This is a genomic window from Thermalbibacter longus, assembly GCF_023806485.1.
Classification (GTDB): domain Bacteria; phylum Chloroflexota; class Chloroflexia; order Thermomicrobiales; family Thermomicrobiaceae; genus Thermalbibacter; species Thermalbibacter longus.
Genome location: NZ_JAMSLR010000003.1, coordinates 228,485 through 343,827, shown reverse-complemented (window position 1 = coordinate 343,827; position 115,343 = coordinate 228,485). Strand labels below are relative to the sequence as shown.

The window sequence follows — 115,343 nt, the reverse complement described above, 5'->3', positions numbered from 1 at the left end:
CGTCACGCCGACACCTGGGCCAGCCGTAAACCCCAGCGCGACACCGACCGCTGTCCCCGAAGGCAACTCGACACCGGAAGGCTCCCAGCCGAGTGGAGAGACTCCCACCTCCTACGTGGTGCAGCCTGGCGACACGCTCTTCGGTATCGCCGCGAAATTCAACGTCGATGTGCAGGCCCTGATCGACGCGAACAACATCAGCGATCCGAATACCTTGCAAGCGGGCCAGGTGCTCGTCATCCCCACGCCACAAGGGCAGGGCCAGTAGACCGGAGTCGCCTCACTGGAGCGCGATAAGCGCGATAGACGGGCTCGCAGTCCCGAGCCCGAGCTTCCGCAGTGCTGACAGCCACGCGTCTCCGCCGTATAGTGCCAGGTGCGCCACGGAGACAGGCAGGAGGAGGGAACCATGACCGATCCCCAGATGACCGGCGAGATCGAGCGGCGGTTGGCCAGCCTGCGGAACCGGTTTCCGGACCGGTTTACCGAGCCGCAGTGGGAAGAGATCCGCGAGGATCTGGAGCAGCTCGTGCAGGCAGCGGCGACGCTCCGCCAGCGAGCGCTGGACAACGCCGACGAGCCGGACTTCACCTTCGTGCCGTGAGGGGAGAGGGAAGCCGTGGCAACCCGCGAATTCGCCTATCTGAGCATTCGCGAACTCGGGAAGCTCCTTCGAGCGGGGGAGACGACGCCGACCGAACTGGCCGAGTACTTTATCGACCGGCTGGAGACGGTCGGCCGGCGGCTCAACGCGGTGGTCACTGTTACCAGAGAGCGGGCGCTCCGCGAGGCCCAGCTCGCGGAGGCGGAACTGGCCGCCGGGCTCGATCGCGGACCGCTCCACGGGATCCCGTATGGCGCCAAGGATCTGCTGGCCGCGGCCGGATACCCGACCACCTGGGGAGCCGAGCCGCTACGTGAGCAGCGCTTCGACTTCGATGCGACGGTTATCGCACGGTTGCGGGACGCCGGCGCGGTGCTGGTCGCCAAGCTCGGCACCGTCGAGCTGGCTGGCGGGATGGGGTACGAGCAGCCGAACGCCTCATTGACCGGGCCTGGCCTCAACCCCTGGAACCTCGACGCCTGGAGCGGTGGTTCCTCAAGCGGCCCCGGATCGGCGGTCGGTGCTGGCGCCGTGCCCTTCGCCCTCGGTTCGGAGACATGGGGGTCGATCCTCACCCCGTCCAGCTACTGCGGGATCACCGGCCTGCGACCGACCTACGGTCGCGTCAGCCGGTTCGGAGGCATGGTACTGAGCTGGACGCTGGACAAGATCGGGCCGATGTGCCGCAGCGCCGACGACTGCGGCCTAGTGCTCGACGCCATCGCCGGCCCGGATCCGAACGACCCCTCGACGTCGCCCGAGCGCTTCCGCTACCGGCCCGAAGACGAACCAACGCAGGGGTTCCGGATCGGCGTGCTGGAAGAGAGTCTGGAGACCGCGCAGCCTGAAGTGCGGGCCAACTTCGAGGCGGCGCTCGGCGTGCTGGGCGAGTTCGCCCACCTGGAACCCGTGACGCTGCCCGACTTCCCGTATAACGAGACGGCCCGGCTGATCCTGAGCGCCGAGGCAGCCTCGGCCTTCGAGGAGATGCTCCATTCCGGCATTCTCCTGGGGTTGACCGCGCCGGAAGACCGGACAGGCGGCTACGCTGGCCTGACCATCCCCGCGGTGGACTACCTGCGGGCCATGCGCATCCGGCGACAGGCGCGCGCGGCGCTCAGCGCGCTGCTGGCTCGCTACGACGCCATCGTGCACCCGGCGACGGCGGTCGTCGCCAGCCCGCTGAGCATGCGCTTCGACGACTATGCGGGTAAGGGACGCCGTCTGCCGCTCGGTAGCGCTGGGAACCTGGCAGGGTTGCCGGCCATCAGCGTGCCGAACGGCTTCGGCGAGCGCGGGCTGCCAACCGGACTCCAGCTCGTCGGCGCGGCCGGTTCGGAGAACCGGCTGCTGGCGGTGGCGCGGGCCTACCAGGCGCGCACGGACTGGCACCTCCGCCAGCCACCGCTCTGAGGGACGCCCGGCATCATGGAGTTCTGCCTCGACCTCTCGCACCATCCGTGGGCGCGCAGCGCCGACCCGCAGCGAGCGGCCCGCGAGGCGATTCGCATCATCGAGGTCGCCGACCAGGCCGGGTTGCACTCGGCCTGGCTCAGCGAGGACCCTGATGGCTGGGACGCCTTCGCCGTGCTGGGCGCGGCGGCGAACCGCACCGAGCGTATCCGGCTCGGCACGGGCGTTACGAACCCGTACCTCCGGCATCCGGTCTTGCTCGCGATGTCGGCGGTGACGCTCGACCGACTCTCCGGTGGCCGAGCGTTCCTCGGGCTAGGCCGTGGCCAGCCGGAGTGGTACCGGGTAAGCCTGGGAATCGAGACCGGGCAGCCGCTCCGCGCGCTGCGAGAGACGATCGCGCTGCTGCGCCAGTGGTGGCAACCGCCGTACCGGGCCTCGTCCTCGGGGCAGTTTCGTGTGCAGGACTGGCGCCTCGCGTTCGGCCCAGTGCAGCCTTCGATCCCGATCTATCTGGCCGCGCTTGGGCCACGCGCGCTGGCCCTAGCCACGAGCCAGGCTGACGGCGTGCTGATTGCCGACTTCGCCAGCGAGCCGTTTCTGCGCCGCCTCGTACCCGAGCTCCGCCGGAAAGTCGAAATGGCAGGGCGAGATCCCGACGCGTTCAGCATCTTCGTCCGCACCGCGATCACCGTGACCGATGACCCGGAGCCGATCCTCGAGCGGCGCAAGAGCCTGCTGGCGCTGCTCTGCACGTTGCCTGGCATGGCTAGGCAGCTCGAAGTCCCTGGGTTCGACGTGCCCGCACTCATTGCTCGCCTGCGCGAGGTGATGCGTACCGAGGAGGTGCTGGCGCGAGGCGGTGGGCTGAGCGCTGCGAGAGAGCTCGGTGATCTCGCCACAGCACGACGCCTGATCCCGACCGAGCTGGTCGCGGCCGTCAGTCATGTCGGATCGGCAGAGGAGATCAGAGCCCGGCTGCGCCGGCTGGCGGAGATCGGTGTTACGCACGTCTTCGTGGCGCCGCCGGGCGACCTAGATCCCCACGCGTATGCGGACCTCGTTGCCCGAATTCGACCCTAATCGGCGGCCGGTCGATCCCGATCGATGCTCTGCTCGCTCAACGTCGTGACACCCGGCGCAGCGGTTGCGTGCCCATTCTCCGGGATCCGGCCGTCGTCGTACCAGTCCAGCGAGGCTTGCCCCTTCTCGTCGGGAGTCTGCTGAGTCTGGCCGTTGCGCAGCACCCGCGCGGTGAGCAGGAGATGCCGGCCATCATGCCCGATGAGGTCGCGCGTCGTGAGCCGCCCATCGAGGCTGGCGATCGCCGGGCCGAGTCGCTCGGCCAGCGACTCCGCCAGCGCCTGGCGGTAGACCGCTTCGTAGCGCTCGGCCATCACCCGGCTACTGAAGTACCGTTCGACATGTCGCCGGCAGGCTGCCCGGTCGAGTTGCTCGACCCGCTCGAGTGCCGCGACCATCTCGTCGATCGTGTGCGAGTGGCAGATCAGCCCGGTGACGCCGTCGACAACGATCTCTTCGACCGAACCGCCGGGGAAAGCCACCACCGGCGTGCCGCAGGCCATCGACTCGATCATCACGAGCCCGAAGGGCTCTGGCCAGTTGATCGGGAAGAGCAGCGCCAGCGCGCCGCCGAGCAACTCTGCCTTCTGCTGCTCGTTCACCTCGCCCAGATATTCGACGCCCGGCGTGTCCAGCAGCGGCAGGAAGTTCGCCTCTGCCCACTCCCGATCGGCCGGATCGATCTTGGCCGCGATCTTCAGCGGGATCCCGGCGCGCTTGGCGACCTCGATCGCCTGCAGCGGCCCCTTCTCCGGGGAGATGCGGCCTAGGAAGACAAGGTAGGGTGGATCATCCGGCTCCGCGCGGAACGGGAAGTGCTCCAGGCGAATGCCGTTGTAGACCGTGGCTTGCCAGCGGAGCGGCAGATCGGCCAGCGGTAGACGCTGCGTCTCGCTGATGCTGACCAGACGCTGCTCCGGGAAGCGCGCGAGCACCCGCCGGGTTTCCGGCATGTCGAGTCGCCCGTGTAGCGTGGTGATGGTGGGCGTGGAGCTTTGGCGGGCGAACGGAAAGGTAAGGTAGTCGACGTGCGAGTGGATCACGTCGAACTGGTCGGCCTGGGCATAGACTTCCTCCAGCATGGCAACATGCAGAGCCCAGGGATCCTTCGTACCGAGCAAGCGCAACCCGCCGTCGGCCATCGGTACCAGGCGGGCGCTCGTGCGAGAGTCCGCCGTCGCGAAGAGCGTTACCTCATGGCCACGGCGGACCAATTCCTCTACCAGCGCATGCACCACCCGTTCGGTTCCACCGTACAGCTTCGGTGGTACAGCCTCGTAGAGCGGCGCAATCTGGGCGATCCGCATCGCGCAAGACCTCCTTCGTCGTCGTATCCGAGGCCAGGCGCGCAGTGCCGTGACCGCAGCCAGGCGACGCCTTGCCCCTCCCCATTCGTCTTATATAGTTGTATGAGGCGTTACGTGTCAAGTTAGTGAAGACTGAGCGTGGATACTTGATCTACGCAACGTGTGAAGAATTGGTGCCGACCTGGCACCACTTCACAAGACATAAGCCTCGATCCGTGCATAGGCACTCGTCACCGGCCCCCTTCGGCGCCGCGAGCATACCGTTGCAGATCGCGACAGCGCAGCTCCCCCTTTCTCGATACTTACCATAACGTTACCACCAGGAGGAGCATACCCTACTCGGCCTCGCACGTCCACCCGAGCTCGTCCACCAGCTCCGACCGCCGCGGCGTCGCCGAGGGTGCGTCGATCCACCGGCGACGCCGAAGCCGCGGGCGCGGCTCGTCTCAGCAATGGATAACGCGAGGCAGCGCACGCTCTAGCCCCTGCCCCGCGCTGAACGTGGGCGCAGGCAGTTCACGGGCCCCTATGCGTCCCAAAGCGAACTCTGCTACACGCGGAAGAGGCGAGCAGGCAAGCGCTCAGACGTCAGCATCATCGTTGACGCCGGGGCAGACGCGTGTTAGGGTTGGTCAGTAAACACGGAGAGAGGACACCGACCGTGACCCTGGTTTTCCAAGTCTTGCTCACCTTCCTGACCATCATGCAGTTCGCTATCATCGCTCGGGCGATCCTGTCCTGGTTCGACCGGGGGATGCGCAATCCCATCAGCCAGTTCCTGGTGCAGCTCACCGAGCCGATCATCGCCCCGATCCGCCGGGTGCTGCCACCGCTCGGCATGTTCGATTTCTCCCCGCTCGTGGCACTCCTGCTGCTCTACGTGCTGCGGCAGATGCTGCTCACCGCGGTCTCACCCTGAACGAGGCCAGCTCGGCTCAGTCCCGTCTCGCTCACCAACCAGGCGGTCGCCCCCGTAGATTCCCGGCAGCGGGCGGTACTCGATCTCCGGATACCCGAAAGCGGCTGGCCCCACGACCGCCAGTGCCTGCGGCGTCTTGAGCAGCGCCGGCGCCGGGATGCCTAGCACCGCTACCCGCAGGCCATAGCGCACGACCTCCGTCGTGACCGGCTCCGCCGTCTCGGCGTCCACCAGGCAGATCAGGTCAGGCACGACGACCACCACGTCGCCGTCACGGCGGGCGATCAGGTTCTCGTTCTGGAAGTCGATGCGCATCCGGCTCCCGCGATCGTCGCCGAGCCCGTCCAGCTCCACCACCCCGCGGGCGAAGCCCGCGACCAGCCGGCGCTGCACGTCGATCACCTTGCCACGAAACACAACCTGTCCTCCGGTGACGCGCAGCACCGCGGCCACTGGGTCAGCATGTTCCCGGCGGGCGCGTCGCACCGCCGCGCCGGCTGCTTCGGCGAGCGAGAGCGTCATCGGGACGGCCGTCCGCTTCGCCTCCGCGCCGGACATCGCTGGGAAGGCGTAGCCGGCCGCCCCGCCCATCTGGACGGTCACGGCCCGGGCGTAGCGTTCGAGTGTCAAGGCGTCCGCGAGGCGCGGAAAGAGGACGACGTTGTGGTAGATGTCCGCCAGGGCTGCCGGCGTCGACGAGACGCCGTAGATCGCGAACGTGTCCATCTGGAGCTCTGGAAATGCCCGGCCCATCCCATCGGCATCGATGACCGGCAAGCCGGTCATGGCGCTGATCGCCATCGGGCGGGTCGAGTTCGCTCCACCGATCTCCCCGGGGATCAGGTGAGTCGCCCGGCGGCCCAGGTGCTCCTCCAGCGCGCGGAGCGCGACCAGCGGCTCATCTCCCCGGTGAATCCGCTCGATCCCAACGGTCGGCGCCCCCATGCCTCCGACTGAGACGACCAGCGCGTCGTCCGGCACTTCATCGAGGCTTACGACCGGGATACGCGCCCCCTCACGGAGCAGCCGCCGCACGTGCAGCTTGCCGTAGTACGGGTTCCCGCCACCGCCCGTGCCGAGGATGCCAGCCCCGATGGCGATATGTTCCAGCCGCTCTTCGTCCACGTACCACACGCCTACACTCCTCGCAGATTACCGACTGCCTTCACCCGGATGCGTACCGCGGTCGATGGCAGGTACGCCAGCGGGATCTCGTCCACCTCGACGACGCTCACCGTTGCTGGATCAGCCCCCGCCTCCACCGCCAGCCGCTCGGCCTCGGCCTTCGCCTCGGCCAGCACCGCGTCACGGCTCCTGCCCTCGAGCGAGAACACCCGGTCGACCTCGCCGCTCACCTGGGCGATGGCCGCGCCGATGGCGTTCGCGACCTCTGCATATGGCGGCCGGACGACGACCGATGCTCCCTCGATCTCGTCCGGCACCAGCACGCTGCCACCGCCGACCACCACCACTGGCACCGGATCCGGTGAGGTCTTGAGCGCGTCTACCAGCTCGGACAGCCGGCCATCGATGACCGACAGCGCCCGCTGCACCAGATCCACCGGGAGGCTGCGGGCGCGCGCTGGATCGCCGAAGCTGGCTCGGCCCGCGGCAACGGCGATGTCGCTCGCGGTCAGCGTTCGGCCGCCGAAGATGAGCGCCTCTTCGGTCAAGCGGTAGCCGACGCTCTGCGGCCCGACCCGCCCGCCGTCGGCGGTGACGAGGCTCCCGCCGCCCAGCCCGACGCTCACCACGTCCGGCATGCGGAAGTTGGTACGCACGCCGCCGACCTCGACCTCGAACGAGGCTTCCCGCGGGAAGCCGTTCACCAGCACCCCGCCGTCAGTCGTGGTGCCACCGACATCGAGCACGACTGCGTCGGCGATCCCGCTGAGCGCCGCCGCACCGCGCATGCTGTTGGTGGGACCCGAGGCGAACGTCAACACCGGGTAGCGCGCCGCGAACCCGGCGGCCATCAGCGTGCCGTCGTTCTGGCTCAGGTAAAGGGGTGCTTCGATGCCCAGCTCGGCCAGCGCGCGCGTGAAGGCGCTGATCGTCCGGCGGGCGAGCGTGTTGAGGCAGGCATTGAGCGCGGCCGCGTTCTCCCGCTCCAGCAGCCCCAACCGGCCGATCTCGTGCGATAGCGTCAGGTGTACGCCCGGTAGCGCCTCCCTGAGCCAGGCTCCGATCGCGCGCTCGTGGTCGGGCACCGCCGGGGAGAAGACAGCGCTCACCGCGACAGTATCGATTCCCTCCGCGCGCAGCTCGGCGATGAGCTGATCGACCGCCGCACGGTCGAGCGGGGCGATCTCCCGGCCGTCGAACTGGTGGCCGCCGGGCAGGAGCCGGACGAGTCCGGCGACGGCCTCGCGCAACTCGTCGGGCCAGTCGGTCAGTGGCGGGATGGCCTGGGTGGCCGGCAGCCCCAGCCGGACGGCCGCGATCCGGTCGAGCTCGCGGCGCTGGACCACCGCGTTGGTGAAGTGCGTGGTCCCGATCATCACCGCGCCGATATCGCGAGGGGCCACGTCCGTACCGGACAGCACAGCCTGCAGAGCGGCTCTGATCCCATCGGTCACGTTCGGGGTCGTCGGGCGCTTGGCCCAACTGATGACCTCGCGCCCCTCGAGCAGCACCGCGTCGGTATTTGTCCCGCCGACGTCGATCCCGATGCGCACGCGCCCTCCTTTCGAGCAGCACCACCGCTCCCCGCCGCGCAGGCGGAGCGACAGGCGTACTGTACCGCGCCTCCGGCCTCCGGAGAGGCCCAGCCCGCTTCACGACTGGTCGATCATCGAAGCCGCCACGCCCCGCATCGGAGCAGGGCCGCATCTGGTAGACTGCTGCAATACACCGGCCACGGGCCAGAGGCGAGGCACGCACGCCAACGCTGTCGTCCTGGTCGGGCGGAGAGCCGCCAGCCCCGGTTGCCGGCTGGCCCCTCTCCATGAGTCGCGCATCTCTACGGAGAGGAGGCCTCGCATGGGCGCGACTAACGGCGGCCACCCCGCGGCGACTGCGAAAGCGCCGGCACTCGACCTGCGCGCGTTTCTCCTGCACGTCGCCTGGCTCTCTATCCTCCTGGGGCTGACGATGGAGGTGATCCTCCTCGTTCTCGCCGCCGCCTTCGGCGAGGGCACCACGGCTCGGTCCTTCGCGGTGAAACTCGTCCAGCAGATCGCGTGGTCATTCTTCGTCTGCACGGGGCTTGCCGTGGGGTTAGCCGTCGCGAAGACGGGTATCCCGGCCGGAAAGTTCACCGGCTTCTTCATCGCGCCGGCAGCCTTCGCTGTTGCCCGCACGCTCCACAAGAGCGTGGCACAGGCGCTGGCGATTGCCAGCGCGGTCCCGGCCACACCCTCACCGTTCTTGCTCGCCGCGGTCAAGGGGATCGAGTACGGCATACTCGGCTTGGCTATCGCCAGGATCCAGAAGTGGGAGCACGGCCGGATCAGCCATTATGTCGCCACTGGTTTCCTCGTGGGTCTGGTGTTCGGCGGTTTTGTGCTCGTGCTGATCCTGCAGACCGCCGAGGGCATGTCGGCGATCGACCTGTTCACGCGGGGGGTCAACGAGCTGGTATTCCCGGTCGGCTGCTCGGTGGTGGTCTATGCTGCCGAGGCGCTGGGCAGGCGAGCAGCCAGGTGAAGGCAGCCGAACGATCGATTGCCGGCGCGTCCCTCTCGTGTTTAGATAGGGAACGGCGACACGCCCGGAGAACTCGCCGGCCCCGGCCATCGCCCGGGTGGAATCGACCGGAAGGACCGTCCGAGCCGGTAGCGTGAAGGAGTGACTGCGTGAGCGCGGCCAGAACCGGACAAGTCGTCGCCGTGTGCTCGAGCCCGACCGGTGGCGTGCCGAAGTATCCCCAGTTGCAGGTCGAGGTCGGCCCGCACGGTATCGACGGGGATTACCACGCCGGGCCATACAACCGGCACAAGAAGAAGGGTGAGCCGGAGCCGAACCGGCGCCAGCTCACTATCGTCGCCCAGGAAGTGCTGGACGAGATGAACCTGCTCCTGGATATCCAGCTCAAGCCTGGCGACCTGGCCGAGAACGTGCTGGTATGGGGGCTGGGCGACCTGAGCGATCTCCAGCCCGGCGACCGGCTGCGGCTCGGGCCGGTGCTCGTCGAGGTCACGGCGCAGAACCAGCCATGCAAGACGGTCGCGGTCTACCACCCGCTTCTGGTCAAGCACCTCTACGGACGTCGCGGGGTCACGGCCGTCGTCCTGGAGCCGGGCACGCTGCGGCCGGGCGACCCGGTGACACTGCTGCGGGCTACAGCCGCGCCGGCAGGCGATGGCTAGTGGCGGAACAACGAGGAAGGATCGCGCGATGAACAGCCGGAGCCCGGTGACCGAGCTGGAGCTCGGAGGGATCCACCACGTCACGGCAGTCACCGGTCGGGCAGCCGAGAACGTCCGCTTCTACACTCGCGTCCTGGGGATGCGCCTGGTCAAGAAGACCGTCAACCAGGACGACGTGTCCGCCTACCACCTGTTCTACGGGGACGAGACCGGCAGCCCCGGCACTGAGGTCACCTTCTTCGACTGGCCCGACGCTGGCCCGCATCGCCCCGGGGCGGGCGAGGTGGCGACCATCGCGCTCGGCGTGCCTGGCCGCCCCGCGCTGCAGTACTGGACGGACCGTCTCGACAGGGCAGGCATCGACCATCAGGGCATAGAGGAGTACGGCGGCCGCGGCATGATCCGCTTCACCGACCCCGAGGGCCAGCGGCTTGCGTTGATTGACGCCAGCGATTGGCCCGGTGGCTCGCCCTGGCGCGAGAGCCCGGTTCCGGCCGAGTTCGCCATCCGCGGCATCGCCTTCGTCGCCCTGGTGGTGCGCGACCTCGGCCCTACCGAGGCAGTGCTCCGCGACGTGCTCGGATTCCGCTGGGCAGCGGAGCTCGCGCTCGATGGGCACCGGCGTGTCGTCTTCGAGACAGGGCCGGGTGGCCCAGGCGCCGAGGTCCACGTCGAGGTCAGGCCGGAGTTGCCGCGTGCTCGCACCGGCATCGGTGGGGTACACCACGTCGCCTTCCGCACTCCGACGGACGAGCAGCATCGCCAGTGGCACGAGCGCGTGGCAGCGGCTGGGCTTACGGTGACGCCGGTAATCGACCGCTACTACTTCCGCTCGCTCTACTTCCGCGAGCCGGGCGGCGTGCTCTTCGAGATCGCCACTGACGGACCGGGCTTCGCCGTCGATGAGGACCCGGCGCACCTCGGCGAGCGACTCGCGTTGCCACCCTTCCTCGAGCCGTACCGCGCGCAGATCGAGGCAGGTCTGCGACCGCTGGTGCCGGCGGAAGAGGGGCATTGACCACCCCCACACTGAGATCCAGAGAAAACAGAGGCCCCGCATCACAGCGGGGCCTCGTGCTCTTCGCCGGACAGTTAGGGCAGGTACTCGCTACTTGAGCCCGTCGCGATAGCGCTGCGCCACCGCGTCCCAGTTGACCACGTTCCACCAGTTGGCGATGTACTCAGGCCGCCGGTTCTGGTACTTGAGGTAGTAGGCATGCTCCCACACGTCCAGTCCCATCACCGGATAGAGCCCGTCCATGTACGGGCTGTCCTGGTTGGGCCGGGTGACGATCTCGAGTCGCCCGTTGTTCAGCACCACCCAGGCCCAGCCGCTGCCGAAGACCCCCGCGGCCGCAGCCGAGAACTGCTCCTTGAAGGTCGCGAAGCTGCCGAACGTCTGATTGATCGCCTCCGCCAGCTCGCCGCTGGGCTCGCCACCGGCGTTCGGGCCCATGATGGTCCAGAAGATGCTGTGGTTCGCATGACCACCGCCGTTGTTGCGCACGGCAGTACGGATGTCCTCCGGCACCTGGTTGATGTTGCGCAGCAGATCCTCGATGCTCCGGTTCTGGAGCTCGGGGTGCTTTTCGAGCGCGGCGTTAAGGTTACGCACATAGGCACCGTGATGGCCCGAGTGATGAATCTCCATCGTCCTGGCGTCGATGTGCGGCTCAAGCGCGTCGTACGGATACGGCAACGGGGGAAGCTCGAACGCCATGGTTCCCTCCCTTTCCTGCTGATTCCGCTCCCAGCACAACTGTACACGAGTCGCCGCAGACGCGTTGCGCCAGGATGCACCGACAGTCCGGTCGCATTATCGCATAGCCCGGTACCGATTGGCCAACTGCGCGGCCCGCCCGAGAGTCCAGCCGTGTCGACCGCCTCGTTAGAGGATCTCTCGGCATCGCGACAACCGCCGTAGCGCCGGCCGCCCTGGCACATCCCGGAGTAGCAGGCTAGGATCAAAGACCAGACTGCCAGCGGCTCGCCCCGTGTCGCGCTTGGGTCGCTCAGGCAGACGAGCCCTGAGCGGTTCGTGCCGGGTCGTTCGGCCCGGCCAACCCCGAGGAGAGCCGGTGACCGCGACCGATTTTCACGCGTCGTTCGATCCAGCAGGCGATACCCGCTCCTGGCCGCTCACGGTCGCGGCGACGGCGATCGCTCGGCCAGTGCTCGATCTCCTCACCGGCCCACAGCGCGCCGCCCGCGTCCACAGCGCCTACTCGCAGGCGGCAAACCTCGAAGTCGGTGGGCAATTCGTGACGTTGACCGCCGCCACTTCCTCCTGGGTTCCCAACGGGCTGGTACTCTCCTGTACCCGAGGTGAGCGCACCCTGCTAGGTCTCCGTCCGGGGCAGCACGCCTGGATCGGTAAGGGAGAGATTCGCTTTCCCGATGCCGCGCTGCGCATCACCGGCCAGTCAGCCGACCTCTGGGAGCCATCGCTCGCGCGGAATCTGGATCTCGTCTCGCTGGCCGCGCTCGCGGCAGGCTTCCGATACCTCGCGGCAGTCTTGCCGCCAGAGGAGGAATACGGCAGCGGCTTCGGCCAGGGCACGAGCGCGATCCGGAACGATCTCCTCGCCCCCTTCGCCGAGGCCATCCGAGGCGCCCTGGATATTCTCGTCGACGGCCTGGCCCGCCGTGACCGCGCGGCCGTCCTGGCGGCCACGCGCCGGCTGGCCGGGCTCGGGCCCGGGTCGACTCCGGCGGGAGACGACATTCTGGTCGGCGCCTGCGCCGCGCTGACCCTGCTCGCCAGCGCCGAAGAGCCACGCCTGCGGAACGATGCCGTGGCCCTCCTCGAGCTGCGGCGGCGCATCTCCGAGACCGCCGCCGCGCAGACGACCGCGCTCAGCGCCGCCTGGCTCACGCATGCCGGGAGAGGCGAGTTCTCGCTGCCGCTCCTCCGGCTCGGGCAGGCGCTCGCTTCGAGCGACAAGCCGGCGATCTTAGCTGCCGCGGACACGCTGGTGCGCCTGGGAGCGAGCTCCGGACGCTGCACCCTTCGCGGCCTGCTCACCGCCGGGCAGGCGCTCATCCGGCGGTATACTGCGGGTGCGTGAGGAAGGACTCGGATGGTCGTCGTCGCTGAAGTCCGGCCTGGAACCTATCATGACTCCGTCACCCTGATGGCGGTTTCGGCCGCGCTCAACCAGTTGCCCGGCGTCACCGGCGCCGCTCTGGTGATGGGCACCAGCCTGAACCGCGAGCTGCTAGCCGAGAGTGGCCTGTCGACGCCGGAGGTCGAAGCGGCCGGCCCCAATGACCTGGTCATCGTCGTCCAGGCGACCGACGAGTCGACCGCGCGGGGCGCGCTGGCCGAGGCAGCCCGGCGACTGGCCGAAATCGGTGCCACGCCGGTCAGCCAGGTCGAGGAGCGCCCGCGATCGCTCCGCTCGGCGCTGCGGCGCGCTCCGGAGGCGAACCTGACACTGGTCTCCGTCCCTGGGCCGTTCGCCCCGATCGAGGCCGAAGAGGCGCTACGGGCCGGCCACCACGTCTTCCTCTTCAGCGACAACGTGCCGCTCGCCGAAGAGATCCGGCTCAAGCGCCTGGCCACCGAGCTGGGCCTACTCCTGATGGGGCCGGACTGCGGCACCGCGCTGATCAACGGCGTCGGCCTCGGCTTCGCCAACGTCGTTCGCCGCGGGCCGATCGGCCTGATCGCCGCCTCGGGCACCGGCTTGCAGCACGTCACCTGCCTGATCGACCAGCTCGGCGGCGGCATCAGCCACGGTATCGGCACCGGCGGCCGTGATCTGAGCGCCCCGGTCGGCGGCCTGACGACGCTGGCCGCGATCGAGGCACTCGGTGCTGACCCCGCGACCGAGGTGCTGGTCTTGATCTCGAAGCCCCCGGATCCGGCGATCGCCGACCGCGTCCTGGCAGCAGCGACGGCCCAGGGCAAGCCAGTCGTGGCCGCCTTCCTCGGAGCCGAGCTGCCGTCCCGGCCGGGCGTTACCTGCGTGCCGACGCTGGCCGAGGCAGCGCGGCACGCGGTCGCGCTCGCGACTAGCCGGCCGGCTGAGACCGTTCGGTTTGACGAGGCGGTCGACGAGACAGCGCTCGCCCGCGCTCGTGCCGGCCTGACTCCGACGCAGCGCTTCGCGCGCGGGCTCTTCTCCGGCGGCACGCTCTGCGAGGAGGCGATCTGGGTGCTCTCGCCGGTGTTGGGGCCGATCTGGTCGAATGTCCCGCTGGAGCCGGGATACCGGCTTCCCGACCCGCGCCGGAGCCGGGAGCACACGCTGCTCGATCTGGGCGCCGACGAGCTGACGGTCGGTCGACCGCACCCCATGATCGACCCCACGCTGCGCATCGAGCGGCTGATGGAGGAGGCCGCCGACCCCGCCACCGCCTGTATCCTGCTCGACGTGGTGCTGGGTTACGGGGCTCACCCCGACCCGGCGGGTACGCTCGCCCCGGCGCTGGAGGTAGCGCGCTCCCGGGCCGCCGCAGATGGCCGCGCGCTCCCGATCGTGGTCTCGCTGGTCGGGACCGAGCGCGACCCACAGCGGCTCTCGGCCCAGCGAGCGAAGCTCGAGGCAGCGGGGGCGCTGGTGAGCACGAGCAACGTCATCGCGGCTCAGCTTGCCGGCCGCATCGTGGCCGGAGCCCGTAGACCGACCCATCGCGGCGTGGAGGGAGATAAATCGTGAAGGGGGCACAGCTATGATGAAGCGCCCGCCTCAAGGCGAGCGACCCGCGACGGGCCGCCGACGGCGCGAGGGGCGGCTCAAAGCGGCCGAGCGCCACCGCCGCCAGCAGCGCATGGCGCGGGCCATCATCGCCACGGCAGCGGTTCTGGTGCTGGCTGGCCTCGGCGTTGGTGCTTATGTCTACGTGCAGGGCCAGCGTGAACGGCAGCCGCCGGAAGGCGTCGTCTCGTTCACGAACCTCTCGCGCGACCACACCCAGGGAGAGGTCACCTACGACCAGGTGCCGCCGGTAGGTGGACCGCACTCACCGATCTGGCAGAACTGCGGGTTCTACAGCCAGCCGGTCGCCAACGAGACTGCCGTGCACTCGCTCGAGCACGGCGCGGTCTGGATCACCTACCGGCCAGACCTGCCGGCCGACCAGGTGGAGCGACTGCGCCAGATCGCCGAGAGCCAGACGTTCATCCTAGTGAGCCCCTACCCTGACCTGCCCACGCCGGTCGTCGCCTCCGCCTGGGGTAAGCAGGTCCGGCTCGAATCGGCGAACGATCCGAGACTCGAGCAGTTCATCCGGGCCTTCCGGCTCGGGCCGCAGACACCCGAGCGCGGCGCCCGGTGCGACGGCGGCACTTCGGCGACGGTTCCGGCGCCCTGATTGACCCGGCCTAGCCGCGCAGTCACGCTGGGTCCGGGAGCGACCACCTCGAGGTGCGGAGGGAGCCGAGCGATGGGTCTGGAGGGAATCGGCCCCATCAGGGCACTGCTGAGCGAGGGGATCCGTCCGATCAACGTCGGGCTCGACCTCTTCGCGGATGCGCTGGCCCAGCAGGGGGTCGAGGCGGTGCGGGTTGCCTGGCGGCCGCCGCTGGTCGAGCCCCTGCCGGAGGCGCTGCCGCTCTTCAATGACCCGGGCATCGCCGCTGCTAACCAGGAAGCCGTGCGGCGAATGATGGGCGCGCAGCCGGTGCTGGTCGACGTCGCTCGGGCCGGCGACGTGCTGCCGGGCATGACGGCGCGCACCTTTTTGCATGCTGGCCCGCCCATCGACTGGGCCCACGCCTCGGGGCCGCTCCGCGGCGCGCTGATCGGCGCCATGCTGTACGAGGGGCTGGCCTCTTCTCCCGAGGAGGCGATCCGCCTGGCCGAGCGAGGCGAGATCGAGCTGGCTCCCTGCCACGAGCGACAGGCGGTGGGCCCGATGGCCGGCGTCATCTCCCCCTCGATGCCGGTCATGGTGGTGGAGAACGCCCAGGGAGGCAACCGGGCCTACAGTACCTTCAACGAGGGGCTCGGCAAGGTGCTCCGCTACGGAGCCTACGGCGACGACGTGATCGAGCGGCTTCGCTGGATCGAGCGGGTGCTGGCGCCGCTCGTGAAGGCGGCGCTGGCACGCTCGGAGGGGATCGACGTGCGCCAGCTCATCGCCCAGGCAGTGCAGATGGGCGACGAGTGCCACAACCGGAACAAGGCCGGCACCTCGCTCTTCTACCGCGAGCTCGCGCCGCATCTGCTCGAGACCGGGGCGCCGCCGGCCGAGATCGCTGCCGTCCTGCGCTTCATCCACGGCAACGACCACTTCTTCCTGAACCTGGCCATGGCAGCCGCCAAGACCATGGCCGATGCGGCCCACGGGGTCGAGCGCAGCACCGTCGTGACCACGCTCGCGCGCAACGGCACCGAGTTCGGGATCCGGGTCAGCGGGCTGGGAGACCGCTGGTTCACTGGACCGGCCGAGACGCCCGCCGGCCTCTTCTTCCCCGGCTACGGCTCCGCCGACGCGAACCCCGATATCGGTGACAGCGCCATCACCGAGACGGTAGGGCTGGGCGGCTTCGCGCTCGCCGGCGCCCCGGCGATCGTCCAGTTCATCGGCGGCTCGCCGTCCGACGCGCTGCGGGCCACGCTCGACATGTACGAGATTACCGTGGCCGAGCACGAGCTCTTCCGTATCGCCGCGCTCAACTTCCGTGGCACCCCGACGGGTATCGACGTGCGGGCCGTCGTCCGCACCGGCATCCTGCCGGTCATCGACACCGGCATCGCCCACCGGGAGCCGGGGATCGGCCAGGTGGGCGCTGGCATCGTCCGGCCTCCGGCCGTCTGCTTCACGCAGGCCCTGCGGGCGATCGAGGAGGCTTTCCTGGCAACGTAGGCCGGCGCGGGCTGCGCGGTATCGCGCGTGGACGGTTCAGCGCGCGGTGGGAGAGCGGCTCGGGGCGTCCGAGCACGTCGGCTCTCGAGCAGCGCCTGCTTAGTCGATCCGGCGCGCCCGGGCCTGGTAGCCGGCTATGTTCCGGGGTTCCGCCTCGTCGCTCAGCCTTCCGGCAGGCCATGCTCGGCCAAATGGAGCACGGCATCGAGCAGAACCTGCGTGCCGAACACGATGTCGTCCGGTGGCGTCCACTCCTGGCGGCTGTGGCTGATCCCCTCGCGGCTCGGCACTAGAACCATGCCGGACGGGCAGATCCGGGCTATCTGCATCGCATCGTGCCCCGCGCCGGAGACCATCCGAAGCGCTGGCAACCCTCTCGCCCGCGCGCAGCGCTCAAGCAGCGCGGCGAGAGCCGGGTGCAAGGCGACCGGCGCCTCGTCGGTCAGCGTCTGAACCGATCGCTCCAGCCCGCGCCGGCGGGCGATCTCCTCGATCTCCCGCCGCAGCGCCTCTACCACGCTCGCCTTCGTCTCCCGATCGCTGCTGCGAACGTCGATACCCAGCTCGGCTCGTCCCGGTACCACGTTGATCGCTCCCGGCTCGATCCGGATCGTACCCACGGTACCGACCACCCCAGGAGCATCCCGCGCCAGGCGCTCGACCGCGAGGATAACCTCGGCCGCGCCGGCCAGCGCGTCCCTCCGGAGCGGCATCGGCGTAGCTCCGGAGTGATCGGCCCGGCCCACGAGCTCTAACCGCAGCCTTGTTGGAGCGGCGATCGCTTCGACGATCCCCAGCCGAACCCCCGTCTCCTCCAGCACTCGTCCCTGCTCGATGTGCAGCTCGAGATAGGCGGTGTAGTCGCCGGGCTGCCGTCTGGCCGTCGCCAACCGGTCTGGCTGGAGCCCGACCAGCTCCAGCACCTGGCGCAGCGTGAGCCCGCGGGCATCGCGGAGCCCCAGGATCTCCTCCGGCTCCACCGTCCCAGCGACGAGCGCGCTGCCGAGCGTGCCCCGCCCGAAGCGGCTCGACTCCTCGCAGGCGAACGAGACCACCTCGACCGGCCGGCGCGGCACCACGCCGTGCTGGCGTATGGCCGCGACCACCTCGAGCGCAGCCACCACCCCGGCCGCGCCGTCGAACCGCCCGCCACCAGGCACGGTGTCCAGGTGGGAGCCGACCAGCACCGGGGGTAGGGCGGGCTCGCGGGCGACCGGTAGGCGGCCGAAGACGTTGCCGAAGGCGTCTACTCGCGGCTCCAGTCCCAGGCTGCGCAGGCGGTGGAGCAGCACCTGGCGTGCCTGCCGGTCGGCGCGGCTGAAGGCGAGCCGGTTGATCCCTCCGTCCGGGCTGTAGCCGATGCGGGCGAACGCCCGTAGCTCGGAGAGGATCCGCTGGCGATCGACGCTCGGTGCGAGCTCACGTACCGCGCTCATGGGCTAACTGTAGCCGATCGGGGCCGTGCTGAGTAGCGCAAACGCCGTGCCGCAGGCACCACCGGCAACCGAGCGGCCGATCGGCCTTCGGATCAGAGCGAGCAGTCTAGGGGTGAGCCGCGCGGAAGAGGATGACGGCGTCGCGGCCGTCCAGCTCGCTGAGCAGCACCTGGACCTGATCGCCCGGCTCGACGGTGAGCGTCTGACCCACGATATCGGCACAGATCGGGAGCTCCCGGCCGCCCCGGTCGATCAGGACGGCCAGGGCGATCCGGGCCGGCCTGCCGAGGTCGAGCAGCTCGTCGAGCGCGGCGCGCACCGTGCGGCCAGTGAAGAGCACGTCGTCGACCAGGACCACTGTGCGCCCCTCGAGCGGGAAGGCGATCTCCGTCTGCCCGACGATCGGCTGCTCGCTGAGGCTGTCGAAATCGTCGCGGTACAGCGTGATGTCGAGCGACCCGACCGGCACCTCGCGGCCGAGCCGCTCGGCGAGGAGCTGGCTCAGGCGTCGCGCGAGCAGATCACCGCGCCGCTTGATCCCGACGAGCACCAGCCCTGGAGCGTCGCCGAAGCGCTCGGCGATCGCATCAGCCAGCCGCTGGGAAATCCTGGCCAGCCCCTCCGCCGCGAAGACTTCCTCGCCGGTCATCTCCCCAGCAGGGCCGCTCCGCGCCTGTTCCTCGAGCACCACGCTTATGCCTCCGCGCGGGCAAGCGATCGGGTAATCGGCGCGCCGCCACCGCTTCGCCGCGTCGACGCCCCGATCTTACGCGGGCGCGGCGAGCTCGTCCAGCGACCTCGTACGGTGCGTTCGCGAAGCGGCCGCTCGTTGGCGAAGCTGGCCGTACTCCCTCAGGCAGCCATGCGCAGCACGGGCTTGACGACGCGTCCCTCCTCCGAGTCGGCGGCTGCCTGGTTGATCTCGTCGAGGCTGTAGATACGCATGAGGCGGTCGATAGGAAACGTTCCCTGGCGGTACAGCTCGACGAGCTGGGGAATAAACAGGTCCGGCACGCTATCACCCTCGATGATGCCGCGGACCGTGCGGCCGAACAGGATCGTATTCATGTCCAGGCTAGTCTCCGTGCCCATCGGCGCAGCACCGATCAAGCCGCAGACCCCGAGCTGGTTCAAACAGTCGACCGCCTGCCGGAAGACGCGTGGGGAGGCGGTGGTCTCGATGCTATAGTCGGCACCACCGCCGGTAAGCTCGCGGATAGCCTGGACGACCTCTGTTTCCTGAGCATTGATGACGTGCGTGGCCCCCAGCTCCCGAGCGAGTTCCAGTCGCTGAGGTCTGATATCGACCCCGATGATCGTGGTACAACCCGACAACCGGGCAGCCATCACTGCGCTCAGCCCGACGGTGCCGGTTCCGAAAACGACGATGCTGCTTCCCGCCTCGGGGTGTAGGGAGTTGAAGACACCCCCCGCACCGGTCTGGATCCCACAACCCAGCGGACCGAGGTACTCCAGCGGCACGTCTTCGGGAACCGGAACCACGTTGCGCTCATGCGCAATGCTGTAGGTGGCGAACGAGGATTGTCCGAAGAAGTACGCGTGGATCGGCTGGCCGTCACCACGCGCAGGCGAGGAGCCGTCCGGCCGCGAACCACCGAAGTTCAAGCGGTAGAGATCGAGACAGTAGGACGGACGTCCGCGCAAGCAGTTCCGGCATCGGCCGCAGGAGAGGAAGGTAAGAACCACGTGATCCCCGGGCTTGACCTTGGTCACGCGGCTCCCGACAGCCTCTACCACACCGGCTCCTTCATGGCCGAGAATCGCCGGCAATGGCACCGGATACCACTGGTCCCGGACGATCAGGTCGGTGTGGCAGATGCCGGCGGCCACCACCTTCACCAGAACCTCGTCTTCCCGCGGCTCCCCCAGCTCCACCTCGCGCACGACGAACGGCCCGTGCTTCTGCTCGACGACTGCTGCCCTGGCGTAGACCATGGCACTCACCTCCTGCTAGAGCTTCTGGCACTGGTACCTGGCCGTATTATCGTGCCGACCTCCACGGCCGATCAAGGCTTCAGCCGTCGGTGGGAAGACCGCGGCTCGGGCGAAGCCGCATACCCGGCGGGCGCGCGAGCAGGACGAGGCCGGCGAACAGGAGCCCGGCCCCGGCGAGCCCGAGCGCCGTCAGCCGCTCGCCGAGCAGGAGCAGGCCCAGGCTGGCAGCCGTCAGCGGCTCGGCCAGCGACAGCGTCGCCGCAGTCGTCACCGGCGTACCCTGGAGCCCGCGACCGAACAGAAGGTAGGCGAGTGCTGTGGCCACCAGGCCTAGGTGCAGGGCCACGGCCATCCCGCGCGGCTGGAGAAGCCAGGTCAGATCCGAGGTCACCACTGCGGGCAGGAGCAGGAGCGCGCCACCGCTGAAGGCAAGCCCCATGATCGCCGCTGGCGGTCGCCCAGCATCCATCAGCGCCTTGCTGGCGACCGCAAAGGTCGCGTAGGCTGCACCTGCTCCGAGATTGAGGACGACCCCGCGGGGATCGACACCGACCTCCTGTCCCGGCAGAACCAGCAGGGCTGCGCCGGCCACTGTCAGCGCCGTCGCCATGCCCCAGCCCGGCTCGGGGCGCTCGCGGCGGGCCAGCAGGCCGAGCAGCCCAGCGAATGCCGGCGAGCTCCCGATGGTCACGATGGTGCCCAGGGCCACACCGGTGCGGGCGACACCGGAGAAGAAGCAGATCTGGTATGCGGCCACGCCAGCCGCGGCCAGGGCGGTTGCAAGGCGTGACCAGCTTCCAGGCCGGCCCAGCCCGCCACGGAGCAGGGCGAGCACCAGCAACGCAAGGCCGCCGATCAGAACGCGCACGCCCCCGACCGCAGCCGGGTCAGCACTACCCGGCGCGAGGGCCTGGGCGGTACCAGTCGTACCCCAGAGCACGGCCGCCGCCAGCACGAGCAGCCGCGCCAGCAGCCGGCGCTCTGCCGGCCGCTCCCGAACCTGCCGGATCTCCTGCTCCCGAATCACCTCAGCCTCGCCCAAGTGCCTGCCGGAGCGCCTGGACAAGATCGCCGTCCTCGCCGGGCAGCACGGTGCGGGCGTCGATCAGCAGGCGCCCGTTCTCGACCCGCGGCATCACCGCCGGCCGGCCGGTCCGCAGTCGTTGCGCGAGCTGGTCGAGAGTGAGGCCATGCGCGCGAGCAACCGCCTCCGGGATCGCCAGGGCCCGGCTCGGGAGCGTCTCGCCAGGCAGTGAGCCGCCCCCAACCGTCGCCTGGCTCTCGACCACTGCCAGGCCAGGCAGATGGCCGAGCTGGGCGACCCAGGACCGGCACCGGGCCTCGAGCTGGTCCAGCGGCGCGCTGATCATTCGCCACACCGGCACCTTGGTCAACGCTTCGTGATAGAGATAGTGCCGCAGGGTCGCGGCGATGCCCGCCAGCGCCGTCTTATCGGCCCGCACGGCTCGTGCCAGCGGGTGCGCGGCCACACGGCTCACCAGCTCCCACTTGCCGGAGATGATGCCGGCCTGTGGCCCACCCAGCAGCTTGTCGCCGGAGAAGCAGACGATGTCGGCTCCGGCTGAGAGCGCCTCCCCCACGGTCGGCTCGTGGGCCAGGCCGAAGGGCGCGGTGTCGAGCAGCGCCCCGCTGCCCAGGTCTTCGATCAGGACGAGGCCACGCTGGTGGGCCAGCTCGGCCAGCTCGGCCAGCGCCGGCTGGGCAGTGAACCCGACGATCCGGAAGTTGCTCCAGTGCACCGAGAGGATAGCCGCCGTCTCCGAGGTGATCGCGGCCGCGTAGTCGCGCACGTAGGTCCGGTTGGTGGTCCCGACCTCCACCAGCCGAGCGCCACTCTGCGCCAGGACCTCCGGGATCCGGAATCCTCCGCCGATCTCGATGGACTGGCTGCGCGAGACGATGACCTCGCGCCCGGCGCAGAGCGCGCTCAGCACCAGCAGCACGGCGGCGGCATTGTTGTTGACGACCAGCGACGACTCGGCCCCGACCAGCAAGCGAAGCAGCCGGCTGATCTCGACCATGCGCCCGCCCCGGCGACCGCTGTCGAGCTCGAGCTCGAGGGGGGTGTAACGCGAGGCAGTCTCGGCCATCGCTTCTGCCGTCTCCGCGCTGACGGGAGCGCGCCCCAGATTCGTGTGGATGATCACGCCGGTCCCATTGATGATCGGTGACAGGCGCGGGCGCTCCAGTTGATCCAGCTCTCGCCTGACCGCGTCGATGATCTGGTCCGGATGGACCTCTGCCGAGCCACTCAACATCGCGGTGCGAACGCGGCCGACGACCTGCTGGGCGACCTGCGTCACCACCTCGTTGGGGAATCGCTCCAGATAGCCTTCCAGCTCAGGATAGGCCAAGATCGCGCTGATGGACGGGATCTGGCGGAGACGCTGCTGCCGCTCTGGCTCAGGCTCAGCCAGGGACGATGTCCCGGGAACGTGCTCAGCCATCCCTGAATGCCCCTTCGATCACGACCGCGATACTGGATCCACGCTTGCCTGACCCGCGAGGATAGCGTACCGCGATTGGAGCGAGGATGGTTCCCTCGCTATCTAGAAGGTAGAGGGCCGATCGGGGGCCGAAGACAGAAAGCAAGGGAGGACGGCTCGCACCGTCCTCCAGGTCGGGGAGAGAGGATTTGAACCTCCGACCTCCGCGTCCCGAACGCGGCGCGCTAACCGGGCTGCGCCACTCCCCGTCGACGCATGAGTATACCACGCTCTCCTGAAGGCGAACAATGATCGCGATCGCCAGCCCGCGGAGCAGCGCGTATACTCGTAGCCCAACCCGTTCACACCTGATATCCGGCCTTTCCCCGGACAAACAGCAACGCGGAAACGGAGGCAGTCAGCCATGATGACGGTCATCACCGAGGTTACGATTGAACCGGGTCAGGAGACACAGTGGGATCGAGCCTTCCAGGAGCGGATCGACGACGTGCGCAACCAACCGGGCTGGATCGAGGTTCAGCTCCTGATCCCGGTCGATGCGCCGAACCAGCGCGTCGTCGTCGGCACCTGGCGCTCCCGCGTCGACTGGGAGGCCTGGCACGAGACGGAGGTGTTCAAGAAGACGAAAGAGATCATGGACGCGGTCGAGCAGCAGAAGGGCGAAGACCGCTGGTTCGAAGTCGTGACACGGCAGAGCGCTGAGGGGGCGAGCTCCAAGCAGGACCTTTGACATGCCCTCCGCTCGGCGACGGACCAGGTACCGGCCAGGCTCTGAAGGAGCGGTAAGGGCGAAAGTTCACTCGCCCCTACAGATCAATTGCCCCAGGCGGCATACACGCAGGCGAAGTTCGGCATTCAGTCCCTTCGCGAGCACGCGCGGTGCCCCTCAGAGACTGTGCGCTCAGCCACGGCCTGCGAACGGGGCACGCCGGCCGGCGCCCGCTACAGGTACTCGGCGAACCAGCGCAGGATATGCTGGAGTCGCTCGACCCGGTGCTTAGGCTTGCCCGACCGCGAGAGCCCGTGGCTCTCGTCCGGGAAGCGCACGAACTCCACCGTGCGGCCCAGCTTCTTGAGCCAGACGTAGAGCTGCTCGGCCTGCTCGATGGGACAGCGGTAGTCCTGCTCGCTGTGCAGGATCAGGAGCGGCGTCTTCATCTGCGGCGCGTAGGTGAGCGGCGAGAGCCGCCGGTAGAGCTCCGGCTGCTCCCAGGGCGTACCACCGATCTCGTGCTCGCCGAAGTGGAAACCGATGTCGCTGGTTCCGTAGAAGCTCGCCAGGTTGGAGACGCAGCGCTGGGTCACCGCTGCCTTGAACCGGTCGGTATGGCCGATCACCCAGTTGGTCATGAAGCCGCCGTAGGAGCCGCCGGTGACGCCGAGCCGGCTCGGATCGATGTAGCCACGCTCGATCACCGCATCGACCGCTCCCATCAGGTCGGGCATGTCAGCCTCGCCCCAGGCACCGCGCGTGCAGGAGAGGAACTGCTGCCCGTAGCCCTGGCTCCCGCGGGGGTTTGTGTACAGGACGGCGTAGCCTTGCGCGGCCAGGAGCTGGAACTCGTGGAAGTAGACGTTCCCGTACATCGCGTGTGGCCCGCCGTGGATCTCCAGCACGAGCGGGTAGCGGACGCCCTCGCGGAATCCGATCGGCTTCATGATCCAGGCGTGGATCGGCCGGCGGTCTTCGCTCGCGCTCGGCAGCCAGACCTCCTCCGGCTCCGAGAGCTCGACCGTCGCGAAGAACTCCTCGTTCACCCGCGTCAATCTGCGCTCGCCCGAGCCATCCGCCGAGCAGACGATCACGTCGCAGGGATTCAGCGGCTCTGAGACGGTGCAGGCGATGAGCGAGCCGTCCGCACTGAGGCTAAAGTCGACTACCCGGCGCCGGCCGCCGACGACGAGCTGCGGCTCTCCCCCGCCGGCCGGGATCCGGTAGAGATGCACGTTGCCCTGGTCGCTGACCTGCGTGTAGATCCATCGCCCGTCCGGCGCCCAGATCGGCCCTGGCTTCGAGCTCGCCGCCGTGTCGGTCAGCACCTCGTCTTCCACCGAGCGGTCGAGCGCGGAAGTGAGGCTCGCCGGCTCCCCGCCACCGGCGGCAACCGCCCAGAGCTGGTGATTGCGCGACGAGCCAGCAAAGGGCTCGCGATGCCCGGTGAAGGCCAGGACGGTGCCGTCCGGCGACCAAACCGGCTTGAAGAAGTAGGCGGCGTCGCCAGTCGCCACCGGGCGCGGCTCCCCGCCGCTCGCCCGCACCGCCCAGATCTCGCTCACGGTGTTGTACTCGCGGTCCGGCGTCCGGTTGGAGACGAAGGCGATCTCGTGGCCGCTCGGCGACCAGGCCGGCCAGCTCTCGTCGAAGTCGCCGGACGTGACCTGCCAGGGCCGACCGCCGTCCACCGGGACGCACCAGATATGCGATCGCTTTTCGTCGAGGAAGCCGGGAGTGCCGTCGGAGCGGTAGCGGATGCGCGTGATGCGGACGACGTCGGTCTCGGGCTCCGGTTCCTTCTCCGGTGGCTCGGCAGTCTCTGCCTTCGTCACCACGGCGAGGGTCGTGCCGTCGGGCGACCAGGCGAAGTGGGTCACCGGCTCCGGGAAGCGGGTGAGCTGCTGGGCCTCACCGCCCCCCAGGCTGATCAGCCAGACCTGATCCTTGCCCGACCGGTTGGAGAGAAACGCTAGCCGGTCGCCGCGGGGCGACCAGCGCGGGAAGCTGTCGCGGGCATCGGCTGTCGTGAAGCGGACCGGCTCGCCGCCGGCCACGTCGACGAGCCAGATCGAGGACCGGTAGTCGTTGCGCTCCCGATCGAGCACCGTGCGGACAAAGGCAACGCGCTGCCCATCCGGCGAGATCTGCGCGTCGCTCACTAGCGCGATCTCGTAGATGTCCTCCGGTGCCAGCCGCCGCTTTCCAGTGCGCTCTTCGGCCATCGCCTTCCCTCTCCCTCGCTCTCGCGCCGCGGACCATGCTAGCACAGCCTGCGCTCGCGAACACTGCGTGCGGAAACGGAGACACGAGAACCGGAGGCAGGGGCGCTGCAGGCCCCGTGCCGCGATGCCCCGCGCAGTCACCGGCGCGAAGCGACGGCCGCGAGGCGGGGTCAGTGCACGGCCTCGTCCAGCCCGCGCTGGCGCAGGACGAGCGCGCGCAGCCGGCCCAGGATCTCCTCGCGCCGCACCTGGTAGCTCTCCTCGTCGATCTCCCCGGCGGCCCGCTGCTCGTCCAGCCGGTTGAGTGCCGCCGCCAGCTCCAGCCGCTCGTCCCCCGGTACCGGTTCGGCCGCAGGCGATCGCTCTTCCGCCTCCGCGCCGGCATCTTCAAGCACTGGCTCTGCCGGGGCACGCCGCTGCCTCAGGAGCTGGTAGGTGAGCACGCTGGCGATGACCAGCCCGATCCCAGCTACGACCGCAGCGATCAGCGGGCCGAGCGGGAGATCGAGCAGCCCGCCGCCAGCGCGCGGGAGCTTCGAGACCTGTACCGTCATCCGATCGCCGACCACTGGCCCGTCGATCGAGAAGACCTGGTACGAGACACCGCTCACCTCGACCGTCCCGCTGTCTAGCAGCGAGCGCGAGCTGAGCTCGTACGTCCCCTCCCGCACCAGCACGCGCAGCGTGCCTGTCGGCATCGCGGTACCGATCGTCAATGTGGCGCGCGTGCCGGAGTAGGGCACGCTGTAGCTGAGGACGACGTTGTGCGTGCCCGGCGGCAGCGGCCCCGTCGTGACCAGGGTGCCGTCCGCCTCGAGCCGCGGCTGGCCGTAGTCGAAACCCGGCTGCGGGCTGATCTCCAGCGCGCCTTCCGGGAGCGGCAGCCGCAGGACGGTGCCGTCCGGCCCTCCGAGGTAGGTGCGGTCGCTCTGGTTGGTTACAATGACGATGTCCATGATGTCGATGGTCTTCAGCTCCGGCGCCGCGCCCGCGACGACCAGGGAGCGCGAGCCGATGCTGGCGACGCTGGGGTCGGTCGTGGTCTCGTAGACCGTGATCTCGGTTTGAGTATCGGGATTCTGGGTGAGCTGGATCATCGAGCTCGAGTACTCGACGCCCTGGTAGGTCACGACGGCGAGGTAGGCCTCGCCATCGGCAACTGGGAGATCGGTGAACGTGAACCGTCCATCGGCGCCGACCGTCGCGGTGTACTCCTGGGCCAGTTCCATCCCGCGGAAGCGCCGCAGCGTGACGGTCAGCCCCTCCACGTCCCCGCCGCCCGCGGTGCCGTTGCGCACGACTCCGCTGATCGAGCCAGTCTCGGCCGCTGCGACCGGCCAGGGCAGCACGCTGAGAGCGAGGAGGAGCAGGATGAGCATCCGACGCATCGACGAGCCGTGTCTCCCTCACGCGACATCGCGGCGCATCCGGGCCGCGCCGACCGCCAGAAGTGTAGCAGGGTCACGCGGGCCCGATCCCGGCAGCGAGGAGGCGAGTCTTCGCTACGCGGTATACGTCGTCTACTCGGCCAGCCACTCATCGAGCGGCGGGACGCGCGGATCGACCTGCCGCAGCTCGTAGTACGGGATCGCCGGCCGGTAGATCTCGAAGATCCGGCGCAGCTCGCCGACCGGCTCCTCGTGCAGGTCGACACGCAAGTCGACTCGCGCGAAATCCTTCCGGTCGTAGACGACCAGCGCCGCCGAGCGCTGCCCTTCCGGCTGCCCGCCCGCATCGCGCCCCGCTTCGATACTTCGGAGCAGTCGCTCCTCGAGGTCGAGAGAGGGATCGGCCAGGTAGGCCCGCTCCATCGCGTCGACGACCTGTTCGCTGGCGATCGCGTTGCCCAAAACCACGTATCCATCACCGACGCGGTGGCCGCACCAGTGGCGGTTCATCGCGCCGGTGCGTGCCGCAGCGAAGCCGTCGTCGTCGACCACCCCGAGCTGGCGATACTCGTGGTACGGGTCGGCCCGCACCAGCTCCTCGATGACCGCGGGCGCCTTGTAGCCGAGCTCGAGCAGTTTCAGCGCCGTGTGACCGAGCCGCTGGTCGGCGACGGCCATGATGGCGACGGCTCCCAGCCGCGCGCGCACGAACGGCACGCGCACGCCGACGGCGTAGGAGTGGGTCGCGGTGGCGATCCCGAGCATTCCGGTACGGGAACACCGGCCGATCACGGTGAACGTCATGGAGACCTCCTTCGGATGCGGGCAGTGCTCAGGACATAGTAGGACAACGAGCCGATCCGGGGAAGTCGGGATCGTGACCGATCAAGGGGCTGCCCGATTCCGGAGGTTGGCCCTCGGCGGCATGGCGTTAAGCCGTAGCCTGCTCGGCGCTGTCCTAGTCGCGGCGACTGAACGCCAGGCCCCAGCAGCGAGGCCGGAGCCGAGCGCGAGCGCTGACGTGTCGCCTGCGCGCGCCTCCGCTCAGCCCGCGGCGAGGGCTTCGGCCGGACGAGTCGCCGGCGCGGCGGCGTAGGCGCGGTCGAGCACCTCGATCAGGTGCAGCACCGGGATTCGTTCCCCGCGGGCCCGTAGCCCGGCCTGGAGCTGTAGCATGCAGCCAGGGTTGGCCGAGACGATCGCCTCGGCGCCGGTCGCCAGCGCGTTGTTCAGCTTGCGGTCGAGCAGCGTGGAAGCCATCTCTGGCCGCAGCAGGTTGTAGATCCCCGCGCTGCCGCAGCAGAGCGCCGACTCGGCCATCTCCACGAGCTTCAGCTCGGGGATCGCTTCCAGGAGCGCGCGTGGCTGCCTAGTGATGCGCTGGGCATGAGCAAGGTGGCAGGGTTCCTGGTACGTCACCGTCATCGGAAGCGGGCCGGGTTGAGCCGAGAGGCCGCGCTCGGCGAGAAACTCGATGGCGTCCCGAACCTTGGCTGAGAAGGCCCGTGCCCGCTCGGCGTAGTCGTGGTCATCGCGCAGCAGGTGCGGGTACTCCTTGAGCATGGCCCCGCAGCCGGCGGCGTTGACGATGACCGCGTCGATATAGGGGCTGCCGAGCGCGTCGATGTTGCGGCGGGCCTGCCGGCGCCCGCTCTCGGGGTCGCCACCGTGGACATGGAGCGCGCCGCAGCACCCCTGCCCAGGAATCAAGGCGACATCGAACCCGTTGCGCGTCAACACCCGGACAGTCGCTTCGTGGACGTGTGCATAGGAGGTGCCCATTACGCAGCCGACGAACAGCGCCACCCGGCCGCGTCGCTCTCCGAGAGCCGGGTAGAAGCTCCCATCGGCGACCACGAACCGGTCGCTGATCTCCGGCATCAACCGGTCGGCGTGCTCCATCCCCAGGAGGCGCAAGATGCCGCTCCGGCGGGCCAGCGCCCGCAGACCGCTCCGCTGGTAGAGCCGGAGCAGCCGGTTCGCGGCCCGGAAGCGTCGCATGTCGCCCAGCAGCACCTGGAATCCCAGGAAGCGGAAGAGGCGCTCCTTGGCCGTCTGCGGCCGGTGCTGGACGAGTTGGGCCCGCGATGCCTCCAGGATCTCGCCGTAGCGCACTCCGGACGGGCAGACCGCCTCGCAGGCCCGGCAGTTGAGGCAGAGCGTCATCTCGTCTTCGAAGAGCGGATCGAGGAGATCCAGCCGCCCCTCGGCGATCGACTTCATCAGCCAGATGCGACCGCGCGGCGACGAGCGCTCTCGCCCGGTCACCCGATAGGTCGGGCAGACCGGCAGGCAGAACCCGCAGTGGACGCAGGAGCGAATGACGTCGAACTCGGGGACATCGTGCCCCTTGAAACCGTGGAGGACAGCGCGTTCCTCTGCGACGACCATCGTGCTCGCTCCTCGATCCAGCTCGAATGCTGCCTACAGCCGCCCGATGAACCGGCCCGGGTTCAGGATCCTGTTGGGGTCGAACGTCTCCTTTAACGCCCGCATGACCGCGAGCCCGGCCGGCTGCCGGCCGAAGACGTCGGTGTCGACCTTGACGCCCGGCGGGGCGGTCAGGAGCGTCGCGTGAAGCCCCAGCCCGGAGAGCCGCTGCCACGCGAGCTGCAAATCCTCGTCGCGCTCGGCGGCCAGCGTCGCGTAGCAGAGCCCGGAGCCGATGTCCAGCAAGCGGGACAGCTCGACGACCAGGCCGGTGCGCGCTCGATCGATCTCCTCGGCGAGCCGCGGCAACTCTGACGGCGTCTGGCCGATGCGGACACGAATTGCGCGACCCAGCCGGCCCGCCCCGATCGACCCGCCGACCTCAGTCCAGAGCCGCTCGCTCTCGTGCCCCTCCAGCACCTCCACCCGATCGGCCGCCGGCCGGACGACCTCGCTGATCCGGTCCGCCTGGCGCTGGACAGCGGTGGCCGGCCCCTCGCAGCGCAGCGACACCACCCAGCCCGGCATCTCCAAGCCCACGCCTTGGGCCGACAGGGCATCGAGCAGGACGATCGCTGTCGGGGCAAGCTGCGAGAAGCGCACCTGCAGCGCCGCCTCAGCCGCATCGGACAGCCGGCGATAGGCAGCGACGACGGTGCGCTCCGCCCGGGGCTTGGGAATGACCTTGAAGTTGAGCTGCACGATCACGCCGAGCGACCCCAGCGCCCCGTAGTGCAGGCGCATCATGTCGTAGCCGGAGACGTTCTTGACGACCATCCCCCCGCCGCGGGAGAGCTGCCCGCTCGGCAGGGCGAACGTGATCCCGATTAGGAGATCGCGCAGCGCGCCGTAGCCGTAGCGGCGCGGACCGCTCAGGCCGGTCGCCACCAGGCCACCGATTGTCGTCCGGTCGGCGGTGGGAAAGTCGACGGGCAACATCTGGCCGTGCGCGCCTAGCTTCGCGCCCAGCTCGCCGAGCGTGCAGCCAGCCTGAACCGCGACCGTCAGGTCGTCCGGCTCGTACTGGACGATCGCGTTGAGCTTCCGCAGGTCGATCGCGAGGTCGAAGGCTCGGGGCAGGTTCCCCAGGCCCATCTGCGTGCCGCCACCCCACGGTACCGTGGCCAGCCCTGCCTCGTTGGCCAGCGACAGGATCTCCTGCAGCGCCGCGGGGGAGTCCGGGGCTACGACGAGCTGCGGCGTCAAGCCGTCGACCTCGTAGGCGGCCGGCTCCTGCCGCGCGCCTAGTGTCGCGATCCGATCCAATGCCTGCTGCAAGACTGCGCGATCAGACAAACTCGATCCCTAACCGTTTCGCCATCGCCTGCTGGCGGATGGCGTTGACCTCGCCACAGGAGAAGCCGGACGGGAAGACCTTGTCCGGGTTGAAGAGCTCGCGCGGGTCGAAGCTCCGCTTAAGCCCGGCCATCGCGCACAGATCCTCGGTGGTGAAGATCAGCGTCATGTAGTCGCGCTTCTCGAGCCCGATGCCGTGCTCCCCGGACAGCGTGCCACCCACGTCGACGCAGTACTGCAAGATGTCCGTAGTGCAGCGCAGCACCCGCTCGATCTCCCCGGGCACGAAGCGGTCGAAGAGCACCAGCGGGTGCAGGTTGCCGTCGCCAGCATGGAAGACGTTGGCGATGCGCAACCGGTACTCGCGGCTCAGCTCCTCGACCGTGCGCATCGTTGGCGGGAGCTTGGTGCGCGGCACCGTCGTGTCAACCAGGTAGTAGTTGGGGGCCAGCCGGCCCATGGCGCCGAACGCCGACTTGCGCCCGAGCCAGAGCAGCTCGCGCTCGCGCGGCGTCCTGGCCACCCGCACCTCGGTGGCGCCGCACCCGCGGCACAGCTCGACGACGCGGTCGGCGCTCTCGGCCACGATCTCGGCCAGACCGTCGAGCTCGATCAGCAGCACCGCGCCGGCATCTTCCGGATATCCGGCATGGAACGCCGCCTCGACGGCCTTGATCGTGAGATGGTCCATCATCTCCAGCGCAGCCGGCAGAATCCCGGACGCGATGATGGCCGACGTAGCCTGGGATGCCGACTCGAGGTCGGCGAACGCGGCCAGGAGCACGTTGACCGCCTCCGGCAGCCGGGTTAGCCGCACCATCACCTTGGTGACGATCCCGAGCGTGCCCTCGGAGCCGACCAGGACGCCAGTAAGGTCGATCCCTGGGCTCTCCGGGGCCGGGCCGCCAGTCCAGATCCGTTCGCCGTTCGGAAGCACCACCTCCAGACCGAGGATGTGATTCGAGGTGACACCGTACTTGAGACAGTGAGGCCCGCCGGAGTTGTTGGCGACGTTGCCGCCGATGGTGCAGGCGCGCTGCGAGGACGGGTCGGGAGCGAAGAAGTAGCCGCGCGGCTGGGTCAACTGGCTCAGCTCGAGGTTGATCACGCCCGGCTCGACGATGGCATACCCGTCCCGCTCGTTGATCTCGAGCACGCGGTTCATCCGGGTCATCACGACTAGGATGCCGCCCCGAACGGCCAGCGCGGCACCGGCCAGCCCCGTGCCGGCCCCGCGCGGAGTGACCGGCACGCCGAACTCGTTCGCCAGCTTGACGATCTCCTGCACCTGGTCGGCAGTGCGCGGCAGGACGGTGATATCCGGGCGATGGTGCCCTGCGAAGACCTCGTCCGAGGCGTCGTACTCGTACACCAGCAGCTCGTCCGGATCGTCGATGATGCCGTCCGGGCCAACGATCCGGAGCAGTCGTTCTTGGAGAGCCTGGCGGTCCATAGCGTACTCCCGTCAGAGCGGTGGCGCTTACCCAAAGTATGCGCCAGCCGCCAGACGACGGCAATCGGCACCTACATGCCTGAAGGTCCGATCGGTTAGCCCCCGAGGGGCATCTCCCGAGCAACCGGCCCCAGGGTCACGGCTCCCTGCTCGGCGAGCTGCTCGATCTGGTCGTCCTGATAGCCCAGCTCCCGCAGCACTTCCGCTGTGTGCTGCGCAAGTAGCGGCGGCGGCCGGCGGATCACCGGCGGCGTGAGCGAGAGATCGACCGCGGGGCCGATCAGGGGGATATCGCCGGCGTGGTCGTGGTGGACAGTCCGCACGATGCCGAGGTGCTTCACCTGCTCGCTCTCCAGCGCCTGCCCGATCGTCCAGATCGGCCCGCAAGCTACTCCCGCGGCGCTGAGACGCTCCACCCACTCGGCCACTGTCCCGGTCGACAGCGCCTCGTTCAGCATCGAGTGGAGGATCGGCCGGTTCGCGACCCGGTCAGCGTTGGTGGCGAAGCGGGGATCGGCCACCCACTCCGGATGGCCGACGACTTCAGCCAGTCGCCGCCACATCTGCTCGCTGGCGATGGCGATGTTGAGCATGCCGTCCCGCGCCTTAAAGGCGCCGTAGGGCGCAGCGACGGGGTGGTCGTTTCCCTCCGGCTGCGGGTCGCCGCCACCAGCCAGATAGCGACCGGTCTGGTAGGTCAAGATGCCGATAATCGCCCCCAGGAGAGAGGTGTCGACGCGCTGGCCGAGGCCAGTGCGCTGCCGCTCGACCACCGCGGCCAGGACGCCGTAGGTGGCGAACAGCGCTGCCAGGATATCGCCGATGGCGACGCCGACGCGCAGCGGGCCGCTCTCCCGGGTGCCAGTGACGCTCATCAGCCCCGACATCCCCTGCGCTACCTGGTCGTAGGCCGGCAGGCCGGCAAATGGCCCTGTCGGGCCGTAGCCGGTCACCTGGCAGAAGATGAGTCCCGGGTTCGCCTGGCGCAGCGACGCCTCGCCCAGCCCGAGCCGCTCCATCACGCCTGGTCGGAAGTTGGTCACGATGATGTCGGCGCGCTCAGCCAGCCGGAGCGCGATCCTGGCGCCCTCCGGCGTCTTGAGGTCGATCACCGTGCTCCGCTTGTTGCGGTTGACCGAGAGGAAGTAGGGGCTCTCCCCAGCGACGAAGGGCGGGCCATAGCCGCGGGCCGGGTCACCACCCGGCGGCTCGACCTTGATCACGTCCGCCCCGAGGTCGCCCAAGAGCATGGCGCAGAGCGGGCTGGAGACCGCCTGGCCGAACTCGAGCACGCGGTAGCCTTCCAGCGGTAGCGGCACGGCGCGAGCGTCCTCCATCCGGCGTCTCCTCCTCCACTGCACAGGATCGCCAGCCACGCATGCGCGGCCATCATACCAGCCGCTGCCTGCGGTCGGGCAGCGCCTGCAAGGCTCGCGCTGGGACGTCGCCACCACAAGCTTCGACGCCTGCGATGGTGTGAGGTTACTTTACCTGTGATACAGTGCCGCCAGATCGACAGCGTAATGGAGCCACGGGATTCCAGTCGTTATTCAGTGCGCGCCGGTGACGCTATCAGGCGGTTAGGAGCGGCCAGAGAGGGGTAAAGATGAAGGCAGGCGCGATTGGCCCGCGGTGGGCACTCGTGACGGCTGTGCTGCTCCTCATCGCGATGCCGGTATCGCCCGGGGTGCACGCGGCGACGCAGTCTGGGACATGTTTCTCAGACTCGTCTACGAGTGGGCTCCTCAGCGGCCGAACCATCATCGTCGACCCAGGGCACGGAGGGAGCGATCCAGGGGCTGTCAACACCGCCACCGATCCTGATCTTGTGGAGAAGACGCTGAACCTCGAGATATCTACGATCCTCAAGGATCTCCTGGTGGCCGACGGGGCGAGGGTCTGCCTGACGCGAACGGCCGACGAGACCCTCTCGAACGCCGACCGCTACACCTTCGCCAACGCGGAGGGCGGCGACGCGCTGGTCTCGATCCACCTCAACAGCGTCTCGAATGCGGACGTGGACTACACGATGACGATGTGGGGCAAACGCAGTAAGGATCTTGCCCTCGCCCAGGCGGTGCTGACGAAGCTGGTGAGTGGCCTGGCCACATTCCCTGATGGGGAGGACTCGCCCATCGACTCCGGCCGCGTGGCGCAGTTCGCGTCCGGCGTGCTCTTGAAGTCGAACATGCCGGCGATCATCGTCGAGGCCGTCTTCATGTCGAATACCCAGGAGGCCAGCTATCTCGCCGACAGCACCCAGGGCCGGGAAACGCAGATCGCGCAGGCGGTACGCGACGGGCTGGTCGCCTTCTTCCAGCAGCAGGGCGGCAGTGACGGCGGTGGCGGAAAGGGCAACGGCAAGGGCGGCGGCAAGCCGTAGCCATAGTCGCCTCCCGCCCCAGCCAGGCATCCCGCTGGTGACTCAGGCGTGTCGGTCGATCCGAGCAGCAGAGCCGTTCGCGCCTGGCACGGCTTCAGAGCGAGGATCGCTGGTAAGGATCGAGCACGTCGCGCAAGCCGTCACCGACGAGATTGATCGCCAGCGTGGTGATGAAGATGGCCAGTCCCGGCAGCATCGGCAGCCACCACTCAGCGGGATTGAACATGAACGCCTGCGATTCGAAGAGCATGTAGCCCCAGGACGGCGTCGGCGGCTGCACGCCCAGGCCCAGGTAGCTCAGGAACGCCTCGGTGATGATCAGCCGCGCGATCTGCACGGTACCGATGACGATGATCGCGTTCACCAGGTTCGGGACGATATGCCGCCCGATGATGCGCAGGTCAGTCAACCCGATGACCCGAGCGGCAGCGACGAACTCGAGCGCCTTGATCCGGCTCACCTCCACGCGCACGACCCGGGCGTAGATCGGCCAGGAGCCGATCCCGAGCACCAGCACCACGTTGAGAAAGCTCGGCCCCAGCACGGCAATGACCGCCAGTGCCAGCAGGATGAACGGGAACGTCATCATGATGTTGACCAGCGTGGAGATCACCCAGTCGACCTTCCCGCTGTAGTAGCCGGCCAGGATGCCGAGGCAGACGCCGATTGCGGTGGCGACCAGCGTCGAGAGCACACCTACAGCAAGCGCCACGCGCGCGCCGTACATCAGGCGTGTGGCGTAGTCGCGCCCGACGCCATCGGTGCCGAGCGGGTGCTCCCAGGAGCCGCCGAGGAAGACTGGTGGCTGCAACCGCTCGACGATCCGCCCCTCGGACGGCGTGTAGGGGGTGAGCACCGGCGCGGCGATCGCAATGAGCAGGAGGAGGAGCAAGACGAGTCCCCCGAGCACCGAGAGCCGTAACTTCCAGGCTGCCCGGAGCCAGTCTCGTAGCGTCCGGCGCCGGGCCAACCGAACCGGCATCTCCGCCAGAGTAGCCCGCGTGAGTGCTTGTCCCCGGGGCTCCGCCGTCGCCATGGCTCCTCCGGTACTCGCGCTAGAACCGTATCCGCGGATCGATAATGCCGACGATCACGTCGATGGCCGTGTTCACGACACTGATCATGACGGCGATCGTGATCACCGCCGCCTGCGTCACCGGGAAGTCCGCGTTTCGTATGGAGTCGACCGTGAGCTGGCCGATGCCCGGCCAGGCGAAGACAGTCTCGGTAATCACCGCCCCACCGAGCAGTTGGCCGAACTGGAGACCGAGGACGGTGATCACCGGGATGATCGCGTTACGGAGCGCGTGCCGGGTCAGTACCACGCGCTCGCGCAACCCTTTGGCCCGGGCAGTACGCACATAGTCCTGCGTCAGCGCATCGAGCATCCCCGAGCGCACGAGCCGCTCGGTGACCGGCGCGAGAAAGACGCCCAGCACCAGCGTCGGCAGGATCAAGTGTTTCAGCCGGTCGATCCCGAACTCGCCGTATCCGGATGGCGGCAACCATTTGAGCTGGACGCCGAACAGGATGATCAACATCAGCCCCAGCCAGTAGATCGGCATCGCCTGGCCGGCCACGACGAAGACTGTCGCGATGTTGTCGATGATGCTGTGCCGCTTGTAGGCCGACAGGATCCCCATCGGGATAGCGATCAGGATCGCCAGGACCGTCGCGCTCGCCGTCAGCAACAGCGTCGCCGGGATACGCTCGAGGACGAGCGAGAGTGCCGACTTCTCGACGCGGAACGAGTTGCCGAAGTCACCACGGATAGCCTGACCGAGGAAATCGGCGTACTGCACGAGAATCGGCCGGTCGAAGCCCATCTGTCTCCGGAACTCTTCGCGCTGTTCCAGTGGGGTATCCAGCGGCAGCAGGACGCTGGTGGGATCGCCGATGACGTGGGTGATCACGAAGACGATGACCGAGATCCCGAAGATCGCGATGACCATCTGCGTGAGCTGGTGCGCCAGGTAGCGCGCCATAGTCCTCCTCGATCCGTGTGGGGCAGCGCTAGGTCAGGCACCGCGCGACGCTCCAGGCCAGCAAGCTCTGCCCTTCGTTCGGGCGACCCCGAAGCTACCCCGCTTGCCGCCGATCTGGTGTCCTAGCAAACCACCCTCATGCCTTCGGCTTCGCCAGGAAGATGCGGTCGATCTCGTCGACCGCCGGCGTCCAGTCGACCTTGTTGCTCACTCCCCAGACCGCGTGGAAGCCCCACTGGAAGATCACCGGCGCCTCGTCCCGGACGATGCGCTGGGCCTTGGAGTACAGCTCCTTGCGCAGGTCCTGGTCCAGCGTGCCGCGAGCTTCCTCGATCAGCTTGGCGAACTCCTGGTTCTCCCAGTAGTTGTAGATGGTGCTGGGATGGAACATGTCCCAGTAGAGCCCGTCGGCGTCGAAGACCGAGTACGAGCCCCAGTTCCAGTTCCACATCGGGCCGGCTTTGCCCTCCGTCACCATCGAGACGTGGACGTTCGTGTCGCTCACCGTCTCGAACTTGGCGCGAATGCCCACCGCCTCCAGGTCGCGCTGGATCGCCTGGTCCACCTGATCCTGATTGGGCATCGACGAGGGGCCGCGTAGCCAGCGTGCCTCGAAGCCGGACTCGAACCCGGCCTCTTTGAGCAGGGCGCGGGCCTTATCCGGATCGTACGCGTGCGGCTCGATCGCGGGATCGAAGCCGAAGTGCATCGGGTTGAGCGCCGCCGGCGCGCGGTCGCCGCCGGGCTGGAGCGTCTTGATGTAGCCCTCGATGTCCACCGCGTGGTTGGCCGCGTGTCGCACCCGCACGTCCTGGTAGGGGTTGGGGCCCGTCCGGCCCTTGCAGTCCAGACCGATGAAGCTCGTGCGCAGGATGCGCTGCGTCTTCGTCGTGGCCACGCCCGACGCATCGACCGTCTTCATTTGGTCGAAGGGCACCACGCGGATGATCTCGACGTTACCCGCGAGCAGCTCGGCGAGCTGGGTCGGTACCCCTGGGATGATGCGGATGATGAAGTCCTTGAACGCCGGCTTGACGTCGGGGTTCCAGTAGTCGTCGTTCCGCGTCAGGACGATCTCCTGACCCCGCTTCCACTCGACGAAGCGGTACGGCCCGCTGCCGATCGCGTTCTCCGCCAGGTACGCGTCGCCCTTCTCCTGGGCGAGCTTGTGCGGGATCATCTGGAAGTTCTGCAGCCGCTCGGTGAAGATCGGGTACGGCGCTTTGGTGATCACATGCACCGTGTACTCGTCGATCACCTCGACTCCCGCGATCGCCGCATGATTCCCGATCTGCGGGCTCTTCTGCTCGGGGTTGATGACCCGCTCCCAGTTCCACTTGACCGTCTCGGCCGTGAAGGGCTCCCCGTTGTGGAACTTCACGTCCTGGCGTAGCTTGAGCTCCCACTTGGTCGGCTCGATGATCTCCCAGCTCTCGGCCAGCCAGGGGACGATGCGCAGCGACTGCAAGTCACGCACGCCGAGGTTGTCGTGCGTGTGGTAGAAGGTGATGATCCCCGTCCGCAAGAGGTGCATGTGCGGATCCATGGTCGGCAGATCCGAGTCGAACGCGAGCCGGATCAGGCCACCTTCCTGAGTAGCCGGTGACGGCGCTGCGGTCGGAGCCGGCGCCGCACCCGTGGCCGCAGTCGGTGACGCGGCGCCAACGGGTTGCGTCGGGGCCTGTGTCGCCGCCGGTTCCTGGCGGCAGGCCGCCAGGACCGAGCCGAGAGAAGCAGCCCCCGCCCAGACCAGCGCCGCCTGGATCAAGGTGCGGCGGCTGATTAACCCCTTTCGGTAGAAGTACTGCCAGCGCGCGAAGTTCTCGTCGTAGAGGTCATTGGGATTCACCGGCATGGCCCCCTCCTCACCGATAAAACCCGCTGAACCAGCACGCTGCTCGGCATCCCAGCCGCGCGCTGCTTGTTGGAGAGTTCGAGCGCATTCTAGTGGGAGGCACAGAGCCTGTCAATCGGCACGGCCAGCAATCTGCGGGCGCGGGTGGTGACAACCCGCCGAGCGTCGCAGGTCCGTCCCTATGGCCGAGCGTCACCCGCTGAGATGCCGGACAGCCCGGTTGCATGCCGCCCGCGGAGGTTCAGCGCAAGGCGGTAGACCGCCTGCCGGCTGGCACCCGTCGCCCTCGCTACTTCCCGCGCCGCCGCGCTCGCCGTCCGCCCGGCTGCGATCTGCTCCTCCAGGAGCGCCAGCAGTTCGGCCTCGCCTGGCGGATGCGTCGTCTCCTGCGGGGAACCGATCACCAGCACGAACTCCCCGCGCGGCGCCTCGGCCTCGTAGCGACGCAGCGCCTCGCCGATCGTCAGGCGCGACACCTCCTCGTGCAGCTTGGTCAGCTCGCGGCAGATCGCCAGCGGTCGATCCCCGAGCGTCGCCTCGAGGTCGCGCAGCGTCTCGCGGAGCCGATGCGGCGCCTCGTAGAGGACCAGCGGGAACGGCAGCCCAGCTAGCGACTCCAATTGCCGGCGCCGCTCGCTCGCCCGGCGGGGTAGGAAACCCAGGAACAGGAATCCGTCCTCGACTAGCCCGGAGACCGCTACCGCCGCGGTGACCGCCGACGGGCCAGGCACCGGCACGACGTCGAAGCCGCGCGCCGCCGCCTCGCGTACCAGCACCAGCCCGGGGTCGCTGATGCCAGGCATCCCGGCGTCCGAGATCACCGCGACATCGTGCCGCTCGAGGGCCTTCATCAGTTCGGCGACCCGGCCAGGCGGGCTGTGCTCGTGGAAGCTCACCAGCTTCGTCTGGATGCCGTAGTGGCCGAGGAGCTTGCGCGCGTGCCGGGTGTCCTCGGCGGCGATCAGCGGCACCTCACGCAGCGTGCGCAGCGCGCGCAGGGTGATATCCTCCAGGTTGCCGATCGGCGTGGCGACTAGGTACAGCGTTCCCATCGATTCCCGCCGTTGCCGGTCAGGCAATGCCGGCTATACTTCACATCATGTACGGACAACCGCCGTCTTCCCGAGACAGGGAGCCTCGAGGATGACCGATTCCCAGGAGAGCGGCCGGAACCAGCGCGCGCAGTCCTCGTCATTGTACCGGAAGTACCGGCCCCGCTCGTTCGACCCGGCCGAGCTCGTCGGCCAGGAGCACATCGCCCGCACGCTTCGCAACGCGATCGGGTTGGGCCGGATCGCCCATGCCTATCTTTTCTGCGGGCCACGCGGCACGGGCAAGACCAGCACCGCGCGCCTGCTGGCCAAGGCCGTCAACTGTCTCGATCCGGATCCCTGGGCTCGGCCGTGCAACGCCTGCGCCGCCTGCGAGGCGATCAACGCCGGCTCAGCCGTCGACATCGTCGAGATCGACGCTGCCTCCAACCGAGGGGTCGACGACGTGCGTGACCTGCGCGAGAAGGTGAAGTACGCGCCGAGCCAGCTCCGGGTCAAGTTCTACATCATCGACGAGGCGCACCAGCTCACCCGCGACGCCTTCAACGCCTTCCTCAAGACGCTGGAAGAGCCACCCCCTCACGTCGCCTTCGTCCTGGCCACCACCGAGCCAGATAAGCTGCCCGATACGGTCGCGTCTCGTTGCCAGCGCTTCGACTTCCACCGTATCCCGCTCAGCAGCATGCTCGCCCGGCTCCGCTGGGTCTGCCAGCAGGAGGAAATCGAGATCGACGACGATGCCCTGGCGCTCATCGCCCAGCAGGCGACCGGCAGCCTGCGCGACGCCCTCGGCTTGCTCGAGCGAATGGCCCTGTTCGCCGAAGGGGCTGAGGGCAGGACGCGGATCACCGCCGAGGCGGTGCGCCAGGCCCTGGGGTTGAGCCGGGATGAGCGACTGGCCGGCCTGGTCGACGCGCTGATCAGGCGCGACGCCGGTGCCGGGCTGCGGATCATCGCCGAAGCGGCGGAGAACGGTGAGGATCTGCAGCAGTTCGGGCGTCAGATTACTGGCTATCTGCGGACGCTGCTCCATCTGCGGGCCGGTGGTCGTGACGATCTCGCCGATCCGGCAGCCCGCGAGCAGGCGGAGCGGTTCAGCCTGGCTGAGCTGGCCACGCTGCTGCGCATCTACAGCGGCCTGGAGCTGGTCCTGCCGCGCTCTGGCCTCGACCCGCAGCTCCCGCTCGAGCTGGCGACGGTCGAAGCCGTGCTCCGGCTCGGCGGCGAGCCGGGGGTGACCACCCACTGGCGAGACGCTACGAGCGAGGCTCAGCCCCCAACACAGCCGGCAACGGCCAGCCGCACGCCGCGCGCCCCCGAGCCGGCTCCGGCGACCGCTGGGCCGGCCAGCGGGCCAGCAGTGTCTCCGCGGGAGCCGGATCCCGACTTCACCGCGCGCGAAGACGCCCCGCCGATGCCGCAAGCCGTGGCGCACAGCGCGGGTAACGGGGCGGTTCCCCGAGAGATGGCAACCACCCGGGCCAGCGCTGGCTCCGACTCCGCGAGCGAGGCCGCGGTGCTGGAAAAGCTGATTGCGAGCTGGGCTCAGATCCGGCGCGAGGTCAAGGCATCCCGGTCCCAGACGGCGGCGCTGCTCACCTCGGTCGATCCGGCGCTCGTCGCCGGGGACGACGTGTACCTGGTCTCCCCCTACGAGTTCCACCGCTCGAAGCTCAACGAGGAGGTACACCGGCAGCTGGTCGAGTCCGTGATCAGCCGTTACCTCGGGCGCGCGTACCGGGTCCACTGCGTCGCGCCCGAGGAGGTCCCGGCGATCGCGCCGGCTCAAGCCGGCCCGAACCCCGAGCCAGCCGGCACGGCGTCGATGCCGGATCCCGCAGCGGAGAGCCAGGCGACCCACTCAGCCAGGAGCCCGGCGGACGAGGCGCGGCTGCGGGCGGCCAAGAGCATCTTCGACGCCGAAGAGATCGGGTGAAGCCAGGCTTTACGTATGAGTAAGCGTGCCTGCGAGAATATCGATACTCTGCTCCCTGGCGGCGACCCGAGGGCGACCACTACGGCTCCAACAGCGGCAGTTGCTGTCCCCGACGGAGAGATCCGCCAGCGCGGTCGGCGTCCCATCCAACGGAGCTCGGCCTCTGCCTCATCCGGCCCAGCACCCGCCGCTTCCAGTCTGACTCCCGCCGCGCCGCATCCTGCAGCCGTTTCCTCGCTCGCGCAGACCGCGCGGCAGTCCTGCGAGACGACTAGATAGCCGAGTGACCTACCCGAGAGCGCCGCGTCGGTAAGCGACGCGACAGCGCTCGAACAGCTCGTTACGCGCTCGAGCGCGATCCGGCGCGAGGTTCGCGCGATCAACGCCAATGGTGCTCTACTCGTCGATACCGAGCCACGGATCGTGCGCGGCGAAGAGGTCGTCCTCATCGCATCGTACGAATCCCACCGCAGGCACATCGTTGAGCAGCCCGGATTCCGCAAAGCTATCGAGCAGGTACTTTCGCGCGCTGGGCCAGCACTGTCGGGTTGCCTGTCTCACCCCCGAAGAGCTTCCATTCCTCAACACTCAGGGCACTCCCTCAGAGTCAGGGCAACCGGCCGGCGGGCCTGAGAGGGTGGTGCCCCAGCGGAGCCGTGTGGAAAAGCACCGCTCCCCCCGGGCGACCAGCACAGGCTCGAAGCCGCGAGGTCGATCTTCGACGCCCGCGAGATCAGCTGACCCAGCCTTGCCTCTACAGCCTCAGCTCCCCGCTGCGACGTGCATGACCGCTACTGCGGTGTCCGCATCGCACTGCGGCTGGTCTTCTCTCCACGTCGCCAGCGCAGATCGGCATTAATCCTGGGTTACGCAACCGGGGCTAGCACGATGGCGGCCTGAACAAATCGCCGAGCTCAGCCATCCGCCAATTCAGCATCGAAACTCTTGGCATTTCGCTTGCTCTCCCTTATGCTAGCTAAGGCAACCACTGCATGCCCTCCACAGGTCTTCTCTGTATCCACCTACTCCTCGCCCATAGGTAGCATGCGGCGCAAGGAAGGAGGCAAGGCAGATGAGCGTCGGCTAGCCCGTGAAGCCTAGCAGCGATCAATAACTACTGAGTCCAGACTCACATGGTGAAAGGGATATTAACATGATGCGTGTTCTTCGCTCGCTTCCTGCGATCATCTTCCTCGCAATATTCACCACGTACTCTGCCGCAGCAGCCGAGCCGACGCGAGATTTACAACCCGGTTTCTCAGATTCCGCGAACCATGCAGGCGGCAGTCAGACCCCACCTCCCGCTTTGGTAACACCATCAATGGTAGAGCAGTCGTCACGTGTGCGGCGAACTGGGGAGCAAGTGACACCGCTTGCAAGCACATGGGGGAACACCCAGTATTGGTTTAGCGTCACCTGGTCATCAGGTGATAGCCGACTTACCGATTACACAAGTTGGAACTTCTTCAAGATAAACGGGCGCAGCGATTTGTTCTATGTCGAGGCCGTTGGGTCAGCGTACAGTCACCAGTACTGGGAGCTGACTCGATTTGAGCCCTGGATCCGCTCTAATACGAGTCCAGCTCGGTTAGTTGATTGGGACCCAGCCGGTCAAGTCCGTGCCTCAGATGGACAAACCATCACTTTTTCACTCACCTATGCAGGAACTGGCATCTCCACGACTTTCCCCGCAAGTTCCGACACTTACAATCCATTTCCTTGGAGTACCCACTACAGCCTGGAATGGCGAGGGAGAAAGACACCCTATAATACCGTTGCGAACCGCTATGTCACCCGCTGGGCCAATGGAGAGCCCTGGGGTATGGAAATGGCCAATTGTGGCCGGGGACTTTTCCAATGGGGAAACTGCTCAAACAGGTAGTGCATATCCCACCGGAAGACAGTGGCCAGCCGGGTAAATCAGGGGGAGGGAGCACCCCCCCTCCCCCTCACGCGCACAGCTGCTAAGTCCTGCACATTTTAAGTCCTGGAGGCTTCATGATTACTCTGCGGGCGAAAAAGTATCTAACCAATTCACAACTTCTGCTTCTTCTTGGCATATTCCTATTTGCCATCTATCCATTATGGTTAACTGCTACCCAACGGGCTGACTCCCATGATACATCGCAAGCAGCAATTCGAGTAGGTCTAACAAAGCCTATAGAAACAACCCTTCCGATTGACTACCCGTGGCCATCAACTCGAACGATTAGTGCAGCGGTACACCGCGGCTTACATTCAACCGATGGCGACGGTCGCCCCTTACTTGTTGAGTCTATTCCAACCTTGGACAATGGTGGGGTTCGGTATGAGGGGACACGAGTCACCATCACATATCACCTTCGCAACGGTCTACGGTGGTCAGATGGGAGGGCCGTCACGTCCTCGGATGTCAAGTTCACCTTCAACTTCATGGAACGAGTAGCCAACACAGCTGGTAGTCAACACTCAGCAGTGGAACGCATCGATACTCCTGATGACCGAACAGTCGTCGTCACCACACGACCTGGCCGTCCGCTAGTCGATCTCGACAGGTTACTAAGCGGCGTAGTCCTGCCGGAGCACGTATTGCGCGGAATGACCAAGGAAGATCTGGACACTAGCATCTTCCCTCTTCGCCCAGTTGGCCTCGGTCCTTATGTGGTCACAGAATGGCGTTATGTTGGAGAGACTTCAGAATATGACAGATCGGGAGTAAAAGCTGTTTCACCAAATGACCTCTGGCCAGCAATTCAGGTTATCACTCTGGAGGCCAACCCCTTTTTCGCTGGGAGAAGACCAGCTTCTGAGCGCATTATTGTTAGCGTAATTCCTGACGAGCGGCGACTAATCGAAGAGTTTATCTCGGGGACAATAGATATAGTTTCTGACGATTCTCTGTTAGTATCATTGGAAGAAATAGATCGAATCCAGATCGACGGTCTTGTTGCTACTGCACCGGGCTTCAAATGGGAACGGCTGGACTTTAACCTTCAGCATCCAGCCCTTGGGGATTCTCGGGTCAGAAAGGCCATCGCACATGCTATCAATCGTGAGCGTCTGGTGAATGAGGCTCTGGGTGCGTTCGGTTCCGTGATGAGCAGTTGGCTGCCAAGCAGTCACTGGGCTCATACTCCTGTGCTCCAGGAATATACATATGATCCCGGCTATGCCTCACGCCTCTTGAGCGAAGCAGGCTACGTATCTGACAAGGACGGCTTCGCCTCGCGCAACGGTCAGCATCTCATGCTTACGCTCTATGTGGCGACGGGCAACGACGTTCGATGGCGCGTCGCGAACCTTATCCGTGATGATCTTAGGAACATTGGGATCTCAGTTACCGTCAGACCGATTGCTGCCGAAGCCCTCTTAGGACCACGTGGATTGTTAGCCTCACACACATTTGATCTCGCACTCTTCTCGTGGGAAATGGACACTATAGAGTCAGATGCTATTAATCTTTGGCACTCAGCAAGCATTCCTAGTATCTCTAATAACTGGCACGGCGATAACTTCTCTGGCTGGACTCATCCTGCCAATGATTCGCTTCTTGAGAAGAGTGCTGCTGCCCATACCCTTACAGAGCGGTTTACGATATATCATAGACAGCAGGAGCTCTTTGCGTCGTCCCTTCCTGTCCTACCACTATTCGAGTATCAGCGAGTGGCTCTAGTAAGCTCACGAATTGAGGGATTCTCGCTTCTAGCTGGGCAGATGTCATGCATGTGGAACGTCGAGGAGTGGCGCCGGGTTGGTAACGAATCCTAGGGCGAGTGTGGCTCGTATAACGATGAAGTTAGCCTGGAATCCCAGGGAGGTGCGGGATGCATCGAACACGTGTGCTGTTGCTGACTGTCGGGACCTTCGCACTGGTGAGCGGTGCTGGTTGTCTCGCGACGTGGTTTCCCTCTGTGCCTACCGCAACGCCTCCCCCGGCTGAGGTCGTCCGCGGGGAGGTGTACGAGTTCGAGAGCTACCTCGACCCGAACTGGGCTTTCCGCCTCTCGATCCCGAAGAGCGCGACCGTCAGCGTCTCCGACGATGCCCGGCGCGTCCTCATCGACGACAGCGAGTCACCGGTCTGGGGTGGAAGCTTTCGGATGGTCGTGGAGGTCGTGCCCGAGGTCGACGCGGCCACGCCAGAGGCGTTGCTCCAGCAGGTCTTGCAAGATGTGCCGGGCAGGTCGATGCCCCGCGAGTTCGCCGTCGATGGCGGCCGCCTGCCGGCGGCGATGGTGAGCTTCGACCCCGGCGCCGGCAGGCACTGCGAGCAGCGCCGCGCTGTAGCCGCCGGCTATCTCGCAAGCAGAACCGGCTTCGTGGTACGGATCGAGACCGACGCGCCCGACCGATGTGACGCCACAGCGCTCCCGGAAATCGAGCTCGTGATCGAGAGCTTCCGCGCTCCCTGACGAGCTGGGGCACCAGGGTCACCACTGAGGCGATCCTCGACCATCGCCTAGCCTCTATAATCCAGGGGTGGTTCGCCGAGACCGAAGGTGCCATCTCGCTCGCGGTTCGGCACCAGCCTCGCGATAGAAGGGAGGGCGTGGGATGGTCGAGCGGCGCTTCCCCGACGGGTTCCTCTGGGGCACGGCGACAGCCGCCTATCAGATCGAGGGCGCCGTCGACGAGGACGGGCGCGGCCCCTCGATCTGGGACACCTTCAGCCACACGCCGGGCAAGACGTTCGAGGGCCACACCGGTGACGTGGCCTGTGACCACTACCACCGCTGGCCGGAGGACGTCCACCTGATGCAACAGTTGGGCGCGCCGGCCTATCGCTTCTCCATCGCCTGGCCGCGCATCCTTCCCCAGGGTACCGGGCAGGTCAACCAGCGCGGCCTGGACTTCTACGATCGGCTAGTCGATGCGCTGCTCCAGGCCGAGATCACGCCCTTCGTCACGCTCTACCACTGGGACCTTCCCCAGGCGCTGCAAGACCGCGGTGGCTGGGCCGCGCGGGAGACGGCCGAGGCCTTCGCCGCCTACGCCGACGTCGTGGCGCGGCGACTGGGCGATCGCGTCAAGCACTGGATCACGCACAACGAGCCCTGGGTTGTGGCTTTTGTTGGCCACTTCCTCGGCGTCCACGCTCCGGGCATCCAGGATGCCCGCATCGCGATCCAGGTGAGCCACCACCTTCTGCTCTCGCACGGGCACGCGGTGCCGGCCATCCGAGCCGCTTCGCCTGACGCGCAGGTCGGCATCACGCTCAACCTCTCGCCGGTGCGGCCAGCTACCGAAGCCGAGGAGGATCGGCTGGCAGCCCAGCGCTACGACGGCTTCCTGAATCGCTGGTTCCTCGACCCCCTCTTCGGTCGCGGCTACCCCCAGGACATGCTGGCGACGTACGGCGAGCTGGCTCCCACGGCCCAGACGGGAGACCTGGACGCGATCGCCGTGCCGATCGACTTCCTGGGGGTGAACTACTATACGCCCGCATTCGTCCGGTACGATGCTTCCGTGTTGAACCCGCTGAAGGCAATCCTGGTCCCACCTGAAGAACTCCAGGCAGCCGGCTACGAGCTCACCGAGATGGGTTGGGCTATCGTGCCCGACGGGCTCTACGAGCTCCTGATCCGCCTGCAACGCGACTTTGCGCCGTCGACGATCTACATTACCGAGAACGGAGCCGCCTTCGCCGACCAGCTCGAGGACGGGGCAGTGCGTGATCCGAAGCGGATCGCCTTCCTACACGACCATTTCGCGGCCGCCCACCGCGCGCTGCAAGACGGCGTGCCGCTCCGCGGGTACTTCGTCTGGTCGCTGATGGACAACTTCGAGTGGGCACACGGCTACAGCAAGCGCTTCGGCCTGATCTACATCGACTACGAGACACTCGAGCGGATCCCGAAGGAGAGCTACGCCTGGTACTCCGAGGTCATCCGGGCCAACGGGCTCGTCCAACTCGGGCAGTAGGCTCGCCCGAACGCCCGATGATGCGGTTCCAGCCAGGTCGGGCACGGGGGATGCCTCAACGGCGCCGGCTGATCACGAGCGGCCAGTCACCCCCACCCTAGAGTCGGCTCAGTGCTCTCGTCAGCCACTGCACAGCTAATTCGCCTTCGGGGCCGCATGGCGCAGGGGCGGCGGTAGGGAGCGTACGCGTGCTACACTCCGTACCAGTCCGCCGCTCGGAGGGATGCGGACCAGGGAGGTAGCCGATGCGGCTCAGCCGAGAAGTTGTCGACCACGTGGCGATGCTGGCCCGGCTCGGGCTGACCGAGGAGGAGCGTGAGCGGATGCGCGAGCAGCTCTCCTCCATCCTCGAGCACGTCAATCTGATCCAGGAACTCGACACCGAGGCGATCCCACCGACCGCGCAAGTGATCACACTGCAGAATGTCTGGCGCGAGGACGAGGTTCGCCCCTCGCTCCCGGTCGAGGACGCGCTCAAGAACGCGCCCGACGCCGAGGACAACATGTTCAAGGTCAACGCCGTGCTCGAGCAGTCGTGACAGGAGTGTCACCGGTGAGCGAAGACCTGACCCGGCTGACGGTGACCGAGGCGAGCGCGCGCCTGGCTCGGCGGGAGATCAGCGCCGTCGAGCTGCTGCAGGCACATCTGGAGCGCATCCGTCAGGTCGAGCCGCAGATTCATGCTTTCATCACGCTGACCGAAGAGGTGGCCCTGGCACAGGCACAGGAGGCCGACCGCCGCATCGCCCGCGGCGACGTCGCCCCGTTGACCGGCATCCCCATCGCGCTCAAGGACGTGCTCTGCACGGTCGATGCGCCGACCACCGCCGGCTCGCGCATCCTGGAGGGCTTCCGCTCGCCGTACGACGCCACGGTCGTCCGCAAGCTGCGCGAGCAGGGCGCGGTCTTCGTCGGGAAGGCCAATACCGACGAGTTCGCGATGGGCTCCTCGACCGAGAACTCGGCCTACGGCCCGACGCGCAATCCCTGGGACCTCGAGCGGGTGCCCGGCGGATCGAGCGGCGGCTCGGCCGCAGCGGTCGCAGCGGGCGAGGCGATGGTCTCGCTCGGATCCGACACCGGTGGCTCTATCCGGCAGCCTGCCGGCTTCTGCGGGGTGGTCGGGCTCAAGCCCACGTACGGCCGGGTCTCGCGCTATGGCCTGGTCGCCTTCGCCAGCAGCCTCGACCAGATCGGGCCCTTCGGCCGGACGGTCGAGGACGTCGCGATCGTGCTCCAGGCGATCAGCGGCCACGACCCCTGCGATTCGACGTCGGTCGACGTTCCGGTTCCCGACTACCAGACATCGCTGACCGGCGACATCCGGGGCATCCGTATCGGGATCGCCGCGGAGTACCAGGTGCCGGGGATGGATCCGGAAGTGGAGCGCGTCGTCGACGAGGCCGTGGCCGAGCTCCAGCGGCTCGGCGCGGAGATCGTCCCCGTCTCGCTCCCGCACACGAAGTACGCGCTCGCCACCTACTACATCATCGCCCCATCGGAGGCCAGCGCCAATCTCGCCCGCTACGACGGCGTCAAGTACGGCCTCAGCCTTCAGGGGGAGACGCTGCTCGAGAGTTATCTCCAGACCCGCGGCCGCGGCTTCGGGCCAGAAGTCAAACGCCGTATCATGCTCGGAACCTACGCGCTCAGCGCCGGGTACTACGATGCGTATTACGTCAAAGCCCAGAAGGTGCGCACGCTGATCAAGCGCGATTTCGACGAGGCCTTCGAGAAGGTCGACGTGATCCTGGCGCCGACCTCGCCCACCGTCGCCTTCCGGCTCGGCGAGCGCACGGCCGATCCGATCCAGATGTACCTCTCGGATGTCTTCACCATTCCGGCCAACATGGCGGGGCTGCCGGGCATCGCCGTCCCCTGCGGCTTCGCTCATGGCCTGCCGGTGAGCATGCAGTTCATGGGGCGGCCTTTCGACGAGGGCACGCTGCTTCGGGTCGCCCACGCCTACGAGCAGGCGACGCCCTGGCACCGGGCAGTGCCGCCGCTGATCGAGGCGGTGACGAGGCGCGCGCCTTCAGGCGGGACGGAGTGAGATGGCCAGCGAGCGTTCCCGGGTGGCCGGCAATCTCCGCGGCCAGCTCCTGGTGCTGCTGGCCTTCGGGATTACGCTCTATTTCGTGGTCGCGTTCGGCCAGCAAGCCTGGAAGGCCCGCCAGCTCGAAGCGCAGGTAGCAGTGCGACGCGAGGCGCTGGCCGCGCTGCAACGCGAGCATGACCAGCTTGCTGCCGAGCTCGAGCGCTACGCTACCGGAAACTACCGGACCTACATCGAGCAGACCGCCCGGCGCGAGCTCAATCTCGCCTACCCCGGCGAGACGGTCGGCATCGTACGCTGGCACGCTGCCCCCACGCCGACGCCCGAGGCAACGCCATCTAGGCAGCGGCCCGAGTCGAAGCCGAACTGGCGAGAATGGCTCGATGTCTTACGGCTGCCGCAGCCCTGAGCGAGACCCGTCCGGGCTGTTCAACGGCCCGTGCGACGGGTAAAACCGGCTCAACCGACGCTGTGTAGCGTGCTTTGATCAGTCGAGAGGCTCCCCTCGGCGAGCGCCGGAGGGTAGTCCGGCTCCGACTCCGGAAGGAGCCCATGCATCAGCGCGTAGATAGCGGCCTGTGTCCGATCCTTGACGCTCAGCTTCTCGAACAGGAGCGAGAGACGGTTCTTGACCGTGCTCTCAGCGAGACAGAGCGCCTCCGCGATCTCTTTGTTGCTCAATCCGGCAGCCACGAGTCGCAGGAGCTGGATTTCCCGTAGCGTCAACCCGACCGGCGGCACGCCTTCCTGGAGCGAGCTGAGTCGCCGGAATTCTCGCAGGAGAACGCCGGTGAGCGCCGGGCTGATCACCGAGCCTCCCTCAGCCACCTGGCGAATTGCCGATACCACTTCTTCAGCCGGGGTATCCTTGATCAGGAACCCCTCGGCGCCGGCCCGCACCGCGCTGAGGAAGGTATCCCGGTCACCCACCAGCGACAACACAACGATACGCACGCCGGGACACTTCATCTTGATCCGCCGGATCGTGCCGGCGATGTCGAGGCCCGGCAAGGCCGAGTCGACCAGGACGACATCAGGCCGGCGCAGTTCGACCAGCGACGCGAGGTTGAAGCCATCTCCGGTCTCGCCGACTACGCGCATCCCTTGCTCGGTTTCCAGATAGTGCCGAAGAGCTTGCCGGAAGAGCAGGTGTTGATCGGCGAGAACGAGCGTGATACCTGAAGAGCCGTTGCGCTCCCGGCGTGCTGCGTTAGACTGGCTCACAAAAGGGCGCGAGTGGATCATGGCTGTGTCCCCCTCGAGGTGTCGCTGCTCGCGCTGGCTCTGCAAACAATAGCGGAAACATGCGTTCCGCACAACTTAACGGGAAATGCAACCTGCCGGTTGCACGACTCGCTCATATCGGTTTACGGTCGTTGCGGGCTGAGGGATTATAGCCAGATAGTCCTGCTCGATATCCACTAGCCCGTCTCTGCTCGTATCATCCATGCGGGAGCGCGCGCTCGGTGAATGTACATCTCGACCCGTCAGACGATGCATTGATCCAGGCGGTCCGCTCGGGCGAGCTCGCCGCTTTCAACCTGCTAGTCGAGCGCTACCAGCGTAGTGTGTATGCGGTGGCGCTCCGCCTGCTCCACGATCGCTACCTCGCTGAGGATATCACACAGGAGACCTTTCTCCGCGCCTATACGTCGCTCGACGACTACCGGGGAGGCAGCTTCCGCGCCTGGCTTCTGCGCATCGCCCACAACCGCGCGCTGGACGTGCTTCGTTCGATGCAGCGACGGCCAGCAACCTCTCTCGACCTTACTGGATCGGACTTGGGGGTTCGCTGGTCGGTCGAGCCGGCTCCGGTAAGCCCGGTGGAGCACGCCACGCGAGACGAGCTACGGCGACGGCTCGAGGCAGGTCTGGCGATGCTCCCGGAAGATCAGCGCATCACCGTCATTCTGTCCGATGTCGAGGGGTTCTCCTACGAGGAGATCGCCGCGATCACCGGAGTCTCGCTGGGTACTGTCAAGTCTCGGTTGAGCCGCGGGCGCGCTCGCTTGCGGGCACTTCTGGCTGCCGATGAGTCTTCGCGGGAACTTCTGGAAGGATTCCTGCGTCAAGCTAATGACGGGCCCAGTGAGCGCTCATCGGGATCCGAGTAACGGCGACGCGACGAACAAGGAGCAACAGGCAACGAGCATCATGCGGTTTACGGCAGACGGACATCCGAACGATGAGCTCCTCTCGGCCTACCTCGCCGAGGCGATCGACGACCCGGCGGTCGCGGCAGCGGTGTCGGCGCACCTCGCCACCTGCACGGCCTGCCAGGAGCAGATCGCGGAGTTGCAGGTCATAACCGCGCTGCTGGCCGAGCTGCCCGCGCCGGCTCTGCCGCGCTCGTTCACGCTGACGGGCGAGGAGTTAGAGCGCCTGCGTCCCCGGCCGTGGTACCTGCGCTACCAGCCGCTGTTTCGCTGGTCTTCGGCCATCGCTGCACTGCTGCTGGTAGCGCTGCTGAGCGTCGATCTGCTGGCCGGCGGACCAGCGCCAGCAGGCACGCCAGCGTCGCCTCCCCAACCGGCGGCAGACCGGCAGGCTGCATCGGAGGCGGTCGAAGCGACCCCGGTCGCCGCGCTCAGCGCACCGGCCGAGCCGACACCCGGCGAAACCGGGAGTGCCCAGGAGATTGCCCCGGCCGGTACCCCGGTACCGGCCACGGAATCGACTCCTGAGGCTCCGGTAGCGGTTATGGCCGCGCCGTCGACTCCACAGCCGACGCCGGCCGGCTCGGTGCCGAAAGCCGCCGGTGAGGATGAGTCCAGTCCTGCCGAGACCGGGATCTCACTCTTGCGCCTGGCGACCGCTGCGGCGGGCATTGTGCTCGCGGTCGCGCTCGCGCTCGGCTTCTTGTTGCCGCGCCTGGCCGCGCGCCGTCACCGTCTCTCGCGGTAGATGTATCGAACGAGAATTGTGCAGAGAGGAGAACACGAGATGAGCGGTCTTCAGCGTCTCGGCATCGCGTCGTTGACCATCGCCGCCCTGGCGGTGGGTGGCGCGCTGATCGCGCTGTTCACTGGCGCCGGGGTGTCCGGACCGTCTCCAGCCGCAGCGCAGACCCCAAGCGAGCGCGTGATCAGCGTCAGCGGCGAGGGACGCGTCTTCATCCGGCCGGATCTGGCCATCGTCACGCTCGGCGTCGAGCTTAGCAACCCAGATCTAGCCACGGCCCAGCAGGAGGCGAGCCAGCGCATGGATGCTGTGCTGGCAGAGTTGCAGGCGCGCGGGATCCCAGAGGAGAAGATCAAGACGGTAAGCTACAGCATCTGGGTGGAGCGCAACTACGAACAGCCGGATCAACCGATCACCGGCTACCGGATCGTCCATCTGGTCGAGGTCCAGGTTCAGCCGGTGGATCGGGCGGGAGAGATCATCCAGGCAGCGGTGGGCGCAGGCGCCAACTCGGTCTCGGGCGTGTCCTTCACGGTCGCCGACCCGAGTACCGTCATGCGCCAGGCTCGCGAGCTGGCGATGCGTGACGCGCGGGACCGGGCTAGCCACCTCGCGCAGCTCGCCGGGGTCAGCCTGGGATCGCCCATCCGCATCGTCGAAGGCGGAGCCTTCCCACCGCCAGTACCGGTCGAGGCGCGAGCCGCTGCGGGCGCCGCGGACGCCCTGCCGCCGGGGCAGACCGTGGTCAGCGTCGTGGTCACAGTCGATTTCGCGATCCAGTAGGGGAGGAACGACGCTCGATCCGGGCCTGGGCCTGACCAGCCAGCGAGCCTGAGCCCAACCTCGCGGTAGCGCGGCCGGCGGGAACCACTGGGTTCCCGGCCGGTCGCTATGCTGTGGAGATGCGGCGATTCAGGCCCAGCTAGCGCGCATCGCCGCCCACGGTATCGAGAGGAGGTTCGCTATGGACGAGCACCATCGCGCGTTCGACTCCATCAGCGTCACGGGCAAGGGGCAGGTCGAAGCCGTCCCCGATCGAGCGGTGGTCGTCATCACGGTCGAAGTATCCGACCGGACGCTGGCACGCGCGCAGAGCGAAGCCAACCGCCGGATGGCCGCGGTGCTGGCGGCGCTCCGCGCGCAGAGCATCGCGGACGAGCGCAGCCGCACCGCGTGGTACGACGTGACGCCGCAGCGAGACTACAGGCTGGCGCGGTGGCCAGTCCTCGGATACTCAGTGAGCCATCGGGTACGAGTGACGGTTGAACCGATCGAACGTGTCGGAGAGGTCATCGACGCGGCGACGGCGTCCGGCGCGACCAGCGTCGAACTCTACTGTTTCGACGTGGCCGACCCGTCGGCTCCAGAACGAGACGCTCGTATCCGCGCGATGGCCGACGCGCACACCAAGGCCGCCCACCTCGCCGAGCTGGCCGGCCGGCGCCTGGGCAAGGCGGTGCAGATCACAGTCGATGACTCCTGGCCTCGTCGTCGCCGAGCGCGAGACTACAGTCTGTACACTCCCATGAGTCTAGTCCCCGAGCACCAGCCGACCGAGGTGAGACCCGAGCCCGTCGAGTTCTCCATTACTGTCTCGGTGACGTTCACGCTCGAAGACTGAGAGCTGCTCACAGGTCGGCCGGGCGCTCGCCGAGCTGCACGCGCAAGGTCAACGTCTCGCCGGTCGAGGGACGGAAGACCTCCATCGTCACCGTATCCCCCGGCCGGTAGCGGAACAGCTCGTTGACCAGCGGGTGATCACCGTCGATAGCCTGCCCGTTCAACGCAGTGATGATGTCGCCATCGCGGGCTCCAGCCTGGTCGGCGGGTGAGCCAGGCTCCACCGCGGTCACCAGCACGCCGTGGTCGACCGGGAGATCTCCAGCCAGCGCCTGGCGTGGAGTAATCGGCTCATAGGTGATGCCGAGGTACGGGCGGATGACGCGCCCGTTCTGGATGAGCTGATCGGCGATGATCTTCACCGTGTTACTGGGGATAGCGAATCCCAAGCCCTCGATGGGAAGGAAGCCCGCCTGCCGGACGACCGCGGTGTTCACGCCCACCACCTCGCCACGGAGGTTGAGCAACGGGCCCCCAGAGTTGCCCGGGTTGATCGAGGCATCGTGCTGGATCATGTTTTCCAGGTTGAAGCCGTCCGGGGTCTCGAGCTGCCGCCCGAGCCCGCTGACGACGCCTTCGGTCACCGTATTCGTGAAGTCGCCGAGCGTGCTCCCGATGGCGATCACCCGGTCGCCGGGCCTCAGCTGGTCGGAGTCGCCCAGCGGGAGCGTGCCGGGAACTGGGGGGTCAACTTTGATCACGGCCAGGTCGCTGAACCGGTCGGCACCGACAAGCTGCGCGGACGCCTTGGAGCCATCAGAGAAGAGCACTTCGATCTCCTGTGCCCCCTCCACGACGTGGTTGTTGGTGATGACGTGCCCCTGCTCGTCGATAATGAAGCCCGTGCCAGTGCCCGCGGGCTCGTTCTCGTCGCCGAACAACCCGCCGAGCCCGAGAGCCTGGCGATTCACGACCGTGACGACGGCCGGGCTGACACGTTCCACGATGTCAGCGACCGACACCCCCTCATCCGCACTGGCCGCGGGCGGCGCAAGCGTGGCGGTCGGAGACGGGAGCGCGACCACCGTCGGCGACGGCGAGGCGGTGCTGGTCGCCACCGTGACAACCTCCGTCGGCTGGGGCATCGAGACCGGCGAAGACCGCGGTACGACCAGCAAGGCGGCTACCGTTCCGGCGACCCCGCCAGCAACCGTCCCGAAGCTCAGCGCCAGCAGCGCCACCAGCACGACTACCCAGAGACTGTATCCGCGCTTCATCGCTGCCCCACCCTGTCAGAGATCTCGCCGCATCGCTGCTGCGCCAGCGGCCGGCACAGCGTAAGCTTGCCCCAAGAGGAGGTCGGTCGGCACCGTGGCTCGGTCTGCACGCTGGCGAATCGCTCTGCTTGCCCTGGCGCTGGTCCTGGCTGGCTGCGGGACACCCGCCCCGGCGGCCGGCAGCCTGGCCTCTCCTGAGGTCTATCCAGGCGGCGAGCTACTCGTCTTGGCGGAGTGGCTATCGCAGCACCTCGATGACCCGGCCCTGCGCCTGCTCGACGCCAGCCCACTCCACGAGTATCAGGCGGGACACATCCCCGGGGCCATCCATGTCTGGTGGCAGGACACGATCGAGGTGCACAACGACACCTACGGGATGCTCGTCGGCGAGCCTGGCCGCGCCGAGTTGATCCACCGGGCCGGGATCACACCGGACACACGGGTCGTTGTCTACGACGGCGCCGGCAACCGCTACGCGGCCCGGATCGTCTGGACGCTGCACGCGCTCGGTTTTCGCCAGGTGCAGGTGCTCCAGGGCGGACGGCAGGCTTGGGAAGCCGCTGGCCTGCCGCTCACCCGCCGGCTCCCGTCGTCTCCGCCTCCCGGCTCGCTGGTGCAGCAGCTCGACTATACCGTCTTGATCGGCGTCGACGACGTGCTGGCTTCGCTCGGCGATCCGGCTGTCGCGATCGTCGACAACCGCACGCCAGAGGAGCTGCGCGAGAGCTGGAACGGCCGCTTGCGGCTGGGCAAGATCCCCGGAGCCGTGATGGTTCCCTGGACGGCGCTGACCGAGCCTGGCTCCGTGCCCGCCTATCGTGACCCAGGGGCGCTCCGCGAGCTGTTCGCAAGCCAGGGCGTGACGCCGGACAAGACCGTCATCGTCTACGGGCTCCACGGCCCGAGCGCTGCCCAGACCTACGTCGCGCTCAAGCTGCTCGGCTATCCTTCGGTCCGCGTCTATGACGGCTCGTGGGCCGAGTGGGGCGCCCGAGCCGATCTGCCCTTGGAGCCGCTGTCGTGAGCGAGCACCGACTCGACGCTGGGGACTGCCTGGAGGCAGTCATCGAGGACCCGGCCGGCAGCACTGTCCGGCATGCGCGCGACCAGGCGACCGGCACCTGGACGACCTACCGGCATCCGCACGCGCGTCGCCCCTGGCCAGCCGCCTACGGGCACCTGCCGGGCACGTACAATCCGATCGATGACGACGCGCTCGACGTCATCGTCCTGAGCAGCATGCCGTTGAGGACGGGCCAACGAGTCCGCGTGAGACCGATCGGGGTGTTCGTGCGCCCCGACGGTGATCACAAAGTCCTGGCTGTCCGCTGCAACGATCCGCGGTACGGTGGCGTGGTCGATCTCCTCCAGGCGCCGGCTGAAGACCTGCGGGCGATCGAGGAGTGGTTCGCCGACTGGGATATCGTGCTGGGATGGGAGAGCGCGGAGGTGGCCTGGCAATTGATCCGCTCCGCGACCGGAGCGAGAGACGAGCCGCTATGAGCGAGCGCGAGCCGCTGCGCGTGCTGGTCACCGGGGGAGCCGGCTATATCGGTTCCTTCACCGTCCGCGCCTTGCAGGAGGCCGGACATGAGGTCGTCGTGTTCGACAATCTCCGTTACGGCCACCGGGCAGCCGTGGACTGCCCACTCATCGTCGGCGAGCTGGCTGACCGCGATGTGGTCTTTTCCGCCATCGCCGATGGACGGTTCGACGCGGTCTTCCACCTGGCTGCCTACACCTCGGTTCGAGAGTCGGTCGAGGATCCAGCGAAGTACGTGCGGCACAACATCGGCGGAGCGATCAACCTGCTCGACGCCTGTCTGGCCTACGAGGTGCCCTGGGTCGTGTACTCCTCCACCTCCGAAGTCTACGGCGAGGCCCGCTATCTCCCGCTCGACGAGAACCATCCGACGGAGCCGGCCAACCCCTACGGCGCGTCCAAGCTTGCAGTCGAGGAGTTCCTGCGCTGGTACGACCAGGCCTATGGGCTACGCTCGATCAGCCTGCGCTACTTCAACGCCGCCGGCGCCGCGCTCGACGGCTCGCTGGGCGAAGACCACCGGCCTGAGGAACACCTGATCCCGAACGCGATCAGGGGCGCGCTGGGGCTGCAGGCATTCCGGCTCACCTCGCCCCGGGTCGATACGCCTGACGGAACCACGATCCGCGACTACGTGCACGTTCTCGACCTGGCTGAAGCGCACCTGCTGGCACTCCAAGCGCTACGCCGAGGCCACCCGACGGACGTAATCAACCTGGGAAGCGGGGTCGGCTACTCGACCCGGCAGGTGATCGAGCTCGTCCAGGAGATCACCGGCGTCGAGTTTCCCATCGAGCCTGGAGAACCCAGGCCAGGGGAGCCGCCGGTCAAGTACGCCTCCTACGCCAAGGCCGAGCGAGTGCTGGGATGGCGACCACGCTACGGTCTCGAGGAGATCATCAGGAGCGCGGTACTCTGGCACCAGCGCTTCCCGCACGGCTACCCGGAGTGAGCCGGAACTCCGATGAGCGTCCGGTTGAAACGCCTCTACCTGCACGGCTTCAAGAGCTTCGCGACGCCGGTCGAGCTGTGCTTCGACCGCGGCATCACCGCCGTCGTCGGCCCGAACGGCTCGGGCAAATCCAACATTGCCGACGCGATCCGGTGGGCGCTCGGGGAGCAGAGCTACGGAAGCCTGCGCGGCCGGCAAGCGTCGGACGTCATCTTCGCTGGCGGGCCAGGCCGGGCACCGCTGGGAATGGCTGAGGTGAGCCTGACCCTGGAGCAGGAGGGGGAGAGCCTGGGACTCCCCTTCACCGAGATCACGGTTACCCGCCGGGTCTTCCGAGACGGCGAGAGCCACTACCTGATCAACGGGAAGCGGGTACGGCTCCGCGACGTGCTCCAGCTCACCGCCTCTCTGGGGCCTGACTACACCGTTATCGGCCAGGGGCTGGTCGACGCCGTTCTCAGCCAGCGGCCGGCTGATCGCCGCGGGCTGTTCGAGCATGCGGCAGGCATCGCCGGGTTGCGTCTGCGCCAGGATGAAGCTTCGGCCCACCTAGCCCAGGCTGAGGCCAATGCCGTCCGGCTAGAAGACCTGCTGCGCGAGCTGGAACCCCGCCTGCACGCGCTGGAGCGCGCCGCGCGCCAGGCCGAAGCGGCCATCCGCGTCCGGGAGGAGTTGCGAGCGTCCCTGCTTCAGCTCTACGCGCGGCGCTGGCAGGCGATCCAGGAACGGATCCAGGCAGCGGCCGACGCGGAATCCACTGCGGCGGTCACGGTAGTCCGTGCGCGTGCCGCGCTGGAGCAGGCCAGGCAAGCGCTGGCATCTGTGGAGTCGGCGACTGTGTCGCTGCGCCAGCGCGTGGATGAGCTGGAACGGGCGCTGGAGCACCGTCAGAGCGCGCTCCAGGCCACCCTCCACCGGAGCGAGTTAGCCGCGGCGAAGGAACAGGTGTCCCAGGAGCGCCTGGCCGACCTGGAGCGGCGCGCGGCCGAGCTGGACGCCGAGGCGGCAGCGCTCGCCCACGAACGGGAGGCCTTCGAGTGTGAGCGGCGAGCGCTCAGCGAGCGCCTGCAGAATCTCGACCGCGAACTGGCGGAGATCGAGGCCGAGACGCGGGCAATGGAGGCCCGGCGGGATGAGCTGCGCGCCTCGCTGCGGGCCACCGACGAGAAGGAACGGCACCTCCAGCAGGAACTGGCCCGGCTGGAAGCCGAGCGAGGAAAGCAGGAGCAGGCTCTCGCGGGGCTGCTCGCTGAGCGCGAGCGGCTGGCGGCTGCGGAGGCCGAACGCGAAGCCCGGCGGAGCAAGCTGGCGGCCCGCGCTGAGGACCTCGAACGGGCAGAGGCAGCGCTTAGGGTACAGCTCTACGAGGCGCGCCAGGCTCTGGCCGAACTGGAGCGGGAGGAAGCGGCGATTCAGGCCGACTTGGCCCGGGCGAGGGTGGCACTGTCTGAGTTGGAGCGGGAGCTGGCTGCTACCTCAGCCCGGCTGGACGCGCTCGAGCGGCTGGCGGAATCCGGCATGGTGGCCGGCGCCGTGCGCGCCGTGCTGGCGGCAGCCCGGGAGGGCAAACTGGCCGGCGTGATCGGCACGCTCGGGAGCCTGATCGAAGTCCCCGCCGAGCTGGAGGTCGCGATCGAGGTTGCCCTCGGCGGCCATGTGCAGGACGTGGTCGTCGAGCGCTGGGCCGATGCTGAGGCGGCCATCGCCTACCTGAAGCGCACCCGGTCCGGCCGCGCGACCTTCCAGCCGCTCGACACCGTGCGCGCCGGCCGCCCGCAGCAGCTCGCGCTGGCCGGACAGGAGGTGAACGTCATCGGCGTCGCGACCGAGCTGGTACGCTGCGAGCCACGCGTCGAGCCGGTCGTGCGCAGCCTGCTCAGCCGCGTCCTGGTCGTGCGCGATCTGCCGACCGCGCGGGCCATGCTGAACCGCCTGCCTCCCGGCTGGACGATCGTCACTAGGGACGGGGAGATTACCCGGCCCTCCGGGGCAGTCACCGGTGGCTCTCGCGGTCGCGAGCGCGGGCTGCTAGCGCGGGAGCGCGAGCTGCGGGAACTCCGGCGACGCCGCGCGCGGCTGATCGCCGAGGGTGAGCAGGCGCGGGAAAGGGTTCAGCGGCTGGAAGCGGCCCGTGCGGAGCGGCTGGCCCGGCGCCAGGAGCAGGCAGCCGAGCTGGCCAGGCTGGAAGCCGAGGATCGCGAGCAACGGCTCGAGCGCGAGTTGCTGCGCCAGAGCCTCACCGCGCTCGAGACGGAGACCGAACGCGACCGGGAGCGGCGAGCGCAGATCGCTGGCCAGCTTCAGGCCATCGAGCAGGCGCTCGAGGCGATCGCGACCGATCTCAACCGGGTGCAGGCCGAGCGCGAGCGACTGGTGACCCTTCGCGCCGCGCAGCAGCGCGAGCTGGAGACGCTGGCCCAGCAGCTCGAGTCTGGGCGCGTGCAGGTGGCCCGTGGCGATCGATCGGCGGTGCAACGACAGCTCGAGGGGGTGGAACAGCAACTCGCCAGGCTGGAACGCCGGGCACAGCGGTTGGCCGAAGGGCGAGAGCTACTCGCCCGCCAGCGCGTCGAGATCGAGCAGGAGCTCGCCCGGCTGGCCGAGGAGCGACGCGTGCTCCAGGCCGACACGCAGCGACAGCGCAAGGAACTGTCGGACGCCGAGGAGGAGCACGCCGCTACCGTCGATCGGCTCAGGGAATTCCTGGAGCAGGAGCGGGCCCAGCGTGAGATCGTGACCGGGTTGGCGCAGGAGCTGCGAGAAGCCGAGCGGGAGCTGGATCGTTGCCAGGTCGAGCGCCAGCGTGCTGGGGACGAGCTGGCGATGGTGCTGGAGCGAGCGGCTTGGGATCTCTCCGTCGACGATCCCGCGAGCTTGCCGGCGCAGCTCGCCGAGGTCGAACTCGATCCGAGCGTTCCGCTGGAAGAGATCGAGGCGCAGAGCGCCAGGCTACGCGAGCGCTGGCAGCGGCTGGGCCGCTACGGCGAGGAGTCGATCGACCAGTACCGGGCAGAACGCGAGCGCTACGAGCGGCTGAACCGAGAGCTCGCTGACGTGCGCGCTGCCGCACAGCGGCTCCGCGAGACGATGGGCCAGCTCGAGCGCGAGATGCAAGCCTCCTTCAGCCGCACGGTCCATGCGGTGGATCAGGCCTTCCGGCGGACATTCAGCGAACTCTTCGGCGGCGGCCGCGGCCGGCTGCTCGGCTCGAACGGCGCCGGCCCCGAGGGCGGGATCGAGATCGTGGCCCAGCCTCCGGGGAAGCGCTTGCAGAGCCTGCACCTGCTCTCCGGTGGCGAGCGGGCGCTTACCGCCGTGGCCCTGCTCTTCGCCATCCTCAGCGTCCGGCCGGCGCCCTTCTGCGTCCTCGACGAAGTGGACGCCGCCCTGGACGATGCCAATGTGGTCCGCTTCCGCGATATGCTGCACGCCCTCTCGGAGCGCACCCAGTTCGTCGTCATCACGCATAACCGCGCTACTATCGAGGGAGCTGCCGTCCTCTACGGCATCACGATGGGAGAGGACGGCGTTTCACGCGTCCTCTCCCTGAGCCTGCCGTGAAGCAAGGCAAGCCGGAGCTGGTAGGGGCGACCGGCTGGTCGCCCCTACCAGGGATTGGCACGATCGCGCGGCTCAGTCACGCTCGCGGAGCATGAACGCGCGTTGGTTGAACCAGGCGGTGCGCTCCCCGTCGGAGGCGGTCAGGCTCACCTCGAGCGTCAGGTCAGTGGTCTCGCTGCCGATGGCGGTCTGGAAGTGGTTGGCGGTACCGTAGTCGTTCACCGCCGTGAGCACGCGCTGTTCCCCGGCCTCGAGCTCGAGCCGCTGCTGCAGCACCACGATGTTGTTGTGGTTCCGGTGATCCATAATCATGACGCGCACGTAGACTGTCTGCGGAGTCTCGCCGTTGGTGACGACGAGCTGGTACTGATCACCGGCGTGCGTGGCCGGCGAGGTCGCCGTCCAGCCGTATTTCACCTCCGGCGGCAGTCTACCGGGCCTGCCACTCGGCGACGTCGCCTCGCTCTCCTGGGCGTGCGCGCCCGCGTGCTCGTGCAGGACGACCGCGACCGCAGCCTCGTGCGCTAGCAGGAGCCCACCGCCCAGCCCCGCCACTGCTGCGACGGCCATCGCCCAGCGCCAGGGGCCGAGGCGCGCGAACCACGAAAGGAACCGGCTCATGATCCCTCTCCTTTCTCGCTCCGGTGGGCCGACCCGCTCGCGCCCACCATTGCCCGATTCCTGAGAGGGAGCGTAGGCGACGTGTGTAACAGCACTGTTACCATCGAGCGAGGGAAGACACGCTGGAAGGAGCTGCGAGGGCCGTGCAACCGGACTCCAGAAGGGCCGAGCTCTCGGGGCGAACACTGGTGACCACGGGCACGTCGTTCAGGCCGGGTCACTACCGCCTCGCTGACCCCGACGGGGGTGGAGTCATCGTCGTCGCCGCCGATGGCGTCGTGCTCGACGGGAACGGGCTCATCCTCGACGGTATGCAGAAGGCCGGCTTCGGTATCGTGCTGCGTGGCCGGACAGGTGTCGTCATCCGCAACTTCGTCATCCGCAACTTCTTCTACGCCATCTTCGCCGAGGACTGCACCGACCTGGTGATCGAGGACAATGACCTCTCAGAGAACGCCGGCAGCGACGGGACGTTTCTCGACCTCAACCAGCCGCTGTCGGCCGCGTGCGGCGGGGGCATCCTGTTCCACCGCGTTACCGGCAGCGCGGTGCGCCGCAATGTCGCGAGCCGCCAGGACGTAGGGATCAACCTCTACGCTAGCCACCGCAACCTGATTCAGGACAACGATGTCTCGCACAACACCGCCTGGGGCATCCGGCTCTTCGCCTCTTGCGAGAACCGGATCGAGCGTAACCAGGCTCACCATGTGAACCGCTGCGGCGGCACCGGCTGCGACGCGGCCGGAATCCTCGTGACCAGCGGGTCGCACCGCAATAACGTCATCGGCAACGACCTCCGCTACTCCGGAGACGGGTTCTTCCTCGGCAATCAGTTCAGCCCACCCAGCGACAAGAACCTGATCGAAGGCAACGACGGCTCCTACTCCCCGAACAACGCCTTCGAGGCGACGTTCTCGACCGGGAACGTCTTCCGCAACAACATCGCCACTCACAGCAACTACGGCTTCTGGCTCGGCTTCTCCCGCGAGACGATCCTCGAGGGCAACGTGATCGCCTATAACCGCACCGACGGGGTCAACTGGGAGCACGGCCAGGGCGGCGTCATCCGCGATAATCTGATCACCCGGAACGGCCGTCACGGCGTCGCCTTCACGCTCGACCCGGCCAACCACGATCTCCCCGACCGCGTGACCTCGGAGCGCCACCTGGTGACCGGCAATACGATCCGCAACAACGGTCGGTGCGGGGTCTACCTGCTCCACACCACCGACTCGACGGTGACGGGCAACGTCTTCGCCGGGAACCGCCGCGACGTCTGCGCCGAGGGGAGATCGGCCAGAAACCAGGTCGGATAGGCCCAGCGGCGCGAGGTCTTGACCAGCAGCCCCGCAGAGGCCATCGTACGGCCCGAGGAGGTGCGGGCAGCGGTGGCGCGGTTACTCGAGCACGATGCCAAGGAGATTCTGGCGGCCCGGGGGATTCCGGTGCCGCGGGGACAGGCCGTCCCCGCTGCCGAGGCAGCACGGCAGGTCGCGTCTGCGCTCGGAGGGCCGGTCGTCGTCAAGGCGCTCGTCCCGGTGGGGAAGCGAGGGAAATCCGGCGCCGTCAGGCTGGCCGCCGACCCGGAGGCCGCTGGCGACGCTGCCGCGGCGCTGCTCGGGCGCGAGGTCGGCGGCTTCCCGGTCGATCGCGTGCTGGTCGAAGAGGCGGTGCCAGTCGCACAGGAGCGCTATCTGGCCATCACGCTCGACGCCGATGACCGGACGGTGCGGGTGCTGGTCGGCCGGGAAGGCGGGGTCGATGTCGAGGAGCTGGCGCGGGGTGAAGGAGCGATCGCCTGGCTGGAGCTGGTGCCGGGCGAGGAGATGATGCCGTTTCGCGCCCGCGCGCTCTGGCAGTCGGCGGGCGTGCGCGGCCCGGCGCTTCCCCGCCTGGCCCAGCTTACGGCCGCGCTCTACCGGGCCTTCGTCGAGCTGGACGCCGAGCTGCTGGAAATCAACCCGCTGGCCGAGACAGCCAGTGGTGAGCTCGTCGCCCTGGACGCGGTCGTCGCGCTCGACGAAGCGGCGCTGTTCCGCCACCCCGAGCTGGCCGGGCGTGTGCTGATCGGCCCGGCCTGGCGTCCACCGACGGCGCTGGAGCAGCAGGTCGACGCGATCAACGCCGCCGAGCCGTACCGGGGCTCGGCCCGGTACCTGGAGCTGGAAGGCGGCGATATCGGCTTCCTCTGCGGCGGTGGTGGGGCCAGCCTGCTGCTCTTCGATGCCCTGCTCCGCGCCGGTGGGCGGCCGGCGAACTACGCCGAGATCGGCGGCAACCCGACCGAGACGAAGGTGGCCGCGCTGGCTCGCGTGGTGCTGTCCAAGCCAGGGGTACGTGGCCTGTTCGTCGCCCACAACCTGACCAACAACACCCAGGTCGACGTGCTCGCGCGGGGAGTCGTCCAGGCGCTGCGCGAGGCCGGCCGCCTGCCTCCGGACTTCCCGGTAGTCGCGCGCGAGACCGGCGTCAACGAGGCCGAGGGCCGGGCGATCTTCGAGGCAGCGGGCGTGCGCTGGCTCGGCGAAGAGGTGACGCTGAGCGAGGCGGCCCGCGTCATGGTGCAGGCGATGCGCGAGCGGTACGGGGAGGGCGATGGCGATTCTGCTCGACCGTGACACCCGCGTCCTCGTTCAGGGCATCACCGGCCGCGAGGCGCGCATGGTCACCGCGCACATGCTGGCGTACGGCACCGCCGTCGTCTGCGGGGTGACACCCGGTCGAGGCGGCGAGCAGGTCGCTGGCGTGCCGGTCTACGACACCGTGGCCGAGGCAGTCGCGGCTCACCGGCCGGCTGCCGCGCTCGTCTCGGTGCCGCCGGCCGCCGTGCTCGACGCGGCCCTGGAGGCGATCGACGCCGGCCTGCGGCTGCTCCTGATCGCGACCGAGCGCGTGCCGAAGCACGACGCGCTGCGACTGTTGTACGCGGCGAGGACAGCAGGCGTGCACGTAATCGGCCCGAACTCGGTCGGGCTGATCAACCCGGGCCAGCGCGTCAAGCTGGGAGCGATCGGCGGCGACCGGCCAGAGCGGGCTTTCGTCCCGGGCCGGATCGGCGTCATCTCGCGCAGTGGCGGCATGACGGCCGAACTGGGGTTGATGCTGCGCCGGCACGGCTTCGGGGTGAGCACGGCAGTGAGCGTCGGGGGCGACGCGTTGATCGGCACGCCCCCGGCCGACCTCTTGCCGCTCTTCCAGGCCGACCCGGAGACAGACGCGGTCGTGCTCTTCGGCGAGCCGGGAACACGCTTCGAGGAGGACGTCGCCGAGGCACTGGCCGACGGCCGCTTCAGCAAGCCGCTCCTCGCGCTGGTCGCCGGGCGGTTCGCCGAGTCGCTGCCAGAGGGCACTGCCTTCGGCCACGCGGCGGCTATCATCCGGGGCGGCTCCGGCCGGCCGAGCGCCAAGCTGGCGGCGCTGCGCCAGGCGGGCGCCTGGGTCGCCGACGACCTCGACGAGCTGTTCCGCTTCCTCGACGCCCTGGCTTCCAGTGGCGTACACCACGAGACCGGGCAGCGCTGACACGTCGCCGGCCACCGTCGCAGCGCGCTCGACTGCGTCAGTACCATCCCGTCGGCGCGGAGGGCTCGCGGCGATGCGCGTCGAGCGTGAGCCAGCGATCGGCCCAGTCCGCGCCAGCGAGCCGGGGTGCGCACTGGTGAGCGACCACAGGTCATCGCTTGACGGGATTAGGCCGTAACCGCTACTGTGCCCGAAGCGGGGGCTCCACGCCCTCGATCCGATGGAGGAGCAACGACGTGGCTGGGAGACTCGAGGGGAAGGTCGCGATCATCACCGGCGCGGCGTCGGGCATCGGAGCTGCCAGCGCCCGGCTGTTCGCGGCCGAGGGCGCCCGCCTCATGCTGGTCGATACGAACCACCAGGCGCTCGCCTCCCTCGTCGAGAACCTCGAGCGTAGCGGCGCCCAGGTGATCAGCTCGCAGGCGGACGTCGCCAGACCGACCGAGGTCGCCGCGGCGGTCGATGCGACCGTCGCGAAGTTCGGGCACCTCCATGTCCTCTTCGCGAACGCCGGGATCAGCGGTCGCGGGCTGGTGCCGGAGATGCCGCTCGAAGAGTTCGACCGCATTCTGGAGGTAAACCTGCGCGGCGCGTTCCTCTGCGCCCGCTACGCCATCCCGCAGATCGCGATCTCTGGTGGCGGCTCGGTGATCTTCACCGCCTCCGAGCTGGCCCTCGTAGGGTCACCGGGTGCGGCCGCCTACTGCGCGTCGAAGGCGGCGCTCCTCGGGATGACTCGCGCGCTCGCGCTCGACCACGGCAAGCAGGGCATCCGGGTCAACTGTCTCTGCCCTGGCGCGGTGGACACCCCGCTGCTCTGGAGATCAGCCGAGCGGCTCGGTCGCAGCGTCGACGAGTACCGGGCGGAGATCATCAGCCGGATGCCGCTGGGCCGGATCGGCCAGCCGGAGGAGATCGCGCGGGCGGCCCTGTTTCTGGCCAGTGACGACTCGTCGTTCATGACCGGCGCCGCGCTGGTGGTCGACGGGGGCTGGACGGCGCGCTGAGGTGCCTGAACCGGGAGGGAGCGTGGGAAGCCGGCAGAACTTGCTCGTCGCCCAGGCCGGCGGCGCGACAGCGGTCATCAACAGCAGCCTGGTCGGCGTCGTCGAGGCAGCGCGCGAGAGTGGCCGCTTCCAGGCGATCATCGGCGCCCGGCGCGGTATCGAAGGCGTGCTGCGGCAGGACTTCGTCGATCTCGGCGCCCAGCCGCGCGAGCTGCTGCAGCGGGTGGCGCGTACCCCCTCAGCCGCGCTGGGCGTCACTCGCCTGCGCCTCTCCAGCGAGACGACTCAGCTCGCCCTCGAGATCCTCGCTCGGTACGAGGTCGGTGCCTTCGTCTACATCGGCGGCAACGACTCGGCGGAGACAGCGCTGCGCCTCGCGTCGGCCGCCCGGCGCGCGGGCCAACCGCTCCAGGTCGTCGTCGTGCCGAAGACGATCGACAACGACCTGACCGCGACCGACCATTGCCCTGGCTACGGCTCGATCGCCCGATTTCTAGCCCTGGCGACCCGCGACGCCGGGCTCGACACCGAGGCCACGGCCGGGCTCTACCCGGTCAAGCTCATCGAGGTTATGGGCCGCAACGCCGGGTGGGTCGCCGCCTCTACCGCGCTCGCCCAGGTCGCCTCCGAAGACGCACCCCACCTGATCTTCTTCCCCGAGCGGCCGCCGGCCAGCCTAGACGCCTTCCTCGAGGAGATCGCGTCCGCCTACGATCGGTTCGGACACGTGGTCGCGGTCGTGCCGGAGACGCTGCGGGACGCCCAGGGGCGGCCGCTAGGCGGCGAGCAGGCACAGTGGGTCGACCCGTTCGGCCACCCCTATTACCCCGGGCCAGCTCCGGTTCTGGCCCAGGCGATCGAGCGCCGGCTGCGACTCCGCGCGCGCTACGATAAGCCAGGCACGATCGCCCGCATGTTCATGTCCTGCACCTCGCCGGTGGACTGGCAAGAGGCGTACGAGGCCGGCACGAAGGCGGTCGCGCTCCTGTGCGAGGGCGCTTCGGACGTGATGGTGTCGCTGGAGCGTGTCTCCGACGAGCCGTACGAGGTGCGCTTCGGCGCGGTGCCGCTGGCGGCGGTCGCGAACCGGGAGCGCGCGCTGCCAGACGAGTTCATCGGCCCGGACGGGCGGTCGGTAAGCGCGGCATTCCGCCGCTACGCTCTGCCGCTGGTCGGGGATCCGTTCCCGCCGTACGCGAGGCTGCAGGATCTGCCCTTCCGGCCTCAGAGCACCACGTAGCCCTCGGCATCGCGGTCGGTCAGGCGCTGGGCATAGCGTTCGAGGTCGGGCAAGCGCGGCAGCAAGTGGCCGAACAGGAGCTGGTTGAAGCGGTTATGCGCCTCCCGAGAAGACCAGCGTTCGACCCACACGTAGCGCCTATCCTCATCGAGGCGCACCAGCTCCGAGGAGAGGCAACCGTCGGACTGCCTCGCCTCCTCGACCAGGACACGGAAGGCGCGCTCGAAGACGTGTTGCATCCCTTCTTCCACCTCGAAGAAGCTCAGATCGACGAACATGCCCGCTCCCCGCTCACTGCCTTGCGGCCGACCGCCTCGCTGCCGGCTTCCTCCGGCGCCACGACTGCGCAATCGCTGTGCCCGACCCACAAGTCTACGGATCGGGCCGGCCTGTTGACCGCTGGTGCTATAATGCCACCGATGACCCCTCCGCTGGTTTGGGCCGCCCCCTCCCTTTCCCGGTCTCGAGCACGCGCGGGTGGCACTCTGGATGCCCGACCACGAGGGGAATACGATATCGGGAACGGTGCGCGCCTACAGCCTGCCTCGCGAACGGCGCAGGGCAGGCACTGAGCGAGGGAGTTGGGGACAGAGGCAGATGGCCGAACGCCTGGTGATCGGCGTGCTCGGCGGCATGGGGCCGCTAGCGACGGTCGACCTCTACCGCAAGATCATCGAGACCACACCGGCGGCCCGGGATCAGGAGCACTTGCACGTGATCATCGACGCCGATCCGTCGGTGCCGGATCGGACGGAGGCACTCCTGTACGGGGGGCCAGACCCTACTCCCTGGCTGATCGCCGGTGCGCGCCGCTTGGCCGGCGCCGGGGCGTCCTTCATCGTCGTGCCATGCAACACGGCGCACGCCTTCCTGCCCCAGGTGCAGGCTGCGGTGGAGGTGCCGTTCCTGAACATGATCGATGAGACTGCTGATCGGCTAGCAGAGATGCTGCCAGCCGGGTCCACGATCGGGATCCTGGCGACTGCCGGCACCGTGGCTTCTGGGCTCTACTATCGGGCCCTCGCCGAGCGCGGCCTGCGAGCTATTGCCCCGCCTGGCGACGAGCAAACGCTAGTCTCGGCGGCGATCGCGGCTGTCAAGGCCGGACAGGTCGAAAGGGCGACCAGTGAGCTTGTCCTCGGGCCCGCGCTCGGTCTGGTGCGGAGCGGCGCGCAGGCAGTGGTAGCCGCGTGTACCGAGCTGCCGCTCATCCTGCGCACTGGCGACCTGCCGGTACCGCTGGTCGATCCTACCCGGGTACTGGCCGAAGCCGCTGTGGCCGTCGCCCTGGGGCAGCGCCCGCTGCCGGCGACGCCGTCGAAAGGGCTGGCCTATCGACATGCAGAGTGACCGAGACGCCGACCGAGCTGAGCTTCTGGAGCGTCTTCGCCGCTTCCCGGACCGGGTCGCGAACCTGGTCGAGGACCTCTCGGTCGAGACCCTGCGCAAAGCTGGGTGTGGCGGGCAGTGGGGCGCCGTCGAGATCCTCGCCTACTTGCGCGACTTCGACGCCGAGACCTTGCAGCGCCTGGAGCGAATCTTGACCGAAGACGAGCCTGAGATCAGCGAGTTCGACCCCGATCTGGTCGCCATCGAGCGCGGCTATGCGCGCGAGGAGCCGTTCGAGGCATTGGCAGCGTTCCGCGAGCTGCGGCAGGAGCTGGTGCACCGGCTGAGCCAGCTCAGCGAGGAGCAATGGCAGCGGACCGCCCGGCATCCGGAGTTCGGTCAGATCACTTTGGCCGAGCTGATCGCGCGGCTGGCCGAATACGACCAGGAAGCTTACCAGCGCCTCCGCGACGTGCTCCTCTGACGCCACGGTCAAGCTTTCCCCGGCACTCGAGCAGCCCTGGATTCAGTACGCTGGAGATCCGGACGGGAGCGCGCGTGCCTGGAACTGCGCTTTCACCCCATGCCGAGAGCCGCCTCCAGCACGGTGCTGGGACTCGCCAGCCAGTGCTGCTGGCTGCGCTGCTCGTCATCTCGCTCGCGTTCGCCGCCGGAACGCGAGCGAACGGCGGGCAGGTGCGCATCGCGGCCGAGCCCGTCGGGCCGTACGAGGTGACCGTGTTCACCAGCCCGGAACCGCTCCGAGCCGGCGAGCTCGATGTCAGCGTCCTTCTCCAGCGGCCTGACTCACCGCAGATCGTCGAGGGTGCCCGGATCGAGGTCGTCGTCACAACGGCTGGAGGAGAGACGGTGGGGCGCTTTCCGGCGACTCATGAGCAGGCCACGAACAAGCTCTACTACGCGGCCAAATTCCCGCTCGAGCAGCCTGGGCTCTACCGGATCACTGTCGAGATCGACGGCCCGGAAGGCGACGGTACGGTAGGCTTTGAAGCGACCGTGGAGCCGGCCGCTGGCTCAGCCTGGTGGCGCTCGTGGTGGCTCTGGGGCATGCTGGCACTGCTCCAGTTGCCCCTCATTTGGTGGCTCTTCAGCGAGCGGAGCGCCCCACGGCGAGGACGGTGGACGGCCTCAGCGAGCCGCAGTCAGGGACCGGAGGGAGTTGGAGAGGGCCGATGAACCGGACGGCAGTGCCGATCCTGACGAGACGAACTTTGTGGCTGCTCGTGATCAGCGCCGCGGTGCTCACGCTCACCTCGCTCGGGCTAGCGACCGCGCTCTGGTGGCTCGAGGAGACACGGACGGACAGTCGCCAGGAAGGTGTCGTCGAGCTCGATGCCCGGCCAGCACCCGACTTCACGCTCGTCGACCAGGACGAGCATCCGGTCCAGCTCTCGGCGCTGCGTGGTAAGGTAGTCGTCCTCACCTTCCTCTACACGAGCTGCCCGGATATCTGCCCGCTCACCGCCCAGAAGCTGGCAACGGCGTACGACCAGTTGGAACCCGGCCAGCAGCGCGAGGTCGCCATCCTGGCTGTGACTGTGGACCCGGAGCAGGACACGCCAGCCCGGCTGCGACAGTACCTGGACGCCAACGGCCTGAGCGGCAAGCTGGCGTTCCTGACCGGCGACCGGTCGACGCTGGAGCAGGTCTGGTCGGCTTACGGAATCGGTGTGATGAAGCAACCCCTAGCGAGCAACCCGAAGGCGTACACCGTCGGGCACACCACGGTCACCTACGTGATCGACAAGGAGGGATACCAGCGCGTGCTCCTGCACGACGAGGCGATCGTCCCGCTGAACCTGGCGCGTCGCCTGGCCGAACTGATCGAGGAGTGAGGCAAGAGCGGGTACCGGCTTGCTGGCGCCGGTACCCGCTCTATCTACAGACTCGACCGCGGATCACACGCCGATCTCGCTCGCGAACTCGTTCTCGGCCTCGGTCAACGCCTCGTCGATGATCTCGACGATCCGGTCGATCTCCTGGTGAGTGACCACGAGCGGCGGCGCGACATGGACGATCTCCCAGACGCGGGTGAGCAGTCCCTTCTCGTTCATTCGTCGCTCGAGCGTCTTGATGAAGGCGGAGTTGCGCGGCCACTTTTCTTTGGTGGCCTTGTTCTTGACCATCTCGAGGCCGCACATCAGCCCCAGGCCCCGGACGTCGCCGACCGTCGGATGGTGCAAGAGCTCGCGGAGCTGCTTGAGCAGGTACTCGCCCTTCTCGGCGCTCTGCTGCACCAGGTTCTCTCGCTGGAAGATCTCCAGATTCTTCAGCGCCGCAGCCGCGGCCACCGCATGCCCGCCGAAGGTGAGCAGGTGCCCGAGCGGCACGTCCTTCTGCTCGCGGAAAATCTCGAAGACCTTCTCACTGACCGCAACCGCGCCCATCGGGGCATACCCGGACGTCAGCCCCTTCGCCATCGTCATCAGGTCCGGCACGACCCCGAAGTGCTCGGCGGCGAACATCTTGCCCGTGCGGCCGAATCCGTTGATGACCTCGTCCATGATCAGCAGCACGCCGTACTTGTCGCAGATCTCGCGGAGGCGCTGCCAGTACTTGGGCGAGGGCACGTGCACGCCGTTCGAGGTGGAGATCGGCTCACCGATCACCGCCGCGACCGTCTCTGGATCCTGGTACTGGATCTCCTGCTCGACGTAGTTGGCGCACATGATGTCGCCCTCTTCGCCCTCGAGACCGAAGTCGTTGCGATAGCGGTTGGGCGAGGGCACGTGCAGCACGCCGTACATGAACGGCCCGAAGAACTTCTCGCTGCGTGACTGGGTCAGGCTCATGGCGCCGTAGGTCATACCGTGATAGCTGCCCCGGCGAGCGATAATCTTGTACCGCTTGGGGAACCCCCGCATCGCCTGAACCTGCTTGGCAATCTTGATGGCACTCTCGACCGCCTCCGAGCCGCCGGAGCAGAAGAAGATCCGGTTCAGATCTCCGGGCGTGAGGCTGGCTAGCACGTTGGCGAGCTGAACCGTCGGTACCGTCGTGTGGTTCGCTGCCGAGACGTAGGCGATGCGGGCGGCCTGGTCGGCCATCGCCTGGGCGATCTCCTGGCGGCCATGCCCGGCATTGACCACCCAGAGTCCAGACAAACCATCGATGTACTCTCGCCCGTTGACATCGACCAGCGTGCTTCCGAAGGCCCGCTCGAAGACGCGGAACCCTCGCTCCTCGGCGAGACGAACCCACTCGGCCGAGTGGATCCAGACATGCTCGAGCGCCTCCTGCTCCAGCTCGGGAGCCGGGAGTTTACTCGCACCGACAGTCTCGACCGTACCATCCATCGGGCACCCCCCGTAACGACCGCGACGACGCCAGGTTGAGACCGTGCCGGGCATCGCCGCCGCTCGGACTCCGACAGGTGCAGTGCAGCACCGCTGCGCCGGGAGAGCGGGACTCACTGTACCCCTGAAGCGAAGTCTCACATGGATCAGCCGGACAGGCAAGTGCCAGAGTCGACCGGTTCCGCTTCGGCCATGAGACGACGGTCTCAGTGCCGATCGAAGCGACACCGCCTCCCGGCAAGACGCTTGTCGGCCTTCTGACTCGATGATACCCTGCCGGCCGGCAGTCGACGAGAACGGCGAGGGAGGGAAAGCGGCGATGGCGGTAGCATTTGCAGAGCTGGCCCGCGAGTTCGACGGCGTGCTCGGCGTCGCGGCCAGGCGTCTGGATACTGGCGAGGAGCTTGCCTTCAACGCCGACGAGGTCTTTCCTACCGCGTCGGCGTTCAAGACTGTCCTCCTGTACGTCCTCTACCGCCAGGCTGACGCCGGGCACATCGATCTGGCGCAGCGGCTCACCCTCCGCGCGGAGCAGCGGGTACCTGGCTCGGGCGTGCTCCAGGACCTCGAGCCCGGCGCGACGCTCACGCTCAAGGACATCGCCACGCTGATGATCACCGTCAGCGACAATATGGCCACCGACCTGATCTACGACCTGGTCGGCCGAGCGGCGGTGGCCGAGACGCTGCGCGAGCTAGGCATGAGCCACACTTCGCTGCCGCTCGACACCTGGGAGATCCTCGCCGGGCTGCACGATCTCGACCCGGACGACCCGTCGCTGACCTACGAGACACTCAAGGCACGGCTCGCCTCGCGCCTAGCCCCGCTCGACTGCCGGGCTGCGCGCGAGACGCCGGACAACAACGTCACCACGCCGCGCGACATGGTGCGCCTCTACGAGGCGATCGAGCGAGGCGAGGGGCTGAGCCCCGCCGCGCGCGACGCCGTCCTGGATATCCTCAAGCGCCAGAAATTCCGCGAGCGCATTCCGGCACTACTGCCGTTCGGCGTCCAGGTCGCGCACAAGACCGGCTCGATTCGCGGCGTCCGCAACGATGCTGGGCTGGTCTACGCCGGCGACATCGTCTATGCCGTGGCGCTGTTTACCAAGCGCGCCCGCAATGGCTATGCGGCAACGCAGCTCCTGGCCAGGGCTTCGCTCGCCGTCTACGAGCATTTCGCCGGCCCGGTCGGTGAGATCGAGAACTAGCCGGCTCCGGCGCACCGGACCAGAGCACCTCCGGCCAGGGCATTGCCGGAATACCCTCTACTGCCGTACTCTTCCGCAGACCCCTGCCGGGGGATAGATCCGCGCGACACGCCGGACACTATGGGGAACCAGCAAGATGACGAGCCCGTTCAGGCCGTCAGGCCGTGGCACCGGTCGGGCGGGGTGGCTCAGGCTCGTGCTCGGGGCCATCGAGCCCTGGTGGATGATCGTCCTCGCCGCCACCGCCATGACGCTCGGGCTGCAGGCTACGCGCGTCTTCGTCGCCGACCTGGTGTTCGTGGTCGATCAGAGCCGGCGCACCGCGCTCGCGCTCTACAGCGTCGGCGTCTTCTTCACTCCGGCGCTGGCCGGGCTCATGGCCCAGGCACTCGGCAGCCGGCGACTCCTGCTCCTCAGCGCCCTCGGGCTCTGGCTCAGCCGCCTGGCGTTGCAAGTGACGGAGGACCCACCGCTGCGGGTGCTCCTCGGCGCGATCGGGCTGGCCGGCTGGGGCTGGCTGCTCGTCGGCCTGCTGAGCCTGGATCGACGCTCGGCGGGGCTCGGACTGCTGGCCGGCTGCGCGCTCGACCTGGCAGTGCGGACGGCTGCGTTAACGATCGACCTCCCGTGGACGCCGGGGCCGGCAGCGCACCTCGCGACTGCTCTCCTGATCGGCGCGGGGGCACTGTCACTGCTGGCGGCACGGTGGGAAGAAGACGAGATCGTCGCGCTTCCGGGCACCCGGGCGATCCTGGTCGGGCCGTTCCTGGCCTTGTTCCACCTGGCGCTCGGAAACCTGGGGCTGGCTCAGGTACAGGCCGGGCTCCGCCTGCCGGCGGGAGCCCTCGTACTCGGGCTCGGCCTGGCCGGCGGCATGGCACTCGGCCGGCTCGTGGCCCGCCACTGGGTCGGCTGGGTGCCGGGGACGGTGGCCAGCGGGCTCGGGCTCTGGCTCGTGTGGCACGGGTCGAGATGGGCGGCCCTCGGGCTCCTGCTCAGCGCGGCCGGGAGCGCCGCACTGCTCGCGGGCGTGCTCCTGAGCGGCCGGGTCGACCGCGAGCGGGGAAGCATCGGCCGGGTCGCGTTGGGGTTCGCCGTAGGCTTGCTGATCCAGGTGGGCCTGCTCTTCGGCTACTACACCGCGACCGGCAGCGGGGTCTACCTCGGCGCGGCCTGGCTGCTGACGAGCCTCGGGGCGACCGTGTGGTGGCCGAGCCGCGAGCCGGCAAGCGAGCGCGTCCCGGTCTACCCCGCTGCACTGGCCGCTGGAGCGCTGGTCGCGCTCGCCGCTGGCTGGCAGGAACTACGCTCGCCGGCGCCACTCTCGGCTGCCCCGCTGTCAAGCCAGATCACTGTGATGACCTACAATATCCAGTCAGGCTTCGCGCGCGACAACCGCTGGAGCCTGGAGGAGATCGCTCGCACCATCGAGTCGGCCCAGCCTGACATCGTCGTGCTCCAAGAGGTCAGCCGCGGCTGGCTGGTAACGAACGGGGCCGACAACCTTCTCTGGCTCAGTCACCGGCTGGGCATGTGGCCGACCTGGGGGCCGGCTTCCGCCGACGGGCTCTGGGGCAACGCGATCCTGACCCGGAGCCCGGTCACCGCCCAGGAGCTGTGGCGCTTCTCGCAGACACAGAACCTGCGGCGCTCGGCGCTCGCGGTGCGCGTCGAGGCCGGGGGCGGCTCGCTCTGGGTCATCGGCACGCACCTGGACGACCCGAGGGGGGCTGGGGCAGTGCGGCTCGCGCAGGTCGAAGAGCTGGTCGACTTCTGGGCAGGCCGCGTCCCGGTCGTGATCGCTGGCGATCTGAACGCCGAACCGGAGGACGCGGTGATCGCCCGGCTGCTGGAAGCAGGACTGGTCGATAGCGGCGCCAGCCTGAGCCCCGAGGCGACGACCTCGGAAGACGGCCGGCGGATCGACTACCTGCTCGTCTCGCCGGAGGTCACCGTGCTGGAAACGCGCGTCCTCGACCGCTGGTCGTCGGATCACCGGCCAGTGGTCGCTACCCTACGCATGCCCTGGGCCGAGTAGTCTGGATTCAGGAAGGGGAGGTGCACGATGGACGAGCGCCAGCGAGCGGTCTGCGCCGCGGTAGATGCGCTAGCCAGTGAGATGGTCGAGACCCTCCAAGCGTTCATCCGGGTTCCCACGGTGAACCCGCCAGGTGAAGCCTACGAGGACTTCGTGGCGCTGGCGAAGGGGCTACTCGATGGACTGGGCTACGCCACCGAGGTCGTCCGAGTGCCGGACGAGCTGCTACCGACCCTCGCGCCGCTCGGCGAGGGACTGCCGCGGCCGAACTTGCTGGCCCGGCTCGCAGGCCCGGCTGGCCCCGGCTTCCGTCTCCACATCAACGGCCACTACGACGTCGTCCCCGCTGGGCACGATTGGACGCGCGACCCGTTCGGCGGCGAGCTCATCGACGGGCGCATCTATGGCCGCGGCGCGTGCGACATGAAGAGCGGGCTGGTCGCCCAGATATACGCGGTCGAAGCCTTGCGCCGGGCCGGCGTTGACTGGGCTGGTGAGGTGACCCACAGCTTCGTGCCGGACGAGGAGACGGTGGGCAACCGGAATGCCGGCACCGGGTTCCTGGTCGAGCAGGGAGTGATCAGCCGCGAGAACACCGACGGCGTGATCATCACCGAGCCGTTCGGGCTGGACGGCATCGGCGTGGGGCACAAGGGCGCGCTCTGGGGCGCGTTCACGCTCTATGGCCGGCAGGCCCACGGCAGCGCCCCGCACCTGGGGGTGAACGCGGTCGAACTGGCGGCACGCTTCCTCTGCCGGGCCGAGTCGGAACTGAAACCGCAGCTCCGCCAGCGCCGCACCGACCTCCTGCTCGCGACGCCAGGCACTGAGACGGCGACGCTCTCGTTCGACACGATCGAGGGTGGAGTTGCCACCAACGTGATCCCCGACCGCTGCACCGTCACCTTCAACCGCCGGCTGGTGCCGCCGGAGACGCTCGATCAGGCCCGGCAGGAACTCTTCGACCTCCTGGAGGCTCTGCGCGTTGAGGAGCCGCGACTGCGCTGGAGCTACGAGGAGCGCTACGCCACGCCGCCGACGCTGGTGGACGAGCAGCAGCCGCTGGCTCAGGCCGCTGCTCGGGCAATCCGGGAGATGGGCATGACCCCGCGGGTCATGATCTCGGCCGGCAGCCACGACCAGCGTTTCGTGGTGCATGGGGCCGGGATTACGAACAGCATCCTCTATGGCCCGGCGTCGAACGACACCTCGCACCAGTCGGACGAGTACATTACCGTGGAAGAGCTGGTGACCGGGACGAAGGTGCTGGCGCTGATCCTGCTCGAGGTGCTACAACCGGCACGAGCGAGCGGCTGACCTCGGCCTGCCACGAGTCGAGCGCCGGCTGGAAGCGCGTGGACGCACCGGGGCGGGTGCAGATGCTGTGGATCGGCACCTCGGGCTGGTCGTACCGGCACTGGCTCGGGCGGTTCTACCCGCCTGATCTCGCGCCGAGCCAGTGGTTCGCCTACTACGTCCAGCACTTCCCGACCGTGGAGATCAACGCCAGCTTCTACCGCCTGCCCTCGCGGCAACAGTTCGCTCGCTGGGCACAGGTTGCGTCCTCGCGGCCTGGCTTCCGGTTCGCGGTCAAGGCCAGCCGCCTGATCACACACGTCCGGCGCCTGGCGGACGTAGAGGATGAGCTGGGTCACCTGCTGGAGGCAGCCGGTGGGCTCGGGCCGGCGTTGGAGGTGGTGCTCTTCCAACTCCCACCGGGCTTCGAGCGGGATGTGGAGCGGCTACGCGGCTTCCTCGCCCGGTTGCCCGCGCGCCCCCGATTCGCGATCGAGTTCCGCCATCCGAGCTGGTTCGAGCCGGCGGTGCTGGATCTGGTCTCCACGTCCGGCGGCACGGTCGTCGTCGCGCTGGGCGGCCGGTGCCCGGAGCCTGAGGAGCTGCCGTTCACCGGGCCCTTCGGCTACGTGCGGGTACACCACGGCGCGTTCGGAATCGGCCTGACCGACGAGGAGATCGCCGCGTTGGCTGCGCGGTTGGAGCAGCTCGCCGCCAGCGGGCGCGAGGGCCACGTCTACTTCAACAACGATGCCTGGGCGCACGCGGTCGACGACGCCCAGCGCCTGCGCGACCGCCTGGCCAGGCTGGGCGTGCCGCTCGCTTGACCCCACGCATCCCTCGCGTGACAGGTCACACCGCGTCGTCCGGCGCAGCCAGGTGGAGGTACGTGGTCGTGCCGAGCCGCTCACGCACCACCACGGGAATCCGCTCGCTGCCCCGATCGCGTGGGCGCACCAGCTCACGACAGTGCTTAGGCGGCAGCTCGACCGGCTTGCCGAAGATCTCCCGCAGTACCCGACCTTGCACATCTTCCGGCACAGGGAGACCCAAGGCGGTCAAGACCGTCGGGACGATGTCGACAGCCCCCGCCGGGAGCGTGCTTTCGACACCAGACTGGATTCCCTTGCCGAAGAACAGCGCGAACGCGTGCAGATCCCACGGAGAGGCCGCGCCGTGGGTCGACCGGGTCGCGACCTGCTCGGTGAGCGCGAACACTGTACCAGGCAACCCATGCGCGTTCGGCTCGTCGCTCCAGGTCGGGCTGACTGCGAGGACAGGCAGGCGCTCCTCGACCTCGCGGCACAGGCGGTCGCCCCAGACAGCATCGAGCGGCAGAGCGCCCGGAAGCTCCTGGGCATCGTCCGGCGGGGCGAAGACTACGCCTGTCCATGGCTGCTGGTAGAGCCACTCGACGAGCGGACGCAGCTCGCTCGCTCGCGGGCGCCGTGCCCCCGGCCGCAGGAACAGGAAATCACTGCTCGGTACCAGCGATGCTGCGACCTGTTGCACGGCGAGGGGAGCCTGCCGGAGCCCCTCGGCAAGAGAGCGGCCGGTGCGTGGCGTGGAGTGGCCGTGATCGGAGAGCAGCACGACCATAGTATCATCGAGCAGCCCGCGCCCATCGAGCGATTCGATCAGACGACGGATGAGGAGATCCAGCTCGCGCAGCGTGGCGATCACTTCGGGCGCGCCGAGCCCGTAGCGGTGCAGGCTGGCATCGGGCTCGTTGATCCACAGGACGGTGACCGCTACCTCGGGATCTTCGAGAAAGAGGCCGAGCGCGGCGCGCACCACGTACTCTGCGAGCGCCATCTGCGGTCCGGCGGGATCCGGTGGCTCACCGAGCTTTTCACGGAGAGCAACAAGGTCTGGCAGGCCGTAGGTGGTGCGTGGGTTCACCACCCGGTATGGATGCGTCCGCGTCCACAAAATCGTCGAACCGGGCGACGAGCTGGCCGCGATCGCGAGCCGGCGATCCTCGAGCGCCAAGAGCTCGCTTAAGGTCGGCACGAGCACAGCCCGACCTCCGGTCGCCGCATCGAGCGAGGCGAGGTGCTGGTAGTCCGAGGTATCGACGATGTGATCGGAGCTGGCACCCGGCACCAGCATCACGTTGGCCACGATTCCGTGCACGCCGGGGTAGACGCCAGTCGCGAGCGTGGTCACCTGAACGCGAGTGTGGGGTGGATAGGCGGCGTGATAGTCGAGCAGGCGCGTGCCGTGCGCAACCAAGGACGTGAGAAAGGGCATCTGCTCTGGGGTAACGAAGTCCGGACGCAAGCCGTCGAGCGTCACGATCAGGACACGCTGGACTCTTTGCATGAGCGGCTCCTCAGCGTTCAGTCGCCGTTAGAACTTGAGGTTATCGGGACGCAGATCCATGTAGTAGAAGGAGTATGGTGTCCATTCGATCCCCATCCGCACGCCGTAGTGCTCGATCGGGATGTAGAGCACAGTACCGGGAGCCTCATCCTCCCAGATGTCGAGCATCTCCTGGAAGGCCCGGTAGCGGAAGTTCTGGTCGAGCGTTCGGCGCTGCTGGTCACCCAACTCGTTAAAGCGGGGATTCTCTGGCGTCCACCAGTCGCGCTGGGTGGCCTGTTCCTTTCCCCAGCGATTCCAGAAGGCTCCCTCTGGATCAGCCAGATAGTTGGAATTGGACCACGAGCCGACTACCCGCTCCTCTTTCGGCAAATCTGCCCAGTCGATGAGCTGCACCTCGGCGTTGATGCCGACCGCCTTCCACATCTCCACGATAGCCTGAGCAGCTTCAACTCCCAACGTATAGTAGCCAGGCTTGACGTTGTACCGGATAGTCTGGCCGGCATAGCCGGCCTCTGCGAGAAGCGCGCGGGCGCGATCTGGATCGTAGGGCAAGTAGGGACGATCGGGGTTGTAGAGCGGTCCCCAGTCCTCGAACTGGAAACCACGGGTAAGCAGCGCCTGACCGCCCCAGAGGGTATCGACGAGGAGCTTTCGATCAATGGCCAGATTGAGAGCCTGACGGACACGCTTGTCGCGCAGCTCGGGTCGGTTGCAGTTGTAGCGAAGGACGTGGCAGTTCGCGAGTGGTACACTGCGCACTTCGACTCCGGAGATCTGCTGGAGCACCGGCACTTGGTCGGGCGGCACATTCGTGATGATGTCGACCTCGCCGTTGGCCAGGGCAGTGACTCTGGCCTGGATTTCAGGGATCACCCGAAAAATGATGCGCCGTGCCGTCGGGAGCCCACCGAAGTACTCGTCGAAGGCTTCCAGCGTGAGATGATCATCAGGCTGGAATTCGACCAGCCGGTAGGGACCGGTTCCCACCGGGCGCAGGGCGAACCCGTCGAGGCCGACCTCCTCGTAGTAGTCCTTGGGCAGCAGCCAACCACCCCAGGAAGAGATGCGCTTCTCGAAGACCGGATCAGGATAGAGCGTCGTGAACCGAACGGTGTACTCGTCCACGGCCTCGACGCCCTGCACTGTACTGAAGTACGACTTCGCCTCCAGGAGCGCATCCGGAGGGTTATCGAGAAGCCGCTGAAACGTGAACACCACGTCCTGCGCAGTCAGTGGCTGTCCGTGATGGAAGCGAACATCGTCGCGCAGCCGGAACTCGATGGTCAGGTCATCGATGCGCTGCCACTCCCGGGCTACCATCGGGATGAGTTCGAATCCGGTGCCCGCAGTCGTGCCGGAACGAAAGTCACGCTCGATCAGGTAGTCGAACATCGAGTACGTGACACGGGTGCCGACATTGGAGAGTACCTGGTCGGGATCGAGGACTGGCGGCAATCCCTGTACGCCGATGCGCAGTTCAGGCCGATCGGTCGTAGTTGATGGGGAGCCTGACGGGGCAGGCGTGCTGGCCATGCCAGGTGTCGCCGTACTGGCTGACGGAGCGTTTGCACTCGAGGTCGTTTCACCTCCTCCTCCGGCTGAGGTCGCATCATCTGGCTCTGTTGTTCGACAGGCGAGCAGCGCTGGCGACAGCAAGACGCTACCGGCTCCGAGGGCAGCCAGCTTGAGCATATACCGACGGTTGAGCAGGGTTCCCTTCATCACGTCCTCCTTATCGATCCTTCTTTCTCTACGCTCACGAGCATCCTCTATCTCCGGCGGAGTACTGGATCGGTAACGTCGCGTAGCCAGTCTCCGGTCGCGTTCACGACTAGGGTCACGAGCAGCAGCGCAAGCCCTGGGGCAACGGTCGTCCACCAGGCGAGCTGAAGATAGTTGCGTGCGTCGCCCAACATATTTCCCCAGCTTGGAGTCGGCGGCTGGACGCCCAGACCGAGAAAGCTGAGCGACGATTCAAGGAGCAGCAAGCTCGTAAACTGGAGCGTTGCCAGGACGAGAAGCGGCGCGACAATGTTCGGGAGCACATGACGACTGAGGACTCGGGCAGTTGATGCGCCCAGGCTGCGTGCCGCAATGACATACAGCTCTTGGCTGGTTCGCAGGCTCAGCGCGCGGGCGAGTCGCGCATACTGCTCCCAGCCGCTCAGCCCGAGCAGCACAATCAGCACTGGAAGGCCAGTGCCAAAGAGCGTCAGTGCAACCAGCGCAATAGCCAGGAAGGGGATCGAGAGCTGGACATCGACGATGAACATTATTGCGTGATCCAAGACACCACGCCGGAAGCCCGCAAGCAGTCCGAGCATCGATCCCACCACGAGGCTGATCGTGACTCCCAGCGTCGCGAGGCCGAGCGAGACCCGCGCTCCAGCGAGGAGCCTGCTTAGTAGATCGCGGCCAAGCTGATCCGTGCCGAATGGATGCTCCCATGTCCCTCCGAACCCGATTGGTGGCTGCAGTCGCTCGGTAAGGTGCTGCGCGCCTGGCTCAGCGAGCCCGAGCCATGGCTGAGCGACGCCGAGCGCGACGAGCACCGCGAGGAGAGCCCAGCCCAGGATCAGCAGTACGGGGGCCGTACTCCAACGGGTGCGCTGGCGTTGCGCCACAAGGGGCGTCGCCGGACGTTCTCGAGCGACCGGCCGCCTGCGGGTGAGCGATTGAGCCATCACGTTCTCCAACTTCCTCTAATCGGCCAACCGAATTCGAGGATCGATGAATCCATAGAGGAGGTCGATGGCGAGGTTCACAGTCACCACCGAGAGGGCGACCAAAAACACGCCGTATTGCACCACGGGGAAATCTCGTTGCTCCGTTGCTTGAGACAGTAGCCGGCCCATCCCCGGCCAGGCAAAGACGGTCTCAGTTACGACGGCGCCGGCTATCGCGACACTGAGCTGGAGCCCCAGTACCGTCACCAGCGTGAGCGCAGCATTACGACCCAGATGGTCAAGCAAGATCCGGCTGGGAGGTAACCCTTTCGCCTGCGCGGTACGCATATAGTCCTGGTTGATCACATCGAGAACTGCCGAGCGCGAAAAGCGGGCAAGGCTCGTGATCCCATAGGTACTCAAAGTGAACGCAGGGAGAATCAGGCCACGTAAGTCGTGCTGACCCCCACTCGGTAGCCAGCGCAGATGGAAGGCAAAGAGAAGAATCAGAAAGAGTCCGAGAACGAAGTTCGGCAGGCCCTGACCGATCAACGCGACGCTCATCAGCAACCGATCGAGGGTGGTGCCGCGGCGCAGCGCTGCCAGCACGCCCGCCGGAATTCCGAGCACAAGTGCCATCCCAACGGAGACGAGAGCCAGTCGCGCGGTCGCAGGAAGGCGCTCGTGCACCACGACAGTGGCGGCCCGTTGTTCGCGGAGCGACTGGCCGAAGTCACCTTGCAGCACATTGGTCAGATACACGGCGTACTGGACAGGGATCGACCGATCCAAGCCCCAGGCGCGGCGAAGGGCTTCAACCGCTTCCGGGCGTGCCTCAGGCCCCAGAAGTGCAGCAGCCGGATCGCCGGAGAGGCGAAGACCGATGAATACCAGCGTGACCGCGAACCACAGTGTGGCAAGCGCTCGAAGCAATCTCGAGAGAACATATCGGGCCACGATAACCACCTCCATCGAGCCGAGCGAGATCCACGGCCCGGTAAAGACCGTATCCCACGCAGGTTCGTTGCGGATTGCAGAAAGGTGAATTTGATGAGGGCCAGACACTAAGAGAGGTACAGAGAGGCTGACGCATTGCCCCGCCGGGTTAACCCACGCTTCTGTGCTACGATACCGGGCTGAGATTGTTGGGCGAGCGCCAGCTCCGCAGGAGGGCCAACGAGCTCTGGAGCGTAACGACCAGTGGGCCAGGTGATCCCATTCGACGAGCTCGAGAGTCTGGCTTCCCGGCTGCGGGCCGAGGGCAAACGCGTCGTCTTCACGAACGGCCACTTCGACCTGCTGCACGTCGGCCATGCGCGCTACCTCCAGGCCGCCCGCGCGCTCGGCGACGTGCTGGTGGTGGGAGTCAACGACGACGTGTCGACGCGCCGGCGAAAGGGCCCAGGACGGCCGATCGTGCCAGCCGAGGAGCGGGCCGAGCTGCTGGCGGCGCTGGCGTGTGTCGACTACGCGACGATCTTCCCGGGCAACACGGCCGAGGACGCCGTGCGCCGGTTACAGCCAGATATTTACGTCAAGGGAGGCGATTACGCGCTGGACGAGGCCGAGCTGACAGCCGGCAAGCAGCCTTGGCCCGAAGCCGCCATCGTGCGAGCCTACGGTGGCCAGGTGACGACCGTGCCCCTGACGCCCGGCCGCTCGACCTCCGACATCGTCCGGCGCATCCTGGCGATGGCCACGCCGGGATCGGGAGAGCCGTGAGCGCAGCCGACCTCGCTCCCCCCTCCGAGCGCGCGCAGATCGCCCGGGCAGCCGGGATCATCATGGTTGGCGTGATCTTGAGCCGGGTGCTCGGGCTCGCTCGGGAACAGGTGACCGCGTTGCTCTTCGGCACCGGCGACGCGGTGGCTGCCTTCACCATTGCCGACAACGTCCACACGATGCTCTTCGACCTGGTGATCAGCGGCATGATGCAGGCCGCGCTGGTGCCCGTCCTGAGCGCTTACGCGGCGCCGGCGCAGCGTGAGGAGCTGCGCCGAATCGTCGGCGCGCTGCTGATGCTGGCCCTGCTCGTGGTCGGGGGCGTCGTCCTCGTCATGGAGTTGCTCGCCCCCTGGGTTGTCGCCGGCATGACCGCGCTCGGAGGCGGTGAGCAGGCGCGCGGGCCTGAGACGGTCGAGCTGACGATCCGGCTGGTGCGACTCATCCTGCCGGCAGTCCTACTGCTGGCACTCTCCACCATCCTAATGTCGACTCTCTACGCGCTCGAGCGCTTCACCCAGCCCTCGCTCTCGCTGGCTGTGCGCAACGCGGCGATCGTCGCGGCAGCCCTGGCGCTCGGGCGGTCGCTCGGCATTGCCAGCCTGGTGATCGGCATCCTGGCCGGGGCGGGCCTGCTGGCCCTGATCCAGCTCAGCGGGCTGCGCGACGTCCTGCCGCGCCTCAATTTCGGCTTCGGCCACCCGGCGATCCGCCGCGTCTTGCTCCTCTATCTGCCGATCTTTCTCGGCCTGTTTGCCAATACGGTGGCGCTGGTGATCGACCGCAACCTAGCCTGGGGCGTCGACGAGCACGCGCTGGGAGCGATGCGCTACGCGACCGCGCTCAACCAGATGATCCTGGGGCTGGTGGCAGCCGCGACCTCGCTGGCAGCGCTACCGACACTCTCCCGCCACTTCGCTGACGGAAACGAGAACGCCTACCAGCGCACGCTCGCCACCGGGCTCAAGCTGGTGACGGTCATGGTCGTCCCGGCGACGCTCGGGCTGGCCGCCATCGGCTGGCCGGCGGTCGCCCTGCTCTTCTACCACGGGGCCACCGACCTGGAGGGCGCGCGGGCCATCTGGATCGCGCTGCTGGGCTACCTGCCCGGCACCTTCTTCGCCGCGTTCGACCAGGTGCTGATCTTCGCCTACTACGCTCGCCAGAACACCCGGACGCCGGTGCTGGTCGGCGTGTTCTCGGTGGTCGTCTACTTCGTCGTTGCGCTCAGCCTCGTGCGTCCGCTCGGCATGCTAGGGCTGGTGCTGGGGAACTCGGCCCAGTTCATCGTGCACGCGCTGGTGATGTGGCTACTGCTCCGCCGGGCGCTGGGCCGGGTGGGTGACAGCACCGTCGGACCGACGCTCCGGTCGGCGCTGCTGGCCGGCGGCGCGATGGCGCTGATCGTGCTGCTGATCACCCAGGGGCTGGTCGGGATCCGGCCGCCCGAGGAGGCGGGCCTGAGCTGGCGGCTGCTCCAGGTGGCGATCCCGGTGGCCGGCGGCGCCGCGGTCTACTGGGCCGGGTTGCGGCTGCTCGGCGTGGAGGAGGCCCGGCTGCTCTGGCAGGCCGCGCGGGCCCGCGCGGCGCTGCTCCTGGCGGTTGCCGGGCGCCAGCCGCGGTGAAGGCCGTCCCGGCGAGCCCCTGATACCCGGCGGAGCGGTGGGTGACCACCCTGACCGCCGGCCGCATAGCCTGGAATCGGAATGCCGTGAGCCCGGCCCTCGTTGGCTTCATCTGGATCGTCGCGGTCACCTCGGTCTACTTCGCGCTCGACCTCGGCCGGCCAGACCGGCGCCTGCGGCCGGCGACGATCGTCCTGCTCGCGCTGGCCGTGCGCCTGCTCCCGGCGGTCGTCCTACCCTCGGGGGCGGTCTTCGACATGGAGTCGTATCGCATCGTGGCCGACCTGGTGCGGGCCGGCCAAGACGTCTACACGCACCCCGACGCCGAGGGCCGCCACCCATACCTCCCGTTCCAGATGTACGGCATGGCGCTGGCGCGCTGGTTGGCGCTCTCCTTCGACCTGCCCTTCTCGCTGCTGGTCAAGCTGCCGGCGATCCTGGCCGACGCTGCCATCGCCGGGCTCCTCTACCAGGCCAGCCGGAAGCTCTGGAGCGCGCAGGAGCTGCCGGCGCGTTCATCCGTGTGGGGTCTCGCCAGCGCCGACCCAGCGACCCTCGTCGCATCGCTCTACGCACTGCACCCGATCGCGCTCTACGTCGCCGCCTACCACGGCCAGTTCGACGCGCTCCCGCTGCTCTGTGCGCTGCTGGCCTGGTACTGGCTTCAGTTCCACGGCGCGGCGGCTAGTGGGCAACTCGCGGCGGGCCTGCTCCTCGGGCTCGGCGTGCTCGACAAGACGTGGCCGGCCGTCTTCCTACCACTGTTCCTGCTGCACCTACCGGGCCTGGCTGCCAGAGTGCGCCTGGCGGCCGGCACAGCGCTCCCGGTCGCAGCCGGCCTGATCGTGTACCTGGCGTTCTGGCCAGGTTCGCTGCGGGACATCCTGGGCACCGTGCTGGGCTACCGCGCCGTCACGGGGTGGTGGGGCTACACCGCGGTACTGAACCTGCTCAAGGCGGCCGCCGGGCAGTCTAGTCTCGCCTGGCTGCGACCGCTGGAGCCGGAGTCCCTCTTCGCGCTGGCCAGCCGGTACGGGACGTACGCCACGCTGGCGGCGCTGGGACTCTTCTACCTGACTCTGGGACGCTCGCGGGATCTCCTGGACGGCATGCTGACCGTCATTCTGCTGCTCTTTACCGTCACGGCCGGCTTCGGCGTGCAGTACCTGAGCTGGCTCGTGCCGCTCGCGCTGGTGGCGTTCCAGCTCGGCCCGCTGCGCTGGTACACCGGTATGGCCGTGCTGCTGCTCGAAGGCACGTACCTGATGAGCCTGATGCGCGGCTGGCTGCCCGGGGCGCTCTCCCCCCTCGGCGAGCAGGTCTTCATCTGGCTGCTGACGCTCCCGGTCTGGCTGGTGACGATCGCCTGGCTCGGCGATCAGCTCTTCCGGCCGCGGCGAACCGCGGAGGCAGAGGTTGATCCCCCGGCCTCGGCGCTGCCCGCCTGAGACCGCCTCAAGCGGCCGGTGTCCAGAGCTCGACGCCGATCAGGTCGAAATCGCGCGTCGCGACGCCAATGCCGTACTCGTCGCGCAGTGCCTCTTCGACGGGCAAGCCGGCCGCCCGCACGCGCTCGACCGCGGCCTCCCAGGCTGGCCTTTCGGGGATGACGATGGCGAACGCGAGCAGCCCGGTCGCATTCTGCGGCGGCGGCCCGGCCCGCCGGCTGTTCCAGATGTTCAGCCCGAGGTGATGGTGATACCCGCCGGCAGAGACGAACAGCGCGCCGGGATAGCTGCGCTGGGTCACCTCGAAGCCGAGGATGCCGCAGTAGAACTCCTCGGCGCGGTCGAGGTCGCTGACCTGCAGGTGCACGTGCCCGATGCGCGCATCCGGGGGCATCGTCGACCACGGTTGCGGGTCGGCCGCGAGCTCGCGCAGGAGATCGGGGATATCGAGCGGGTCGGTATACATGGCGACCTGCTCCCCCTGAGCCGGCCAGGCACTGCGCGGCCGGTCGGCGTAGATCTCGATCCCGTTGCCCTCGGCATCGTCGAGGTAGATCGCTTCGCTGACCCCGTGATCGGCAGCCCCGCCGATCGGCCAGCCGGCGTCGACTAGCCGTCGGATAACCCGGGCGAGTTCCCGGCGGTGCGGCAGTAAGATGGCCGTGTGGTACAGGCCAGTCGAGCGCTGGGGCCGGGGGATAGCGCCGGGAAGCTCGCTGAGCACGAAGTGCGCTGGGCGGTCAGGTGCGGGCCGGAGCCGGGCGGTTCGATCGTCCGGCAGGTCAACCTGGTAACCGAGCACATCGCGGTAGAAGCGGAGCGAGCGCTCCCGGTCGGCAACGCGGAGCTTCACCCAGCCGAGGGAGGTATCACCAGGCAGGCGTGGTTGGGTGGGCATCGTTTTGCTCCCATCACGACGGGACGGAGCCGGAGCTGGAGCAGCGTCAGTCGCGGAGACGCTCCGTCCAGTCTACCAGGGCCTCGAGCACCTCGTGGAGGCGCTGGCGGGTCTCCTCGTCGATGAGCCGCCCCTCTTGATCGAAGAGCTGGCCGGCGTTGCGGACCCAGAGGTCGGGCTTGGGGAGCACGTAGCTCTCGAGGGAGAAGAGCACCTGCCGCAGGGCCAGTTGCGCGCGGATCGTGCCGGACAAGCCGCCCGAGGCCCCGATGACGGCGACCGGCTTGCGGCGCAGCGGCGTGCTCGCCGGCGGCCGCGACACCCAATCGATCGCGTTCTTCAGAACCCCCGGGATACTCCAGTTGTATTCCGGTGTCGCGATCAGCACGGCGTCGGCGGCCACGATGGTCGCGTTCAGCCGCGCGACCGGCTCAGGAACGCCCTGCTGCCGCACGTCCTCGTTGTAGGGTGGGATCTCGTGTAGCTCGAAGAGCTCAATCTGGACGCATTCCGGGGCCACCTCCTGAGCAGCGCGCAGCAGCCCGCGGTTGTAGGAGCCGCGTCGCAAACTGCCGGGTATCCCGAGGATCAGAAAGGGCCGCGAGCTCACCCCGTTCCCCCTTTCAGCTCATCCCCCTCGACCGGCGGCCCACCGGCCACGGTACAGTATCCCACTGCAGACGCGCGTCCCCGCCTGTACATTCCCACGGCTCCTCCACACGCACAGGGTCGCCGGTAAGATAGGTTGAGAAAGCGGCGTCGCCGCTGGGATACCGTAAGCTCTGAGGGAGTAGCATGCATGCGGTTGGCACGTCGACTCGTCGCAGCCGTGGTCAGCGTGGCACTCCTCGTCTCGCCCGCCACGCTCGCGCAGACGGCCCCGATCGCCACCGGCGCGTTCGCCGGTACCTGGGCTCGGACTGACCAGCCAGTGCTGGAGGGCACCGCCCACCGGACCTGGATGTGGGGGCCTGGCCCGTTTACGGGAGCGATGGGCGAGCCGTATCGAGAGGCCCCCGGTGGGATCAGGCTCGTCCAGTACTTCGACAAGACGCGGATGGAGCTGACCGACCCGGCCGCCGACCCGCGCTCGCCCTGGTACGTCACCAACGGGCTGCTGGCCAAGGAACTGGTCACCGGCCAGCTCCAGCTCGGCCAGGACACGTTCGAGTCCCACTCGCCCGCTGCCGTCAACGTGGCCGGCGATGCCGACAACCCGGACGGGCTGACCTACGCGAGTTTCAGCACCCTGCTCGGCGCGGCCCCCCTGCCAGTCGGCGAGTTGATCACCCATACGCTCGACCGCGCAGGCGTCGTCGCGGAGAACCCCGAGCTGGCCGCCTATGGCGTCACCGCAGCCTATCTCGTGCCGGAGACCAACCACGCGGTGGCGTCAGTCTTCTGGGAGTTCATGAACAGCACCGGCCTGGTCTACGAGAACGGCCAGCGTGTCGAGGAACGCCTCTTCCAGAACCCGTTCTACGCCACCGGCTTCCCACTCACCGAAGCCTACTGGACGCGCATCCGCGTCGGCGGCGTCCAGCGCTGGGTCCTGGTGCAGGTCTTCGAGCGGCGCGTCTTGACCTACACACCCGATAACCCCGAGGGCTGGAGGGTGGAAGCTGGCAATGTCGGCCGGCACTACTACGCTTGGCGCTACGAGCTCCTCAGCAAGGAGCCCGCACCGCTTCCGGCTGGCTACCAGCCCCCGCCCGATCCCGCCTGGCACTGCGACCCAGCCTACCCGGATGCCTGCATCCCCTCCCCGCCGCCCGATCTGCGCTGCGTCGACGTTCCCTACCGGGGTTTCCGCGTCCTGCCGCCCGATCCCCAGGGATTCGACCGTGACCAGGACGGTCTCGGCTGCGAGGGCTGACCGCCGCGCGGCTCGGCCCTAGAGCTGCCGCAGGTGCAGCGCATCAGTATGGCCCGGCTCCGGGAAGTAGCGCAGGCTGCCGGTGAACACGACGTGATCGCCGCGCTGCGCGTAGCCGGCCTCGACGATCTTCCGCGCCATCTCGTCGATCAGCTCTTCGGTCGACTCAGCGAAGGGAGCCACCAGCGGGTAGACCCCCCAGACCAGCGAGAGCTGCCGCGCCACGTACGCGTCTACCGTCAGCGCGACGACCGGTGTCTCCGGGCGCTCGCGCGCGACCTCGCGGGCGGTGAACCCGGTGCGCGTGATGGCCGCGATGAGCTGAACGGCCTCCCAACGCCGCGCGATGTCGGTGGCCGCCCGGGCGATCGTCGAGGCGATCGTCGTCGGCGCCTCGCTGGCCGCTGGACGCCCCGGCGTGAAGTGCCGCTCAGTCGCGCTGATGATCCGATCCATCATCTCCACCGCTTCGACCGGGTACTGACCGGTCGCCGTCTCGGCGCTGAGCATCAGCGCATCGGTCCCCTCGATGACCGCGTTGGCGACGTCGGTCACCTCGGCACGGGTCGGGATCGGCTGGTTGACCATCGACTCCAGCATCTGTGTCGCAATGATGACTGGACGCCCACAGGCGCGAGCCGCCTCGATGATCCGCTTCTGGGCGATCGGCACATCCTCCGGCTGGAGCTGGACTCCCAGGTCGCCGCGGGCGACCATGATCGCATCGGCCACCCGGACGATCTCGTGGATCCGCTCCAGAGCCTCGGGGCGCTCGATCTTCGCGACCAGGTGCGCCCGCGCGCCGCAGCTCCGTAGCTCCTCGCGCACCAGCTCCAAATCGGCCGGGCTGGTCACGAAGCTCACCCCGAGGTACTCGAGGTCGTGCTCCGCAGCGAAGGCGATATCGGCCCGGTCGCGGTCGCTCAGGGTGAACGGGCGGCCCCGGAGCCCCGGCACCGTGACGCCCTGGCGGCCGAGAAGTAGCCCACCACGGGCCACCCGAGCCTGCAGCCGCCGGCCCGCTCGCCGCTCGACGACGAGCTCGAGCAACCCGTCAGCGATCAGGACGCGATCGCCCGGCTCGAGCTGCCCGGTCAGCGCCTCGTCCTCGATCGAGATCCGCCCCGGCTCCAGCGGCTGGCCATCGGGCACGACCTCGACCTGCTGCCCACGGATCAGCCGAACCGGGTCCTCGCCCGCCAGCGGCCCGGTGCGCGGTTTCCAGCCGGCGAGATCCTGCAAGATGCCGATGTGACGGCCGTCCCGCCCGGCCACCCGGCGGATACGTGCGATGATCTCCCGACGCTCCTCGGGGGCGTTGTGGGCCGCGTTGACCCGAACGACGTTGACCCCTGCCCGCAGCAGCTCGGCGAGCATGTCCTCGTCCCACGATGCCGGGCCGATGGTAGCCACGATCTTGGCCCGGCGCACGGTCTGCTTGCGCATGCGCTGCTCATCTCCATCTACGACCGTTGCACACTCCGGCAGCACCCGACCTGGTGAACGTCTCAGCATAGCGGACGCGCCTGACCACTGCCAACTCGCCAGTGCTACCATGAAAGGCGCAGGCAACGTCCCCGGGTCTCCACACGAAGGAGGGAACGATGCGTGCCGCCCGCCTCCACCAGTACGATCCGGAATTCCGCGGGCCGGACTATCTCGTCATCGACGAGGTCCCCGACCCCGCTATCCAGGAAGCCGACGACGTCATCGTCCGCATCGACGGCGCGGGGCTCTGCCGCACCGATCTCCACATCATCGAGGGGATCTGGCGGGGCAAGGTCTCGGTCGAGCTACCCTACACGCTGGGGCACGAGAACGCCGGCTTCGTCGAGGAGGTCGGCCCCGGCGTGCGCCGGTTCCAGCGGGGCGATCCGGTCATCGTCCACCCGCTGATCACCGACGGCGTGTGCCCGGCCTGCCGGCGGGGTAACGACATGCANACGGCGTGTGCCCGGCCTGCCGGCGGGGTAACGACATGCACTGCGAGAACAGCCGGTTCCCCGGGCTCAACTGCGACGACGCAGCTCAGGCGGTCATCCGGGAGGGCAGTGCGCTGCGAGAACAGCCGGTTCCCCGGGCTCAACTGCGACGGCGGCTTCGCCGACTATCTCCTGACGAAGGAGCGCAACCTCGTCCGCTTGCCCGATGGACTCCAGCCGCGGGAGGTTGCGCCGCACGCCGATGCCGGCCTGACCGCCTACCACGCGGCCAAGCGTGCCGCCCGGATGCTGGAGCCGGGGAACTGGGCCGTGCTGATCGGCTTCGGCGGGCTGGGCCACATTGCCTTCCAGGTGCTGCGCCACCTCAGCCCGGCTCGCATCATCGTCGTGGATCGCTCGGAACTGGCCCTGGGCCTGGCGCGGGAACTCGGGGCGGAGCACGTGGTACGAGCCGGGCCCGAGGCCGTTGCCGAGGTGCGCGAGCTGACCAGTGGCAAGGGAGCTGAAGTGGTGCTCGACTTCGTGGGCGAGGGCGGCTCGATTGCGCAGGGGCTGGCGATGACACGCAGAGCCGGAGCCTACTTCGTCATCGGCTACGGGGGTACGGTGGAGGTTCCGGCCATCGATCTCATCGCCGAGGAGAAGAGCATCATCGGTAACCTGGTGGGAACGTACGTAGACCTGCTCGAGCTGATGGCGCTGGCTGGCGAGGGGAAGGTGCGGCTGGCGGTAACATTCTATCCGCTCGAGCAGATCAACCAGGCCATCCGCGATCTCCACGAGGGGAAGATCAAGGGACGCGCGGTGGTGCTGCCCGGAGGGGCAGAGTAGGAGGGGAGCAGGAGGCGATGCCGATCGAGCTGGTGAGCGTCCGGATCGAGAAGCCGGAAGAGGTCAACGTTATCTTCGGGCAGTCGCACTTCATCAAGACCGTCGAGGACCTGCACGAGGCGCTGGTCACATCGGTGCCGGGGATCGCGTTCGGCCTCGCCTTCAGCGAGGCGTCTGGCCCGCGGCTGGTGCGCTGGAGCGGAACCGACCCGGAGTTGACCGAACTGGCCCGTCGCAATGTGCTCAATATCGCGGCCGGGCACTGCTTCCTGGTGATGCTGGGGAATGCCTACCCGATCAATGTCCTGCCAGCAATTCGCAATGTGGCCGAGGTCTGCACCATCTTCTGCGCAACCGCGAACCCGGTCGAGGTCATCCTGGCCGACGTCGGCGAGGGGCGTGCAGTGCTCGGGGTGGTCGATGGGTTCAAGCCGCTCGGCGTCGAGGCCGAGGCCGACGTGGTCAAGCGGGAAGAATTCCTGAGGCGGATCGGGTATAAGCTCGGCGGTTCGGTGTGATAACCTAGAGTTGTAGGTGGCTCGGTCCGAATGGTTTCGGTTGGCCGGGCGATTCCACTGACGAGGCTCGAGTGCCCGCCGGGAGTATGGGGTGCGGGCGTGGTCAGCGGATGGAGAGAGCCGCGCACGGCGTGGGCACGCGGCAGAGCCGCTCGCGTGCCGGGAAGTGTAGCGAGCCGCCTCCGGACGACGGGGGCGGAAGGCAGGAGGCTGGCATGACCAGTACGGTAGATGGGCGCTCGCCCGGGCTGGCGCTGCCCAAGAGCGAGTTGCTCGAGATGTACCGGCGGATGGTCCTCATTCGCCGGTTCGAAGAAGCGGCGGCCGAGCAGTACGCGCTCGGCAAGATCGCCGGCTTCCTCCACCTGTACATCGGGGAGGAAGCCGTGGCAGTGGGCGCTATCCACGCGATGGACGAGCGCGACCACCTGGTCACCCACTACCGCGACCACGGCTACGCGCTCGCGCTGGGCTTGGATCCCGGTCGCTGCATGGCCGAGCTGTTCGGCAAGTCGACTGGGCTGGTCGGCGGGCGTGGCGGCTCGATGCACTTCGCCGACGCGAGCAAGAATTTCTGGGGCGGGTATGCCATCGTCTCCGGCCACCTCCCGATCGCGGTCGGCTTGGGGCTGGCCAGCCAGTACCTGGACGAGCGGCGAGTAGCCGTAGCCATCTTCGGCGACGGAGCGACGAACGCCGGGCCGTTCCACGAGTCGATGAACCTGGCAGCGCTCTGGAAGCTGCCAGTTCTGTTTCTCTGCGAGAACAACCTGTACGGTATGGGCACCGCCGTCGAGCACGCCTCGGCCGTTCGCGAGATGGCCAGGAAAGCCTGCGCCTACGACATCCCGGCCGAGCGGGTGGACGGTCAGGACGTGCTGGCCGTCTACGAGGCGACCCGGGCAGCGCTCGAGCACTGTCGCTCCGGCAAGGGGCCATTCTTCCTGGAGGCGCTGACCTATCGCTTCCGCGGGCACTCGATGGCCGACCCGGAGATGTACCGCTCCAAGGAGGAGATCGAGGAGTACCGCCGCCAGCGCGACCCGATCGTCCTCTTCCGCAACCGTCTGACTCAAGAGGGCAAAGCTGAGGCAGCCGAGTTCGACGAGATCGATCGGGAGATCGATGAGGTCGTCGCGGCGGCGGTTCGGTTCGCCGATGAGAGCCCGGATCCCGATCCGGAGACGGTGACCGACTACGTCTACGCCGAGCCGGTTCGGGTGAGCTGACGGCGAGGAGCGAGACGGATGGCACGTGAGATTACCTATCGTGACGCGCTGCGCGAGGCGCTGCGCGAGGAGATGTACCGCGACGAGCGCGTCTTCCTGATGGGCGAGGATATCGGCGCCTACGGCGGCTCCTACGCCGTGACGCGTGGCTTCCTGCAGGAGTTCGGCCCCAAGCGCGTCCGCGACACACCGATCGCTGAGCTAGGCATCGTCGGTGCCGGGATCGGCGCGGCCATCGGCGGGTTGCGACCGGTCGTCGAGCTGATGACGATTAACTTCTCGCTGCTGGCGCTGGATCAGATCGTGAACCACGCGGCCAAGCTCCACTACATGTTCAACGGCCAGTTCACCGCGCCTGTGGTGATCCGGACAGCGGCCGGCTTCGGCCAGCTCGGCGCTACGCACTCCCAGACGTTCGAGCACTGGTTCGCCCACGTACCCGGCCTCCGCGTCGTGATGCCGGCCGTGCCGAAGGACGCGAAGGGATTCCTCAAGTCGGCCATCCGCGGCAACGACCCGGTGATCTTCATCGAGCACTCTCTGATCTACCGCAACCGGGGCGAGGTGCCGGACGACGAGGACTTCCTCTTGCCGCTGGAGGGCGCCGAGGTGCGCCGCGAGGGAACCGACGTGACCATCGTCTCGTGGTCGCGCGGGTACTACTTGGCGCTGGGAGCGGCCGAGGAGCTGGCCCGCGAGGGGATCGAGTGCGAGGTCATCGACCTGCGGGTGCTCCGCCCGCTGGATATCGATACGGTTGTTCGCTCAGTCCAGAAGACGAACCGGCTAGTGGTGGTCGAGGAGGGCTGGCGCACGCTGGCCATGGGTGCCGAGATCGCTGCGGCGGTACAAGAGAAGGCCTTCGATTACCTCGATGCGCCGATCGCCCGGGTTGGCAGCCTGGAGGTGCCGATGCCGTACGCGCGGAACCTCGAGCGCCTGGTGGTGCCCAATAAAGACCAGGTGGTCGAAGCGGTGCGCCAGGTGCTCTACCAGAAGCAGCCGGTCGCCGTCGGCTAGCGGAAGCGATCGAGCGGTCAGCCAGTCACGAGCGCGGAGGAACGACTGATGGCTAAGCCGATCGTCATGCCCCAGATGGGGTATGACATGACCGAGGGCACCATCCTGCGCTGGCTCAAGCGGGAAGGCGACCGCGTGGAGCGCGGGGAGCCGATCGCCGAGATCGAGACCGATAAAGTGAACCTGGAGATCGAATCGTTCGAGAGCGGGGTGCTCCTGAAGCTCGTGGCGCAGGAGGGGCAAACGATCCCGGTCGGCCAGCCGATCGCCATCGTCGGCGAGCCGGGCGAGCAGGTCGAGGTTGCAACAGCGCCTGCCGCCGCCGCGGATGGCCGAGCGCGACGGGAGGAGAAGGCCGAGCAACCGGTGGGCGCGCCGGCCGCCCAGGTGACGGAGGCCGTCGCCGAGCGCGCTCCGGGTGAACGGGTGCGCGCTTCGCCGCTGGTACGCCGGCTGGCCGCCGAGCACGGGATCGATCTGAACCAGGTTCGCGGCAGCGGCCCAGGAGGGCGCATCGTCAAGGAAGACATCATGCCGCTCATCGGCCGCCCGGCAGCCGCGCCGGAGGTACCGCCGGCCGAGGTCGCAGCTCCGGCCGCCCCGGCTGCGCCGGCCGCGCCGGCAGCGCCGCCCCGACCAGCAGTGGAGGTTCCGCCCGCGGCAGTCGCCCCCGGCCTGCCGGAGTTCGAGGTAGTCGACCTCAGCCGGATGCGACAGACCATCGCCCGGCGCATGGCGGAGAGCCACCAGCAGGCCCCGCACTTCTACGTGACGACGGTCGTCGAGATGGACGCCGCGCTGGCGCTTCGCAAGCAGATCAACGAGCAGGTCGACGACGAAGCAGAAAAGGTCTCGATCACCGACATGCTGGTCAAAGCCTGCGCGCTCGCCCTGCGCAAGCACCGCGGCCTCAACGCCAGCTTCGCCGGAACCCAGCTTCGAGTCTACAAGCGGATCGACATCGCCATCGCGGTCGCGGTCGAGAACGGGCTCATCACGCCGTACATCGTCGATGCCGACCACAAGCCGCTGGGCGAGATCGCCCGGCTCAGCAAGGATCTGATCAACCGGGCTCGCACCGGCGAGCTGCGGCCCGAGGAGTACCAGGGCGGAACGTTCACCATCAGCAACCTCGGCATGTATGGGCTGGTCGAGCACTTCACCGCCGTCATCAACCCGCCACAGGCCGCGATCCTGGCGGTCGGGAGCATCATCAAGGAGCCGGTCTACCGGGCTGACGGTGAGCTGGCTCCCTCGCAGCGGATGCGGATGACGCTGTCGACCGACCACCGGGTGGCCGACGGCGTCGCTGCAGCCCAGTTCCTGGCGGAGGTCAAGCACCTGCTGGAGCACCCGATGCTCCTGCTCGTGCGCTGAGGGTCTCGCCACGAGGACAGGCGTGCGATTTCGAGGGGGCGACCCAGGTCGCCCCCTATGCTCACCTCAGCTAGGTGACCCGCGATCCTGCCGCGGGCGAGCGCGTTCTCCGCCACCCCCAGCCCCCATACCGGCCAGGACTCCGACCACGGCGGGAGACTGTCTGCGCGCTGCTCTCGAAGCTCCGCTCGCACCATGCAAGCCCACTGAACGGGTCCCCCTCCTCCAGGCGGCGTTCCCCACGGCCGGAGGCGAGATGACTCCTGCCTATGAAATCCGTGAAGCGATAACCAGCGTTCCCCCACCGCAGGAGATGGGATGATCCGTCCTAGGCGAACGAACGACCCTTGACACCGGCAGGCTCGCAGCGTAGAATACGAACAGATGTTCTAATCCGGTGTTAGGGAAGGGGTTGGGATCGGGTGGACGCGCAGCGAGCCGTTCTCCACGCGGACCTCGACGCCTTCTTCGCCGCCGCGGAGGTACGTCGACGTCCGGAGCTGGCTGGTAAGCCGCTCATCGTCGGTGGGCGCCCTGGTGGGAGGGGTGTCGTCTCCTCGGCCAGCTATGAAGCCCGCCGCTACGGCATCCGCTCGGGCATGCCGATCAGACAAGCGGAGCGGCTCTGCCCGCAGGCGGTCTTCCTGCCGGTGGACTTCGCCTACTACCGCGAGCTGGCCGCGCAGTTCCGCGCCATCCTGAGCGACCTCAGCTCCCTCGTCGAGCATCTGAGCATCGATGAGGCATGCCTCGAACTCGGCCCGGCACCACGCTGGCCCGAAGAGCCCGCGGCTGCCGGCCGGCGACTGCGCCAGCGGGTGCGCGCGGAGCTGGGCTTGAGCGTGACCGTCGGGATCGCCACCAACCGGACGGTCGCCAAGGTCGCTGCCGATCTCGCCAAGCCAGACGGCCTGCGTCTGATCCCGCCAGGCCAGGAAGCGACGTTCCTGGCCCCGCTGCCGGTGGACTACCTGCCCGGCATCGGGCCGAACGCCGCCCGGCGACTGCGCGAGCTCGGCGTGCGCACCCTCGGCCAGCTCGCGCAGATACCACCGTACTGGCTGCGCGTCGTCTTCGGCCGCCGTGCCGAGGAGGTACACCAGCGGGCCCAGGGGATCGACCCGCGGCCGGTCACGCCGGAGGAGCGCGCGCCGAAGTCGATCGGGCACGAGCGCACCTTTCACCGAGACCTGAGCGAACGGAGCGAGATCCGCCAGGCGCTCCGCGAGCTGTCCGAGAAGACGGCCCGGGAGATGCGCCTCGAAGGGTTGCAGGGGCAGGTCGTCAGCGTCAAAGTGCGGTTCGACGACTTCACGACACTCGGCCGGCAGCGCCGCCTCGCACGCCCTACGATCGATGGGCGTGAGATCGCCGAGGCAGCCGTTGGCCTCGCCTTCGAGCTGCTGGACGAGTGGCGCCGCCCGGTTCGGCTACTGGGTGTGCGCGTGAGCGGCCTGGCACCGCTGGCGGTGCAGCTCGCGCTCTTCGATCCCAGACCACTCCGCGCGCTGCTGCTCCTGCGAGCGCTCGACCGGCTCGCTGCCCGGCGTGACGCAGCCGGGGCATCATCCCGGCGACCCGGCACCGCGCTCGGGTATCCGGTCGGCCCTGCCCGTCTTCTGGTATCGGCCCTCGAACGCCGCTAGTCTGTGACGGAGGACGAAGGATGACCCGTCGATCGATCGACGCGACCGAACAGGCCCCTCTGCGCTTCCGCTGGGTCTGCGACTGCGCCAACCCCCCGGTGCTGCTGGCCATCTACGACGAGACGGGGAGGATCGAAGTGAAGGTACGCCAGCGGCGCTACGTCGCCCAGGGATGGCTGGAAGCAACCTGTCCGCGCTGCGGCGCCAGGCACGTGCTGCAACTGCATCCCCTCGACGAGGCCGCGCCCGGCAGGGATAGCTGACGCGCGGCTCCTGCATGCCGAAGGTCAGGGCAAGCCGCTCTCATGGGCCTCCTCCCCACTGTAGTGCGTCGCCGAGGAAGCCCTCCCGCTCGAGCCCGCCCAGGGCAATCCACCGGTTCAGAGCGCGATAGCGCCTTCGTCGCCGGCCTGTAGCCGCGCCGGCGGGCGAGCAGCAGCGAACCCCGGTTCGCTCCTGCCGCCAGAGGGTGCATGGAAGGAGACTGTCACCGTGACGGTCGTGCTCGAGGGGCTGGTTGTTCCGCCCGACTTCGACCTCACGCCCGAACTCGACGCAGTGCTGAACCGCCTGGCTCATCGCGCCAAGGAGGATCCTGCCGCACGCAACGCGCTCTACGAGACGTTCGCGTTCAAGATCGGGCGCTTCGCCCGGCGCTGCGCGCAGCGCTCCGCGCTTCATGCCTGCGAGCCGGCAGACGTCGAGCAGGAAGCGTTCCTCGTCTTCTGCGAGCTGGTGCGACGCTGGCAGGGCAAGTCCAGCTTCGCCGGGTACTTCTTTCGCTGGTTCCCGGCGATGCTGCGCCAGGCCGTCGCGCGGTTGGAGCGCGGGCACCCCGCCGGGGCATCGTCGCTCCATGACCCGGAACCGGTCGCGGCGCCAGACCACGCCCTCCTGGTGATCGATGAACTCACCGGCTTGCCCGAGCGCGAGCTCCTGGTGCTCGAGCTGCGTGTCACCGCAGGTCTCCAGTTGCGCGAGATCGCGGCGCTGCTGGGCTGCCACCCGCGGACGGTCCGCAGGATCCTGCACCGTGCCCGGCAGCGGCTGGCTGATACCGGAGACAAGACCCGGGAGTCTGGGGCTCTCATCGACGACAACGAGGAGGCGAGCGACCGCGCGTGCCAGCGCCTGAGCGCCTGACGCTAGCGCCGTGGTGGATGTCGCCCTCGCCGGGACCGACAGCTCGCGATCAGGTCACGCGCCGAGCCGGACACAGGGAGCGAAGGCCTAGGGGTAGGCCGGCGCTCACTCCTTACGTGTTCGGATAGTCGGGCTCGACTTCGCCCGGAAGGGCTCGCGGGTCGCCGGTGATCACAAAAGCGATCCGCTCGCAGATGTTGGTGACCCGGTCGGCGATGCGTTCCAGGTTGTGCGCAGTCCAGAGCAAGAGCGTCGCTCGCTCGATCGTGGACGGGTCGCTGATCATGTAGGTCAGCAGCTCGCGATAGACCTGGTCGTAGAGCGCATCAACCTCGTCGTCGCGCCGCCAGATCGCGCGGCAAGCTTCGAGATCGCGGTCGATGAAGGCGTCCAGGCTGCCGCGCAGCATCTCGGCCGAAACCTCAGCCATCCGCGGGATATCGATCAGCGGCTTGAGCGGTGGCTGGCCGGCCAAGCGCTGCGCGATCTTGGCGATACCCTCTGCGTAGTCGCCGATCCGCTCGAGCTCGCTGATGATGAAGAGCGTCGCCGCGATGACCCGGAGATCGGTCGCCAGCGGCTGTTGGGTCGCGATCAGGAGCAGGGCCTTCTCTTCCAGCGCATAGGTACGCTCATCGATCTCCTTATCGCTCTGGATGACCTCCGTGGCCAGCGCTGTGTCGCGACTCTTGAGGGCCTGCACCGCACGCTGCACAGCTTTCTCGACCATGCTCCCGAGATGGAGCACTTCTTCGCGCAAAGATTGAAGCTCGCGCTCGAATTCGGCTCGCGTCCGGACAGCCATCCCCATGACGCACCTACCTGTTCTCTTACCGGTCAGACGTCGTCTCGATCGGGTCTCCGCTCTCCCCGCAGTCCCCTGCCCCTCGCTAGGCGGATGAGCGAGCGGCAACTGCAGCCTCTGGATGCGAACTGCGCGCAGATCGACTACGACTGCACCGGAGCCAGCATGATTTGGCTCATTCTATCACACCGGACGCCGCTTTCGGCCTATCTCCCACACAGCACGGTCCGAGCGGCCGCGCGAACGAGCGCGCACTCTGCCCTCAACCGATCTTGCCGGTGATGTACTCCTCGGTCTCGCGCCGCTTGGGATTGGTGAAGATCTGCTCCGCCGTGTCGAACTCGATCAGGCGCCCGGTTCGCTCCTCGCCGGCTAAGAGGAATGCGACGTAGTCGGCGATCCGGGCGGCCTGCTGCATGTTGTGCGTGACGATGACGATGGTGTAGCGCCGCTTCAGCTCGGCGATCAGCTCCTCGATGTGGTAGGTCGCGATGGGGTCGAGCGCACTGGTCGGCTCGTCCATCAGCAGCACCTCCGGCTCGATGGCCAGCGCCCGCGCGATGCACAGTCGCTGCTGCTGCCCACCGGAGAGCGATGAGCCGGGAGCGCCGAGCTTGTCCTTGACCTCGTCCCACAGCGCGGCCGCCCGAAGACTGCGCTCCACGATGTCGTCGGCCTGCGGCTTGGGGATGCGGGAGTGGTGCAAGCGGATGCCCGCGAGCACGTTGTCGTAGATCGAGAGGTGTGGGAACGGGTTCGGCTTCTGGAACACCATCCCGATCAACTGGCGTACCCGGGCTGGGTCGATCGCGGGGTCGTAGATGTCGACGCCGTCGAGCAGGACGCGGCCGCTGATCCGGGCGCCGGGGGCCAGCTCGTGCAGTCGATTGAGGCAACGGATGAAGGTGGACTTGCCGCAGCCCGAGGGCCCGATGACCGCGGTCACTGCTGCTGGGTGGATCGGGAACGTGATATCCGCCAGCGCCTGAAACGATCCGTAGAACGCGCTCAGCCGTTCCACAGCCATGCTGGCTGCCACGGCCTCGCGCTCTGCGAGCCTCTGCTCTGGCTCTCGCTGGCGCACGGTCACTGAGACCAGGGGATCGCTCATCGGCCTCGCTCCTCGCCGCGGCTGGGGATCTGGCTCCGGCAGCATGCCACGGCAGGCGCAGAGCGCCGCTCGCCTGGCAGCAGCTCGCGACGGCCTGCGCCCTTATCCGATCCGCCCGGTGATGTAGTCCTCGGTTCGCCGGTCTCGCGGGCGGATGAACATCTCTCGCGTCGGCGCGTATTCGATAAGCTCACCGATCCGATCCTCACCGGCCAGCATGAAGGCCGTATAGTCCGAGACCCGGGAGGCCTGCTGCATATTGTGCGTCACGATGACGATGGTATACGACTTCGCCAGCTCGCGCATCAGGTCTTCGATCCGCATCGTCGCCACGGGATCGAGCGCTGAGCATGGCTCGTCCATCAGCAGGATCTGCGGCTCGATAGCGAGCGCCCGCGCGATGCACAGCCGCTGCTGCTGCCCACCGGACAACGCCAGGGCGCTGGCGTCGAGCTTGTCCTTGACCTCGTCCCACAGCGCGGCCGCCCGCAATGCCTGCTCCACCCGCGCTGCCACGTCACCCCGGTAGCCGTTGACCCGCAGGCCGAACGCGACGTTTTCGAAGATCGACTTGGGGAACGGGTTCGGTCGCTGGAAGATCATCCCGATCTGCCGGCGCACCCAGACCGGGTCGGTATCCGGCGCATAGAGGTCGATCCCGTTCCTCCAGACCTTGCCCTCCACCCGGGCGCCAGGCGTTGTGTCGTGCATCCGGTTGAAGGCACGCAGCAGCGTGCTCTTGCCACAGCCCGACGGGCCGATAATCGCGGTGATACTTCGCTCCGGAATCACCATCGAAATCTCGCGGATAGCCTGGCGTGTGCCGTACCAGACTGAAAGCGTCTCGACACGAAGCGCGGGCTGGCCGGGCGGAACGACGATGTGGCGGCGCTCGGTCGTCGGTGCGCTCATGCCCTCGCCCTCTCAGTCGCGAATCTGGCGCTGCAAGCGCGCGCGCAGCAGGATCGCTACCGCGTTGAACGTCAGGAGCACGGCGAGCAAGATGATGATGCCGCCGGCGGCGAGCTGGTGGAAAGCCGGCTGGGGACGCGAGATCCAGTTGTAGATCTGAATAGGCATTACGGTGAACGGATCGAATAGGCTTCCCGGCGTGAAGGCCACGTAGGTGAGCGCGCCGATCGTGATCAGGGGGGCCGTCTCGCCGATCGCGCGCGAGAGCGCCAGGATGGTACCGGTCAGGATACCAGGCATCGCCACCGGCAAGACGAACATCCGCACCGTCTGCCAGCGCGACGCGCCCAGCGCATAGCCGGCCTCGCGGATCGAGGGCGGTACCGCGCGCAGCGCCTCCCGGCCGGCGATGATGATGATCGGCAGGATCAGGAGGCTCAGCGTCAGCGCCCCGGCGATCAGGCTCCGCCCCAGCGCGAAGGTGCGCACGAAGATTCCGAGCCCGAGCAGCCCGTAGACGATCGAGGGGACCGCGGCCAGGTTCGAGATGTTTAGCTCGATGAAGCTCGTCAGCCGGTTCTTCGGAGCGAACTCCTCGAGGTAGACCGCGGCCGATACCCCCAGCGGGAAGGCGATCACCGCGGTGAGCACCATCATATAGATCGTGCCCACGAGCGCCGAGCGGATCCCAGCAGCACTCGCCCGGCGCGACGGGAAGTTCAGGATGAAGTCCCACGAGAGCACCGACCAGCCGTCGCGCACCACGTCGACGATGAGCGCCCCGAGGGTCAGCAGCCCGATCGCCATCGCCACGACCGTCAGCACTCCGAAGACGGCGCCGACCTTCCGGCGCAGCGAGAGCCGGGGCTGGAACTCCGTCTCGGTGTCCACGGCCGGCTTAAGCTGCGTCCCCGTCACTGGTAGATCTCCCGGAAGCGCCGCAGGAAGCGGAAGCTGAGCAGGTTCAGGCCCATCGTAATCAGGAAGAGCGTCGTGCCGACGGCGAAGATCGTCTGGTACTCGAGCGTGCCGTGCGGGGTGTCACCCAGGCTCACCTGGACAATGTAGGCAGTCATCGCCTGCATCTGCTCCAGCGGGTTGAACGAGAGCCGCGGAGTGTTCCCCATCGCGATCACCACGATCATCGTCTCACCCACCGCCCGCGAGACCGCCAGGATGAACGAGGCGACGATGCCGGAGAGCGAGGCCGGCACGACCACGCGCCATACCACCTCGAGCTTCGTCGCGCCCAGCGCGTAGGCCGCCTCGCGCAGGGACTGGGGCACGGCCAGCATCGCGTCCTGAGAGAGCGAGGCGACCAGCGGCAGGATCATGATCCCCATCACCAGACCGGCCGACAGCACGTTGAAGACTTGCAGGTTAGGGATGAAGCGCTGGAGCAGCGGGGTCACGAAGAGCAGCGCGAAGTAGCCGTACACCACAGTCGGCACGCCGGCCAGGATCTCGAGGATCGGCTTGATCAGGCGTGCCAGGCGAGGAGGCAAGTACTCGGCCAGGCCGATCGCTGCCAGCAACCCGAGGGGCAGCGCGACGAGCATGGCGATGGACGAGACCAGCAGCGTCGCGACCGCGAGCGGAGCGATCCCGAAGTGCTTCTCGGCGAAGAGCGGTGTCCACTGCGTATCGGTGAAGAACTCGACGAGCGAGACTCGCTGGAAGAAGTGGATCGTCTCGATGCTCAGGGTATAGATGATCCCCGCAGTCGTGAGGACGGAGATCGCCGCCGCCAGGAAGAGCCAGCCGGTAATCAGGCGCTCGCGGAGCCGGCGCCGCCGGTCCTCCGCGAGATCGCCACGCAGCACGCGCTGGATCCGCTCGCGCCGTTCGGCGAGCGACACCGCAGGTAGAGCCTCGACTGGCTGTGGGATGCCCGGCGCGCGCTCCATCGACGGTACCTGCCCCCTCTCCCCGGCCGATTCTACTCGTCCCGACCAAACCGGGGTAGACCACTCGACGCGCTGGCTCGCCTACTGCTCACGACGCAGGACCTCCTCGATCGAGACGCCGACCTCGACACCCTGGAAGACCGACCCTGTCTTGCGCTGCTCGTACCGCTCCATGACGAGCTGGTACGCCTCGTCCGGCAACGGGATGTAGCCGACCTCTTCAGCCAGCGCTGCCGCGTTCTCCAGATAGAACCGCACGAAGGCGTCCACCTCCGGCCGCTCGATCGCCGTCATCGAGACATAGATGAAGATCGGCCGGGAGAGCGGTACGTACTGGCCATTCTTCACCGTCTCCAGGCTGGGCATGACCGGTTCTCCGGTCTTCGGGTTGACGATGGGCACGATCTTCACCCGGCCCGCGTTCTCGACCGCGTACGCGAGCCCGAAGTAGCCGAGCGCGTTGACATCGCCGGCCACGCCCTGGACCAGCACGTTGTCGTCCTCGGACGCGGTGTAGTCCCCGCGGCTGGCTCCGCTCTCACCGACGATCGCCTCGGTGAAGTAGTCGAAGGTCCCCGAGTCCGTACCGGCACCGTACAGGTTCAGCGGCTCGTCGGGCCACTCCGGCCGGATCTGGTTCCAGCGCGTCACCGTCCCCTGCGCGGCTGGTTCCCACATCTTCTTCAGCTCGTCCACCGTCAGGTGATCGACCCAGTCGTTCTGCGGGTTGACGACGACCGAGAGCCCGTCAAAGGCGACCGGCAACTCGATAAACTCGACGCCGTTCTGCTGGCAGGTCTGAAGCTCGGAATCCTTGATCGGCCGCGAGGCGTCGCTGATATCGATCTCCTTGGCGCAGAACTTCTTGAAGCCGCCGCCGGTGCCGGAGATGCCGACCGTGACCTGGACGTCTGGGTACTGCTTCTGGAACTCCTCCGCCACGGCCTCGCTGATCGGGAACACCGTGCTCGATCCATCGATGGTGACCAGGCCAGAAAGACGTTGCGCGGTCGGAGTGGGAGCCGGCGCTGGCGTCGGAGTCGCCATGGTCGTGCCGCCACTCGGCGCTGCTGTGGGCGTGGATTCTGCCTGCTGGCAGGCCGACAGAAATGATGCCAACGCAGGCACAGTAAGTCCGGCGAGCGCCGCGCGGCGCAGCATCTCGCGCCGTGTTACCCGATCAGCCACGTAAGCCCGGAACCCTTGCTCATCAGTCCACTTCTTCCGCACCATGCTGTTCTCCTCCTGTCTCGACTATCGCCCACTCGCTCGCGTCCGGAGTGAACCGGTAGCCAACGCCGTGTACGGTCTGGATCAGGTGCGATCCATCTGGCTCTCCTTCCAGCGCTGCTCGAATCCGCCGGATATGCACATCGATGTTGCGAGGATCGACGATCACCTCCTGGCCCCACACCAGGTCGAGGAGCTCCGCACGGGTGCAGGCCTGACCGGCCCGCTTCACCAGCGCCGCCAGCAGGGCGAACTCTTTCGGTGGAAGATGAATCTCTCGATCATGATAGAGCACCCGGTGCTCGTCGAGGAAGATCGCTAGCCTGCCGGCGGTCAACACCTGCGGTTCGCCGCTGGACGCCGCTGCCCGCCGCACGAGCGCCTCGACCCGAGCCATCAGCTCGCGCATGCGGAATGGCTTGGTCAGGTAGTCGTCAGCGCCAGCAGCGAACCCAGCGACGACATCCTCCTCGCCGTCGCGGGCAGTCAGCATCAGGATCGGTACGGGTGACCACTTGCGGATGAGCCGGCAGACGTCCCGGCCATCGATGCCGGGCAGCATCAGGTCGAGGATCACGATGTCGGGCCGTACTGAGCGCACCAGCATCAGCGCCTGCTTGCCATCAGGAGCGACCCATGCGCTGTAGCCGTGTCGCTCCAGGTTGTAGCGCAGCAGCTCGGCCAGCGTCGCGTCGTCCTCTACCACCACCGCGCGGCGCCGGTCGACGCTCTGGCTACCGCGAGAAACCCCACGCTCACGCTGTTCGGCCATCTGATGCCCGCTCCCCGGCGAGGCTCTGGCGTGCTCCGCCATCCGTCCTCCTCCACTGTAGCGAGCGGGAGTTAACGCAGTGCGAGCGGGGAATTAACGCGCGATTAACGGAGGGGGAACACGAGCGCCACCCGCTGCCTGGCGCCAGCACGGGCCTAACCCCGCAGCAGTCCGGCGACGGCTCGCACCACGTCATCGATGCTGAAGGGACGCACCAGCACGCGGGCAGCCCGGGCTTCGACGTCGGGCTGCCCGGCGAGCATCGAGCTCTTGAGCACGATGACCGGAACGTCCGGCCAGCGGCGGAGGAGCTCCAGGACGCGTGGCAGCTCCCCGGCAGACTGCCGGGCCAGGTCGAGGATCAACAGCGCGGGCGAGAGCTCCCACCGTTCCAGGTACGCGAGAGCGTCACCCGGGCCAGGCACGGCGACCACCCAGAGCCCATCCTCTTCGAGCTGCGCTTTGAGATACGCCCGGGCCGGCCACTCGCGCTCGACCAGGATAATCGGCCCGATCCACCTTGTAGTCGTTCGTTGCTGCGACACTGCTACGCCCCGCGCGATGCGTCCCCCACCATCCATGCTCCTGACAGCGAGTACCTCAAGTCAACCACGGAGACTCCAGCGGTCGATCTCCCCGCCCACCTCCAGCCCCTCGCTCGCGCAGTGCGGGAGAGGGGTGCCCGAAGAGCGGGAAGGGCGGTGATGGTGGGGGGACATCACCGCCCGGTATTAGGGAGATGTGGGGGGCTCACAAGGCTGTGACAGCACTGGCCGGTCGTCGCCGGCCCTGCTCCAGGCTGGAGGGTTCTCGCGGATCGCCCTCCACGACGAGCATACGCTCCGAGTGAACGGCTACTGTGAAGCGGATGTGAAATCCACAGGCAGGCTGAAACCGATGGTCGCTCCCGAGCGTGGTGGGCTCGCCGCCCAGACCCTACCCCCGTGGAGCTGCACGAGGTGCTTCACGATCGCTAGGCCCAGTCCGCTCCCGCTGTTGGAGCGCGAGCGGTCGCCCTTGTAGAAGCGCTCGAAGATCCGGTCCAGGTCGTCGGACGGGATCCCCGGCCCGGTATCGCTGACGGCGACACGCACCTCGGTCGCCGTTGCCTCCGCGCTCACCGTAATGCGCCCGCCGGGTGGGGTGAACTTGATGGCATTGTCGAGGAGGTTGGAGAGCACCTGGCCGATCCGCTCCGGATCGCAGGAGACGACTGGGAGCTCCGCGGGTAGGTTGGTCTCCAGCTCCAATTCCTTCGCGCGGGCACGCGGCTCGAAGCGAGCTAGCGCCTGCTGGATGAGCGCCGACAGGTCGGTGGGCACCCGATGAAGGGGGAGCTGGCCGGCCTCAGCACGGCTGAGCTCGAGGAGCTGCGTCACCAGACGGGTAAGGTGATCGACTTCCGTGGCGATCCGGTTGAGGAAGTCGCGAGCCACTGCTGGGTCATCGAGCGCGCCATCGAGCAGGGTCTCGACGAGCGCCTGTAAGCCGGCTAGCGGAGTCCTCAGGTCGTGCGAGACATTGGCGATGAAATCCCGCCGGATCGCCTCGGTGCGCCGTAGCTCGGTGATGTCGCGCAGAATCAGTGTTACCATCGGCCCGCTCGGGCCGGGCAGCGACGAGGCCAGGGCCTGTACCGTTCGCCGCGGGCGCCCGAGCTCCACGAAGCGGCTCGGTGGGCTCGTAACCCCAGCTGCGGCGGCGCGAATCAGCTCGTCCAGCTCGTAGTCGCGCAGCACCTCGGGGTACGGACGGCCGATCGCCCGGCTGCGCCCGGTGCCCAGCAGTTCCTGCGCTGCCCGGTTGAGGAGCCTGACCTTGCCCTCGGCATCGATGATGACAATGCCGTCGCTCAGGTGCTCCAGGATCCGGTGAAGCCGCTCGCGCTCCGCCTCGGCCAGTCGTCGCTGCTCTCCAGACACCCGGAGCGCCTCGTCGAGCTGCGCGCGCAGCCCCTCCAGCGGGTCGGGCAGCGAGACCGGCTCTCGTAGCGGCCGCACCTCAGCATGGTGCGCAGCGAGCTGGCGCTGGAGTGCCTGCACCCGAGCCGCGAGCTGGCGACGAGAGCTCCAGCGCATCGCCAGCACTGCTGCGAGCGCACCGAGCGCGGCGGCAAGCGCGAGCGCCAGGATGCCCCCAGCCCCCGGCGCCAACTCAGGAAGCAGCATCGGAGCGGAGAGCAGCAACGGAGAAGGCACCCGTCCACCTCGGCGAGACAGCCATCGCCTCAGCACAATCGTAGAAAATCGAGCCCGCCGCCAGGTTGCCGGCCCATGAACAGGGAGACCGGCAGCCGGGTCAGCGCGTCTCCTGGGCCAGCTTACGAGGTCGCACGTGGCGAGAGGCGATAGCCGATTCCTCTCACCGTCTCGATGAGCCGCGGATGACGCGGATCGTCTTCTAGCTTCTCACGCAGCCCGTGGATATGGACCGCCAGCGTCCGCGTATCGCCATAGCCATCGTAGCCCCAGACCGCGCGCAGGAGCCCATCCGAGGTACAGACCCGGCCCTGGTGGCGAGCCAGGTAGACGAGCAGGTCGTACTCCTTCGGTTTGAGCGCCACTTCCTGTCCCGAGCGCCAGACGCGACGTGCCGCCAGATCGATCGTCACAGGACCGATCGCCAGCCGCTCGGGGGGTATCTCCCGATCGCGCTGGAGCTCCTCGATCAGCAGCGCGCGGCGGCGCAACAGGGCTTTGACTCTGGCCAGCAGCTCCCGCATGGAGAACGGTTTGGTGAGGTAATCGTCAGCCCCTAGCTCGAGCCCGACGACCCGGTCGACCTCGTCGTCCCGCGCCGTGAGCACTAGGATCGGCACGGAGCTGGTGCGCCGTACCTGGCGGCAGACCTCGAAGCCGTCGATGGTGGGGAGCATGATGTCGAGGACGATCAGGTCGGGCTGCTGGGCGGCGAGCGCGCGCAGCGCGGCCTCGCCATCGGCGAGCGCGACGACGTCGTACCCGGCCCGCCGGAGGTTGTAGGCCACCGCGTTGCTGAGGCTCTCATCGTCTTCGACCAGGAAAACCGTCGCCATTGCCTCGCCCCAGCTTCATCACGCCCAGCGAACAATTCTAGCGCAGTACCGGAATGCCCGTTCTCGTCGCCGGCACTGCCACAATTGCCCGGCTTCCCGGCCGCTGCTAGGATTGCCGCCGGCTCGGGAAGGGGTCGGGATGTCGTCGCCGGACATCGGCTACTGGCTCGGCTTCCATCTGGTTCCAGGGGTCAGCGCCGGGCGGCTCGAGACGCTGATCGCCCGGTTCGGTAGCCTGGAGGCAGCCTGGCACGCGAGCCCAGCAGCGCTGCGGCAGGCCGGCTTGCCGGAGCGGGTCGTCGAGACTCTGGTCGAGAAACGTCGCCAGCTCGACCTCGGGCGGGAACTGGAGCGGGCGCGGCGCAGCGGCGCGACACTCATCCCGCTGGCTGACGACGCCTACCCGCGCCTGCTCAAAGAGATCGCCAGCCCGCCGCTCGTTCTCTTCGTGCGGGGTGAGCTCAGGGCCGAGGACGAGCAGGCCGTCGCACTCGTCGGCACTCGCCGACCGACGGCGTACGGCAAGGACGTCGCTCGCCAGCTCAGCGGCGAACTCGCCTCGCGCGGTGTGGTCATCGTCAGCGGGCTCGCCCGCGGCATCGATCGCGTCGCGCACGAGGCCGCGCTCGACGCCGGAGGCCGGACGATCGCCGTCCTCGGCAGCGGCATCGATGTCATCTACCCGCCAGAGCACGGGCGGCTAGCCGAGCGGATCGCCGGGCAGGGCGCGCTGGTGACCGAATTCCCTCCCGGCGAGCAACCGGTGGCCAGGAACTTCCCGGTCCGCAACCGGCTGATCAGCGGGCTCTCGCTGGGCGTGGTGGTCGTCGAGGCGCCGCGCAAGAGCGGGGCGCTGATCACCGCCAACTTCGCCGCTGATCAGGGACGAACGGTCTACGCCGTCCCCGGCCCGATCTTCTCGCCGATGAGCGCGGGGACGCTCCAGCTCTTGCGCGAGGGAGCGACGCCGATCGGCTCAGCGGAAGATATCCTCCGGGATCTCCGGTTGGAGGCCCGCCAGCTCACGCTCGAAGCCCGGGCCGCGTTGCCTGCCTCGCCGGAGGAGCGTGAGATCCTGGCACACCTCAGGCCAGGCCCCTGCCATATCGACGACCTGGCGGCCCAGCTCGGCCTCGGCATCAGCCAGGTCAGCGCACTGCTCATGCAGATGCAACTCAAGGGGCTGGTGCGGCACCTCGGCGCGCAGCACTATGCCGGAGCCTGAACCTGTGATGGCTGACCCGGGTCGCCGAGTGGCCGCCGTGGTATCCTCCTTGCTCCGACACGGGCCACCAGCAGTTGGCGAGCATGGTAGGCTGGGTGGCGGAGGCCCGGTCAGGTAAATATGGATAAACCGTGAATCGGTGGCTACGGTGATCACGCTCGGACAGGCCCGGTGAGGAAGACCCGAGCGGAATAGCGATCCTTCAGACTCATGCCGAATCTGACGAATAGTCTGAGGTAGAGAACGTACGGGTAGGATGGCAAAGCGAACGACGAAATCGACCGGAACGAAGAAGACGAGCAAGCGGGCCACGCAGCCGGCGGCACGGCGACAATCATCGAGCGGCGGCCAGGCTACGACCGGCAACGGCCGGAGCAGCGGGGCGCTCGTCATTGTCGAGTCGCCGGCGAAGGCCAGAACGATCAGCCGCTACCTGGGGCAAGGCTTTACCGTCAAAGCCTCCATGGGCCATGTGCGAGATCTGCCCAAGAGCAAGCTGGGGGTCGACGTTGAGCACGGCTTCGCGCCGACCTACCTTATCCTCCGGGAGAAGGCGAACGTCGTCAAGGAGCTCAAGGAGAGTGTGCGCAAGGCGCGGACGCTGATCCTGGCAACCGATCCCGACCGCGAGGGTGAGGCTATCGCCTGGCATCTGATCGAGGCGACCAACGCTCAGGACAAGCCCGTGCGCCGCATCGTCTTCCACGAGATTACGCCGGAGGCGGTCAAGACAGCGTTGGAGAACCCGCGCGACATCGATATGCGGCTGGTCAACGCTCAGCAGGCGCGCCGCGTGCTCGACCGGCTGGTCGGCTACGAGATCAGCCCGCTGCTCTGGCGCAAGGTCAAGAGCGGCCTCTCGGCCGGGCGGGTGCAGTCGGTGGCGCTCCGCCTGGTCGTCGAGCGCGAGCGCGAGATCGAGGCCTTTGTCCCTGAGGAGTACTGGACGATCGAGGCTGAGCTGGCCAAGCTGAGCAATGGCGCTGGCGGGCCACCGACGTTCACCGCGACGCTGATCCGCATCCGGGGCGAGAAACCGGTGCTGAAGGACGAGACAGCAGCCCGGACAGTGGTCGCCGAGCTGCAGGCAGCCAGCTTCTGGGTGCGAAGCGTGACCGAGCGGCAGAAGCAGCGCCGGCCTTCCCCGCCATTTACCACCAGCACGCTGCAGCAGGAGGCCTCGCGCAAGCTCCGCATGCCGGTGCGGCGCACGATGCAGATCGCCCAGGAGCTCTACGAGGGGATCGACCTCGGCCCCGAGGGTAGCCAGGGTCTGATCACCTACATGCGCACCGATTCGACGAACGTGGCAGCGGCCGCGCAGGCACGGGCGCGCGACGTGATCGCGGCCCGCTTCGGACAGGAGTATCTTCCGGAACAGCCGCCCGTCTACAGCCGGAAAGCCAAGGGGGCGCAGGAGGCGCACGAGGCGATCCGCCCCACTGACCCGGCACGCGACCCCGAGTCGGTCAAGCCGTACCTGAGCCAGCCCCAGTACCGGCTCTACAAGCTGATCTGGGAACGCTTCATCGCCAGCCAGATGCGGAACGCGGTGTACGACACTACCACCGTCGACATCGCGGCCGGAGCCCGGCCGGAGGATGCGCCTTACCTGCTGCGCGCCACCGGCTCGATCGTCCGCTTTCCCGGCTTCCTCGTCGTCTATCGGGAGGGTCGCGACGAAGAGACCGACGACGAGCTGGACCAGCGGCCACTACCGCCGCTCGAGCAGGGGGAGGCGCTACGGCTGATCGAGCTCAGGCCCGAGCAACACTTCACGCAGCCGCCACCGCGCTACACCGAAGCGAGCCTGGTCAAGACCCTGGAAGAGTTGGGCATCGGCCGGCCCAGCACGTATGCGCCGACGATCGAGACGCTCAAGCAGCGGCACTACGTCACCATAGAGGACCGCAAGCTGATCCCAACCGAATTAGGACGCGCCGTCAACGACCTCCTGGTCGAGCACTTCCCGGACATCGTCGATGTCGGGTTCACGTCGCGGATGGAGGAAGAGCTGGACGAGATCGCCTCCGGCGAGCGCGACTGGGTCCCAGTGCTGCAGGAGTTCTATGGCCCCTTTCATCAGACGGTCGAGCGGGCCGCGGAGTTGATGCCCCGGGTGCGCATCGCCGACGAGCCGACCGACGAAGTCTGCGAGAAGTGCGGGCGGCCGATGGTGATCAGGCTGGGGCGCTATGGGCGCTTCCTGGCGTGCACCGGCTTCCCCGAGTGCCGCAATACCAGACCGCTGCTGGAGAAGATCGGGGTGCGCTGCCCGGCCTGCGGCAGCGGCGAGATCGTCGAGCGTCGTAGCCGCAAGGGGCGCACGTTCTACGGCTGCAGTCGTTACCCCGAGTGCGATTTCGTGAGCTGGGAGCGACCGGTCGCGGAGCGCTGCCCGCAGTGTGGCGGCTACATGGTCATGAGTGGCCGCCGGCAGCAGAGCGTGCTCCGCTGCCCGGCCTGCGGCCACCAGGTGAACCTGGCTGAGACGGCCGCCCCCGACTCGATCGCCGGGATCGTGGCCGAGGAGGAAGCGGCCGGGCGGGCATGAGGCGTCATCCCGGTACCTCCAGGCTCGCCCCAGCGAGGTAAAATTATGAGGTTACGGCCACGGTGGCCGCGCGGAGAGGTCACGGGGCGCATGGGTGTAGCCACCACCTGGCATGGGACAACGATCCTGGGCGTGCTCCGGGACGGCGTCGTGGCGGTCGCCGGGGACGGGCAGGTCACCGCCGGAGACGTCGTGCTCAAGCACCGCGCGCGCAAGATCCGCCCGCTGTTCGATGGCCACGTCGTTGCCGGATTTGCCGGCGCGGTAGCCGACGCGCTGACGCTGTTCGATAAGTTCGAGCAGCACCTGAAGGCCTGGGACGGCGACCTGCGCCGAGCGGCAGTGGAACTGGCGCGCGAGTGGCGAACCGATCGCTACCTGCGGCGACTAGAGGCGCAGCTCCTGGTGGGTGATCCCGGCCAACTCCTGCTGCTCTCCGGCGAGGGAGACGTGATCGAACCGGACGACGGGGTGGCGGCCATCGGGACCGGGGGACCTTACGCCGCTGCGGCGGCTCGAGCGCTTCTGCGCCACACCGGCCTTACTGCCCCGCAGATCGCGCGAGCGGCCATGCAGGTGGCCGCGGATCTCTGTATCTACACGAACGACCAGGTGACACTCATCACAGTGCCACCGGAACGACAAGAGTACGAGGCCGATGATCGCTGAACAGAGCATGACCACGAACGTCACCCGTATCCCGACCAACCGAGCGCTGTTGACCCCGACTCAGATCGTAGCCGAACTGGATCGCTACATCGTCGGCCAGGAGCAGGCCAAGCGCGCTGTCGCGGTCGCGATCCGCAACCGCTGGCGCTGGCAGCAGCTCCCGGAGGACGTACGACGCGACATCGTCCCCAGAAACATCCTGATGATCGGCCCTACTGGCGTAGGGAAGACTGAGATCGCCCGCCGGGTGGCGAAGCTGGTCGACGCGCCCTTCGTCAAAGTGGAGGCGACCAAGTTCACCGAGGTCGGGTATGTCGGGCGCGACGTCGAGTCGATCGTCCGCGAGCTCGTCGAAGTCAGTATCAGCATGCTGCACGGCGAGCGGCTGGAGGCGGTCCGCGACGAGGCGGCGCGAGCGGCCCTCCAGCGACTGGCCGACCTCCTGGTCGAGCAGCGCCAGCGGCGTCAGATCGCTGAAGAAGACGAGGACGAGGACGAGCGCGCCTCTTCTGATGAGGCGGCAACCGAGCGGCGCAAGCGACGGGCGGCGCTCAAGCGCCGGATGAACCGCCAGCGCCAGCGCCTGCTCGACCTGCTGAACCGCGAGGTCCTGGAAGACGAGACGATCGAACTGGACCTGGAGGGAGAGTTCGACGTCTACTTCACGCCAGCCGACGGGAATGGCGCTTTGAGCCTGGAGGAGCTGCAGGACACCTTCACCGAGTTCCTGGAGAGCTTCCACTCGCGACGCCGGACCCGCCGGGTCTCGGTCCGCGAGGCACGCCGCATCCTGACCCAGCAGGAGGCCCAGCGTTTGGTCGACTTCGATGCGGTGGTGGAGGCGGCGATTAAGCGAGCCGAAGAGAGCGGCATCATCTTCATCGACGAGATCGACAAGCTGATCAGCCGCGACGGCGACTACGGCCCCGACATCTCCGGCGAGGGCGTCCAGCGCGATCTACTGCCCATCGTAGAGGGCTCGGTGGTGATGACCCGCTACGGCCCGGTCCGGACAGACCACATGCTCTTCATCGCGGCCGGCGCCTTCCACAACGCGAGCCCGTCCGACCTAATCCCGGAGCTGCAGGGGCGCTTCCCGATCCGGGTTGAGTTGCAGCGGCTGAGCGAAGAGGACCTCTACCGGATCCTCACCGTGCCTGAGAACGCGCTCACGCGCCAGTACGCCGAGCTGCTCCGGGTCGAAGGCGTGGAGCTCTCCTTCACCGAGGACGGTCTGCGGGAGATCGCCCGGCTGGCGGCCGAAGTGAACGCTCGAACGGAAGACATCGGCGCTCGCCGGCTGTCGACCATCATGGAGCGAGTGCTGGAGGACGTGTCCTTCAACGCGGCCGAACTCGGAGGCCAGGAGGTGCGCATCGACGCGGAATACGTCCGATCGCGCGTCGGCGACATCGTGGCGGACGAGGACCTAAGCAAGTTCATCCTGTAAACTGCGGCCGGAGCGGCCTGAGGCAAAGGGTCGTTCCGGCCGGCCCTGCGCGATGGGGGACGGCGGATCGGCGACGGGGAGGTCAGGGTGGGGAACCCGAGCAGGCCGATCGAGCGCATCTCGGTCTTGATCCCGGTCTACAACGAGGAGCGCACGATTCTCGAGCTGATTCGGCGGGTGCGGGCTGTCGAGCTGCCCTACCAGCGCGAGATCGTCGTCGTGGATGACGGCTCGACCGATGGCACCAGGGAGGCGCTGGCCCAGGAGGCGGAAGGCGCGAGGGATCTCAAGGTCATCTATCACGCCGTGAACCGGGGCAAGGGGGCTGCCGTCCGCACCGCGCTCACGGCGGCCACCGGCGATGTGTTGATCATCCAGGATGCCGACCTGGAGTATGACCCGCGGGACTATCCAGTGCTGCTACGGCCGATCGTCGAGGGGCGAACGCAGGTCGTCTACGGTTCTCGTTTCCTCGGTGAGCACAAGGCCATGTACTTCTGGCACGCCGTCGGCAATCGCTTCCTCACGCTGGTCACCAATCTGCTCTACGACACCACCCTGACCGACATGGAGACCGGCTACAAGGTCTTCACCGCCGAAGTTGCCCGCCGGCTTCGCCTGCGCAGCGATCGCTGGGGATTCGACCCGGAGATCACCGCGCAGATTCTCAAGCGAGGCTACCGCATCTACGAAGTCCCGATCGCCTACAATGGGCGCGAGTACTGGGAAGGCAAGAAGATCACCTGGCGCGACGGGATTACGGTGCTGGTCACCCTGCTACGCTGTCGCTTCCTGGACTGACAGCCTTCCGGTAGGATACCCGGCAGGGAGTACGCCATGGGGATTCCGGCCGCGATCGCGATCGACTTCGGCGGCACCAACATCCGGGCGGCGCTCGTCACGGCGGAGGGTTCCCTCCTGCACCACGTCAGCACCCTGACCCGGGTGGAGGAAGGGGTCCAAGCAGTCGTCGAGCGAATGATCGACCTCGCCGAGCAGGTGATCGCTGCCTCCGGTGCCGGTCCTGAGATCCCTGTCGGCGTCGT

Annotated in this window: 102 protein-coding genes and 1 tRNA gene (2 of these 103 running past the window's edge); 60 read left to right on the top strand and 43 right to left on the bottom strand. The window is 67.8% G+C overall.

Annotated features, from left to right (window positions below; genetic code table 11):
• The 4 genes from NET02_RS06450 to NET02_RS06435 all read left to right on the top strand — a co-directional run.
• On the top strand, window positions 1-268 hold the 3' portion of the coding sequence (locus NET02_RS06450) for a LysM peptidoglycan-binding domain-containing protein (RefSeq protein ID WP_284056564.1). The gene continues 164 nt to the left of window position 1, outside the view; the window shows 268 of its 432 coding nt (coding positions 165-432); its start codon lies beyond the left edge, outside the window; it ends in the stop codon at window positions 266-268.
• Window positions 269-409: 141 nt separating this feature from the next.
• Window positions 410-604, top strand: a complete 195-nt coding sequence (locus NET02_RS06445; RefSeq protein WP_284056563.1) for a hypothetical protein — start codon at window positions 410-412, stop codon at window positions 602-604.
• A gap of 15 nt (window positions 605-619) precedes the next feature.
• On the top strand, window positions 620-2,017 hold the full coding sequence (locus tag NET02_RS06440) for an amidase (RefSeq protein WP_284056562.1): 1,398 nt from the start codon (window positions 620-622) through the stop codon (window positions 2,015-2,017).
• A gap of 15 nt (window positions 2,018-2,032) precedes the next feature.
• Window positions 2,033-3,100, top strand: a complete 1,068-nt coding sequence (locus NET02_RS06435; protein ID WP_284056561.1) for an LLM class flavin-dependent oxidoreductase — start codon at window positions 2,033-2,035, stop codon at window positions 3,098-3,100.
• Here NET02_RS06435 and NET02_RS06430 read toward each other — a convergent pair.
• Window positions 3,097-4,407 carry a glycosyltransferase family 4 protein gene (locus NET02_RS06430; protein ID WP_284056560.1) on the bottom strand — a complete coding sequence of 437 codons (1,311 nt, stop codon included), beginning with the start codon at window positions 4,405-4,407 and terminating at the stop codon, window positions 3,097-3,099. The genes NET02_RS06435 and NET02_RS06430 overlap by 4 nt on opposite strands.
• Before the next feature lie 661 nt (window positions 4,408-5,068).
• Here NET02_RS06430 and NET02_RS06425 point away from each other — a divergent pair.
• Window positions 5,069-5,326, top strand: coding sequence for a YggT family protein (locus NET02_RS06425; protein WP_284056559.1), 258 nt, complete (start codon window positions 5,069-5,071; stop codon window positions 5,324-5,326).
• Here NET02_RS06425 and NET02_RS06420 read toward each other — a convergent pair.
• Both NET02_RS06420 and NET02_RS06415 read right to left on the bottom strand, forming a co-directional pair.
• Window positions 5,318-6,460 carry an S-methyl thiohydantoin desulfurase family protein gene (locus NET02_RS06420; RefSeq protein ID WP_284056558.1) on the bottom strand — a complete coding sequence of 381 codons (1,143 nt, stop codon included), beginning with the start codon at window positions 6,458-6,460 and terminating at the stop codon, window positions 5,318-5,320. The two genes, NET02_RS06425 and NET02_RS06420, sit on opposite strands and share 9 nt — an antisense overlap.
• A gap of 2 nt (window positions 6,461-6,462) precedes the next feature.
• Window positions 6,463-8,004, bottom strand: coding sequence for a hydantoinase/oxoprolinase N-terminal domain-containing protein (locus NET02_RS06415; protein ID WP_284056557.1), 1,542 nt, complete (start codon window positions 8,002-8,004; stop codon window positions 6,463-6,465).
• Window positions 8,005-8,308: 304 nt separating this feature from the next.
• On the opposite strand from NET02_RS06415, the gene NET02_RS06410 reads away from it, so the two are divergent.
• From NET02_RS06410 to NET02_RS06400, 3 genes are all read left to right on the top strand, one after another.
• Window positions 8,309-8,974 carry a hypothetical protein gene (locus tag NET02_RS06410; protein WP_284056556.1) on the top strand — a complete coding sequence of 222 codons (666 nt, stop codon included), beginning with the start codon at window positions 8,309-8,311 and terminating at the stop codon, window positions 8,972-8,974.
• Between the two features lie 149 nt (window positions 8,975-9,123).
• Window positions 9,124-9,636, top strand: coding sequence for an MOSC domain-containing protein (locus NET02_RS06405; RefSeq protein WP_284056555.1), 513 nt, complete (start codon window positions 9,124-9,126; stop codon window positions 9,634-9,636).
• A gap of 55 nt (window positions 9,637-9,691) precedes the next feature.
• On the top strand, window positions 9,692-10,654 hold the full coding sequence (locus NET02_RS06400) for a ring-cleaving dioxygenase (RefSeq protein ID WP_347711012.1): 963 nt from the start codon (window positions 9,692-9,694) through the stop codon (window positions 10,652-10,654).
• Window positions 10,655-10,744: 90 nt separating this feature from the next.
• On the opposite strand, the gene NET02_RS06395 is transcribed toward NET02_RS06400, so the two are convergent.
• Window positions 10,745-11,356: a superoxide dismutase gene (locus NET02_RS06395; protein WP_284056553.1), complete on the bottom strand. Its 612-nt coding sequence runs from the start codon at window positions 11,354-11,356 to the stop codon at window positions 10,745-10,747.
• A 358-nt stretch (window positions 11,357-11,714) separates the two neighbouring features.
• On the opposite strand from NET02_RS06395, the gene NET02_RS06390 reads away from it, so the two are divergent.
• The 4 genes from NET02_RS06390 to NET02_RS06375 all read left to right on the top strand — a co-directional run bounded on the left by NET02_RS06390 (window position 11,715) and on the right by NET02_RS06375 (window position 16,452).
• On the top strand, window positions 11,715-12,704 hold the full coding sequence (locus tag NET02_RS06390) for an oxamate carbamoyltransferase subunit AllH family protein (protein WP_284056552.1): 990 nt from the start codon (window positions 11,715-11,717) through the stop codon (window positions 12,702-12,704).
• 12 nt (window positions 12,705-12,716) lie between these two features.
• The gene (fdrA, locus tag NET02_RS06385; RefSeq protein WP_284056551.1) at window positions 12,717-14,300 is read left to right on the top strand and encodes an acyl-CoA synthetase FdrA; all 1,584 of its coding nucleotides are present in this window, start codon (window positions 12,717-12,719) and stop codon (window positions 14,298-14,300) included.
• 16 nt (window positions 14,301-14,316) lie between these two features.
• Entirely contained in the window at window positions 14,317-14,955 is a 639-nt protein-coding gene (locus NET02_RS06380; RefSeq protein WP_284056550.1) for a thioredoxin-like domain-containing protein, read from the top strand.
• 72 nt (window positions 14,956-15,027) lie between these two features.
• Window positions 15,028-16,452 (top strand): YlbE family protein, encoded by a 1,425-nt coding sequence (locus NET02_RS06375; RefSeq protein ID WP_284056549.1) that lies wholly within the window; start codon window positions 15,028-15,030, stop codon window positions 16,450-16,452.
• A 161-nt stretch (window positions 16,453-16,613) separates the two neighbouring features.
• Here NET02_RS06375 and NET02_RS06370 read toward each other — a convergent pair whose 3' ends face one another.
• From NET02_RS06370 to NET02_RS06345, 6 genes are all read right to left on the bottom strand, one after another.
• Window positions 16,614-17,888 carry a Zn-dependent hydrolase gene (locus NET02_RS06370; RefSeq protein ID WP_284056548.1) on the bottom strand — a complete coding sequence of 425 codons (1,275 nt, stop codon included), beginning with the start codon at window positions 17,886-17,888 and terminating at the stop codon, window positions 16,614-16,616.
• Window positions 17,889-17,994: 106 nt separating this feature from the next.
• The gene (gene pyrR, locus NET02_RS06365; RefSeq protein WP_347711011.1) at window positions 17,995-18,537 is read right to left on the bottom strand and encodes a bifunctional pyr operon transcriptional regulator/uracil phosphoribosyltransferase PyrR; all 543 of its coding nucleotides are present in this window, start codon (window positions 18,535-18,537) and stop codon (window positions 17,995-17,997) included.
• Window positions 18,538-18,740: 203 nt separating this feature from the next.
• A complete protein-coding gene (locus NET02_RS06360) occupies window positions 18,741-19,844 on the bottom strand; it encodes an NAD(P)-dependent alcohol dehydrogenase (RefSeq protein ID WP_284056546.1) in 1,104 nt (367 codons plus the stop codon).
• A 79-nt stretch (window positions 19,845-19,923) separates the two neighbouring features.
• A complete protein-coding gene (locus NET02_RS06355) occupies window positions 19,924-20,871 on the bottom strand; it encodes a DMT family transporter (protein ID WP_284056545.1) in 948 nt (315 codons plus the stop codon).
• A 1-nt stretch (window position 20,872) separates the two neighbouring features.
• Window positions 20,873-22,312 (bottom strand): L-seryl-tRNA(Sec) selenium transferase, encoded by a 1,440-nt coding sequence (gene selA, locus NET02_RS06350; protein ID WP_284056544.1) that lies wholly within the window; start codon window positions 22,310-22,312, stop codon window positions 20,873-20,875.
• 173 nt (window positions 22,313-22,485) lie between these two features.
• A tRNA-Pro gene (locus tag NET02_RS06345) sits at window positions 22,486-22,560 on the bottom strand.
• 155 nt (window positions 22,561-22,715) lie between these two features.
• On the opposite strand from NET02_RS06345, the gene NET02_RS06340 reads away from it, so the two are divergent.
• A complete protein-coding gene (locus NET02_RS06340) occupies window positions 22,716-23,042 on the top strand; it encodes an antibiotic biosynthesis monooxygenase family protein (RefSeq protein WP_284056543.1) in 327 nt (108 codons plus the stop codon).
• Window positions 23,043-23,254: 212 nt separating this feature from the next.
• Here NET02_RS06340 and NET02_RS06335 read toward each other — a convergent pair whose 3' ends face one another.
• The 7 genes from NET02_RS06335 to NET02_RS06305 all read right to left on the bottom strand — a co-directional run bounded on the left by NET02_RS06335 (window position 23,255) and on the right by NET02_RS06305 (window position 33,153).
• Window positions 23,255-25,249 carry a S9 family peptidase gene (locus NET02_RS06335; protein ID WP_284056542.1) on the bottom strand — a complete coding sequence of 665 codons (1,995 nt, stop codon included), beginning with the start codon at window positions 25,247-25,249 and terminating at the stop codon, window positions 23,255-23,257.
• A 170-nt stretch (window positions 25,250-25,419) separates the two neighbouring features.
• Entirely contained in the window at window positions 25,420-26,637 is a 1,218-nt protein-coding gene (locus NET02_RS06330; RefSeq protein WP_284056541.1) for a hypothetical protein, read from the bottom strand.
• Window positions 26,638-26,769: 132 nt separating this feature from the next.
• Window positions 26,770-27,441, bottom strand: a complete 672-nt coding sequence (locus NET02_RS06325) for a DUF1028 domain-containing protein (protein ID WP_284056540.1) — start codon at window positions 27,439-27,441, stop codon at window positions 26,770-26,772.
• A 240-nt stretch (window positions 27,442-27,681) separates the two neighbouring features.
• A complete protein-coding gene (locus NET02_RS06320) occupies window positions 27,682-29,028 on the bottom strand; it encodes a (Fe-S)-binding protein (RefSeq protein WP_284056539.1) in 1,347 nt (448 codons plus the stop codon).
• 33 nt (window positions 29,029-29,061) lie between these two features.
• Entirely contained in the window at window positions 29,062-30,363 is a 1,302-nt protein-coding gene (locus NET02_RS06315; RefSeq protein ID WP_284056538.1) for an FAD-binding oxidoreductase, read from the bottom strand.
• Window positions 30,356-31,816: an FAD-binding oxidoreductase gene (locus tag NET02_RS06310; protein WP_284056537.1), complete on the bottom strand. Its 1,461-nt coding sequence runs from the start codon at window positions 31,814-31,816 to the stop codon at window positions 30,356-30,358. Before NET02_RS06310 ends, NET02_RS06315 begins: the two co-directional genes overlap by 8 nt.
• A 95-nt stretch (window positions 31,817-31,911) precedes the next feature.
• Window positions 31,912-33,153 (bottom strand): CaiB/BaiF CoA transferase family protein, encoded by a 1,242-nt coding sequence (locus tag NET02_RS06305; RefSeq protein ID WP_284056536.1) that lies wholly within the window; start codon window positions 33,151-33,153, stop codon window positions 31,912-31,914.
• A 269-nt stretch (window positions 33,154-33,422) separates the two neighbouring features.
• Between NET02_RS06305 and NET02_RS06300 the strand changes: the two genes are divergently transcribed.
• Window positions 33,423-34,199, top strand: a complete 777-nt coding sequence (locus NET02_RS06300; RefSeq protein ID WP_284056535.1) for an N-acetylmuramoyl-L-alanine amidase family protein — start codon at window positions 33,423-33,425, stop codon at window positions 34,197-34,199.
• Window positions 34,200-34,293: 94 nt separating this feature from the next.
• Here the strand turns inward: NET02_RS06300 and NET02_RS06295 are convergent, their stop codons facing one another.
• The 4 genes from NET02_RS06295 to rsmI form a co-directional block, all read right to left on the bottom strand.
• Window positions 34,294-35,235, bottom strand: a complete 942-nt coding sequence (locus tag NET02_RS06295; RefSeq protein WP_284056534.1) for an ABC transporter permease — start codon at window positions 35,233-35,235, stop codon at window positions 34,294-34,296.
• 19 nt (window positions 35,236-35,254) lie between these two features.
• Window positions 35,255-36,184 (bottom strand): ABC transporter permease, encoded by a 930-nt coding sequence (locus NET02_RS06290; RefSeq protein ID WP_284056533.1) that lies wholly within the window; start codon window positions 36,182-36,184, stop codon window positions 35,255-35,257.
• Between the two features lie 136 nt (window positions 36,185-36,320).
• Window positions 36,321-38,039 (bottom strand): ABC transporter substrate-binding protein, encoded by a 1,719-nt coding sequence (locus NET02_RS06285; protein ID WP_284056532.1) that lies wholly within the window; start codon window positions 38,037-38,039, stop codon window positions 36,321-36,323.
• Between the two features lie 179 nt (window positions 38,040-38,218).
• Complete coding sequence (gene rsmI, locus NET02_RS06280) at window positions 38,219-39,091, bottom strand: 16S rRNA (cytidine(1402)-2'-O)-methyltransferase (RefSeq protein WP_284056531.1); 873 nt, start codon at window positions 39,089-39,091, stop codon at window positions 38,219-38,221.
• Between the two features lie 91 nt (window positions 39,092-39,182).
• On the opposite strand from rsmI, the gene dnaX reads away from it, so the two are divergent.
• From dnaX to NET02_RS06245, 7 genes are all read left to right on the top strand, one after another.
• A complete protein-coding gene (gene dnaX, locus NET02_RS06275; RefSeq protein ID WP_284056530.1) occupies window positions 39,183-41,027 on the top strand; it encodes a DNA polymerase III subunit gamma/tau in 1,845 nt (614 codons plus the stop codon).
• Window positions 41,028-43,025: 1,998 nt separating this feature from the next.
• Window positions 43,026-44,774: a peptide ABC transporter substrate-binding protein gene (locus NET02_RS06270; protein WP_284056529.1), complete on the top strand. Its 1,749-nt coding sequence runs from the start codon at window positions 43,026-43,028 to the stop codon at window positions 44,772-44,774.
• 56 nt (window positions 44,775-44,830) lie between these two features.
• Complete coding sequence (locus NET02_RS06265) at window positions 44,831-45,418, top strand: hypothetical protein (RefSeq protein WP_284056528.1); 588 nt, start codon at window positions 44,831-44,833, stop codon at window positions 45,416-45,418.
• 142 nt (window positions 45,419-45,560) lie between these two features.
• Complete coding sequence (locus tag NET02_RS06260; protein WP_284056527.1) at window positions 45,561-46,928, top strand: GH1 family beta-glucosidase; 1,368 nt, start codon at window positions 45,561-45,563, stop codon at window positions 46,926-46,928.
• A 245-nt stretch (window positions 46,929-47,173) separates the two neighbouring features.
• Window positions 47,174-47,467 carry an Asp-tRNA(Asn)/Glu-tRNA(Gln) amidotransferase subunit GatC gene (gatC, locus tag NET02_RS06255; RefSeq protein WP_284056526.1) on the top strand — a complete coding sequence of 98 codons (294 nt, stop codon included), beginning with the start codon at window positions 47,174-47,176 and terminating at the stop codon, window positions 47,465-47,467.
• A gap of 14 nt (window positions 47,468-47,481) precedes the next feature.
• Entirely contained in the window at window positions 47,482-48,981 is a 1,500-nt protein-coding gene (gene gatA, locus NET02_RS06250) for an Asp-tRNA(Asn)/Glu-tRNA(Gln) amidotransferase subunit GatA (RefSeq protein WP_284056525.1), read from the top strand.
• A gap of 1 nt (window position 48,982) precedes the next feature.
• A complete protein-coding gene (locus tag NET02_RS06245) occupies window positions 48,983-49,393 on the top strand; it encodes an FtsB family cell division protein (RefSeq protein WP_284056524.1) in 411 nt (136 codons plus the stop codon).
• A 50-nt stretch (window positions 49,394-49,443) separates the two neighbouring features.
• Here the strand turns inward: NET02_RS06245 and NET02_RS06240 are convergent, their stop codons facing one another.
• On the bottom strand, window positions 49,444-50,229 hold the full coding sequence (locus NET02_RS06240) for a response regulator (RefSeq protein WP_284056523.1): 786 nt from the start codon (window positions 50,227-50,229) through the stop codon (window positions 49,444-49,446).
• A gap of 221 nt (window positions 50,230-50,450) precedes the next feature.
• Here NET02_RS06240 and NET02_RS06235 point away from each other — a divergent pair, with 221 nt between their 5' ends.
• The 4 genes from NET02_RS06235 to NET02_RS06220 all read left to right on the top strand — a co-directional run bounded on the left by NET02_RS06235 (window position 50,451) and on the right by NET02_RS06220 (window position 53,506).
• Window positions 50,451-51,098, top strand: coding sequence for an RNA polymerase sigma factor (locus NET02_RS06235; protein WP_284056522.1), 648 nt, complete (start codon window positions 50,451-50,453; stop codon window positions 51,096-51,098).
• Window positions 51,099-51,138: 40 nt separating this feature from the next.
• Window positions 51,139-51,888: a cupin domain-containing protein gene (locus tag NET02_RS06230; RefSeq protein ID WP_284056521.1), complete on the top strand. Its 750-nt coding sequence runs from the start codon at window positions 51,139-51,141 to the stop codon at window positions 51,886-51,888.
• A gap of 39 nt (window positions 51,889-51,927) precedes the next feature.
• Complete coding sequence (locus tag NET02_RS06225) at window positions 51,928-52,668, top strand: SIMPL domain-containing protein (protein WP_284056520.1); 741 nt, start codon at window positions 51,928-51,930, stop codon at window positions 52,666-52,668.
• A gap of 181 nt (window positions 52,669-52,849) precedes the next feature.
• A complete protein-coding gene (locus NET02_RS06220; protein WP_284056519.1) occupies window positions 52,850-53,506 on the top strand; it encodes an SIMPL domain-containing protein in 657 nt (218 codons plus the stop codon).
• Window positions 53,507-53,513: 7 nt separating this feature from the next.
• Here the strand turns inward: NET02_RS06220 and NET02_RS06215 are convergent, their stop codons facing one another.
• Window positions 53,514-54,722 carry a S1C family serine protease gene (locus NET02_RS06215; protein ID WP_284056518.1) on the bottom strand — a complete coding sequence of 403 codons (1,209 nt, stop codon included), beginning with the start codon at window positions 54,720-54,722 and terminating at the stop codon, window positions 53,514-53,516.
• A 94-nt stretch (window positions 54,723-54,816) separates the two neighbouring features.
• Here NET02_RS06215 and NET02_RS06210 point away from each other — a divergent pair, with 94 nt between their 5' ends.
• From NET02_RS06210 to smc, 4 genes are read left to right on the top strand one after another with little or no spacing between them, the layout of a single operon-like run.
• Window positions 54,817-55,746, top strand: a complete 930-nt coding sequence (locus NET02_RS06210; protein WP_284056517.1) for a sulfurtransferase — start codon at window positions 54,817-54,819, stop codon at window positions 55,744-55,746.
• Window positions 55,743-56,225: an inorganic diphosphatase gene (locus NET02_RS06205; RefSeq protein WP_284056516.1), complete on the top strand. Its 483-nt coding sequence runs from the start codon at window positions 55,743-55,745 to the stop codon at window positions 56,223-56,225. The genes NET02_RS06210 and NET02_RS06205 overlap by 4 nt, the downstream gene beginning before the upstream one ends.
• Complete coding sequence (gene galE / locus NET02_RS06200) at window positions 56,222-57,217, top strand: UDP-glucose 4-epimerase GalE (protein ID WP_284056515.1); 996 nt, start codon at window positions 56,222-56,224, stop codon at window positions 57,215-57,217. Before NET02_RS06205 ends, galE begins: the two co-directional genes overlap by 4 nt.
• Window positions 57,218-57,229: 12 nt before the next feature.
• Entirely contained in the window at window positions 57,230-60,778 is a 3,549-nt protein-coding gene (smc, locus tag NET02_RS06195) for a chromosome segregation protein SMC (RefSeq protein ID WP_284056514.1), read from the top strand.
• 72 nt (window positions 60,779-60,850) lie between these two features.
• Here smc and NET02_RS06190 read toward each other — a convergent pair whose 3' ends face one another.
• A complete protein-coding gene (locus NET02_RS06190; protein WP_284056513.1) occupies window positions 60,851-61,399 on the bottom strand; it encodes a hypothetical protein in 549 nt (182 codons plus the stop codon).
• Window positions 61,400-61,587: 188 nt separating this feature from the next.
• Here NET02_RS06190 and NET02_RS06185 point away from each other — a divergent pair, with 188 nt between their 5' ends.
• From NET02_RS06185 to NET02_RS06165, 5 genes are all read left to right on the top strand, one after another.
• On the top strand, window positions 61,588-62,715 hold the full coding sequence (locus NET02_RS06185) for a right-handed parallel beta-helix repeat-containing protein (protein ID WP_284056512.1): 1,128 nt from the start codon (window positions 61,588-61,590) through the stop codon (window positions 62,713-62,715).
• A gap of 72 nt (window positions 62,716-62,787) precedes the next feature.
• Window positions 62,788-64,017, top strand: coding sequence for an ATP-grasp domain-containing protein (locus NET02_RS06180; protein WP_284056511.1), 1,230 nt, complete (start codon window positions 62,788-62,790; stop codon window positions 64,015-64,017).
• Window positions 63,995-64,921 (top strand): succinate--CoA ligase subunit alpha, encoded by a 927-nt coding sequence (locus tag NET02_RS06175; protein WP_284056510.1) that lies wholly within the window; start codon window positions 63,995-63,997, stop codon window positions 64,919-64,921. Before NET02_RS06180 ends, NET02_RS06175 begins: the two co-directional genes overlap by 23 nt.
• Before the next feature lie 236 nt (window positions 64,922-65,157).
• Window positions 65,158-65,928 (top strand): SDR family NAD(P)-dependent oxidoreductase, encoded by a 771-nt coding sequence (locus tag NET02_RS06170; protein ID WP_284056509.1) that lies wholly within the window; start codon window positions 65,158-65,160, stop codon window positions 65,926-65,928.
• Between the two features lie 22 nt (window positions 65,929-65,950).
• Complete coding sequence (locus NET02_RS06165; protein ID WP_284056508.1) at window positions 65,951-67,168, top strand: diphosphate--fructose-6-phosphate 1-phosphotransferase; 1,218 nt, start codon at window positions 65,951-65,953, stop codon at window positions 67,166-67,168.
• On the opposite strand, the gene NET02_RS06160 is transcribed toward NET02_RS06165, so the two are convergent.
• Window positions 67,153-67,446 (bottom strand): antibiotic biosynthesis monooxygenase family protein, encoded by a 294-nt coding sequence (locus tag NET02_RS06160; protein ID WP_284056507.1) that lies wholly within the window; start codon window positions 67,444-67,446, stop codon window positions 67,153-67,155. The two genes, NET02_RS06165 and NET02_RS06160, sit on opposite strands and share 16 nt — an antisense overlap.
• Before the next feature lie 319 nt (window positions 67,447-67,765).
• On the opposite strand from NET02_RS06160, the gene cuyB reads away from it, so the two are divergent.
• The 4 genes from cuyB to NET02_RS06140 all read left to right on the top strand — a co-directional run bounded on the left by cuyB (window position 67,766) and on the right by NET02_RS06140 (window position 70,353).
• Window positions 67,766-68,518, top strand: a complete 753-nt coding sequence (cuyB, locus tag NET02_RS06155) for a cysteate racemase (protein WP_284056506.1) — start codon at window positions 67,766-67,768, stop codon at window positions 68,516-68,518.
• On the top strand, window positions 68,508-68,981 hold the full coding sequence (locus NET02_RS06150) for a DinB family protein (RefSeq protein ID WP_284056505.1): 474 nt from the start codon (window positions 68,508-68,510) through the stop codon (window positions 68,979-68,981). Before cuyB ends, NET02_RS06150 begins: the two co-directional genes overlap by 11 nt.
• 74 nt (window positions 68,982-69,055) lie before the next feature.
• Window positions 69,056-69,694, top strand: a complete 639-nt coding sequence (locus tag NET02_RS06145; protein ID WP_284056504.1) for a hypothetical protein — start codon at window positions 69,056-69,058, stop codon at window positions 69,692-69,694.
• Window positions 69,691-70,353, top strand: a complete 663-nt coding sequence (locus tag NET02_RS06140; protein WP_284056503.1) for an SCO family protein — start codon at window positions 69,691-69,693, stop codon at window positions 70,351-70,353. Before NET02_RS06145 ends, NET02_RS06140 begins: the two co-directional genes overlap by 4 nt.
• Window positions 70,354-70,416: 63 nt before the next feature.
• Here NET02_RS06140 and NET02_RS06135 read toward each other — a convergent pair whose 3' ends face one another.
• On the bottom strand, window positions 70,417-71,814 hold the full coding sequence (locus tag NET02_RS06135; protein WP_284056502.1) for an aminotransferase family protein: 1,398 nt from the start codon (window positions 71,812-71,814) through the stop codon (window positions 70,417-70,419).
• A gap of 319 nt (window positions 71,815-72,133) precedes the next feature.
• On the opposite strand from NET02_RS06135, the gene NET02_RS06130 reads away from it, so the two are divergent.
• The 4 genes from NET02_RS06130 to NET02_RS06115 all read left to right on the top strand — a co-directional run bounded on the left by NET02_RS06130 (window position 72,134) and on the right by NET02_RS06115 (window position 77,185).
• A complete protein-coding gene (locus NET02_RS06130) occupies window positions 72,134-73,024 on the top strand; it encodes a serine hydrolase (protein WP_284056501.1) in 891 nt (296 codons plus the stop codon).
• Between the two features lie 136 nt (window positions 73,025-73,160).
• Entirely contained in the window at window positions 73,161-75,062 is a 1,902-nt protein-coding gene (locus NET02_RS06125; RefSeq protein ID WP_284056500.1) for an endonuclease/exonuclease/phosphatase family protein, read from the top strand.
• 27 nt (window positions 75,063-75,089) lie between these two features.
• The gene (locus NET02_RS06120; RefSeq protein WP_284056499.1) at window positions 75,090-76,379 is read left to right on the top strand and encodes a M20 family metallopeptidase; all 1,290 of its coding nucleotides are present in this window, start codon (window positions 75,090-75,092) and stop codon (window positions 76,377-76,379) included.
• Between the two features lie 62 nt (window positions 76,380-76,441).
• Window positions 76,442-77,185: a DUF72 domain-containing protein gene (locus NET02_RS06115; protein ID WP_284056498.1), complete on the top strand. Its 744-nt coding sequence runs from the start codon at window positions 76,442-76,444 to the stop codon at window positions 77,183-77,185.
• A 25-nt stretch (window positions 77,186-77,210) separates the two neighbouring features.
• Here NET02_RS06115 and NET02_RS06110 read toward each other — a convergent pair whose 3' ends face one another.
• The 4 genes from NET02_RS06110 to NET02_RS06095 form a co-directional block, all read right to left on the bottom strand.
• On the bottom strand, window positions 77,211-78,683 hold the full coding sequence (locus NET02_RS06110) for an alkaline phosphatase family protein (RefSeq protein ID WP_284056497.1): 1,473 nt from the start codon (window positions 78,681-78,683) through the stop codon (window positions 77,211-77,213).
• A gap of 27 nt (window positions 78,684-78,710) precedes the next feature.
• The gene (locus NET02_RS06105; protein WP_284056496.1) at window positions 78,711-80,219 is read right to left on the bottom strand and encodes an ABC transporter substrate-binding protein; all 1,509 of its coding nucleotides are present in this window, start codon (window positions 80,217-80,219) and stop codon (window positions 78,711-78,713) included.
• Between the two features lie 236 nt (window positions 80,220-80,455).
• Window positions 80,456-81,370 (bottom strand): ABC transporter permease, encoded by a 915-nt coding sequence (locus NET02_RS06100; protein ID WP_284056495.1) that lies wholly within the window; start codon window positions 81,368-81,370, stop codon window positions 80,456-80,458.
• Between the two features lie 18 nt (window positions 81,371-81,388).
• On the bottom strand, window positions 81,389-82,324 hold the full coding sequence (locus tag NET02_RS06095; protein ID WP_284056494.1) for an ABC transporter permease: 936 nt from the start codon (window positions 82,322-82,324) through the stop codon (window positions 81,389-81,391).
• 228 nt (window positions 82,325-82,552) lie between these two features.
• Here NET02_RS06095 and NET02_RS06090 point away from each other — a divergent pair, with 228 nt between their 5' ends.
• The 3 genes from NET02_RS06090 to NET02_RS06080 are packed head-to-tail and all read left to right on the top strand — an operon-like array spanning window position 82,553 to window position 86,147.
• Window positions 82,553-83,074, top strand: coding sequence for an adenylyltransferase/cytidyltransferase family protein (locus NET02_RS06090; protein ID WP_284056493.1), 522 nt, complete (start codon window positions 82,553-82,555; stop codon window positions 83,072-83,074).
• Window positions 83,071-84,699: a murein biosynthesis integral membrane protein MurJ gene (gene murJ, locus NET02_RS06085; protein ID WP_284056492.1), complete on the top strand. Its 1,629-nt coding sequence runs from the start codon at window positions 83,071-83,073 to the stop codon at window positions 84,697-84,699. Before NET02_RS06090 ends, murJ begins: the two co-directional genes overlap by 4 nt.
• 41 nt (window positions 84,700-84,740) lie before the next feature.
• Entirely contained in the window at window positions 84,741-86,147 is a 1,407-nt protein-coding gene (locus tag NET02_RS06080; RefSeq protein ID WP_284056491.1) for a hypothetical protein, read from the top strand.
• Between the two features lie 7 nt (window positions 86,148-86,154).
• Here the strand turns inward: NET02_RS06080 and NET02_RS06075 are convergent, their stop codons facing one another.
• Window positions 86,155-87,045, bottom strand: coding sequence for a VOC family protein (locus tag NET02_RS06075; RefSeq protein WP_284056490.1), 891 nt, complete (start codon window positions 87,043-87,045; stop codon window positions 86,155-86,157).
• A 46-nt stretch (window positions 87,046-87,091) separates the two neighbouring features.
• Complete coding sequence (locus NET02_RS06070) at window positions 87,092-87,655, bottom strand: NADPH-dependent FMN reductase (RefSeq protein ID WP_284056489.1); 564 nt, start codon at window positions 87,653-87,655, stop codon at window positions 87,092-87,094.
• 189 nt (window positions 87,656-87,844) lie between these two features.
• On the opposite strand from NET02_RS06070, the gene NET02_RS06065 reads away from it, so the two are divergent.
• A complete protein-coding gene (locus tag NET02_RS06065; protein WP_284056488.1) occupies window positions 87,845-88,921 on the top strand; it encodes a peptidase domain-containing protein in 1,077 nt (358 codons plus the stop codon).
• Between the two features lie 18 nt (window positions 88,922-88,939).
• Here the strand turns inward: NET02_RS06065 and pyk are convergent, their stop codons facing one another.
• Window positions 88,940-90,367: a pyruvate kinase gene (gene pyk / locus NET02_RS06060; RefSeq protein WP_284056487.1), complete on the bottom strand. Its 1,428-nt coding sequence runs from the start codon at window positions 90,365-90,367 to the stop codon at window positions 88,940-88,942.
• A gap of 158 nt (window positions 90,368-90,525) precedes the next feature.
• On the opposite strand from pyk, the gene NET02_RS06055 reads away from it, so the two are divergent.
• The 8 genes from NET02_RS06055 to NET02_RS06020 all read left to right on the top strand — a co-directional run bounded on the left by NET02_RS06055 (window position 90,526) and on the right by NET02_RS06020 (window position 98,628).
• Window positions 90,526-91,695 carry an NAD(P)-dependent alcohol dehydrogenase gene (locus NET02_RS06055; RefSeq protein WP_284056486.1) on the top strand — a complete coding sequence of 390 codons (1,170 nt, stop codon included), beginning with the start codon at window positions 90,526-90,528 and terminating at the stop codon, window positions 91,693-91,695.
• Between the two features lie 17 nt (window positions 91,696-91,712).
• The gene (locus NET02_RS06050; protein ID WP_284056485.1) at window positions 91,713-92,213 is read left to right on the top strand and encodes an adenosine-specific kinase; all 501 of its coding nucleotides are present in this window, start codon (window positions 91,713-91,715) and stop codon (window positions 92,211-92,213) included.
• Between the two features lie 215 nt (window positions 92,214-92,428).
• Entirely contained in the window at window positions 92,429-93,442 is a 1,014-nt protein-coding gene (gene pdhA, locus NET02_RS06045) for a pyruvate dehydrogenase (acetyl-transferring) E1 component subunit alpha (protein ID WP_284056484.1), read from the top strand.
• A gap of 18 nt (window positions 93,443-93,460) precedes the next feature.
• Window positions 93,461-94,462: a pyruvate dehydrogenase complex E1 component subunit beta gene (locus NET02_RS06040; RefSeq protein ID WP_284056483.1), complete on the top strand. Its 1,002-nt coding sequence runs from the start codon at window positions 93,461-93,463 to the stop codon at window positions 94,460-94,462.
• A gap of 48 nt (window positions 94,463-94,510) precedes the next feature.
• Entirely contained in the window at window positions 94,511-95,839 is a 1,329-nt protein-coding gene (locus NET02_RS06035) for a dihydrolipoamide acetyltransferase family protein (protein ID WP_284056482.1), read from the top strand.
• Between the two features lie 422 nt (window positions 95,840-96,261).
• Window positions 96,262-97,485: a DNA polymerase IV gene (dinB, locus tag NET02_RS06030; RefSeq protein ID WP_284056481.1), complete on the top strand. Its 1,224-nt coding sequence runs from the start codon at window positions 96,262-96,264 to the stop codon at window positions 97,483-97,485.
• 20 nt (window positions 97,486-97,505) lie between these two features.
• Window positions 97,506-97,748: a hypothetical protein gene (locus NET02_RS06025; protein WP_284056480.1), complete on the top strand. Its 243-nt coding sequence runs from the start codon at window positions 97,506-97,508 to the stop codon at window positions 97,746-97,748.
• Window positions 97,749-97,977: 229 nt separating this feature from the next.
• The gene (locus NET02_RS06020; protein WP_284056479.1) at window positions 97,978-98,628 is read left to right on the top strand and encodes a sigma-70 family RNA polymerase sigma factor; all 651 of its coding nucleotides are present in this window, start codon (window positions 97,978-97,980) and stop codon (window positions 98,626-98,628) included.
• A gap of 112 nt (window positions 98,629-98,740) precedes the next feature.
• Here the strand turns inward: NET02_RS06020 and phoU are convergent, their stop codons facing one another.
• The 10 genes from phoU to NET02_RS05970 all read right to left on the bottom strand — a co-directional run bounded on the left by phoU (window position 98,741) and on the right by NET02_RS05970 (window position 108,399).
• On the bottom strand, window positions 98,741-99,433 hold the full coding sequence (gene phoU, locus NET02_RS06015) for a phosphate signaling complex protein PhoU (protein WP_284056478.1): 693 nt from the start codon (window positions 99,431-99,433) through the stop codon (window positions 98,741-98,743).
• A 262-nt stretch (window positions 99,434-99,695) separates the two neighbouring features.
• Window positions 99,696-100,472 carry a phosphate ABC transporter ATP-binding protein PstB gene (pstB, locus tag NET02_RS06010; protein WP_284056625.1) on the bottom strand — a complete coding sequence of 259 codons (777 nt, stop codon included), beginning with the start codon at window positions 100,470-100,472 and terminating at the stop codon, window positions 99,696-99,698.
• Window positions 100,473-100,646: 174 nt separating this feature from the next.
• Window positions 100,647-101,456, bottom strand: coding sequence for a phosphate ABC transporter ATP-binding protein PstB (gene pstB, locus NET02_RS06005; protein ID WP_284056477.1), 810 nt, complete (start codon window positions 101,454-101,456; stop codon window positions 100,647-100,649).
• Between the two features lie 12 nt (window positions 101,457-101,468).
• Window positions 101,469-102,374 carry a phosphate ABC transporter permease PstA gene (gene pstA, locus NET02_RS06000; RefSeq protein WP_284056476.1) on the bottom strand — a complete coding sequence of 302 codons (906 nt, stop codon included), beginning with the start codon at window positions 102,372-102,374 and terminating at the stop codon, window positions 101,469-101,471.
• Window positions 102,371-103,363 carry a phosphate ABC transporter permease subunit PstC gene (pstC, locus tag NET02_RS05995; RefSeq protein WP_284056475.1) on the bottom strand — a complete coding sequence of 331 codons (993 nt, stop codon included), beginning with the start codon at window positions 103,361-103,363 and terminating at the stop codon, window positions 102,371-102,373. The genes pstA and pstC overlap by 4 nt, the downstream gene beginning before the upstream one ends.
• Window positions 103,364-103,444: 81 nt before the next feature.
• Window positions 103,445-104,410: a PstS family phosphate ABC transporter substrate-binding protein gene (locus NET02_RS05990; protein ID WP_430981073.1), complete on the bottom strand. Its 966-nt coding sequence runs from the start codon at window positions 104,408-104,410 to the stop codon at window positions 103,445-103,447.
• Window positions 104,411-104,573: 163 nt separating this feature from the next.
• Complete coding sequence (locus NET02_RS05985) at window positions 104,574-105,365, bottom strand: response regulator transcription factor (RefSeq protein ID WP_284056473.1); 792 nt, start codon at window positions 105,363-105,365, stop codon at window positions 104,574-104,576.
• Between the two features lie 155 nt (window positions 105,366-105,520).
• Window positions 105,521-105,910, bottom strand: coding sequence for a PleD family two-component system response regulator (locus NET02_RS05980; RefSeq protein WP_284056472.1), 390 nt, complete (start codon window positions 105,908-105,910; stop codon window positions 105,521-105,523).
• A 309-nt stretch (window positions 105,911-106,219) separates the two neighbouring features.
• Window positions 106,220-107,563, bottom strand: a complete 1,344-nt coding sequence (locus NET02_RS05975) for a sensor histidine kinase (RefSeq protein WP_284056471.1) — start codon at window positions 107,561-107,563, stop codon at window positions 106,220-106,222.
• Between the two features lie 122 nt (window positions 107,564-107,685).
• Window positions 107,686-108,399, bottom strand: a complete 714-nt coding sequence (locus NET02_RS05970) for a response regulator (RefSeq protein ID WP_284056470.1) — start codon at window positions 108,397-108,399, stop codon at window positions 107,686-107,688.
• 139 nt (window positions 108,400-108,538) lie between these two features.
• Between NET02_RS05970 and dprA the strand changes: the two genes are divergently transcribed.
• The 6 genes from dprA to NET02_RS05940 form a co-directional block, all read left to right on the top strand.
• A complete protein-coding gene (gene dprA, locus NET02_RS05965; RefSeq protein ID WP_284056469.1) occupies window positions 108,539-109,624 on the top strand; it encodes a DNA-processing protein DprA in 1,086 nt (361 codons plus the stop codon).
• Window positions 109,625-109,880: 256 nt separating this feature from the next.
• Window positions 109,881-112,178, top strand: a complete 2,298-nt coding sequence (gene topA / locus NET02_RS05960; protein ID WP_284056468.1) for a type I DNA topoisomerase — start codon at window positions 109,881-109,883, stop codon at window positions 112,176-112,178.
• Between the two features lie 90 nt (window positions 112,179-112,268).
• Entirely contained in the window at window positions 112,269-112,847 is a 579-nt protein-coding gene (gene hslV, locus NET02_RS05955) for an ATP-dependent protease subunit HslV (protein WP_284056467.1), read from the top strand.
• Window positions 112,837-114,297, top strand: coding sequence for an ATP-dependent protease ATPase subunit HslU (hslU, locus tag NET02_RS05950; RefSeq protein ID WP_284056466.1), 1,461 nt, complete (start codon window positions 112,837-112,839; stop codon window positions 114,295-114,297). The genes hslV and hslU overlap by 11 nt, the downstream gene beginning before the upstream one ends.
• 87 nt (window positions 114,298-114,384) lie before the next feature.
• The gene (locus tag NET02_RS05945) at window positions 114,385-115,098 is read left to right on the top strand and encodes a glycosyltransferase family 2 protein (RefSeq protein WP_284056465.1); all 714 of its coding nucleotides are present in this window, start codon (window positions 114,385-114,387) and stop codon (window positions 115,096-115,098) included.
• Window positions 115,099-115,134: 36 nt separating this feature from the next.
• A protein-coding gene (locus NET02_RS05940; protein WP_284056464.1) for an ROK family protein crosses the window boundary here: on the top strand, window positions 115,135-115,343 show its start. The gene runs 778 nt beyond the window's last position; the window shows 209 of its 987 coding nt (coding positions 1-209); its start codon is at window positions 115,135-115,137; its stop codon lies beyond the right edge, outside the window.

Coding starts and splice junctions, on each gene's coding strand:
- NET02_RS06445 (WP_284056563.1), top strand. CDS start 410: ATGACCGATCCCCAGATGACCGGCGAGATCGAGCGGCGGTTGGCCAGC.
- NET02_RS06435 (WP_284056561.1), top strand. CDS start 2,033: ATGGAGTTCTGCCTCGACCTCTCGCACCATCCGTGGGCGCGCAGCGCC.
- NET02_RS06430 (WP_284056560.1), bottom strand. CDS start 4,407: ATGCGGATCGCCCAGATTGCGCCGCTCTACGAGGCTGTACCACCGAAG.
- NET02_RS06410 (WP_284056556.1), top strand. CDS start 8,309: ATGGGCGCGACTAACGGCGGCCACCCCGCGGCGACTGCGAAAGCGCCG.
- NET02_RS06395 (WP_284056553.1), bottom strand. CDS start 11,356: ATGGCGTTCGAGCTTCCCCCGTTGCCGTATCCGTACGACGCGCTTGAG.
- fdrA (WP_284056551.1), top strand. CDS start 12,717: ATGGTCGTCGTCGCTGAAGTCCGGCCTGGAACCTATCATGACTCCGTC.
- NET02_RS06380 (WP_284056550.1), top strand. CDS start 14,317: ATGAAGCGCCCGCCTCAAGGCGAGCGACCCGCGACGGGCCGCCGACGG.
- NET02_RS06375 (WP_284056549.1), top strand. CDS start 15,028: ATGGGTCTGGAGGGAATCGGCCCCATCAGGGCACTGCTGAGCGAGGGG.
- NET02_RS06370 (WP_284056548.1), bottom strand. CDS start 17,888: ATGAGCGCGGTACGTGAGCTCGCACCGAGCGTCGATCGCCAGCGGATC.
- pyrR (WP_347711011.1), bottom strand. CDS start 18,537: ATGACCGGCGAGGAAGTCTTCGCGGCGGAGGGGCTGGCCAGGATTTCC.
- NET02_RS06360 (WP_284056546.1), bottom strand. CDS start 19,844: ATGGTCTACGCCAGGGCAGCAGTCGTCGAGCAGAAGCACGGGCCGTTC.
- selA (WP_284056544.1), bottom strand. CDS start 22,312: ATGGCTGAGCACGTTCCCGGGACATCGTCCCTGGCTGAGCCTGAGCCA.
- NET02_RS06340 (WP_284056543.1), top strand. CDS start 22,716: ATGATGACGGTCATCACCGAGGTTACGATTGAACCGGGTCAGGAGACA.
- NET02_RS06335 (WP_284056542.1), bottom strand. CDS start 25,249: ATGGCCGAAGAGCGCACTGGAAAGCGGCGGCTGGCACCGGAGGACATC.
- NET02_RS06330 (WP_284056541.1), bottom strand. CDS start 26,637: ATGCGTCGGATGCTCATCCTGCTCCTCCTCGCTCTCAGCGTGCTGCCC.
- NET02_RS06325 (WP_284056540.1), bottom strand. CDS start 27,441: ATGACGTTCACCGTGATCGGCCGGTGTTCCCGTACCGGAATGCTCGGG.
- NET02_RS06320 (WP_284056539.1), bottom strand. CDS start 29,028: ATGGTCGTCGCAGAGGAACGCGCTGTCCTCCACGGTTTCAAGGGGCAC.
- NET02_RS06310 (WP_284056537.1), bottom strand. CDS start 31,816: ATGGACCGCCAGGCTCTCCAAGAACGACTGCTCCGGATCGTTGGCCCG.
- NET02_RS06305 (WP_284056536.1), bottom strand. CDS start 33,153: ATGGAGGACGCTCGCGCCGTGCCGCTACCGCTGGAAGGCTACCGCGTG.
- NET02_RS06300 (WP_284056535.1), top strand. CDS start 33,423: ATGAAGGCAGGCGCGATTGGCCCGCGGTGGGCACTCGTGACGGCTGTG.
- NET02_RS06295 (WP_284056534.1), bottom strand. CDS start 35,235: ATGGCGACGGCGGAGCCCCGGGGACAAGCACTCACGCGGGCTACTCTG.
- NET02_RS06290 (WP_284056533.1), bottom strand. CDS start 36,184: ATGGCGCGCTACCTGGCGCACCAGCTCACGCAGATGGTCATCGCGATC.
- NET02_RS06285 (WP_284056532.1), bottom strand. CDS start 38,039: ATGCCGGTGAATCCCAATGACCTCTACGACGAGAACTTCGCGCGCTGG.
- rsmI (WP_284056531.1), bottom strand. CDS start 39,091: ATGGGAACGCTGTACCTAGTCGCCACGCCGATCGGCAACCTGGAGGAT.
- dnaX (WP_284056530.1), top strand. CDS start 39,183: ATGACCGATTCCCAGGAGAGCGGCCGGAACCAGCGCGCGCAGTCCTCG.
- NET02_RS06270 (WP_284056529.1), top strand. CDS start 43,026: ATGATTACTCTGCGGGCGAAAAAGTATCTAACCAATTCACAACTTCTG.
- NET02_RS06265 (WP_284056528.1), top strand. CDS start 44,831: ATGCATCGAACACGTGTGCTGTTGCTGACTGTCGGGACCTTCGCACTG.
- NET02_RS06260 (WP_284056527.1), top strand. CDS start 45,561: ATGGTCGAGCGGCGCTTCCCCGACGGGTTCCTCTGGGGCACGGCGACA.
- gatC (WP_284056526.1), top strand. CDS start 47,174: ATGCGGCTCAGCCGAGAAGTTGTCGACCACGTGGCGATGCTGGCCCGG.
- NET02_RS06245 (WP_284056524.1), top strand. CDS start 48,983: ATGGCCAGCGAGCGTTCCCGGGTGGCCGGCAATCTCCGCGGCCAGCTC.
- NET02_RS06240 (WP_284056523.1), bottom strand. CDS start 50,229: ATGATCCACTCGCGCCCTTTTGTGAGCCAGTCTAACGCAGCACGCCGG.
- NET02_RS06230 (WP_284056521.1), top strand. CDS start 51,139: ATGCGGTTTACGGCAGACGGACATCCGAACGATGAGCTCCTCTCGGCC.
- NET02_RS06225 (WP_284056520.1), top strand. CDS start 51,928: ATGAGCGGTCTTCAGCGTCTCGGCATCGCGTCGTTGACCATCGCCGCC.
- NET02_RS06220 (WP_284056519.1), top strand. CDS start 52,850: ATGGACGAGCACCATCGCGCGTTCGACTCCATCAGCGTCACGGGCAAG.
- NET02_RS06215 (WP_284056518.1), bottom strand. CDS start 54,722: ATGAAGCGCGGATACAGTCTCTGGGTAGTCGTGCTGGTGGCGCTGCTG.
- galE (WP_284056515.1), top strand. CDS start 56,222: ATGAGCGAGCGCGAGCCGCTGCGCGTGCTGGTCACCGGGGGAGCCGGC.
- smc (WP_284056514.1), top strand. CDS start 57,230: ATGAGCGTCCGGTTGAAACGCCTCTACCTGCACGGCTTCAAGAGCTTC.
- NET02_RS06190 (WP_284056513.1), bottom strand. CDS start 61,399: ATGAGCCGGTTCCTTTCGTGGTTCGCGCGCCTCGGCCCCTGGCGCTGG.
- NET02_RS06175 (WP_284056510.1), top strand. CDS start 63,995: ATGGCGATTCTGCTCGACCGTGACACCCGCGTCCTCGTTCAGGGCATC.
- NET02_RS06160 (WP_284056507.1), bottom strand. CDS start 67,446: ATGTTCGTCGATCTGAGCTTCTTCGAGGTGGAAGAAGGGATGCAACAC.
- cuyB (WP_284056506.1), top strand. CDS start 67,766: ATGGCCGAACGCCTGGTGATCGGCGTGCTCGGCGGCATGGGGCCGCTA.
- NET02_RS06150 (WP_284056505.1), top strand. CDS start 68,508: ATGCAGAGTGACCGAGACGCCGACCGAGCTGAGCTTCTGGAGCGTCTT.
- NET02_RS06140 (WP_284056503.1), top strand. CDS start 69,691: ATGAACCGGACGGCAGTGCCGATCCTGACGAGACGAACTTTGTGGCTG.
- NET02_RS06135 (WP_284056502.1), bottom strand. CDS start 71,814: ATGGATGGTACGGTCGAGACTGTCGGTGCGAGTAAACTCCCGGCTCCC.
- NET02_RS06130 (WP_284056501.1), top strand. CDS start 72,134: ATGGCGGTAGCATTTGCAGAGCTGGCCCGCGAGTTCGACGGCGTGCTC.
- NET02_RS06125 (WP_284056500.1), top strand. CDS start 73,161: ATGACGAGCCCGTTCAGGCCGTCAGGCCGTGGCACCGGTCGGGCGGGG.
- NET02_RS06120 (WP_284056499.1), top strand. CDS start 75,090: ATGGACGAGCGCCAGCGAGCGGTCTGCGCCGCGGTAGATGCGCTAGCC.
- NET02_RS06115 (WP_284056498.1), top strand. CDS start 76,442: ATGCTGTGGATCGGCACCTCGGGCTGGTCGTACCGGCACTGGCTCGGG.
- NET02_RS06110 (WP_284056497.1), bottom strand. CDS start 78,683: ATGCAAAGAGTCCAGCGTGTCCTGATCGTGACGCTCGACGGCTTGCGT.
- NET02_RS06105 (WP_284056496.1), bottom strand. CDS start 80,219: ATGGCCAGCACGCCTGCCCCGTCAGGCTCCCCATCAACTACGACCGAT.
- NET02_RS06100 (WP_284056495.1), bottom strand. CDS start 81,370: ATGGCTCAATCGCTCACCCGCAGGCGGCCGGTCGCTCGAGAACGTCCG.
- NET02_RS06095 (WP_284056494.1), bottom strand. CDS start 82,324: ATGGAGGTGGTTATCGTGGCCCGATATGTTCTCTCGAGATTGCTTCGA.
- NET02_RS06075 (WP_284056490.1), bottom strand. CDS start 87,045: ATGCCCACCCAACCACGCCTGCCTGGTGATACCTCCCTCGGCTGGGTG.
- NET02_RS06065 (WP_284056488.1), top strand. CDS start 87,845: ATGCGGTTGGCACGTCGACTCGTCGCAGCCGTGGTCAGCGTGGCACTC.
- pyk (WP_284056487.1), bottom strand. CDS start 90,367: ATGCGCAAGCAGACCGTGCGCCGGGCCAAGATCGTGGCTACCATCGGC.
- NET02_RS06050 (WP_284056485.1), top strand. CDS start 91,713: ATGCCGATCGAGCTGGTGAGCGTCCGGATCGAGAAGCCGGAAGAGGTC.
- pdhA (WP_284056484.1), top strand. CDS start 92,429: ATGACCAGTACGGTAGATGGGCGCTCGCCCGGGCTGGCGCTGCCCAAG.
- NET02_RS06040 (WP_284056483.1), top strand. CDS start 93,461: ATGGCACGTGAGATTACCTATCGTGACGCGCTGCGCGAGGCGCTGCGC.
- NET02_RS06035 (WP_284056482.1), top strand. CDS start 94,511: ATGGCTAAGCCGATCGTCATGCCCCAGATGGGGTATGACATGACCGAG.
- NET02_RS06025 (WP_284056480.1), top strand. CDS start 97,506: ATGACCCGTCGATCGATCGACGCGACCGAACAGGCCCCTCTGCGCTTC.
- phoU (WP_284056478.1), bottom strand. CDS start 99,433: ATGGCTGTCCGGACGCGAGCCGAATTCGAGCGCGAGCTTCAATCTTTG.
- pstB (WP_284056477.1), bottom strand. CDS start 101,456: ATGAGCGCACCGACGACCGAGCGCCGCCACATCGTCGTTCCGCCCGGC.
- pstC (WP_284056475.1), bottom strand. CDS start 103,363: ATGGAGCGCGCGCCGGGCATCCCACAGCCAGTCGAGGCTCTACCTGCG.
- NET02_RS05990 (WP_430981073.1), bottom strand. CDS start 104,410: ATGGCGACTCCGACGCCAGCGCCGGCTCCCACTCCGACCGCGCAACGT.
- NET02_RS05985 (WP_284056473.1), bottom strand. CDS start 105,365: ATGGCCGAACAGCGTGAGCGTGGGGTTTCTCGCGGTAGCCAGAGCGTC.
- NET02_RS05970 (WP_284056470.1), bottom strand. CDS start 108,399: ATGGCGACGGTTTTCCTGGTCGAAGACGATGAGAGCCTCAGCAACGCG.
- dprA (WP_284056469.1), top strand. CDS start 108,539: ATGTCGTCGCCGGACATCGGCTACTGGCTCGGCTTCCATCTGGTTCCA.
- topA (WP_284056468.1), top strand. CDS start 109,881: ATGGCAAAGCGAACGACGAAATCGACCGGAACGAAGAAGACGAGCAAG.
- hslV (WP_284056467.1), top strand. CDS start 112,269: ATGGGTGTAGCCACCACCTGGCATGGGACAACGATCCTGGGCGTGCTC.
- hslU (WP_284056466.1), top strand. CDS start 112,837: ATGATCGCTGAACAGAGCATGACCACGAACGTCACCCGTATCCCGACC.